The 115,343-nt window shown below is 51.9% G+C and carries 97 protein-coding genes and 1 tRNA gene (2 of these 98 only partly in view); 61 read left to right on the top strand and 37 right to left on the bottom strand.

Annotated features, from left to right (window positions below):
* Nucleotides 1–769, bottom strand: partial view of a PQQ-dependent sugar dehydrogenase gene (locus GJJ30_RS09055; RefSeq protein ID WP_154174808.1) — the 5' portion only. 509 nt of this gene lie to the left of the window's left edge; 769 of the gene's 1,278 nt are visible here — the first part of the coding sequence; the start codon lies at nt 767–769; its stop codon lies beyond the left edge, outside the window.
* A 102-nt stretch (nt 770–871) separates the two neighbouring features.
* On the opposite strand from GJJ30_RS09055, the gene GJJ30_RS09060 reads away from it, so the two are divergent.
* Nucleotides 872–2,476: a serine hydrolase domain-containing protein gene (locus GJJ30_RS09060; protein ID WP_154174809.1), complete on the top strand. Its 1,605-nt coding sequence runs from the start codon at nt 872–874 to the stop codon at nt 2,474–2,476.
* Nucleotides 2,477–2,537: 61 nt separating this feature from the next.
* Here GJJ30_RS09060 and GJJ30_RS09065 read toward each other — a convergent pair whose 3' ends face one another.
* From GJJ30_RS09065 to GJJ30_RS09085, 5 genes are all read right to left on the bottom strand, one after another.
* Entirely contained in the window at nt 2,538–3,419 is an 882-nt protein-coding gene (locus GJJ30_RS09065; protein WP_154174810.1) for an SDR family oxidoreductase, read from the bottom strand.
* Between the two features lie 122 nt (nt 3,420–3,541).
* Nucleotides 3,542–4,138 (bottom strand): Crp/Fnr family transcriptional regulator, encoded by a 597-nt coding sequence (locus GJJ30_RS09070; RefSeq protein WP_229313042.1) that lies wholly within the window; start codon nt 4,136–4,138, stop codon nt 3,542–3,544.
* 65 nt (nt 4,139–4,203) lie between these two features.
* The gene (locus tag GJJ30_RS09075) at nt 4,204–5,694 is read right to left on the bottom strand and encodes a hypothetical protein (protein WP_154174811.1); all 1,491 of its coding nucleotides are present in this window, start codon (nt 5,692–5,694) and stop codon (nt 4,204–4,206) included.
* 60 nt (nt 5,695–5,754) lie between these two features.
* Nucleotides 5,755–7,107, bottom strand: coding sequence for an NAD(P)/FAD-dependent oxidoreductase (locus tag GJJ30_RS09080; RefSeq protein ID WP_154174812.1), 1,353 nt, complete (start codon nt 7,105–7,107; stop codon nt 5,755–5,757).
* Nucleotides 7,108–7,696: 589 nt separating this feature from the next.
* Nucleotides 7,697–7,769: transfer RNA gene (locus tag GJJ30_RS09085), tRNA-Phe, on the bottom strand.
* A gap of 64 nt (nt 7,770–7,833) precedes the next feature.
* Between GJJ30_RS09085 and GJJ30_RS09090 the strand changes: the two genes are divergently transcribed.
* The 5 genes from GJJ30_RS09090 (at nt 7,834) to GJJ30_RS09110 (ending at nt 12,465) form a co-directional block, all read left to right on the top strand.
* The gene (locus GJJ30_RS09090) at nt 7,834–9,174 is read left to right on the top strand and encodes a 4Fe-4S dicluster domain-containing protein (RefSeq protein WP_154174813.1); all 1,341 of its coding nucleotides are present in this window, start codon (nt 7,834–7,836) and stop codon (nt 9,172–9,174) included.
* Nucleotides 9,175–9,307: 133 nt separating this feature from the next.
* Nucleotides 9,308–10,609 carry a hypothetical protein gene (locus GJJ30_RS09095; protein ID WP_205880547.1) on the top strand — a complete coding sequence of 434 codons (1,302 nt, stop codon included), beginning with the start codon at nt 9,308–9,310 and terminating at the stop codon, nt 10,607–10,609.
* Entirely contained in the window at nt 10,593–11,393 is an 801-nt protein-coding gene (locus GJJ30_RS09100) for a (Fe-S)-binding protein (RefSeq protein WP_154174814.1), read from the top strand. The genes GJJ30_RS09095 and GJJ30_RS09100 overlap by 17 nt, the downstream gene beginning before the upstream one ends.
* A gap of 82 nt (nt 11,394–11,475) precedes the next feature.
* Nucleotides 11,476–11,973 (top strand): hypothetical protein, encoded by a 498-nt coding sequence (locus tag GJJ30_RS09105; RefSeq protein WP_154174815.1) that lies wholly within the window; start codon nt 11,476–11,478, stop codon nt 11,971–11,973.
* Nucleotides 11,974–11,979: 6 nt separating this feature from the next.
* Nucleotides 11,980–12,465, top strand: a complete 486-nt coding sequence (locus tag GJJ30_RS09110; protein WP_154174816.1) for a free L-methionine (R)-S-oxide reductase MsrC — start codon at nt 11,980–11,982, stop codon at nt 12,463–12,465.
* A gap of 29 nt (nt 12,466–12,494) precedes the next feature.
* On the opposite strand, the gene mnmC2 is transcribed toward GJJ30_RS09110, so the two are convergent.
* A complete protein-coding gene (gene mnmC2, locus GJJ30_RS09115; RefSeq protein ID WP_154174817.1) occupies nt 12,495–13,172 on the bottom strand; it encodes a tRNA (5-methylaminomethyl-2-thiouridine)(34)-methyltransferase MnmC2 in 678 nt (225 codons plus the stop codon).
* Between the two features lie 30 nt (nt 13,173–13,202).
* On the opposite strand from mnmC2, the gene GJJ30_RS09120 reads away from it, so the two are divergent.
* Nucleotides 13,203–13,676: a DUF4293 domain-containing protein gene (locus GJJ30_RS09120; protein ID WP_154174818.1), complete on the top strand. Its 474-nt coding sequence runs from the start codon at nt 13,203–13,205 to the stop codon at nt 13,674–13,676.
* Between the two features lie 104 nt (nt 13,677–13,780).
* Here the strand turns inward: GJJ30_RS09120 and GJJ30_RS09125 are convergent, their stop codons facing one another.
* On the bottom strand, nt 13,781–14,758 hold the full coding sequence (locus GJJ30_RS09125; RefSeq protein ID WP_154174819.1) for a KpsF/GutQ family sugar-phosphate isomerase: 978 nt from the start codon (nt 14,756–14,758) through the stop codon (nt 13,781–13,783).
* An 87-nt stretch (nt 14,759–14,845) separates the two neighbouring features.
* Here GJJ30_RS09125 and recQ point away from each other — a divergent pair, with 87 nt between their 5' ends.
* The 3 genes from recQ (at nt 14,846) to GJJ30_RS09140 (ending at nt 19,746) form a co-directional block, all read left to right on the top strand.
* Entirely contained in the window at nt 14,846–17,056 is a 2,211-nt protein-coding gene (gene recQ, locus GJJ30_RS09130) for a DNA helicase RecQ (protein ID WP_154174820.1), read from the top strand.
* Between the two features lie 83 nt (nt 17,057–17,139).
* Nucleotides 17,140–18,429, top strand: coding sequence for a phosphoribosylamine--glycine ligase (gene purD / locus GJJ30_RS09135; RefSeq protein WP_154174821.1), 1,290 nt, complete (start codon nt 17,140–17,142; stop codon nt 18,427–18,429).
* A 93-nt stretch (nt 18,430–18,522) separates the two neighbouring features.
* The gene (locus GJJ30_RS09140) at nt 18,523–19,746 is read left to right on the top strand and encodes a PSP1 domain-containing protein (RefSeq protein WP_154174822.1); all 1,224 of its coding nucleotides are present in this window, start codon (nt 18,523–18,525) and stop codon (nt 19,744–19,746) included.
* A gap of 52 nt (nt 19,747–19,798) precedes the next feature.
* Here GJJ30_RS09140 and GJJ30_RS09145 read toward each other — a convergent pair whose 3' ends face one another.
* Together GJJ30_RS09145 and GJJ30_RS09150 are read right to left on the bottom strand one after the other, a co-directional pair.
* The gene (locus GJJ30_RS09145; protein ID WP_154174823.1) at nt 19,799–20,098 is read right to left on the bottom strand and encodes a Dabb family protein; all 300 of its coding nucleotides are present in this window, start codon (nt 20,096–20,098) and stop codon (nt 19,799–19,801) included.
* Nucleotides 20,099–20,158: 60 nt separating this feature from the next.
* The gene (locus GJJ30_RS09150) at nt 20,159–20,878 is read right to left on the bottom strand and encodes an RluA family pseudouridine synthase (protein ID WP_154174824.1); all 720 of its coding nucleotides are present in this window, start codon (nt 20,876–20,878) and stop codon (nt 20,159–20,161) included.
* Between the two features lie 182 nt (nt 20,879–21,060).
* On the opposite strand from GJJ30_RS09150, the gene GJJ30_RS09155 reads away from it, so the two are divergent.
* Complete coding sequence (locus tag GJJ30_RS09155; protein WP_154174825.1) at nt 21,061–21,618, top strand: DNA-3-methyladenine glycosylase I; 558 nt, start codon at nt 21,061–21,063, stop codon at nt 21,616–21,618.
* A gap of 62 nt (nt 21,619–21,680) precedes the next feature.
* On the opposite strand, the gene GJJ30_RS09160 is transcribed toward GJJ30_RS09155, so the two are convergent.
* The 3 genes from GJJ30_RS09160 to GJJ30_RS09170 form a co-directional block, all read right to left on the bottom strand.
* Nucleotides 21,681–22,715, bottom strand: coding sequence for a sensor histidine kinase (locus GJJ30_RS09160; protein ID WP_154174826.1), 1,035 nt, complete (start codon nt 22,713–22,715; stop codon nt 21,681–21,683).
* Between the two features lie 17 nt (nt 22,716–22,732).
* On the bottom strand, nt 22,733–23,437 hold the full coding sequence (locus tag GJJ30_RS09165) for a response regulator transcription factor (RefSeq protein ID WP_154174827.1): 705 nt from the start codon (nt 23,435–23,437) through the stop codon (nt 22,733–22,735).
* Nucleotides 23,438–23,611: 174 nt separating this feature from the next.
* Nucleotides 23,612–24,457 (bottom strand): SdiA-regulated domain-containing protein, encoded by an 846-nt coding sequence (locus GJJ30_RS09170; RefSeq protein ID WP_154174828.1) that lies wholly within the window; start codon nt 24,455–24,457, stop codon nt 23,612–23,614.
* Between the two features lie 153 nt (nt 24,458–24,610).
* Here GJJ30_RS09170 and GJJ30_RS09175 point away from each other — a divergent pair, with 153 nt between their 5' ends.
* A complete protein-coding gene (locus GJJ30_RS09175; protein ID WP_154174829.1) occupies nt 24,611–25,747 on the top strand; it encodes an AI-2E family transporter in 1,137 nt (378 codons plus the stop codon).
* A 9-nt stretch (nt 25,748–25,756) separates the two neighbouring features.
* Here GJJ30_RS09175 and GJJ30_RS09180 read toward each other — a convergent pair whose 3' ends face one another.
* Entirely contained in the window at nt 25,757–26,386 is a 630-nt protein-coding gene (locus GJJ30_RS09180) for an LON peptidase substrate-binding domain-containing protein (protein WP_154174830.1), read from the bottom strand.
* Nucleotide 26,387: 1 nt separating this feature from the next.
* Nucleotides 26,388–26,861 carry a gliding motility lipoprotein GldH gene (locus GJJ30_RS09185; RefSeq protein WP_154174831.1) on the bottom strand — a complete coding sequence of 158 codons (474 nt, stop codon included), beginning with the start codon at nt 26,859–26,861 and terminating at the stop codon, nt 26,388–26,390.
* A 199-nt stretch (nt 26,862–27,060) separates the two neighbouring features.
* On the opposite strand from GJJ30_RS09185, the gene GJJ30_RS09190 reads away from it, so the two are divergent.
* From GJJ30_RS09190 to GJJ30_RS09205, 4 genes are all read left to right on the top strand, one after another.
* Nucleotides 27,061–27,423, top strand: a complete 363-nt coding sequence (locus GJJ30_RS09190) for a BlaI/MecI/CopY family transcriptional regulator (RefSeq protein ID WP_154174832.1) — start codon at nt 27,061–27,063, stop codon at nt 27,421–27,423.
* A 2-nt stretch (nt 27,424–27,425) separates the two neighbouring features.
* Nucleotides 27,426–29,135 carry a M56 family metallopeptidase gene (locus GJJ30_RS09195; RefSeq protein WP_154174833.1) on the top strand — a complete coding sequence of 570 codons (1,710 nt, stop codon included), beginning with the start codon at nt 27,426–27,428 and terminating at the stop codon, nt 29,133–29,135.
* A gap of 111 nt (nt 29,136–29,246) precedes the next feature.
* Nucleotides 29,247–30,107 (top strand): hypothetical protein, encoded by an 861-nt coding sequence (locus GJJ30_RS09200; protein WP_154174834.1) that lies wholly within the window; start codon nt 29,247–29,249, stop codon nt 30,105–30,107.
* A 176-nt stretch (nt 30,108–30,283) separates the two neighbouring features.
* Nucleotides 30,284–30,895: an SGNH/GDSL hydrolase family protein gene (locus GJJ30_RS09205; RefSeq protein WP_154174835.1), complete on the top strand. Its 612-nt coding sequence runs from the start codon at nt 30,284–30,286 to the stop codon at nt 30,893–30,895.
* Here the strand turns inward: GJJ30_RS09205 and GJJ30_RS09210 are convergent, their stop codons facing one another.
* Nucleotides 30,896–31,837 (bottom strand): toxin-antitoxin system YwqK family antitoxin, encoded by a 942-nt coding sequence (locus GJJ30_RS09210; RefSeq protein WP_229313044.1) that lies wholly within the window; start codon nt 31,835–31,837, stop codon nt 30,896–30,898. It abuts the gene before it with no gap.
* Between the two features lie 114 nt (nt 31,838–31,951).
* Here GJJ30_RS09210 and fcl point away from each other — a divergent pair, with 114 nt between their 5' ends.
* The gene (fcl, locus tag GJJ30_RS09215) at nt 31,952–32,893 is read left to right on the top strand and encodes a GDP-L-fucose synthase (protein WP_310588218.1); all 942 of its coding nucleotides are present in this window, start codon (nt 31,952–31,954) and stop codon (nt 32,891–32,893) included.
* Between the two features lie 82 nt (nt 32,894–32,975).
* Here the strand turns inward: fcl and GJJ30_RS09220 are convergent, their stop codons facing one another.
* The gene (locus GJJ30_RS09220; RefSeq protein WP_154174836.1) at nt 32,976–33,611 is read right to left on the bottom strand and encodes an acetyltransferase; all 636 of its coding nucleotides are present in this window, start codon (nt 33,609–33,611) and stop codon (nt 32,976–32,978) included.
* A 114-nt stretch (nt 33,612–33,725) separates the two neighbouring features.
* Here GJJ30_RS09220 and GJJ30_RS09225 point away from each other — a divergent pair, with 114 nt between their 5' ends.
* The 3 genes from GJJ30_RS09225 to GJJ30_RS09235 all read left to right on the top strand — a co-directional run bounded on the left by GJJ30_RS09225 (nt 33,726) and on the right by GJJ30_RS09235 (nt 38,902).
* On the top strand, nt 33,726–34,511 hold the full coding sequence (locus GJJ30_RS09225) for a UDP-2,3-diacylglucosamine diphosphatase (RefSeq protein ID WP_154174837.1): 786 nt from the start codon (nt 33,726–33,728) through the stop codon (nt 34,509–34,511).
* Between the two features lie 76 nt (nt 34,512–34,587).
* Entirely contained in the window at nt 34,588–35,850 is a 1,263-nt protein-coding gene (gene sbcD / locus GJJ30_RS09230) for an exonuclease subunit SbcD (RefSeq protein ID WP_154174838.1), read from the top strand.
* The gene (locus tag GJJ30_RS09235) at nt 35,822–38,902 is read left to right on the top strand and encodes an AAA family ATPase (protein ID WP_154174839.1); all 3,081 of its coding nucleotides are present in this window, start codon (nt 35,822–35,824) and stop codon (nt 38,900–38,902) included. The genes sbcD and GJJ30_RS09235 overlap by 29 nt, the downstream gene beginning before the upstream one ends.
* Before the next feature lie 119 nt (nt 38,903–39,021).
* Here GJJ30_RS09235 and lon read toward each other — a convergent pair whose 3' ends face one another.
* The 7 genes from lon to GJJ30_RS09270 form a co-directional block, all read right to left on the bottom strand.
* On the bottom strand, nt 39,022–41,541 hold the full coding sequence (gene lon / locus GJJ30_RS09240; RefSeq protein ID WP_154174840.1) for an endopeptidase La: 2,520 nt from the start codon (nt 41,539–41,541) through the stop codon (nt 39,022–39,024).
* A 205-nt stretch (nt 41,542–41,746) separates the two neighbouring features.
* Complete coding sequence (locus GJJ30_RS09245; RefSeq protein ID WP_310588219.1) at nt 41,747–42,364, bottom strand: DUF6702 family protein; 618 nt, start codon at nt 42,362–42,364, stop codon at nt 41,747–41,749.
* Nucleotides 42,339–43,694, bottom strand: coding sequence for an RIP metalloprotease RseP (gene rseP, locus GJJ30_RS09250; RefSeq protein WP_229313046.1), 1,356 nt, complete (start codon nt 43,692–43,694; stop codon nt 42,339–42,341). The genes GJJ30_RS09245 and rseP overlap by 26 nt, the downstream gene beginning before the upstream one ends.
* Before the next feature lie 247 nt (nt 43,695–43,941).
* On the bottom strand, nt 43,942–45,114 hold the full coding sequence (locus tag GJJ30_RS09255) for a 1-deoxy-D-xylulose-5-phosphate reductoisomerase (protein WP_154174842.1): 1,173 nt from the start codon (nt 45,112–45,114) through the stop codon (nt 43,942–43,944).
* Nucleotides 45,107–45,505: a HepT-like ribonuclease domain-containing protein gene (locus tag GJJ30_RS09260; RefSeq protein ID WP_170299151.1), complete on the bottom strand. Its 399-nt coding sequence runs from the start codon at nt 45,503–45,505 to the stop codon at nt 45,107–45,109. Before GJJ30_RS09260 ends, GJJ30_RS09255 begins: the two co-directional genes overlap by 8 nt.
* 28 nt (nt 45,506–45,533) lie before the next feature.
* Nucleotides 45,534–45,845, bottom strand: coding sequence for a nucleotidyltransferase family protein (locus tag GJJ30_RS09265; RefSeq protein WP_154174844.1), 312 nt, complete (start codon nt 45,843–45,845; stop codon nt 45,534–45,536).
* A 3-nt stretch (nt 45,846–45,848) separates the two neighbouring features.
* Nucleotides 45,849–47,351: a GH3 auxin-responsive promoter family protein gene (locus GJJ30_RS09270; protein WP_154174845.1), complete on the bottom strand. Its 1,503-nt coding sequence runs from the start codon at nt 47,349–47,351 to the stop codon at nt 45,849–45,851.
* 215 nt (nt 47,352–47,566) lie between these two features.
* On the opposite strand from GJJ30_RS09270, the gene GJJ30_RS09275 reads away from it, so the two are divergent.
* From GJJ30_RS09275 to GJJ30_RS09350, 17 genes are all read left to right on the top strand, one after another.
* Nucleotides 47,567–48,592: a rod shape-determining protein gene (locus tag GJJ30_RS09275; RefSeq protein WP_038120003.1), complete on the top strand. Its 1,026-nt coding sequence runs from the start codon at nt 47,567–47,569 to the stop codon at nt 48,590–48,592.
* Nucleotides 48,593–48,675: 83 nt separating this feature from the next.
* Nucleotides 48,676–49,515, top strand: coding sequence for a rod shape-determining protein MreC (gene mreC, locus GJJ30_RS09280; RefSeq protein WP_154174846.1), 840 nt, complete (start codon nt 48,676–48,678; stop codon nt 49,513–49,515).
* Nucleotides 49,516–49,527: 12 nt separating this feature from the next.
* The gene (locus tag GJJ30_RS09285; protein ID WP_154174847.1) at nt 49,528–50,034 is read left to right on the top strand and encodes a hypothetical protein; all 507 of its coding nucleotides are present in this window, start codon (nt 49,528–49,530) and stop codon (nt 50,032–50,034) included.
* Nucleotides 50,035–50,131: 97 nt separating this feature from the next.
* On the top strand, nt 50,132–50,365 hold the full coding sequence (locus tag GJJ30_RS09290; protein ID WP_154174848.1) for a DUF433 domain-containing protein: 234 nt from the start codon (nt 50,132–50,134) through the stop codon (nt 50,363–50,365).
* A gap of 82 nt (nt 50,366–50,447) precedes the next feature.
* On the top strand, nt 50,448–50,747 hold the full coding sequence (locus GJJ30_RS32660; RefSeq protein ID WP_369008982.1) for a DUF5615 family PIN-like protein: 300 nt from the start codon (nt 50,448–50,450) through the stop codon (nt 50,745–50,747).
* A 24-nt stretch (nt 50,748–50,771) separates the two neighbouring features.
* On the top strand, nt 50,772–52,271 hold the full coding sequence (gene glpK / locus GJJ30_RS09295) for a glycerol kinase GlpK (RefSeq protein ID WP_154174849.1): 1,500 nt from the start codon (nt 50,772–50,774) through the stop codon (nt 52,269–52,271).
* Nucleotides 52,272–52,371: 100 nt separating this feature from the next.
* A complete protein-coding gene (locus GJJ30_RS09300; RefSeq protein WP_154174850.1) occupies nt 52,372–53,181 on the top strand; it encodes a 3'-5' exonuclease in 810 nt (269 codons plus the stop codon).
* 157 nt (nt 53,182–53,338) lie between these two features.
* The gene (gene nuoK / locus GJJ30_RS09305) at nt 53,339–53,686 is read left to right on the top strand and encodes an NADH-quinone oxidoreductase subunit NuoK (protein ID WP_124878531.1); all 348 of its coding nucleotides are present in this window, start codon (nt 53,339–53,341) and stop codon (nt 53,684–53,686) included.
* Between the two features lie 121 nt (nt 53,687–53,807).
* Entirely contained in the window at nt 53,808–55,745 is a 1,938-nt protein-coding gene (nuoL, locus tag GJJ30_RS09310) for an NADH-quinone oxidoreductase subunit L (RefSeq protein WP_154174851.1), read from the top strand.
* Between the two features lie 58 nt (nt 55,746–55,803).
* Nucleotides 55,804–57,258 (top strand): complex I subunit 4 family protein, encoded by a 1,455-nt coding sequence (locus GJJ30_RS09315; protein WP_154174852.1) that lies wholly within the window; start codon nt 55,804–55,806, stop codon nt 57,256–57,258.
* 82 nt (nt 57,259–57,340) lie between these two features.
* Nucleotides 57,341–58,732 (top strand): NADH-quinone oxidoreductase subunit N, encoded by a 1,392-nt coding sequence (locus GJJ30_RS09320; RefSeq protein ID WP_154174853.1) that lies wholly within the window; start codon nt 57,341–57,343, stop codon nt 58,730–58,732.
* A gap of 109 nt (nt 58,733–58,841) precedes the next feature.
* Nucleotides 58,842–59,324: a GtrA family protein gene (locus tag GJJ30_RS09325; protein WP_310588225.1), complete on the top strand. Its 483-nt coding sequence runs from the start codon at nt 58,842–58,844 to the stop codon at nt 59,322–59,324.
* Nucleotides 59,325–59,449: 125 nt separating this feature from the next.
* Nucleotides 59,450–59,641, top strand: coding sequence for a hypothetical protein (locus tag GJJ30_RS09330; protein ID WP_154174855.1), 192 nt, complete (start codon nt 59,450–59,452; stop codon nt 59,639–59,641).
* A 66-nt stretch (nt 59,642–59,707) separates the two neighbouring features.
* The gene (locus GJJ30_RS09335; protein WP_154174856.1) at nt 59,708–60,319 is read left to right on the top strand and encodes a SprT-like domain-containing protein; all 612 of its coding nucleotides are present in this window, start codon (nt 59,708–59,710) and stop codon (nt 60,317–60,319) included.
* A complete protein-coding gene (porU, locus tag GJJ30_RS09340; RefSeq protein WP_229313047.1) occupies nt 60,294–63,722 on the top strand; it encodes a type IX secretion system sortase PorU in 3,429 nt (1,142 codons plus the stop codon). The genes GJJ30_RS09335 and porU overlap by 26 nt, the downstream gene beginning before the upstream one ends.
* A gap of 117 nt (nt 63,723–63,839) precedes the next feature.
* Nucleotides 63,840–65,099 carry a type IX secretion system outer membrane channel protein PorV gene (gene porV / locus GJJ30_RS09345; RefSeq protein WP_154174857.1) on the top strand — a complete coding sequence of 420 codons (1,260 nt, stop codon included), beginning with the start codon at nt 63,840–63,842 and terminating at the stop codon, nt 65,097–65,099.
* A gap of 76 nt (nt 65,100–65,175) precedes the next feature.
* The gene (locus GJJ30_RS09350) at nt 65,176–66,459 is read left to right on the top strand and encodes a M16 family metallopeptidase (protein ID WP_154174858.1); all 1,284 of its coding nucleotides are present in this window, start codon (nt 65,176–65,178) and stop codon (nt 66,457–66,459) included.
* A 5-nt stretch (nt 66,460–66,464) separates the two neighbouring features.
* Here GJJ30_RS09350 and GJJ30_RS09355 read toward each other — a convergent pair whose 3' ends face one another.
* From GJJ30_RS09355 to GJJ30_RS09365, 3 genes are all read right to left on the bottom strand, one after another.
* Entirely contained in the window at nt 66,465–67,307 is an 843-nt protein-coding gene (locus GJJ30_RS09355; protein WP_154174859.1) for a helix-turn-helix domain-containing protein, read from the bottom strand.
* 102 nt (nt 67,308–67,409) lie between these two features.
* On the bottom strand, nt 67,410–68,441 hold the full coding sequence (locus GJJ30_RS09360) for an SDR family NAD(P)-dependent oxidoreductase (protein ID WP_154174860.1): 1,032 nt from the start codon (nt 68,439–68,441) through the stop codon (nt 67,410–67,412).
* A 98-nt stretch (nt 68,442–68,539) separates the two neighbouring features.
* Nucleotides 68,540–69,592 (bottom strand): hypothetical protein, encoded by a 1,053-nt coding sequence (locus GJJ30_RS09365; RefSeq protein WP_154174861.1) that lies wholly within the window; start codon nt 69,590–69,592, stop codon nt 68,540–68,542.
* An 84-nt stretch (nt 69,593–69,676) separates the two neighbouring features.
* Here GJJ30_RS09365 and GJJ30_RS09370 point away from each other — a divergent pair, with 84 nt between their 5' ends.
* Nucleotides 69,677–71,446 carry an L-lactate permease gene (locus GJJ30_RS09370; protein ID WP_154174862.1) on the top strand — a complete coding sequence of 590 codons (1,770 nt, stop codon included), beginning with the start codon at nt 69,677–69,679 and terminating at the stop codon, nt 71,444–71,446.
* A 5-nt stretch (nt 71,447–71,451) separates the two neighbouring features.
* Here GJJ30_RS09370 and GJJ30_RS09375 read toward each other — a convergent pair whose 3' ends face one another.
* Nucleotides 71,452–72,474: an alkaline phosphatase D family protein gene (locus GJJ30_RS09375; RefSeq protein WP_154174863.1), complete on the bottom strand. Its 1,023-nt coding sequence runs from the start codon at nt 72,472–72,474 to the stop codon at nt 71,452–71,454.
* A gap of 345 nt (nt 72,475–72,819) precedes the next feature.
* Here GJJ30_RS09375 and GJJ30_RS09380 point away from each other — a divergent pair, with 345 nt between their 5' ends.
* Nucleotides 72,820–74,061: an MFS transporter gene (locus GJJ30_RS09380; RefSeq protein WP_154174864.1), complete on the top strand. Its 1,242-nt coding sequence runs from the start codon at nt 72,820–72,822 to the stop codon at nt 74,059–74,061.
* A 105-nt stretch (nt 74,062–74,166) separates the two neighbouring features.
* Here the strand turns inward: GJJ30_RS09380 and GJJ30_RS09385 are convergent, their stop codons facing one another.
* A complete protein-coding gene (locus GJJ30_RS09385; protein WP_310588220.1) occupies nt 74,167–75,303 on the bottom strand; it encodes a redoxin family protein in 1,137 nt (378 codons plus the stop codon).
* A 216-nt stretch (nt 75,304–75,519) separates the two neighbouring features.
* Here GJJ30_RS09385 and GJJ30_RS09390 point away from each other — a divergent pair, with 216 nt between their 5' ends.
* The 9 genes from GJJ30_RS09390 (at nt 75,520) to GJJ30_RS09430 (ending at nt 86,568) form a co-directional block, all read left to right on the top strand.
* Nucleotides 75,520–76,587, top strand: coding sequence for a sensor histidine kinase (locus GJJ30_RS09390; RefSeq protein WP_170299152.1), 1,068 nt, complete (start codon nt 75,520–75,522; stop codon nt 76,585–76,587).
* Between the two features lie 97 nt (nt 76,588–76,684).
* Entirely contained in the window at nt 76,685–77,356 is a 672-nt protein-coding gene (locus GJJ30_RS09395) for a hypothetical protein (RefSeq protein ID WP_154174866.1), read from the top strand.
* A gap of 80 nt (nt 77,357–77,436) precedes the next feature.
* On the top strand, nt 77,437–77,961 hold the full coding sequence (locus GJJ30_RS09400) for a hypothetical protein (protein ID WP_154174867.1): 525 nt from the start codon (nt 77,437–77,439) through the stop codon (nt 77,959–77,961).
* Nucleotides 77,962–78,031: 70 nt separating this feature from the next.
* Entirely contained in the window at nt 78,032–78,607 is a 576-nt protein-coding gene (locus GJJ30_RS09405; protein ID WP_154174868.1) for an RNA polymerase sigma factor, read from the top strand.
* The gene (locus tag GJJ30_RS09410; protein ID WP_154174869.1) at nt 78,588–79,898 is read left to right on the top strand and encodes an outer membrane beta-barrel protein; all 1,311 of its coding nucleotides are present in this window, start codon (nt 78,588–78,590) and stop codon (nt 79,896–79,898) included. The genes GJJ30_RS09405 and GJJ30_RS09410 overlap by 20 nt, the downstream gene beginning before the upstream one ends.
* Nucleotides 79,899–80,081: 183 nt before the next feature.
* On the top strand, nt 80,082–81,266 hold the full coding sequence (locus tag GJJ30_RS09415; protein WP_154174870.1) for a DUF4856 domain-containing protein: 1,185 nt from the start codon (nt 80,082–80,084) through the stop codon (nt 81,264–81,266).
* A 154-nt stretch (nt 81,267–81,420) separates the two neighbouring features.
* Nucleotides 81,421–82,581, top strand: a complete 1,161-nt coding sequence (locus GJJ30_RS09420) for an imelysin family protein (protein ID WP_154174871.1) — start codon at nt 81,421–81,423, stop codon at nt 82,579–82,581.
* On the top strand, nt 82,581–84,038 hold the full coding sequence (locus tag GJJ30_RS09425) for an HTTM domain-containing protein (RefSeq protein ID WP_154174872.1): 1,458 nt from the start codon (nt 82,581–82,583) through the stop codon (nt 84,036–84,038). The genes GJJ30_RS09420 and GJJ30_RS09425 overlap by 1 nt, the downstream gene beginning before the upstream one ends.
* Nucleotides 84,039–84,210: 172 nt before the next feature.
* Nucleotides 84,211–86,568, top strand: coding sequence for a TonB-dependent receptor domain-containing protein (locus GJJ30_RS09430; RefSeq protein ID WP_310588221.1), 2,358 nt, complete (start codon nt 84,211–84,213; stop codon nt 86,566–86,568).
* Between the two features lie 84 nt (nt 86,569–86,652).
* On the opposite strand, the gene GJJ30_RS09435 is transcribed toward GJJ30_RS09430, so the two are convergent.
* On the bottom strand, nt 86,653–88,083 hold the full coding sequence (locus GJJ30_RS09435) for a glycoside hydrolase family 125 protein (protein WP_154174874.1): 1,431 nt from the start codon (nt 88,081–88,083) through the stop codon (nt 86,653–86,655).
* A gap of 233 nt (nt 88,084–88,316) precedes the next feature.
* On the opposite strand from GJJ30_RS09435, the gene GJJ30_RS09440 reads away from it, so the two are divergent.
* From GJJ30_RS09440 to GJJ30_RS09455, 4 genes are all read left to right on the top strand, one after another.
* Nucleotides 88,317–88,652: a PadR family transcriptional regulator gene (locus GJJ30_RS09440; protein ID WP_154174875.1), complete on the top strand. Its 336-nt coding sequence runs from the start codon at nt 88,317–88,319 to the stop codon at nt 88,650–88,652.
* Nucleotides 88,653–88,759: 107 nt separating this feature from the next.
* Nucleotides 88,760–91,438, top strand: a complete 2,679-nt coding sequence (locus GJJ30_RS09445; RefSeq protein ID WP_229313048.1) for an ABC transporter permease — start codon at nt 88,760–88,762, stop codon at nt 91,436–91,438.
* A gap of 127 nt (nt 91,439–91,565) precedes the next feature.
* Nucleotides 91,566–94,247 carry an ABC transporter permease gene (locus tag GJJ30_RS09450; RefSeq protein ID WP_229313049.1) on the top strand — a complete coding sequence of 894 codons (2,682 nt, stop codon included), beginning with the start codon at nt 91,566–91,568 and terminating at the stop codon, nt 94,245–94,247.
* Nucleotides 94,248–94,359: 112 nt separating this feature from the next.
* A complete protein-coding gene (locus GJJ30_RS09455) occupies nt 94,360–96,963 on the top strand; it encodes an ABC transporter permease (RefSeq protein WP_229313050.1) in 2,604 nt (867 codons plus the stop codon).
* A 100-nt stretch (nt 96,964–97,063) separates the two neighbouring features.
* Here the strand turns inward: GJJ30_RS09455 and GJJ30_RS09460 are convergent, their stop codons facing one another.
* From GJJ30_RS09460 to GJJ30_RS09470, 3 genes are all read right to left on the bottom strand, one after another.
* Nucleotides 97,064–99,577, bottom strand: a complete 2,514-nt coding sequence (locus tag GJJ30_RS09460) for a mechanosensitive ion channel family protein (protein WP_154174876.1) — start codon at nt 99,575–99,577, stop codon at nt 97,064–97,066.
* A 104-nt stretch (nt 99,578–99,681) separates the two neighbouring features.
* Nucleotides 99,682–100,785, bottom strand: a complete 1,104-nt coding sequence (locus GJJ30_RS09465; protein ID WP_170299153.1) for a 3-oxoacyl-[acyl-carrier-protein] synthase III C-terminal domain-containing protein — start codon at nt 100,783–100,785, stop codon at nt 99,682–99,684.
* Between the two features lie 175 nt (nt 100,786–100,960).
* Complete coding sequence (locus GJJ30_RS09470) at nt 100,961–101,917, bottom strand: phytanoyl-CoA dioxygenase family protein (RefSeq protein ID WP_154174878.1); 957 nt, start codon at nt 101,915–101,917, stop codon at nt 100,961–100,963.
* A gap of 189 nt (nt 101,918–102,106) precedes the next feature.
* Here GJJ30_RS09470 and GJJ30_RS09475 point away from each other — a divergent pair, with 189 nt between their 5' ends.
* The 3 genes from GJJ30_RS09475 to GJJ30_RS09485 all read left to right on the top strand — a co-directional run bounded on the left by GJJ30_RS09475 (nt 102,107) and on the right by GJJ30_RS09485 (nt 103,680).
* Complete coding sequence (locus GJJ30_RS09475) at nt 102,107–102,949, top strand: AraC family transcriptional regulator (protein WP_154174879.1); 843 nt, start codon at nt 102,107–102,109, stop codon at nt 102,947–102,949.
* A 141-nt stretch (nt 102,950–103,090) separates the two neighbouring features.
* Nucleotides 103,091–103,327: a type II toxin-antitoxin system HigB family toxin gene (locus tag GJJ30_RS09480; protein ID WP_229313064.1), complete on the top strand. Its 237-nt coding sequence runs from the start codon at nt 103,091–103,093 to the stop codon at nt 103,325–103,327.
* The gene (locus tag GJJ30_RS09485; RefSeq protein WP_154174881.1) at nt 103,324–103,680 is read left to right on the top strand and encodes a helix-turn-helix domain-containing protein; all 357 of its coding nucleotides are present in this window, start codon (nt 103,324–103,326) and stop codon (nt 103,678–103,680) included. Before GJJ30_RS09480 ends, GJJ30_RS09485 begins: the two co-directional genes overlap by 4 nt.
* A gap of 17 nt (nt 103,681–103,697) precedes the next feature.
* Here the strand turns inward: GJJ30_RS09485 and GJJ30_RS09490 are convergent, their stop codons facing one another.
* The 3 genes from GJJ30_RS09490 to GJJ30_RS09500 are packed head-to-tail and all read right to left on the bottom strand — an operon-like array spanning nt 103,698 to nt 107,196.
* Entirely contained in the window at nt 103,698–105,059 is a 1,362-nt protein-coding gene (locus tag GJJ30_RS09490) for an APC family permease (protein ID WP_154174882.1), read from the bottom strand.
* 3 nt (nt 105,060–105,062) lie between these two features.
* Nucleotides 105,063–106,136, bottom strand: coding sequence for a mandelate racemase/muconate lactonizing enzyme family protein (locus tag GJJ30_RS09495; RefSeq protein ID WP_154174883.1), 1,074 nt, complete (start codon nt 106,134–106,136; stop codon nt 105,063–105,065).
* Nucleotides 106,126–107,196: an N-acetyltransferase DgcN family protein gene (locus GJJ30_RS09500; protein WP_154174884.1), complete on the bottom strand. Its 1,071-nt coding sequence runs from the start codon at nt 107,194–107,196 to the stop codon at nt 106,126–106,128. The genes GJJ30_RS09495 and GJJ30_RS09500 overlap by 11 nt, the downstream gene beginning before the upstream one ends.
* Nucleotides 107,197–107,485: 289 nt before the next feature.
* Here GJJ30_RS09500 and GJJ30_RS09505 point away from each other — a divergent pair, with 289 nt between their 5' ends.
* Nucleotides 107,486–109,252: an ABC transporter ATP-binding protein gene (locus tag GJJ30_RS09505; RefSeq protein ID WP_154174885.1), complete on the top strand. Its 1,767-nt coding sequence runs from the start codon at nt 107,486–107,488 to the stop codon at nt 109,250–109,252.
* Nucleotides 109,253–109,428: 176 nt separating this feature from the next.
* Nucleotides 109,429–110,310: a DUF808 domain-containing protein gene (locus GJJ30_RS09510; protein ID WP_154174886.1), complete on the top strand. Its 882-nt coding sequence runs from the start codon at nt 109,429–109,431 to the stop codon at nt 110,308–110,310.
* 166 nt (nt 110,311–110,476) lie between these two features.
* On the opposite strand, the gene GJJ30_RS09515 is transcribed toward GJJ30_RS09510, so the two are convergent.
* Complete coding sequence (locus GJJ30_RS09515) at nt 110,477–112,882, bottom strand: M1 family metallopeptidase (protein WP_229313051.1); 2,406 nt, start codon at nt 112,880–112,882, stop codon at nt 110,477–110,479.
* A gap of 181 nt (nt 112,883–113,063) precedes the next feature.
* Between GJJ30_RS09515 and GJJ30_RS09520 the strand changes: the two genes are divergently transcribed.
* The 4 genes in view from GJJ30_RS09520 to GJJ30_RS09535 are tightly spaced (at most 60 nt apart) and all read left to right on the top strand, a layout consistent with a single transcriptional unit that may run on beyond the window.
* On the top strand, nt 113,064–113,633 hold the full coding sequence (locus GJJ30_RS09520) for an RNA polymerase sigma factor (RefSeq protein WP_229313052.1): 570 nt from the start codon (nt 113,064–113,066) through the stop codon (nt 113,631–113,633).
* 60 nt (nt 113,634–113,693) lie between these two features.
* Entirely contained in the window at nt 113,694–114,266 is a 573-nt protein-coding gene (locus GJJ30_RS09525; RefSeq protein ID WP_154174887.1) for a hypothetical protein, read from the top strand.
* Nucleotides 114,263–115,165: a DUF4097 family beta strand repeat-containing protein gene (locus GJJ30_RS09530; RefSeq protein WP_154174888.1), complete on the top strand. Its 903-nt coding sequence runs from the start codon at nt 114,263–114,265 to the stop codon at nt 115,163–115,165. The genes GJJ30_RS09525 and GJJ30_RS09530 overlap by 4 nt, the downstream gene beginning before the upstream one ends.
* A gap of 38 nt (nt 115,166–115,203) precedes the next feature.
* A protein-coding gene (locus GJJ30_RS09535) for a hypothetical protein (RefSeq protein WP_154174889.1) crosses the window boundary here: on the top strand, nt 115,204–115,343 show its beginning. It continues 613 nt past the right edge of the window; the window shows 140 of its 753 coding nt (coding positions 1–140); its start codon is at nt 115,204–115,206; its stop codon lies off the right edge, out of view.

The following is a 115,343-nucleotide window of genomic DNA, read 5'->3' on the forward strand; positions in this document are numbered from 1 at the left end:
TATAATATTCCGGATAAAAATCGTGGAACTTACCGCGACCGTGCTGCACGACGAACAACGAGTTGGTTTTGGTATTCCAGTCCAGCCCGACCACGTTTTTCAAACCGGTGGCAAACCGCACCCCGTCGTTGTAGGATTGGTTGAGCCGGTTGGTATGAAACTGCCAGATTCCAGCGGCTGAATCCAGCAAGGGGCAGGGCATCAGTCCTTTACCAGTTCCGGCCTGGCGGCAGGCGTCGTTGTCTGACGCGATATTGACGTAAATCATCGACTGATTATCGACCGCAATGGACTTGGATTGGTCGCGCTCTTTCAGCCGCAGTCCTTCCACGATTTTTTCGGGCTGGTCGGGCTGAATCACTTCGCCTTTGTCATTCAGCTGATAGCGGTAAACGCCACTGTTGGACGACGCGTAGAGGTAATCGTTTTTGATAAATATGCCCGTTCCGGGGTAATCACCAAAACCGGTCTGCTCGTCGATCACCCCGTCTTTGTTGGTGTCGCGCAGTCGGTAAATGCCTTTTCCGTCTTTCAGTTTGGCCAGTTTGACGTAGATATCGCCATTCTTGCTAACGGCCATGTGTCGGGCCGCGCCGATATCGGTGGCCAGAATGGAAGCCGAAAAACCGGCCGGAAGTTTAATGGCCGACGGCTCGACGGTTTTGTTTTTTTTCTCCGCAGCCGTGGGCGTTTCGCCGGTAGCCCAAACGGTATGGAAGCCCGCCAGTGTACCTACCAGGCAGATTGTTCGGATAAATGTTTTTTTCATTGCAGGGTTTAGTGATTAAATCGGGAACCGAGGGCCTAAAGATTGCTATTTTCTGCGTATTTTGGCAGAATAACCCGGTAAAATCATATTATTCCTAAAAACATGACCCTAAATCGTCGGATTTTCCTCCATCAACTGGGGCTGGGTGTGGCTGGCCTTGGCCTGATTGGCTCCCTGCCCGCGTCGCTCCAGGCGGCTCCGCTTCGTGCCGTTCGTTTGCCCCGCAGTCTGCCCGAAGCGCAGGGAGTTTCGTCGGAGGGTTTGCTGGATTTTGTCAACGCCATTGAAGCCGGTAAGCTGAATGTACATAGCATGATGGTGGTTCGCCACGGTCAGGTGGTGGCGGAGGGTTGGTGGGCACCGTACGCGCCCGAGCTGAAGCACACGCTGTATTCGCTCAGTAAAAGCTTTACGTCGTCGGCCATTGGGCTGGCGGTGGCCGAAAAGAAACTGACGGTTGATGATAAAATCGTTTCGTTTTTTCCGCAGGACGTACCGGCTACGGTGAGCCCCAATCTGGCGGCCATGCGGGTGAAGGATCTGCTGATGATGGCAACCGGCCACGATAAGGACTCGACGGGCGCCCTGCGCGCCGACTCCGATAAAAACTGGGTGAAGGCGTTTCTGGCGCAGCCGGTCGAACACGAACCCGGAACGTTCTTCGTCTACAACAGTGGCGCCACGTACATGCTGTCGGCGATTATTCAGAAAATTACCGGCCAAACCGTGCTGGAGTATCTGAAACCCCGGCTTTTCGATCCGCTGGGCATTGAGGGCGCCGACTGGGAAACCGATCCGAAAGGAATCAATACCGGGGGCTGGGGATTGCGCGTGCGGACGGAAGACATTGCCAAATTTGGTCAGTTATACCTGCAAAAAGGAATGTGGAATGGCAAGCGGTTATTGCCCGAAGCCTGGATCGAGGACGCTACCAAATTCGAGATTCAGTCGAAAGGCGGTTCGCGGCCGAAGGAGGAAAACGACTGGCTGCAGGGCTACGGCTACCAGTTCTGGCGGTGCCGGAATAACGCCTTTCGGGGCGACGGCGCTTACGGCCAGTATTGCATCGTGATCCCGGAAAAAGATACGGTTATTGCCATTACCAGCGAAACCAGCGATATGCAGGGCATTCTGGATCAGGTCTGGAAACATATTTTGCCCGGTATTCAGCAAGGTGCCATTGCGACCAAATCTACGGTTCCGCTAAAACCGAAACTGGCTTCGCTGGCGTTGCCGTTGCCGGCCGGACAAGCCAGTTCGCCAACTGCTGCAAAAGTGAGCGGAAAACCGTATCAGATCTCGGATAATTCGCTGAATATCAAACGGGTGTCGCTGGCTTTCCAGAACGGTTCCTGCGTTTGCACGCTTCAGGACGATCAGGGCGAACACCGCGTGGTTTGCGGCCTGGGGCGTTGGGCCGAGGGGAGCACCGATTTATCGACCGTTCCGCTGAAGCTCGTGCCGACTTCGGTGCCGAAAGAAACCAAAACCAAGATTGCCGGAAGTGGTGCCTGGAGCGACGAGAATACGTTTACGATGACCTGGCGTTTTATCGAAACCGCCCATTACGAAAATGTAACCTGCCGGTTCGACGGCGACAATCTACAGCTCGAATTCCGCAAGAGTCTGGCGGTTTTGTCAAATTCCAAAGACCCCCGCCCGGCGCTGGAAGGCAAGTTGATGGCTGCGGTTTCGCAGGGAAAATAAGCTTCAAAATACGGAATTTTGCCCGATCGGCCAATACTGACCGGCCGGGCAAAACCATTTATCAGTTGAAATAAGCTTCCCCGCTGAGGTCTTCAATCAGGCCGGGGTGCGTGGGTTGCCAGCCCAACTGCTCCCTGGTTTTTACGCTGGAAGCCGGACTATCGAACGTAATAAACCGACTCATCCAGTCGAAATGGCTGGCGGCTTCTTCAGGCGTTATCGAGACAACGGGAAGGTTCAACTGCCTGCCGATGATCTCCGCAATTTCCCGAACGGGGATCCCTTCGTCACCGATGCCGTTGTAACGGCTTCCAGCCGTTCCTTTTTCCAGCGCGAGTCGGAACAGCCGGGCCGCATCCAGCCGGTGTACGGCGGGCCACCGGTTGCTTCCATCACCTACGTAAGCGGATACACCGGTTTTCCGGGCTATGCTGATCAGGAAAGGGACAAAACCGTAATCGCCGGCGTCGTGAACCGAGGGCGGCAACCGGATAACCGACGCGGGAACGCCGGACTCCACCAACGAAAGGGCCGTTGTTTCGGACGCCCGCGGAAAACCGGGTGCCGGATCGTCTTCGGTGATCAGGCTTCCATCGTTCCGGACGCCCAATATGCCGCCGGTGACCACCAGCGGTCGGCCGGAACCGTTCAGTGCGGAGCCCAGGGTTTCGATGGCCCGTTTATCCGTTTCGGCAGCTGCGGCATACTTCGAAAAATCGTGAATGAAGGCGGTATGAATGACGCCGTCGGTCTCCAAAGCGCCCTGTTTTAAACTGTTCAGGTCTTCCAGACTTCCCTTGATGGCTTCAGCGCCAGCCTCCGCCAGCGTTTTAAGCGCGGCTTCTGAGCGGGCAAGTCCCAGCACCTGATGCCCTGCTTTTACTAATTCCTGTACAATCGCCGAACCGATAAAACCGGTAGCTCCCGTTACAAACACACGCATACGAATCAATATTTGGTTGTGATTAACTACTGAACCAGCCTGGATTGACTGGCAGGCCAATATCCAGGCATTCTCCCGGCAAAAGTGCGGAATGTTCGGGCGGAAAAAGAGGACATTTGTCGCTATTTTACGGGAAGCTGGGCTTGCCTGATCCGGTTCAGGGTTTTAACCGAAACGCCCAGGTACGAAGCCACCATGCGTAAAGGCACCCGGGCGAGGAGGCCGGGGTAGGTTTTCGCAAAATCCTCATACATCTCCGCAGGGGTGGAGCTAATGGTTTTGTAAAGGCGGTTTCGGCTGAAGTGAAGATTCCGGGAGATGAGTTGTTCGGAGAAAGTCCTGAGGGCGGGAATCTGGTCGAACAGGGCATCAAAACCATCTTTGCTCCACATTAGAAGCTGGCTATCCTCCAGGGCATCGATGTTGTAAGCCGACGGGCAGCGATTCGCGTAACTTTCGCCGTCGGTTGTCCAGGAAAGTTCCGTTGAAAACTGAAGGACGTGTTCACTGCCATCTGCTCCGGTGCGATAAGTACGCAAAAAGCCTTTGGCAATAAAGATTTTATACCGACAGACCTCGCCTTCCTGCAACAGGATTTCTTTTCGTTGAACGGTTTTTGCAATAGCGGCAGCACCAATCAGCCGGATCTGTTCATCAGACAACGGCGTATTCTGTTGCTTGAGGTACGTTTTGAAAGCGACCAGCATCTTTTCCTGCATAAAAACGGGCGGTTGCCGGATGATTCAACCGCACTCCGAAAACGGCCTTACGGATAAATTAGTTGCTACCGAGGGCGCATAAAATATTTTTCAAACGACGAATTGGGCCGCAACAGATACTGCTGGGCAGTTGCGGGATTATAATGGCGAACCGCCAGATCCGGGGTGTTCTCGTCACCCAGCTCAGAAGGCTGGGTGATGAACGTCGTTGTCGGGCGCGGTGGAATATAAGATGCCACGAATTTCAAGACTGAAAGGCTATTGACAGCCCAAAACACGATAAAACCCCATCGGACCCAATTTTTCGAACCTCTGTAATTAACCAGCCACTGCGACGCAAACAGGATGATGATGGCGTAGGCCGGTATGTTGGTACGCATTTGCCAGTCGTTCATGATGCCCAAACGATAAAGCGGCAACAAACAAAGCGTGACGATTGCAACGATTAACCAGTTCTGCAATTGGCTGTCGTTGGGCATAAACAGCCTTAGGGGAATGTACCAGATTACAAAATTGGTCAGGATATACAGCAGATAATAAAGGGGCCAGGCAGCAACACCGGTTTGCGTAATAAACATATTCACCGAGGGGTCGGAAGTAATCTGGGTACTGGTTAGATAGGTAATTAAAGGCAGCAGCCCCAGACCGGCCAGGAAGGAATAGAGCAGATAAAGCGGTTTTTTTAAAAACCGCCACAGGTCTAACCAAAGCAGATACAGCACAAACGGGATCGACCCAATTCCGGCAAATGGCCCCCAAAACAGGGCTCCGCCCAGCAGCAAAGCCATCGTCGGCAGCCATTCGTCCTGCCGTTGCTGGTAAAAGGAGGTTAAACTAAAAGCCGCCAGTAGCGCCGGAATGGTGTGCTGAGGAGCCCAGACCAGGTGATCCGAAAACGGAGACATAATGATGACCGGGAACTTCCCAAAATCGATGTAATTGGGACGCAGGTACGGCAATGCCGGAATGAAGTCCCGTAATAACCGAATGAAAATCCAGGAATCGCTAAATAAAAACAAGACCAGAAAGACCCACCCGGGGCGTTTGGGACTCAGACAAAGGACCCAGCAACTAATGAGAAAAACCCCAACCCACGTCCAGATCAACGCCAGATAACGGGCATATTCGATTCCGATCCATTTACTGATAAAAGCTACCGGTAAATAATACGCGTTGTAGTAACACATAAAAGCGTTGTACTTCGTGTAATAAACCGGCCAGGGATTGACAATTAAATCGTGGTATTTGGCATTGTGAAACTGGTAATCAAACAACTGCCAGTTGAATTCACCAAAACCAAAAAGCAACAGATAAACCAACGATAAACTGGCCGCAATAAATACATTTCGTGGGGTCCAGGAAGGAGGATAACTGGTTAGTAGCGGTTGGGGCCGGGTAAAAATATAAACCGCTAGGCTGCACAACAGAATTACACAGGGTATGCCAATTGCCGAACGGACCCAGGTAAGTAAAAACAAAAGAGCAGGTGACAGCATATAAAATACCGTTGTTACCAGCAAATACGTAATCGGATTTCGTCGGTCGGCGAGCATCATAAATAGGGAACAAGTAACAAAAAGCGGCAGGTTTTATGGCAGGCTGTTGGTAATGCGTATCTATTGATACCTGCCAATTTTACCGGAGAGCGAATTTCCTTCCGGAATAAATGAGGTGTCCATGCCCATTACCCGACAGGCTTCAGCCGATACGCGAATGGCATTATTAACACTTCGTTCGTCGGGGTAAATATGGACCATATTGGCGAGCCACAGGTGTTGAATGGAAGTCTTATACGAACTGACACGTTGGGAAAAATTCAGATCACAAACCGTGGCGGCTGTTTTGGTCCTGAAAACATGAATATTGGTAATGCTATCCGGATTAAATGTTTTATAAATTTTCTTTAAATAAGGCAACATAGTCGCAATTATCTCTTCATTACTTTGATCCGCAATTTGCTCTTCGCGCGAATAATAGCGGGATAGATAGGCAATATGTTTATTATTATAAAGCTCGCTCGAAATAAAATTTGTGTGTTCAATGATGCCTCCGAACGGATAACCGCTATCCGCAATATTAAGCCAGTAATTCTGGCTAAGCGGTTTTTTTAAATCCAGAATTACGCACACCGCCCCGAAGTATTCGATCTTATCAAGTCGCTGGAAAAGCGTATCATCGACGCCCTGAACCAACTTTTTGATGTAATTTGTGGGGATCGTAAATAGATATTCTCCACCGGAATATGTTTCCTTTGGTGTAGAAAGGCCGATCAGTTTTCCCTCCTCCACATGAAGCCTGGTTACCATCGAATGATTAATCAGTTCAACGGAAAGTGCTTTCAATTTTTCCAGCAAAGCAGTCAATAATGTTTCCAGACTTCCCTGGAGGTAGCCCAGCTTTTCTTCTCCGCGATTCCGGGAATTCATCCGTTGCCGTAAACGGCCGATGAGCCAGGCCAGCGGAACGTCATTAGCGTATGGCCCGAACTTAATATCCAGCAGCGGTTTCCATAAAGAGTTCGTAGTATTTTGCCCCGCATACCGATAGAGCCAGTCCATGCAGGAAATATTTTCGTAATCTTCCCAGCGGGCTAGTTTTCCCAAAAACAGGCTCGTGGCAGCAAAGCGGGCTTTATCGAATAAAGATAAAGGAGAAAACTTAAGAAGATCGACAGGAGAATTGAATGAAAAGATCTTTCCATCTCGATAAACGCCCATTGTCGTTTTTTTATAAACGAGTTTATTGCCAATTCCCAGCTCTTTTATCAGCCAGTTTAATTCCGCATCGTGCGTGAAAAAATGGTGGTAATAGTGTTCCAGCCGGTTGCCACCTATCGGAAACGTGTTTAGTAATCCTCCGAATGACCCACTGGCTTCTAATACGCGAACTTTGTAGCCATTTCGTGCGGCTATATAAGCACTAGCCAGGCCAGTTATGCCTCCTCCAACAATGGTTAATTGTTTTGTCATCCGTACAAATCGCAGTTGATTCCCTACCAGAAGCTAGAAAGTAGAACTTCATCCGGCAGGTTAAGCGCCGGTTTCAGCAAGTTATATACTTTAGCTTGTATTCGTGAATAGAGATGGAGGTAAGTCGACAAAAGTGCCGAAATCGGGCCTGAAATGTGTATTTTACCGATTGAAACGCCGGAAATATAACACGTTAATTGTTCAGGAAAGGAGAATATTATTATTGCATGTGCAATGAAATAATTGATATCAAGGCAATTGAATTATGCGAAAGCCGCATAGCCCTAATCCAGTAATTTCTGGCAGGTAATTTTTGAATTGAAAGCCAAACTACGGCAAAAAAAACTAATCGTTGGATTATCGTTAATCAGAGCGTTGTTATTGATCAGGGCGAAATCCAGATAGGTAATACGGGGAGCGCGTCAAAGAAAAGGGGAGATGAGTCAGTTGTTTTACGACTTTTTTTTCAAATTGCCGGCATTAAACGCAAAATGTGAAATTGCTTAATTTAATCCACAAAATGGTTATAAATTACTTGCAAAAGAAAAAGGCAGCTACAAACTTTCGTTGTAACTGCCTGATTTGGAAGTGGTGATGGACGGAATCGAACCGCCGACACAAGGATTTTCAGTCCTTTGCTCTACCGACTGAGCTACATCACCAGGTACTGCCGGTAGCAATTTTGTGGGTGCAAAGGTAGTGGTTTTTTCGTTTACACCAAATAGTATGCTAATTCTTCAACAGATTTTATTTGTAGCCGCACTGGCGGCCACCGCTTGGGTGCTGACCCGGCGCATCGGCCTCATCCGGCGGGCCATCCAGCTTGGTCGGCCGGAAAACCGCACGGACAGGCCCAATGAGCGCCTAAACATCATGCTGCGCGTGGCGTTTGGGCAGAAAAAAATGATGACGAATGTGACCGTTGGGCTGATGCACTTCGTCATCTATGTCGGTTTTATCATCGTCAATATTGAAGTGCTGGAAATTGCGCTCGACGGTATTTTTGGAACCCACCGGCTTTTTGCCCCGTTCACGGGAGCGGTTTATCCGTTTCTCATCAATACCTTCGAAATCCTGGCACTCGGTGTATGGATCGTCTGTGCGGTTTTTCTGATCCGGCGGTTTGTTACGAAAGTTCCGCGTTTTCAGCCGGAACGACACCGGGAAATGACCCGCTGGCCCCGCACCGATGCGGCCCTGATTCTGACCTTCGAAATTTTGTTGATGACGGCTTTCCTGACCTGGAACGCGTCCGACAGCGTTCTGCGCGAGCGGGGAGTGGGACATTACAACGAGCTGAAAGGTGTCGGCAATTTTGTCATCAGCCAGTTTCTGATGCCGCTGTTCGCCAACTGGAGCGACACGGCATTGGTCGTTTGCGAGCGGTTTATGTGGTGGTTTCACATTCTGGGCATTCTGTTCTTTGCAGTTTACCTGACGTATTCCAAACACCTGCACATTGTGCTGGCTTTTCCGAATACGTATTTCTCCGACCTGAAACCCAAAGGCGAGATCAAAAACATGCCGGAAATCACGAAGGAAGTGCAACTGGCGCTGGGGATTATGCAGGCTGACCCGAACGAAACCCCGGTCGAACCGGGCCGGTTTGGCGCCAGAGACGTGCGGGATCTGACGTGGAAAAACCTGATGGATGCCTATAGCTGCACCGAGTGCGGCCGCTGTACGGCGGCATGCCCGGCCAATATCACCGGCAAAAAACTGTCTCCCCGCAAGATTATGATGGACACCCGCGACCGGCTGGAAGATATTCAGCAGGGCTGGCAGCAGAACGGGCCGGATTATGATGACGGTAAAACCCTGTTGGGCGATTACATCACGGCCGAAGAAATCAACGCCTGTACGACCTGCCAGGCCTGCGTTCAGGAATGCCCGGTGAATATCAATCCACTGGAAATTATTCTGCAACTCCGGCGCTACAAAATTATGGAAGAAGCCCAGGCACCCGCATCGTGGAACGCCATGTTCAGCAATGTCGAAAATAACATGGCTCCCTGGAAGTTTTCGCCCGGCGACCGGTTTAACTGGGCGGATCAGGTGAATAAATGAGTCGGCCAACGGCGAATCCCATCGGCTGGAATTTTATTCACTTACTGAAAAAACTGTCTACTTTTACCAGTGGATAGCCAATTAAAAACCGGTCGGGAAAATTTGAGAGTCCCGCAGGCGTTTCCCTATTTGTATGTCAGTACTTTTATTTAAGATCGCGATTGCGTTTGCAGGATCGGTTATCACCGGCGGAATGCTGCGTTTTCGAAATCTGATCGACCGCATAAATTCCCGGCAACAAACGTCGGTGCTGGTGCTGTTTTTTGTTTTATTTCGGGTCGTTCCGTTCCTGATCGTTTATGTCGTATTACAACTGAAAGCCCGGTCCGATGTCCCCATTTTTTATGACGCGGCTGTCAATGCCATGCGGGGGAAGATCGTTTACCGCGATTTCTGGACGCCGTACAGTCCTTTATTTCCGTATGCGACAACGCTCCTGCTTTGGTTCTGGAACAGCGCCGAGGCCCTGATTTTTCAGATGATCCTGATGGAAGGGCTCGCGCTCTGGCTCACCTGGAAAGTCTACCGCCCCGAAATTCGGGATAGTTTCGTGCGGTTGCTGAGCTACCTGGTGTTGCCCGGGCCTCTGGTTCTCTGCGTTTTGGGCGGTCAGGAAGACATCTGGATGTGGCTGTTTGGCGTTATTTCCGTTATGGCCTGGCAGCGAACGCGCGACAGCCTGTGGATCGGCGTGGTGATGGCGTTGGCGCTCATTACAACCAAAGCGTTAGCGGTTTTGATTGTCGTACCGATGTTGTTTCTGGTCGAAAAACCGCTCCGGTATATCGCCGGTCTGGCTGTGACGGGCTTGCCCGCTCTGGGTATTCTGGTGATGCTCGTGGGCGATAAATTTCTGACGCCACTGGCTTTTGCCGATATGCCTTTCGCTCCCAACCTCTGGACCGTGCTCAGTCCGTTGATCGGTGATTTTCAGCCTTATTCCAAAATCCTGAGTTGGGTGGGCGTTGGCCTGACGGTCGGGATTTCTTCCCTGGGCGCGGCTGTTTTAAAGCAGCGCATGAGTTATTCAAAAGCCCTGCCCATTTTGTGGAGCTTGTGCTTTTGCTTTATGATGTTTATTCATAAAAGCTCATTTGGCAATTACGCATTCATTTTTCTGATGCCGATGCTGGTGAATGTCATCGATGTAAACAACATACGGCACGTAGCCGCCCTGATTCTGTTCAACGCCGTAGTGGTTGTGCATCCTACGTACTGGTGGGGCCTCAAAACGCCGATTTTTACGAATTGGAGCCAACTGGTTTCGACTGAAAATTTGATTGACTACCTGATGGAAGTGCTGCTGGTTGGCTGCCTGGCGTATTTCCTGACGCTCCTGTACCGCATCATTAGTCACGGTCAGCATTTGCAAACCGATCGACTTATTAAATTGGGTTCCACTGATTTACGCATGAATCATGACCGGGGAAACTAACTATCAGGTACCAACGATGGCCGACCTGGCCGCCAAAGGCGAAACACCGGAAGTCTTATTCTGGGTCGGTTGCGCCGGATCGTTCGACGACCGGTACAAGAAAGTGACCGTCGCGTTTGTTAAAATTCTGAACCACGTCGGCATCCGGTTTGCGGTTTTGGGAACGGAAGAGACCTGCACGGGCGATCCGGCCCGGCGCGCGGGCAACGAATTTCTGTTTCAGATGCAGGCCGTGGCTAACATTCAGGTGCTGGACGGCTACGGCGTCAAGAAAATTGTAACGGCCTGTCCGCATTGCTTCAATACGCTCAAAAACGAGTACCCCGAACTGGGTGGAAATTACGAAGTGATTCACCATTCGCAGTTTTTGCAGCAATTGATCAACGAAGGCAAAGTGACATTGAAAGGGGGAGGGGAGTTTAAAGGTCGCCGGATTACCTACCACGATTCGTGTTACCTGGGCCGTGCCAACAAGGTTTACGAAGCACCCCGCGAGGTGTTGCAGGCACTGGATGCCGATCTGGTGGAAATGAAACGCTCCCGAACCAAAGGCCTGTGCTGCGGAGCCGGGGGCGCTCAGTATTTTAAAGAACCGGAACCCGGTCGGAAAGACATCAACGTCGAGCGAACGGAAGAAGCCCTCGCAACCGGCGCCAGCACCATTGCCGTGGCCTGCCCGTTTTGCATGACAATGATGACCGACGGGATTAAAAACAAAGACCGCGAAGATTCCGTCAAAGTCTATGACCTCGCGGAACTCGTTGCCCAGGCGCAGAGTTTGTAGGAAAGAGCATGGGGCAGAGGGGTAAGGGCATAGGGCTGTTTTACCCCATGCCCTTACCCCTCTGCCCAACCCCAAAAAACACATGTGGATTCCATTCAACCAACTTCCGGATACGGCCCGCGTCTGGGTTTACCAGTCGGCCCGCCCGCTGACCGACGCTGAAGTGTCGGCCATTGAAAACGATTTACAGCCCGCCGTCGATGGCTGGGCCGCCCACGGAACGCCCTTACTCGGGTCAGCTAAGTTGCTGAATAACCGGTTTTTAATCGTGGCTGTCGACGAAGGTCACCACCAGCCGAGCGGTTGTTCGATCGATTCGTCTGTGGGCTGGGTGCGGGAATTCGCCCGGGCGCTGAATACGGATTTTTTTGATCGTTCGGCGGCTTTTGTAGCGGCCGATGGCACCATCGAAACCGTCGCGTTGCCGCAAATCAAAACCGCCGTCGCCGAAGGACGCCTGACGCCCGAAACAACGGTTTTCAATAACCTGGTCGCTACGAAAGCCGATTTGCTCACCAACTGGCAGATCAAAGCCAGCGATTCGTGGTTGAAACGGTATTTTAAAAACGTAACCGTCTGATCGCCAATGGCTGAGATGCTTGTTCTTCCCCAAACCGCCCGGCGGCAGGAAATCTACGAAAGCCTGCTGCCGCAGCTTCAGGCGCTGACCGAGGGCGAACCGGATCTGGTGGCGAATCTGGCGAATATTTCGGCGGCTTTAAAAGAAGCGTTTGGCTTTTTCTGGATCGGTTTTTACCTCAAAAAAGACAACCAACTGGTGTTAGGCCCTTTTCAGGGTCCCATTGCCTGCACCCGGATCGATTTCGGCAAAGGCGTTTGTGGCGCGAGCTATTCGCGAAAAGAAACCATTCTGGTGCCCGACGTCGAGCAGTTTCCGGGCCATATTGCCTGCAGTTCGCTGTCAAAGTCGGAGGTTGTTGTACCGGTTTTTGACAAAACCGGTGAGGTCGCGATGGTGCTGGATGTCGACAGCGACCAATTGAATGATTTCAGCGAAGTGGATGCCCGCGAACTGGAGAAAATTGCCGCACTGATTACCTCCTTCTTATAAAACCGGTCGCAAGCGTTTAAAACGGTCCGTTACAGCCGGATAGCCCGTAGTACATCCCGTTTGTGAGCTGGTCCCCGGTGTTTTTCAACCAGAAAACCGGCGGCTTGCAGATTACGCTTCACCGTACCTTTCGAACAATAGGTCGTCAGCAAACCACCCGGGTGCATCATCACGGCCAGCTGTTCAAAAATTTCCTGCGTCCAGAGTTCCGGCTGCGCTTCCGGCGCAAACGCGTCAAAATACACCAGATTGAACCGGTTTTCGGTCCGGAAATCCTGTAAACGACCTTCGTATTTTACCAATTCGAAAACCGGTGTGATCGACGCCGGGCGGTTCCAGGGCGCTTCGTGCAACGGCTTCAGATAGTGGCAATCCAGTAATTCGTCAAAATTAAGTTCGCGGGCCTGTTCCAGTGAAAGCGGGCGCGTTTCCACCGCCGTGTAGCTGACGGTACGCTGATTTTTTTCGGCTTCCAGCAACGTCAGCAAGGCGTTCAAACCGGTGCCGAAGCCCATTTCAAACACGCGGATCTCTCCGAAACGCTCGAAAGCCGCGTAGAGCCCCAGTTCGATAAAAACCCGTTGCGATTCCTGTAAAGCTCCGTGAATGGAGTGATAATGCTGGTTAACGTCTGGATTAAAGACCGAACTAGAACCGTCGGAGGTCAGAACGATTCGAATTTCTGTTTTCTTTTCAGGATTCCTCATGTATCTTCGCAAACTCAAAAAAATTATACTATGCTTCAACGCATCCAGACTATATTTCTTTTACTGATCGTCGTTTCCATGGGCATCGTACTCGGTTTTCCAATTTGGGAAAAAACCGGTGTTGGTCCCACCGAAACCGCCCGACTGACCGCTTTTCAACTGGTGTATACGCAGGGAACCAGCTCGCAGATTACGCCGGTTTATTACCTCGCGCTCATGGCGCTGGTGGTTGCGGGCGTTTCGCTGTTTACCGTTTTCAAATACCGGAACCGGCTGCTGCAAATGGGTCTCTGCGCCGTCAACGCCATTGTGCTGACCGCCATTATGGGTTTCATACTCTATCTGACGCTCTACAAAGGCAAGGAATTTTTCAATCCGGACGATCAGGGAAATTTCCTTTTCGGTTTTTTTGCCATTGTCGCAGCGCTGATTTTCAATATGTTAGCCAATCGTTTCATCCGCCGGGACGAAAAACTGGTTCAGGAGTCAAACCGCTTACGCTAGTTTGACTCTTAATTAACAATGAACCGCGCGGGCGGCCCCGAATGAACAAGTATCGGGCTGGCGCAAGCATTTCATTATTCATTGTTAATTGATGCTTAAGCAGCTTAAACCAGTCCTTCCTTCAGCAGGTCGTGCAGGTGGACGAAGCCTTTGATCTGGTTATCAAGGGTGACGATGAGCTGCGTAATGCTGCGTTCCTGCATGATTTTAAGGGCTTCAATGGCATAGTCATCGGGGTTGATGCACAGGGGCGAGGGAGTCATGATGTCGCGGGCCCGCAACTGATCGAGTTGCAGGGAGTTGAAGCGGTTGAGCATCCGTCGCAGGTCGCCGTCGGTGATAATTCCTGCCAACTGGCCGTTTTCGTCGGCAACCGCCGTGGCACCCAGTCGTTTGGACGTCATTTCCAGAATAACTTCGTGGACGGTGGCGAGGAGAGAAACGGTCGGGATTTCGTGATTTGGATAAATATCACTAACTTTTAGGTACAACTTTTTGCCCAACGAACCGCCGGGGTGAAAGCGGGCAAAATCCTGACTGGTAAAACCCCGGGCGTTGAGCAGGCTAACCGCCAGCGCATCGCCGAGCGCCAGGGCAACGGTGGTGCTGGTTGTCGGAACCAGGTTGAGCGGGTCGGCTTCGTGTTCGGCGTAGGCTTTCAACACAAAATCGGCCTGGACGCTGAGGTACGAATTGGTCTGGGAAACGAGCGCGATCAGTTGCACACCGGTACGTTTCAGGAGCGGCACGAGTACTTTAATTTCGGGCGTGTTGCCGCTTTTGGAAATACAGATAACCACATCGTTGGCCTGAATCATGCCTAAATCGCCGTGAATGGCGTCGGCTGCGTGCATAAAAAGCGCGGGAGTGCCCGTAGAGTTGAGGGTTGCAACAATTTTTTGTCCAATTATTGCACTCTTTCCGATGCCGGTAATGACAACCCGGCCAGAACTTTGTAGAATTGTATGGACGATTTGTTCAAATTGGTCATCAATACCGTCGATGGCCAGCCGAATTGCCTCCGATTCTGCCAGCAGAACGTTTCGGGCCGTCGATTGAATATTTTTTTTTACTAATTTCAATGTTGCTTTTGTCAATCGGTTTTTAACTAATTTTATAAAGGCAAAGATACAACCAAAATAAAGTGTAGTAACCTTCCGCAATTTGAGATGACGACGACGCAGTTAGACCCATCGGTACAGATATCTCTAAAAGAGAAGCTGAAAGAAATATTCGGATTCAGCCAATTCCGGGGCGACCAGGAAGCTATTATCCACAATATTCTGGCAGGTGTTAATTCCTTTGTAATTATGCCTACGGGTGCCGGAAAATCCTTGTGCTACCAGCTTCCGGCCATTTCGTCGGAAGGAACGGCCATTGTCATTTCGCCCCTGATTGCCCTGATGAAAAACCAGGTCGATCAAATGAATGCCTTTGGCGTGAATGCCCAGTTCCTGAATTCGACGCTGAGCAAGGCCGAAATGAGCAAGGTCAAAAAAGATACCCTGAACGGTTCGCTGAAACTGCTCTACATCGCGCCCGAATCGCTGACGAAGGAAGAGAATCTGGATTTTCTGAAAAAAGCCAATATCTCGTTCGTCGCCATCGACGAAGCCCACTGTATTTCGGAATGGGGACACGATTTCCGCCCGGAATACCGCAAAATCCGGGGCATTATCGACAACATTGGTAATCTGCCGGTGATTGCCCTGACGGCTACGGCCACGCCCAAAGTACAAATGGACATCCAGAAAAACCTGCAAATGGAGGATGCCCACATTTATAAAACCTCCTTCAATCGAAAGAACCTCTACTACGAAATCCGTCCGAAAGCAGATGCCAAAAAGCAACTGATCCGGTACATCAAAAATAACAAGGGTAAATCCGGGATTGTCTATTGCCTGAGCCGGAAAATGGTGGAAGAAATTGCAGAGCTGCTGAATGTCAACGACATCAAGGCGCTGCCGTACCACGCCGGGCTGGATGCACAGACGCGGATGCACAACCAGGACGCCTTCCTGAACGAAGACGTCGACGTGGTGGTGGCAACGATTGCCTTCGGTATGGGCATCGACAAACCGGATGTGCGGTTTGTGATTCACTACGACGCGCCGAAGTCGCTGGAAGGCTATTACCAGGAAACCGGTCGGGCAGGCCGCGACGGTCTGGAGGGTAACTGCCTGATGTTCTACAGCATTGACGACATTGTCAAGCTGGAAAAATTCAACAAAGACAAGTCGGTTACCGAGCGCGACAATGCCAAACATCTGTTGATGGAGATGGTGTCGTATGCGAATCTGGGCGTTTGCCGTCGTCGGCAGTTGCTGAGCTACTTCGGGGAATATCAGGAGAAGGATTGCGGTTTTTGCGATAACTGCATGAAACCGACTGAAAAGTTTAAGGTACAGGACGAAATCGTGCTGGCCCTTCAGGCGGTGGAGCAAACCGAGCAGCGTTTCGACGCTGCGCACCTCGCTGATGTGCTGACGGGTACTGAAAACCAGTACATTACCAGTTATGAACACCACAACTTACCGGTTTACGGCAAAGGCGTGGAGTATAACGAAACCGTGGAGTATTGGTGTTCGCTCATCCGGCAAATAACAATTTATGGTTATCTGGATAAAGATGTCGATAATTACGGCGTTCTGAAACTGTCGAAGAAAGGCCAGAATTATATCAACGACCCGTATTCGGTTACGCTGTCGAAAGACCATAATTACGAAGTCGACGAGGAAAAGGCCGAAGACGAAGACAAGGAGAGCAACATCTCGTCGGGCAGCGCCTACGACGAAGCCCTGTTAGGTTTGCTCAAGGCGCTGCGTAAAAAGATCGCCAAGGAGAAAAACCTGCCTCCGTACGTCATTTTCCAGGATCCTTCGATGGAGGAAATGGCCACGACGTATCCGACGACCCGCGAAGAAATGGCCCAGATCAACGGGGTCGGGATGGGCAAGGTGGTGAAGTTTGGAAAACCGTTCATCGACCTGATTGCCAAGTACGTCGAAGAAAACGACATCGAAACGGCGAAAGATGTGGTGGTGAAATCGATGGTCAATAAGTCGAAGGTCAAGATTTTCATCATCCAGCAGATTGACCGGAAGGTGGATCTGGAGGAAATTTCGGAGTCGAAAGGCCTGTCGATGGAAGATCTGATCGAAGAAATCGAACACATCTGTTATTCCGGCACGCGTCTGAACCTGGATTATTACATCAACCAGATCATGGACAACGACCGGCAGGACGATATTTACGACTATTTCATGCGGGCGGAAACCGACAACATCGGCGTAGCGATGCGGGAATTCGCCAACGATGATTATTCCGAAGAAGAGTTGCGGTTAATGCGAATTAAATTCTTATCAGAAGTTGCTAATTAAAATGAATAATGAACAATGAATAATGAAAGGCTGATGAAGACCCCATTTATTATTGATTGTTCATTGTTCATTGTTCATTCAGAATGAATATACTAATCCTTGGTTCGGGCGGAAGAGAACATGCATTTGCCTGGAAACTAGCGCAAAGTCCATTGTGTAGCCAGTTGTTTGTTGCACCTGGTAATGCCGGTACCGCCTTAGTCGCCACGAACCTGCCTTTTGCGTTCAACGATACCGAAGCGGTTGCGCAGGCCGTTCAACAACACGAAATCGATTTGCTGGTCATTGGGCCCGAAGAACCGCTGGTGAAGGGACTCGTCGACAGCCTGCGGGCCAAGAAAAAATTAGCTAAACTGCGGATTGTCGGCCCGGATCAGCAGGGCGCTCAACTCGAAGGCAGCAAGGATTTTTCCAAGCAATTCATGCAGCGGTACGGTATTCCAACGGCGGCTTCGCAAACGTTCACCGCCGAAACGCTGGAAGACGGCCTGGCCTATGTGGATAGTCACCAACTGCCGATTGTTTTAAAAGCCGACGGTCTAGCAGCCGGCAAAGGCGTCATCATTGCCGAAACCGTTGCCGAAGCCCGTTCGACCCTAACCGATATGCTGACCGGCGGGCGGTTTGGCGAAGCGGGCAGTAAAGTGGTGATCGAGCAGTTTTTGAAAGGAATCGAGCTATCGGTTTTTGTATTGACCGACGGCGTCAACTACAAGATTCTGCCCGAAGCCAAAGATTACAAGCGCATCGGCGAGGGTGATACCGGTCCGAATACGGGTGGCATGGGGGCGGTTTCGCCCGTCAAGTTTGCCACGGCGAAGTTTTTAAATAAAGTTGAGGAGAAAATAGTAAAACCGACGTTAGCGGGACTCCAGAAGGAAGGCATTCGGTATCAGGGATTTATATTTATCGGCCTGATCAATGTCAAGGACGAACCGTACGTTATTGAGTATAATGCCCGCATGGGCGACCCGGAAACGGAAGTCGTTCTGCCGCGGATTCAAAATGATTTTGTTGAATTAATGATGGCGACGGCCGACGGTGAACTGGATAAAATACAACTGCAGATTTCACCCCAAACCGCTGTCACCACCGTCGTCGTGTCGGGTGGCTATCCGGACACGTACGAGAAAGGCAAGTCGATTACCGATCTTTCCGTTCTGGAAGATGTGACGGCCTTTCATGCCGGAACCAAACCGGGCTTTAACGGTCATGTGCTGACCGATGGCGGCCGGGTGTTGGCGTTGACGGCCATAGCCAATTCGCTCGAAAATGCGGTCATGAAGTCGCAAAAAGCGGCCCGTGCGGTGCAGTTCGAGGGTAAATATTACCGGAAAGACATCGGCCTCGATCTCTTACGGTACCAGGACTGAGTTAAGAATGATGAATTAGGAATGATGAATGAGCTGGCGCGGTAATCCATCATTCCTAATTCATCATTCTTAACTCCTAACTATAAATGAGTTATGGGATGCAAATCATGTACGACCGGTGGGTGCGGGACGAAAACCGCAGCCGGAACCGTGGGCGGATGTAAGAATAATGGGGCCTGTGGCACCGGCGGTTGCAATAAAATGAATGTGTTCGACTGGCTGAGCAACATGGAGACGCCCTCCATGCGCCGGTACGATGCCGCCGTCGAAGTTAAATTTAAGGGTGGACGGAAGGAATATTACCGCAACCCACACCAGATCGATCTGACAACGGGCGATTTTGTCGTTTGCGAAATGCAAACCGGCTACCACATCGGCTGTGTATCGCTGCAGGGCGAACTGGTTCGCTTGCAGATGATGAAGAAAAACATTCAGTTTTCCGACGATCTGAAGGTGATTCACCGGGTTGCTTCGCAGAAAGACCTCGAGAAACACGAACAGGCCATTGCCCGTGACCTGACGACCATGTACCGCACCCGCGAAGTGGTGAAGGAACTGAAGCTGAACATGAAGCTTTCGGACGTTGAATATCAGTCCGATAACACCAAAGCGACGTTTTATTATTCCTCCGACGAGCGGGTCGATTTTCGGGAGCTGATCAAGATTCTGGCGGCAGAATTCAAAATCCGGGTCGAAATGCGGCAGATCAGCCTGCGGCAGGAAGCCGGGCGGCTGGGCGGCATCGGCTCGTGTGGCCGCGAATTGTGCTGTTCGACCTGGCTGACGGATTTCAAAAACATCACGACTTCGGCTGCTCGCTACCAGAACCTGTCGCTGAACCCCAGCAAGTTATCGGGGCAATGCGGGCGTCTGAAATGCTGTTTGAACTACGAACTGGAAACCTACGTGGACGCGCTGCGCGACATTCCGCAGGTTGAAAAACCGCTCGAAACCCAGAAAGGCCGGGCGTCGCTCCAGAAAACCGATATTTTCCGGCGAATCATGTGGTTTGGCTACAGTACCGAAAGCACCTGGTATCCGCTGCCCATCGCGCGTGTCATGGAGATTCAGGAGCTGAACAAAAAGGGCATTATTCCCGAATCGTTCGATCTGCTGGAACCGGTGGCCGAACGGAAAGATAAAGAAGCTGCCAAAGGACTTACGTCACTCAACAGCGATCTGGAAAAACTGGACAAAAAATTCAGCGACCGCAGCGATCGGAAGAAGAAGCGCAAAAAGAAAAAACCGTCGGCGGGCGGTGATCCGGCGGCTTCGAACGGCCGTCCGAATCAAAATCAAAATAAGGAGAAATCCTAAACAAGAAAACCCGGCACTTGGCCGGGTTTTCTTGTTTTTATACGGTCGGATTTTATTCCACGGCGTCATATACCTGAACTCGGTTCCAGTACCGCGCGCAGTCTTCCACAAACTTCAGGTGTATCGGATCTTCCTGATAGGCATCGTGAGCTGCCAGATCCTTGAAAATGTACGTCAGTGACCAGTCATACGAATGATCGATCACCGGACGGCGCGTTTCGGCGGGTTTTCCAATGTACAGGGCTTCAAAATGCGAAATGCCTTTGAGGGTTTCGAGTCCGGCGCGCAGCGCCTGGCGATCGTCGTCGCTGTCGGGGTTATTGAGCCAGAAATAAACGGTATGAACCAACATGTTTCTATTTCGACCGGTTCGCCGGTACGGTTTTGTGGTAACTCCAATTGAGTCTGAAAACTAACTATTTTTCTCCAACTGCTTCACCAGTACGTCGAAATCTTTCGGATAGGGCGCTTCAAAAACCGTCCGTTCGCCGTCCAGCAGCGTAAACGTCAGCGAGCGGGCGTGGAGCGCCACGCGCTGAATCAGCGACTGTTCTTCGGTGTCTTTCTTCAGGTTGAATTTGCGTTTCAGCTCCGACAGAAAAACTGGTTTTCCGCCGTAGGTCGGGTCGTTGGCAATCGGCGCTTTCAGACACATCAGGTGTACCCGAATCTGGTGCATCCGGCCCGTAATCGGAATGCATTCCACCAGTGTGTGCATCCGGTAAACTTGCAGCGTGTTGAAAATCGTTTCGGCGTCCTTGCCTTTTTGTCGGTCGATTTTCACCGCCGTTCCGTCTTTGATGGGCGAAATGGGGAGGTAAACCGAAATACTTTCAAAATCGTGAATACCGTCCACGACGGCGTGGTAGCGTTTGGTCACTTCCCGGTGCTCGAACTGCATGGCCAGGTGGCGGTAAGCTTCCGGGTTTTTTGCAATCGCCAGAATACCGGACGTGCCTTTGTCGAGCCGGTGGCCGAGCTGCGCGTCGGCGTGGTACGCTTTGGCTAACCGCAAAATACTCTGCGACTTATCGGCATTCCGTTCGTCGAGAGAGGCAATGTTGGCCGGTTTGTTAATGATAATATAATCGTCGTTCTCGAAAACAATCAGATCTTCAAAATTCAATTTCATGCTGCAAAGGTCCTGAACTACAGAATGCTATCCAAGCCGAAAGAGTTCAAAGTATAAAAACCGGTTGGTTCGTTACGTTAATCAGCGGGAAGTAATCAGAATAATGTCGGTTTGCGATCAAACTCTTTTACCTTTGGAACGATTCAGGAAAAGCGCCATTTACGTTCCCATCGCTAACAAATATGTCCTACTGCCGCGCCATTGAAACCATGACCGCCGATCGAAAAGCGCTTCACAAGGCGTATCACGATCACCTGTACGGTTTTCCGATTCACGACGATAACGAGCTGTTTTGCCGACTGGTGCTGGAAATCAACCAGGCCGGGTTGAGCTGGGAAACCATTCTGAAAAAGGAAACCGGTTTTCGAAACGCGTACGACAATTTCGACATTCAAAAAGTAGCGGACTACACCGACGCCGACCGCGAACGGCTGCTGGCCGATCCCGGAATCATCCGCAACCGGCTTAAAATTAATGCCGCCATCGAAAACGCCCGAACCATTCTGCAACTCCGGAAAGAACACGGATCGTTTGAGAAATGGCTGGAACTACACCACCCCAAAACGAAGGAAGAATGGGTGAAGTTGTTCAAAAAGACGTTCCGGTTTACGGGTGGCGAAATCGTGAATGAGTTTCTGATGAGCATCGGTTATTTGCCCGGTGCCCACTCTGCTGACTGTGCGGTTTATCGGAATGTGCTGGAAGCGAAACCGTTATGGAGTTTGCCCCCAACTCCCTAAAGGGGGCTAAAAAATCAGGTGTTTTTAGCCCCCTTTAGGGGGTTGGGCAAAATTGTTGGTTCTTAGTCGGCCCGGTCGAGTTTGAAACTGAAGGTCGTTCCCTTGTCCGGTTTGCTCATTACCGTAATTTTCGATTTGTGGGCATTCAGGATGTGCTTGACGATGGCCAGCCCCAGACCGGTGCCGCCCCGTTCTTTCGAACGGCTTTTGTCGACGCGGTAAAACCGCTCGAAAATGCGGTTGAGGTGTTCGGGCGGAATGCCGGGGCCGTTGTCGCGCACCAGAACGTTGTAGTGCTTTTTTTCGGCTTCAAAACTCACCAGCACTTTACCGCCGTCGTTTCCGTATTTGATCGCGTTTTCGATCAAATTGGTCAGCACCTGCGTGATGCGCTGCGGATCGGCTTTCACCAAAACCGCCCCGGGCTGATCGGTTTTGATTTTCAGGGACGTCTGGCGGGCGAGGGCGTTATTTTCCAGTTGCTCAAACACTTCCAGCGTGATCTGGTACAGATCGACCGGCTCGAAGTGCATTTTGATTTCACCGGTTTCCAGTTGCGAGAGCGCCACCAGATCTTTCACCAACGCGTCGAGACCGTCGAGACTTTTGGCGGCTTTGGACAGAAATTTATCCCGGACTTTCTCGTCGTCGATGGCCCCGTCGATGAGCGTATGAATGAAGCCCTGCGCGGCAAAAACCGGGGTTTTTAGCTCGTGGGAGACGTCGGCCAGAAATTCGCGCCGGAATTGCTCGAGCCGCCGAAGCTCCTCGATTTCCTTCTGTTTACGGGCCACATAGACAAAAATCTCGTCGTTGAGTTTCTTGAACGGATTGTTGTTTTTGATGAGGGTACTTCGCGAAATCGTAAAATCCTTGATGCGCAGTTTGTGGATGGTTTTATACATCTTGTTCACTTCGCGATACACCAGGATTTCAATCGTGTAGAGAATCAGAAAAAACGAGATGACGAGGGAAGAAATGGCCACCACAAACAGCATACTGCGCGTGACGCCCTCCACAAAAGTCAGAAATACGGCAGTCAGGGCCGAAATCAGACCGGCCAGCAAAAACGCAATAACACGGGGGCTAAGCGACATGAAGTAAAGGTATACAACTAAACCTCATCGTTGAACATATACCCGACGCCTTTCAGCGTTTTGATGTAGGTTTCACCAATTTTCTCCCGCAACTTCCGGATGTGCACATCAACCGTGCGTTCGAGCACGTAGATATCAACGCCCCAGATTTTTTGCAGCAATTCTTCCCGGCCAAACACTTTGTTGGGCGACAGCGCCAGGAAAAACAGCAGTTCAAACTCTTTTTTGGGCAACACGACGGTTTTGTCGCCGGTCGTCACGGTGTAGTTTAGTCGGTTGATCGTCAGCCCGCCGATTTCGATTTTGTCGCCCGGATCGGCTTTCTGGGCTTCGCGCCGGAACAGGGCGTTGATGCGGCTCATCAGCGCGCGCGGTTTGATGGGCTTCGTAATGTAGTCGTCGGCCCCGATTTCAAAAGCGGCTACTTCCGAATATTCTTCGGAGCGGGCCGTCAGATAAAGAATAAATGTTTGGCGGAGATCGGGCAAATTGCGAAGCTGACGACCGGTTTCGATACCGTCGAGTTGCGGCATCATGATATCGAGCAGCACCAGTTCAGGAACAAATGTGCGGGCCGTATCGAGGGCTTTCCGGCCATCGGAGGCCGTGCGGACGTCGTAGCCTTCCTTTTCAAGATTGTATTGCAACAGCTCAACAATATCCGGATCGTCGTCGACAACCAGCACTCGGTGAAGTTGTTGAGAATTCTTTGCGGCACTCATTCGGCAGGTGTAATTGGTGTAATTCTGACCCGAAGTTACGCGCTGTGTCAGCAATTTTACGAAGTTAACAGGATTATTAACAAAAAGATAACACGAAATGACGGTAAATTGCGTTTCAGTAATCAGATAATAAACCGACAGAAAATTACGCCTGAGAAATTAGAATTGTCGCTCTCACTTCTTCCGAATCAAATACATCCTTCCCCGTTCGTTCGTCATGACCAGATCCGTGTTGTTCACAAACGTCAGCCCTTCGGTTTGGCCCCGCGGAATCCGCAGGCAGCGCGTCGGATGTTGAAAACTGATCCGGTCGGCTTTTTGCTCAAACAGAAAAATCTTGCCGTAGGTCAGCACCGCCAGCGTTTGGCCGTCGGGGCTGAGGGCCGCGTCAGTCACCATCGTTTTCAGAAAAACACTGTCGACCGGCAGCAGGGCGTAGTCACCGGCCCGGGCGGGAAGGCCGTACAGGTTCACAAATCGCCGGGGTTCCGAGCGGTTTTTCGACACGAGGAACAAACTGTCTTTTGCGGCAAAAAGGGCTTCACTGTCGAAATTACGCGTATCTTTCGATGCCGGATACGTTTTCTGAAGGGCGTAATGAAACGTAATCTCCTGAAAATCGTTAGGTTGATTAGGGTTGATCCGGTAAATCTCCAGCTGCCGTCGCGCGTTGGAATTGTTGCCGATGTCGCCGATGAACAAAACCGTCGAGTCCTGCTTCGTCAGGGCTTCCCAGTCCCGGTTTTTAAGCCTGGGCAAGGGCAGCGAATCGACCAGCGAACCGTTGCGGGCGACTTCGTAAAGCGTGGGGCGACCTCCGCTGTCGTTGTGCGTCCAGAACGTGTTGCGACCGGCGCGGTAGGTTAATCCCGAACTTTCGTTGACCACCGCTGTCAGCCGCCCGGTCCGCGAGACCTTGTACTGGGATCGCCCGCTGCGAAAACCGCTGCGTTTGTTCTCGCTGTGGCAGGTGCAAAGTGCGACTTTGAGCGAAAACAAGAAGAGAAGAAAGGAGTTCATTCAGTGTACATTCTAGAATAGTTTTCGGTATACGGTTTTTGCCGGGCCGACGTTTCGGTAGCTGACGCATTCTTAAATACCTAATTGAATGAGCCGCGAATACAGAATGCGTCAGCCACTGAAAACCGTATACCGAAAACCGTAACCAAAAATATGGAAAACAAAGTACCCGAAGTCAATTTGCCATCGTACGTTCGGTTTGCCTGCATCATGATTGTGCTGACGATCCTGGTTTACTGGTTGTCGGCTATGCAGGAACTAATCGTGCCGCTGGTTTTCTCAATTCTGTTTGCGATGATTCTTTACCCAATCAACCACCGGCTCGAACGCTGGCGGGTGCCGCGCGTACCTGCTATTCTGATCTGTCTGGTGATTCTGATCGGCTTTTTTTACCTGCTTTTTTACCTGATTTCCCTGCAAATTTCCAACTTTACCAGTGAAGCACCCCGTCTGCTGGAACGCGGCAATCAGATTCTGGATAAACTACAGACGTTCGGGGAGGACCGGTTTCACATCGAGCGGTCGAAAATGGTTTCCGAAGCCCGGAGTTACGTCAATAATCTGATTCGCGAAAGCGGTTCTTTTCTGACTTCCACGCTGCTGGCGACCACTAATACCCTCTCGACGATCTCGATTGTGCCGCTGTATATCTTCTTCCTGATGCTGTACCGCGATTTCTTCCGGTCGTTTTTTTATAAGGTTTTTACCAGCACGAAACGGGCCAAAATCGACGTTGTTTTTGCCCGGATTTACACCGTGGTCAAGGATTACCTGGTTGGGCTGGTGCTGGTGATTAGTATCGTGGGCGTACTGAACACCGTCGGGCTGCTGATTCTAGGGATCGATTATGCGGTTTTCTTTGGCTTTCTGGGCGCATTCATGATTCTGATTCCGTACATCGGTATCCTGATTGGCTCGCTGCTTCCGGCTTTGTTCACGCTGCTGACCCACGAAAATCCGCTGGTGGCCCTGGGGGTAATCGGCGTCTTTTCGTTCGTGCAGATTCTGGAAGGTAACTTCATTACGCCCTACATCGTTGGCTCGAAAGTCAGTATCAATCCGCTGGCGGCCATTATTGTGTTGTTACTCTGGGGGCAGCTCTGGGGTGTTACCGGCCTGATTCTGGCCCTGCCCATGACGGCGATCCTCAAAGTGATCTTCGACGCCGTCGAACCGCTGAAACCGTATGGCTACCTGCTGGGTGAAGCCGAGCGTCAGAAAACAAAACCGCTGAATGTGAAAGAGTTTACGGACAAGCTACCGAAGAAAGTAAAGGATTTGGTAGATTGAGGGGTAAATCTAAAATTTCAGCGGATCAAGATTTTTAAAATGGCCGTTCATTTTGATGCGGTCTTTGGTCCGTTCCATTTCCGAAACCACCGGCAAGACGCGGTTGAGGTGGCGGATCAGAAACTGCTGGCGTTTGTTTTCGGTCTCCATCGTGAGCAGTTCGTATTCTTCCTCAACGGATAAGCCAATTTTGTGCGCTACCCGAAACGACAGCAGGGGCGACTCGTCGTCGATTTCCGATTTGAGCTGGAGCAAATGATAAAGCCGAACCAGTTTGACGGTTAATTCATCGAGGTGATCGCCCATTTCGGGTTCGGTTTCCACTACCTCAACCTGACCTCCCGCATACAGCTTGCCCGGCGATGGATTTTCGAACCTGGCAATCCGGAATACCCGCAGGCCCTTCGACTTGATATCCATCCGGCCGTCTTCGTAGCGTTTGTGCAGGGTCGTCACGCTCATTTCGGTACCGTAGCCGGGCAATTTGTTGTTGATAAACGCCGGAATACCAAACATACGGCCTTCTTCCAAGCATTCGGTAATCAGCTGCCGGTAGCGCTCTTCGAAAATGTGCAGATTCAGGTCTTCGTTGGGATAAACTACCAGGTTAAGCGGGAACAGGGGCAGATAAATTTCCATACTACAAATCTTTTTCCACCGTCACGCCCACGCTGTAAATCTCCGGCAGGGGGTTCTGGCGCATGTATTGCCGCAATCGGACGGTGTATTTGCCGCTGTGCGAAAACCGGTATTTTTTCATCATGCTGATCCGATGGTCGAAAAGATCGCCCAGGCCATCGCCGTACGGTTTTCCGGTTTTCGGGTCGAGCAGGGTCAGTTCGTCCTGTTTCGATTCCAGCATTTTTCCGTCGCTGTCGAGCAGATAACGACGAATGTATAGGTTGTAGTACGGATACGAAACGCTGTTGCGGATGTTGTAATAAATGGAATACGTGGCCGTGGTGTCCGTAATTTCAAAGGTAAACTCCGGCGTATTGTTGATGTACCACGTGCCGCCTTTGATATCGTCGATGCCCTTGTAAACCGCATTTTCGTCGCAGCCAGCGAGCAGCAGCCACAAACCGGCCAGTAATCCCACCTGTAATTTTTTCATGTAGCGCATAACCCGTCTTTGTACAAAACTACGACCGACGCGCGTAGATTCAAATGAAACCGGACGCGGATTCGCTACAATAAAAAACTATGGAAATAGTTTGCAAACTACGCAAATCGTTTTATCTTGGTCATTAATGCGCCGGGCACATCAGCCCCCCGGTTTTTTCCGGGTCGAGTAGTAACCTAAAACAAGCACGATGGAAAAGTTAACTGCCAAGGAAGAAGAGATCATGCAGGTATTATGGAAAGTGGAACAGGCTTTTGTGAAAGACATGCTGGCCTATTTTACGGACCCGCCACTTCATTACAATACCGTTTCAACCATCATCCGAAACCTGGAAGAAAAGGGGTATGTGGGCCACCAGGCCTACGGCAACACGCACGAATATTATCCGATTATTACGAAAGAAGACTACCAGAACCGCTTTGTTCTGAAGAAGGTTGTGTCTGATTATTTCGATGATTCCTACAAGAATCTGGTGAGCTACTTTGCCAAAAAGGACAAAATTTCGGTCGACGAGCTGAAAGAAATTATCACAATGATCGAGAAAGGGCAGTAGCCATGAGCCTCCTGATTTACCTCCTGCAAGCGGGCCTGATTCTGGCGGTGCTGACGCTCTGCTACCAGCTTTTGCTCCGCCGGGCCACCTGGTTCGGGCTGAACCGGTATTTGCTCGGGCTGAACATTCTGCTGGCGCTGGTGCTTCCGTTGGTCGAATTGCCCGACTTCCGGCCCGCGCCCGTTCGCAACCTGGTTCAGCAAACCGTTCCGAATTTACGGGTGCTGGACTGGTCGAAGCTGAAGGCGATACCGGCCAGCCCTTCGGTTCAAAAACCGCAGAAACAGGCACCCGATGCATCCCTGAGTCCAGCGTCGGAAGCAGTTTCGCTCAACTGGCGGGAGGTGTTGTTGTGGGCGTATTTGGCAGGGGTAATCTTTCTGGGCGGGCGGCTGTTCATTCAGCTTGTGTCACTTGTTCGTCTGATAATTCGGTCGGAACGATCGTGGCAGGAAAACGTCTGGCTGGTGGTGAATGCGGAAGTCAGCGCCCCCTTTTCGTTTTTTAAATGGGTGATTCTGAACCCGGACTTGTACGAACCCGACGAGTTCGATCAGATTCTGGCGCACGAACGCGTTCACTGCCGGCAATGGCACAGCCTGGATATGCTGCTGGCGGAATTGCTGCGGATCGTCTTCTGGTTTAACCCGTTCGCGTGGTGGCACCAGCATCTGGTTCAGGAAAATCTGGAGTATCTCGTGGACCGGGAAGTGCTGAAGGAAGGCGTCGAAAAAAAATCGTACCAATATTACCTCCTGAAAGCCAGCCTTTCCGGCGAAAATTCAATTCCGGTTCGTCCCGTGACCAATTCGTTTAACCAGCCGCAATTGAAAAGCCGGATTTCGATGATGAATCGGCCCCGCTCGAACGGCGGCTGGCAACTGTACCTGTTTTTTTGCCTCATCGTCACCCTTTCCTGCTCGGCTTTTACGGTTCCCAAAACCGTTTCGCGTTACGTCGTTGACAATCGGTATGGCGTTTTCGGGCTGATTACGGCGGTGACGACGACGCAGGATCTGGAAGTAATGCAGGCGGTTTTTGCCGATAAAGGTCTTGGTATGCGCTACCAGGCCGACATCAATCCGTCGGGCCGGATCGACCATATTTCGGTCGAAGTGAAAAACGGCAGTCAGGTGGTGGCGCGGGCGTTGAATCAGATTCCGCCGTTTGTGATTACGGCGGTCCGGCCCGATGCCTCGAAGCCGTTCGTGGTGCAGACCGCCCGCCGGGTGATGCAGTTGCCCGACACCCTGTTCTCGATCTGGGAACACGAAAAACCGGTGGTGGTGCTCAACGGCCGGGTCCTGAATCTGCGGCCGGGCCAGCCGTTCGGGTTCGGGTCCGTTTCGGATTACAAGCGAAACGTGCTGACATCGCAGGAAGCCGTGAAACGCTTCGGTAAAACCGGACAATACGGTGCTACGACGATTGACGGAAAAATTCTGGATGCGGTTTTTGCCGCCAATCCGGACGTAATGGCGCTGGGCCGCCAGCTTCTATACAAAGGAACGCTCGCGCCGGATCAGCTCACGCAGTTTACATTCCTGATCGACGGAAAACCGGGTTCATACCAGGAGTTTCGGGCATTGCGGGCCGACGACAGGATTTCGGTAGCGGTTTTTGATAAAAATTCGGCGGGGAGTGTCAAACCCGCTTTTACGACCAAAGGGCTGGTGGCGGTGACGACCAAACGGCAGTTACTGGCTGAGTAAACCTTTTCCTGAACACACCCTATGAAATCGAAAATGCGAGCTCCGCGACGCCCGGAGCAGTTCCGTTTCGTCAATCGGTTCGGTTCCCATTTTCTGAAAAACCGCATTCAGATGATGAATCAGGCGGCCAAATCCCGCCGTTCGTGGGCGGTCTATGCCCTCCTGTTTGCAGTTACCGGTTTGGTCACGACGGTGGCTGCGGTAGAGAAACCAGTTGAAGGGTTGGCAGGAAAGTCGGTTATTTCTGAGAATGAATCGGAGGTCTCCAAATTGCCAGTTGCTGAAATTGAGAAAAAAAGCCGATATGTAGTGCAGAAAGGCGATTCGCTCTATTGGGCAATTACGCCCAAAATGTCGTTTAACGAACTGACGAAACTGAAGCAGACTATTGAAAAATTGACCCAATACACGGTTGGTTTTACACAGATCAAATTTGATCCTTTTCAGTTATACATCGACATCATTGACGTAAGCGTTTATGCAAAAAGTGGCGGTAGTGGCTCAACCTCCGATGGTGATGAAAATGATGGGCCGATCAAGTCAATTGGCGGTTACTTAACTCATAAAGGGGATCTGAGTATTGGCGAATTGGATGACCAGGATAATATGCCTGCTGTACTGAAACAGCTTGTGGAAAATGATGAAAAAGCCGTTGCCAAGTTGATTGCCGAAAAACGGATTGATTATTTTATTGAGAAAAATAAGAAAAACGGAGCAGGCGGCAACGCAACGTTAAAAGGCCAATGGTTGCGGGATAATCCCGGCAGAAAAAATGAAAATTTCGGAGTGTTTATCAATACCGAAAACCGCCTTCAATTCTATGATCCGGAAAAGGTTACAGTGATGATCGACGGAAAAGAGGTAAAAGCTGAACAAGTAACATCCCTTAATCCGAAGCAGCTTCACACGGTTATTGTAATGGATTCGTATCCGGACCGCAAACGCTATGTCCAGCTCTTCCTGAATCAGTGATGAAAACCGGGCGATAACCTAAACGCCTTTTTCGCTGTTTACGGAAATGAAGCCTTCGTTCAGACGGTTTTTCTGTATTCGGTTGGTAGTTAACCTCGGCTTTGCGACATTCCGTGCATCTATTCTTTCTTTTCCTTTTCTTGGCCTGCGCCCAATCGGGGCCCGAAGACGGTTTTATGGTAACCAATCCTGACGCAAATTACCTCGCCCTCGGCGATTCCTACACCATCGGCGAGAGCGTTCCGGCCACCGACCGCTGGTGTGTGCAACTGGCCGGTTTGCTCCGGAAAGACGGTTTGAACATCACCGATCCCGACATCATTGCCCGGACGGGCTGGACCACGGGCGAGTTGAGCGAAGCCATTAAAAAGAGCGGAAATCAAAAGACGTACAACCTGGTTTCGCTGCTGATTGGCGTCAATAACCAGTACCGGGGGCAGAGTACGGAAATGTACCGCGCCGAATTCCGGGAATTGCTGCAAACGGCGGTGCGGTTTGCGGGCGAAAAACCGAAGCGGGTTTTTGTCCTGTCGATTCCCGATTGGGGCGTTACGCCGTACGCGGCCGGGCGCAACCGCCAGCAGATTGCGCAGGAAATCGACGCGTTCAACGCCATTGCGCAGGAGGAATGCAAAAAAGCCGGTATTACCTACGTTGACATTACGCCCTTATCCCGAACGGCGGCTCAGGACCCATCGCAAATTGCGGAAGATCAACTGCATTTTTCGGGGAAACAATACCGCCAGTGGGCCGAAAAGGCGCTGCCGGACGTGAAGAAACTGCTGTAACTACTGATCGTCTTCGGCGACTTCCTTTTCCTTCGGACGCTCGTAAGTCACTTTGCCCTTGTCGTCCCACTCACTGATGACGTACGGTTCGAAGTCCTCGTTCCAGCGGTCGCGGGCGTATTGGGTGATCTTTTTGCGCTGCCGACGAAACTGGTAGTATTCGGTCCAGCGACCGACTTTCACGCCGTTGTCGTACTTGCCTTCCGCCATCAACTGCCCACCTTCGTAGAAAGCCATGTACTGTCCGTTGACTTTGCCAAATTCTTTCGGCAGGACTTCTTTTATTTTGGTATGCGACGAATCGTAGTAAGCAATCTGGGATTCGGCCGGAAAACCGCGGTTCCATTTCTGCTTGTCGAGCAGCATGTAATTGGCGTCGTATTTTTCCCAACGGCCGTCTTTCGCGCCGAGATAATAATAGCCTTCCTCGAGCAGAATACCGTTCTGGTAGCGTTTATAAGGCCCGTGCATGATCATGACCTTGTCTTTGTCTTTGATCAGCGACGACGACACACGCTGGGCCTTGGGATCGAACCAGTAGGTTTCGCGGACGTAGGCATTCGGCTGGCGGTATTGCTTCAGGACCGTAAATTTCTCGATGATTGTCCGGTCGCCACTCCCGAACTTGGTGTATTGTTCGACGATCGGAATGCCTTCGTATTCCGTCCGCGAAAGCTTTTGTTTTTTCCGCCGGTCGGCCTTATCCTGCTGTTCTTTCTTGAATTGTTTTACTTTCAGCCCCAGATCCGGCAGGGTTTCCGTCACCAGATTTTCGACACCCGACGGCACCAGCGACGGCCCGTTTTTGTCGCCTTTGGCCTTTTTATTGATAACGGGTGCCTGCGAAGTAGTAAACGAATTCTGGACCGGCGAGGTTGTCGTCTGCGCCGATACCGTTTGCCAGCATCCCAATACTAACCCGAGTAATGTAATTCGTTTCATGCAACAGTAAATCAGCCGGTTTGGCCAGAGGAGATTAATCCTTTAAAGAAACGGTTTTGATCCGGTTTTATTTTGTCGAAAACCGTGCCTAACTTCGTTCAAAATTAACGAATTGTGGAAAAAGACGCTAAAATATACGTAGCCGGTCACCGGGGCATGGTGGGTTCGGCCATTGTTCGGAAATTACAATCCGAAGGTTTTGACAACCTGCTGGTTCGCACGTCGTCCGAGCTGGATTTGCGCAACCAGGCCGCTGTGGAAGACTTTTTTGCCGCCGAAAAACCGGATTACGTCATTCTGGCAGCCGCCAAAGTGGGCGGTATCGTGGCCAACAACACGTATCGCGCGGATTTTCTGTACGACAATCTGCTGATCGAAGCCAACATTATTCACCAGGCTTACAAGACAGAAGTTAAAAAGTTGCTGTTTCTGGGTTCTTCCTGCATTTACCCGAAACTGGCCCCGCAGCCGCTGAAAGAGGAATATTTGCTGAGCGGTTTTCTGGAACAAACCAACGAACCGTACGCCATCGCCAAAATTACCGGGATTAAGCTGTGCGAATCGTATCGTCGTCAATACGGCTGCAATTTCATTTCGGCCATGCCGACCAACCTATACGGCCCGAATGACAATTACGATCTGCAAAATTCGCACGTTTTGCCCGCACTGATCCGCAAGTTTCACGAAGCGAAAGTCAACGACCAGCCGTTTGTGGAAGTCTGGGGAACGGGCTCACCGCGCCGGGAGTTTCTGCACGCCGACGATCTGGCCGATGCGTGTTTTTTCCTGATGCAAAATTATGACGAAGAACTGTTCGTCAACATCGGCACCGGCGAGGACGAAACCATCCGGGAACTGGTCGGGCAGGTGCAGCAGGTGGTGGGCTACGAAGGCGAAGTCCGCTGGAATACCGACAAACCCGACGGAACGCCCCGCAAACTCATGGACGTTTCGCGGCTGCATGCGATGGGCTGGAAACACACCACCTCGCTGAAAGATGGCCTGGAACTGACTTATCAGGACTTTCTGGCGAATGAGGAGTTATATGTGGAGTGATTTTTAACCCCTAAATCCCCTGAAGGGGACTTGTGATCTGGAGAAAACCGTGTCCAAGTCCCCTTCAGGGGATTTAGGGGCATTACCCAACTTTCTGCGCCGGATTTCCGAAAACCGTCGTTCCGGCGGCTACGTTTTCGATGACGACGGAACCGGCACCGATCCGGGCGTTCTTGCCGATCGTCACCCCGGCCACAATCGTGACGCCCGTGCCAATAAACGCCCCTTCTTCGACGGTGACCGCCGGGTTAATGAAACTTCCCGTTCCGATGTGAACAAAGTCGCCCAGTTTGGCCTGCGAGTCGATCACCGAACCCGACTGAATGATGCAGTGCTGCCCGATTTCGGCAAACGGATTGACCACCACGCGGGCCGCAATCAGGTTGCCGTGGCCGATGGTCGCCGTCGTTGAAACAATGGCCGTATCGTGAATGGCGTTGACGGGTTGCACGTGCCGCCGGTCGTTCAGCATTTTAACCAGTTTTTTGCGAACGCGCGTGTCGCCCAACGCCACGAAGGCTTCACATTTATGGCCAATCAGTTTCAGAAAACCGTCGTCGTCGGTTTCGCCCAGAACCGTCACGTCGCCGAATTCTTTGCCGTGTAATTTTTTATCATCATCCAGCAAACCGTAGACGACCACGCCGTTTCGCTGGAAAATATCCAACGCCGTGACGCCCAGACTGCCTGCTCCGAAGATGAGTACCGGATTCTCCATATTTAATGAATTACATTAAGGTAATATTACTAAACCGCATAATTGTCCGAAAAAGTTTGCAATCCGGTAAAATAGCGGAAATACCCACCTCACAATGGAATCGTATTTTCGGACATGAAACACAATACTCATTTCCGAACAATCGTCATTTCGGATGTGCATTTGGGAACGAGCGGTTCGAAGGCAAAGGAAGTGACTGATTTTTTGAAGTACTACAGTTGCCAGAAATTAATTCTAAATGGCGATATCATCGACGGCTGGCAACTGCGCCGGGGGGGCGAATGGAAGAAAAAACACACGGCGTTCTGGCGGGCGGTTTTGAAAGCCATGGACCGGCACGACACCCGCGTGATCTACCTGCGCGGCAATCACGATGATTTTCTGGATCAGATCATGCCGCTGAAGCTGGGCAAGTATTTTTCCATCCGGAAAGATTATCTGCTGAATTCCAACGATAAAAAGTTCTACATCACCCACGGCGACGTGTTCGATACGATCACGACGCAGATGAAATGGCTGGCGTACTTGGGTGATATCGGCTATACGTTTCTGCTCTGGATCAACAAGTTTTATAACAATTACCGCGCCTGGCGGGGCTTGTCGTATTACTCCCTGTCGCAGCAAATCAAACTGCGGGTAAAACAGGCGGTGAGCTATATTTCGGATTTTGAAGAAAAACTGACCGAACTCGCCAAAGCCCGAAATTGCGACGGCGTGATTTGCGGCCACATTCACCAACCGGCCATTCGTCAGTTTGGCGATCTGATTTACATGAATTCCGGCGATTGGGTCGAGTCGCTCAGCGCGCTGGTCGAAGATCACGACGGCAACTGGAACTTGCTGTATTATAGCACAGAACTCGAAAAAGCCGAGTCGTTACCCGTTTTATATCATTCCTGATTCGTTCATTTTTGCTTTTTATTGTCGTCCGCTTCCGGTATTTTTAAGCTAACTTCCGGTTTGGAAGCACTGGCGTATGAAAATTCTGCACACTGCGGACTGGCATTTAGGGAAACGACTTTACAAACACGAACTCCGTGACGACCACGTCCGGTTTCTCGACTGGCTGGCCGAAACCGTCGAAAGCCGCGAGATCGACGTGCTGATTATTTCGGGCGATGTGTTCGATACCACCAACCCCAACGACGGGTCAATGCAACTGTATTACCAGTTTCTGACCCGGATGCTGCCGCTTCAACGCAAAATTATCATCACCGGCGGCAATCACGATTCGCCCAGTAAACTCAACGCGCCCCGCGAACTCCTCCGCCACCTGAACATCCACGTCATCGGCTGTACGACCGGCGACTGCCTCGACGAAGTCATCCGGCTGAAAACCGGGTCGACGGATTTGCTCGTGGCTGCGGTTCCGTACCTGCGTGACAGCGATTTGCGCCAGTCGATTTCGGGCCAGACTTACGAAGACCGCATCGAAGCCGTCCGAATGGGCATTCGGAATCATTACGAACGCATTGTCGATCATTGTCAGACGGAATTTCGCGATGTGCCGGTTCTGGCGATGGGGCATTTGTACGTGAACGGCGCGACGGTTTCGCCGGAAAGCGAGCGGGAAATCCACGCCGTGGGCGGTCAGGCGGCTTTTTCGTCCGAGCATTTTCCGCCCGGTTTTGATTACGTTGCGCTGGGCCACATTCATGTTCCGCAGCAGATCGGGGGCGTCGAAACCGTTCGCTACAGCGGGGCGCCGTTGCCGCTGAGTTTTGCCGAACGCGACAACCGACATCAGGTGCTGGAATTAACGCTGGAAAACGGGCAGATTAAAACCATCGAATCCGTTCCGGTGCCGCATTTCCGGTCGTTGCTGCAAGTGGCCGGAACCCTGGATGCCGTTCGGGAAAGGCTGGAAAAGCTGGAAGAAACCGACGCCCTGACAACCCTGGTGGAAATTCTGGTGGAAGAAGAACATGAAAGCCTGACGGTTCGCCAGCATTTCGAGCAGTTGCAGCGCGATTACGCCGAAGCGCCGTTTTTGATGGCCAAATCCCGGCTGATTTTTCGGAATAAATTAAAAGGTCTGGATTCGCTGTACGTCGCCGACACGCAGTTGCAGGATCTGACGTACCTCGATGTGTTTGGTCGTCGGCTGGATGTGTCGCAGGTGGAGGGCGACGAGCGGACGGCGCTTCTGGAGGCTTATAAAGAATTGTATCGTTTGGTGACGGAACAAGCAGCCCATCCCGTACTACTGCATGAAAATCAGACAAATACGCTTTCGTAACATCAATTCCTTTTACGGCGAACACCCGCCGATTCAGTTCAACGACGGGCTGCTGGGCAGCACCGGTTTGTTTGTTATTTCCGGGCCAACCGGCGCCGGAAAATCGACTTTGCTGGACGTGATTACGCTGGCGCTGTTCAACCGCGTGCCCCGGATTTCGGGTACGATTTCGAATACCAGCATCATCGACGAAGGCATTCTGGTCAATCAGCAGGCAGCCCGCGAACCCGGCACGGCCGCTTACGCCGAGATTGAATACGAAGTCGGCGGGAAAGCCTACCGTTCGCGCTGGTCGATCAAGAAAAACCGCAACGACAACTGGAACAATTACGAAATGGAAATTGCCTTTCTTCCCGAAGGGCAAACCGAGGGTCAGTTGCTGCCCATCAAGGGGTTAAGTGAATTTCCGAAGAAAAACGAAGAGCTGATCGGCCTGACGTACGACCAGTTTATCCGGTCGATCGTGCTGGCGCAGGGCGCGTTCGACCAGTTCCTGAAATCGCGGGCGGCCGAGCGGAGCAAAATGCTGGAACGGATTACTGGAACCGAGATTTACCGGCAACTGGGGCAGCGGGCGCACGTCGTGAATAAAACGTTCGAAGAGCAAATCAGGGAAAAACGGCAGGAAGTTGAGCTGATCAAAGTACTGACGGAGGAGCAGGTTGAGGAACTGAAAGACCGCCAGAAAACCATCAGCAAGCGGTTGATCGAAATCGCCAAAGACGTTGTCTTTTATACGAATGAAGAAAAATTCCTTCGTCAAATGGCTGATGCCGACCAGCAGCTTGCAGTTTTGACGAAACGGCGGAACGTGTCGGAAGAAAAAAAACAGGCGTTTGTGCCGGATGGTCTGCGGTTGCAACGCCACGAGCAGGTCGCCGATTTGGCCGCCAGTTTCTCCGATATTGCGAACGCCGAGCGCAACCGAAAAACCGCCGGACAGGATCAGCAAACCGCCCGAAACCGCCTGAATGAATTGGGTGACCAGCAGGCAATTCTGATTCGTAAAGCGCAAACCCTTACCCAACAGCCGCACCTGACCGAGAAAACGTTTGAGAAAGAGCTGAACGATTTTCGGGAGAAAGTGCTGGAATTGACCAATCAATACCAGGCTGAACGCGACAGGGCCAAACCGGCGTTTGGGTCGATCAAAAAAGAATTGGAAACGACCAAACTGGAGTGGTTCAAAACGCTCGATGTGCGGGATGTTGACCAGATGACAGAGTTGGTCAAGGAGCGATTGCACGAACTGAATGTCCAACTGGTGCAAATTGAGAAGGATTACCCATCGCTGACATCGGGCTCGATTCAATCCGAATTAAACCGCTTGCTGAAGCAGGATGAGAATTTAGCTGAACTAAAGACGTTGCTTGTTCAACAGCAGGACCGTTTGCTCGACGGAACGACACTGAACGGAAAAATCAATGACCATACGGCTTTTCTGAATGAACATCAAAAACCGCTGGAGCAGTTAAAGGCTGAGGTTGAGACGCTTCAACTTAACATTGACCAGATTCACCTGGCCAAACGGCGGTTTGCCGAAGAAGCCGATCTGGACGAATTGCGCAAGGCCTTGCAGGAGGGCGATCCTTGCCCCTTGTGCGGTTCGCTGGACCATCCGTACGCGCAGCATTACATCAATCAAACGGGTAAGCTGGAGCTGGAGTTGCGGCTGGCTACGCAGGATCTGGAGCAAAAGAAAAAAGCCCATGACACGTTGCAGGGTAAGCTGCTGAAAATACAGTCGGAGCTGGAAACGTACTCGGAACAGCGCAATACGCTCCGGAAAGCGTATTCGGAAAAACGGACCTTTATTTCAAACCGGCTTTCCACCCTCGCGCTCGACCCGACGCTGTCGCCGGAACAGATCAAAGATGCGCAGCAGGAAATTCAGATTCAGCGGAAAGAACTGAATGAGATTCAGACACTTTGGGAGCAGGAAACGCTGTTGCGACGGCTTTCGGATGATCTGGAAACCGTGCAGCAAAGCAAGAAACAGGCGGAACTGTTAAAAGCGCAAAAAGAACAATTGTATGCAGGGGATGACGTGCGGTTTCAGAGTGAACAGCTTGTCAATCAGTTTAATGCGGTTCAGTTGAAAATCGGTACGGAAAAGGGGTTGCTCGAAAAAGCGACTTCCAGCTTTGTTGATTCGGACCAGAATTACCAGACGCTGACCGCTGACTTACAGCCGGTTTTGATCGAACGTAGTTTTCATGATCTGACCGAGGCCCGCGCCTGCCTGCTCGAAAGCTCGAAAGTCCGGTCCCTGCAGGAATTAAAAACCGCTCTGGAAAAAGAGGCCGAAGAGATTGTTCGCAAAGAAAAAGAGGAGACGGCGAAACGGCAGGAAGCCGCGGTCGCGTGCCAGACGGACATGACGCTGGAAGCAACAACGGCCCAACTGCGGGAAACGAAAAAGGAAGAAGCCAAAGAGCGGGAAAATATTGGGTATTACAAACGGCAGCTGGAAGAGGATAAGGAGAAACGCCGGAAGCACAAACAACTGATCAAAGACCTCGAAAAACTCGAAACCGAGGCCCGGCCCTGGCGCGAACTCGACCGGCTGATCGGCAGCGCGAAAGGCGACGATTACAGCAAATTTGCGCAGGGACTGACGCTAGCGCAGTTGATCGGTCTGGCCAACCGACGGTTGAAAGACTTAACGGACCGGTATCTGCTGCTGAAACCGCGCGACGGGCAGGACGAACTCTACGTGGTGGACTTGTATCAGGGCAGCACGGAGCGGTCGGTTTCCAGTTTGTCGGGGGGTGAAACGTTTACGCTCAGTCTGGCATTGGCGCTGGCGCTGTCCGATCTGGCTTCCCAGAACGTCCAGATCGAAAGTTTATTTATCGACGAAGGGTTCGGAACGCTCGATCCCGACACGCTCGATACGGCCGTTGCCATGCTGGAAAAACTGCAGCACGACAGCCAGAAAACCATCGGAATTATTTCCCACCGCCACGAGATCAAGGAGCGGATCAGCGTGCAGATTCAGGTGGAAAAAGGAATGGACGGGAATAGCAGGATTAAAGTAGGTTTTACCTGAAAATGCTCCCGCCGTTTTGCAAAAGAAAGCCCTTACGCCTGATCAGAAAAACCGTGCACTGGACAGGGTTAAACTTTCTAGCGTAAGGGCTTGATTTTTAGACGCCTTTAGATCAAAGCTTACAAAACCGTCACGGAGGCCGGAACGGGTTCGGGGTCTTTCTCTTTTTCTTTCGGCAGAATAAACTTCATCGGTTTGGAGACCTGCTGCGGTAACAGCGCCGTTTCCAGCACCTGATCGACAGTATCGACGTAATGAATGGTCAGATCCTGAATGTAATTCGGGTTGATTTCTTCCACGTCTTTGCGGTTTTTCGAGCAGAGCATAATCTCCCGAACACCCGCCCGATTGGCCGCCAGAATTTTCTCTTTGATCCCGCCGACCGGCAACACTTTACCGCGCAGCGTAATCTCGCCGGTCATGGCCAGAAAAGGTCGTACTTTCCGCTGGGTGAAAATCGATGCCATCGACGTCAGCATCGTAATCCCCGCCGACGGGCCGTCTTTCGGAACCGCTCCGGCCGGTACGTGAACGTGCAGATCGTAGTGGTTGAAGACGTTGTAATCAAGTCCGATCTGGTCGGAATGGGCTTTCAGGTACGATAGCGCCGTCACCGCCGATTCCTTCATGACATCGCCCAATTGCCCCGAAAGCGTCAGGTTGCCTTTACCACGGCTCAGGCTCGATTCGATGAACAGGATTTCGCCACCGACCTGCGTCCAGGCTAAACCGGTCACAATTCCGGCGATGTCGTCGTCCGAATACAGATCGCGGTCGAAGACTTCGGCGCCCAGCATTTTCTGAACATCCGCCGGTTTGATGGTTTTCGGATAGTCTTCTTCCAGCGCAATCGACTTGGCAATTTTGCGAACGAGCGCCCCAATTTTCTGCTCCAGATTCCGAACGCCGGATTCGCGGGTGTAGCTTTCGATGATTCGTTGAATGGCTTTGTCGTCCACCACCAGATCTTTCGGTTTCAAACCGTGCTCTTTCCGCTGTTTCGGAATCAGGTATTTCTTGGCAATCTGGATTTTCTCTTCAACCGTATAGCCGGTCAATTCGATGATTTCCATCCGGTCGCGCAGGGCCGGGTGAATCGTGTCGAGCGAGTTGGCGGTGGCAATAAACAGCACCTTCGACAGGTCGTATTCAACTTCGAGGTAGTTGTCGATAAAGGTCGAGTTTTGCTCCGGATCGAGCACTTCGAGCAAAGCCGACGACGGATCTCCGCGAAAATCGGAGCTTACCTTGTCGATTTCGTCCAGGATAAAAACCGGGTTCGACGAATCCGCTTTTTTGATATTCTGAATGATTTTGCCCGGCATGGCGCCAATGTAGGTTTTCCGGTGGCCCCGGATTTCGGCTTCATCGTGAACACCACCTAACGCCATCCGAATGTATTTCCGGCCCAGGGCTTTCGCCACCGAGCGTCCCAACGAGGTTTTCCCGACCCCCGGAGGGCCGTACAAACACAGAATGGGTGCTTTCATACCTTCGGAAGCCCGATCGTTTTTCAGTTTCAGAACGGCGAGGTATTCAATCATCCGTTCCTTCACTTTTTCGAGCCCGAAGTGGTCGCTATCCAGTATTTTCTGCGCCCGGCGCAGGTCAAAATTGTCTTTCGAATACTCATTCCAGGGCAGATCGACCATCAACTCGATGTAATTCATCGTCACCGGATATTCGGGTGCCATCGGGTTGATCCGCTGCAGTTTGTTCAGCTCCTTGTCAAAATGCGCGTGGATGGAAGGTGACCATTTTTTGCGGGCCGCCCGCATCCGGATTTCCTCCAGATCGCGGTCGGGGCTGTCCATACCCAATTCGTCCTGCAACACTTTAATCTGCTGACGCAGGAAATAATCGCGTTGCTGCTGATCGATATCCGAGCTGGCCTTGGTCTGAATTTCGCGTTTCAGCTCCAGCAACTGGATTTCGCGCAGCATGTATTCCAGCAGCAGGGTTGCCTGTTGAGCGCCTTCGGTGGTTTCCAGCAATTTCTGTTTATCCGCCACTTCGGCGTTGATGTTCGACGACAGAAAGTGCATCAAAAACATGGGACTTTCGATGTTGTCGAGCGCGATCCGGGCTTCCTGCGGGATTTCCGGATTCAAACGCAGAATCTTATACGCCGATTCTTTCAGCGACTGAATGAGCGCTTTTGATTCCTTGCGGTTGGGATTCGGAAAATGATCGTCGATCTGGCGGACGTTGGCCGTCAGATACGGTTCTTCCTGGAGGAAATTGACAATTTCAAACCGTTTTTTTCCCTGTATAATGATCGTAATGTTTCCGTCGGGGAGCGTAATCATCTTGATGATGTACGCGACCGTTCCCAGGCGGTAGAGATCGTCGGCGGTGGGTTCGTCTTTCTGTTGGTTCGACTGGGCCACTACACCGATGATACGGTTTCCTTTGTAAGCCTTCTTTACTAATTTAATCGACTTCTGGCGACCGACCGTTACCGGAATCACCATACCCGGAAAAAGCACGGTATTTCGAACGGGCAGAATCGACAGGTCGTTGGGTACAATATAATCGTCATCGGCATCATCTGCTGATCCCAGCGGAACAATTTCAAGATTGTCCAGATCCGAATCCGCCAACCATAATTGGGTATCGTATTTACTAGTTACACTCATAGTTAGATGTCTGCCAAACTGACAGACTTAGTGTATCACACAGGCTTAATATGTACTGAAAACAAAGATTGGTATATAGCACAAGAGATATGCCAAACGTTTGTGGTAAACAAAACAGGCGGAATTGTCTGTATCGATACAAGTAACGAAAAAGGAGATGAAACTCAAAGCGAACGGAAAATCTATGCTTGAATGGCTCCGTGCCTTACCAGTTCAGTACCTGTTGCGGGCTGTTTTTCCGGAACAGTACGGTTTTTTTTTCGGACAAATAAGACACATTGACTAGATTAATCTGATCGTCAAACACTTCCATCATCAGCGATTGCTGCAGCGTACTGCCCTTGACTGGCTCCGTATAGGGGACTTCGATATACATCCAGGTTGCATCCACTTCCTGCTCCTTGCCAATATACCGAAACGGTTTGCGCTGTTTTCCGGGATTCGACAGGCTAAAGTGCTTGCGAAGATACCGTTCGATGAGGGGACCGTTGGCGTCTTTATCGTTGAGCCGCACGAGCTGGTTGTTGTTTTCTTTGGTCAGCGCTTCTTCAAAATCATCCGTAAAGACCCGGAGACTCACTTCGAATGTCTTTTCAGCCGCGTTGTACTGCATCTGCGTAATGCTCGTATGCACCGGATGCGCACCTGTGAAGAACAGGAGTGAGAATAAGCAAAAAATTATTTCGCGGAGGTGAGCGGAGTTTAACAGAGTTAAGCAAAGTTTATTTTTATTAACTATAACTCTGCTTAACTCTGTTAAACTCCGCTCACCTCCGCGAAATAATCCCTTATTAAACTCAAAAAACCGCTTTGAATACATCATTGAAGATTGCAAACGCCATCAATCCCAGCAGAATCACCATGCCAACCCGCTGAGCTCCTTCCAGAAACCGGTCCGACGGTTTGCGTCCTGACACGATTTCGTAGAGCAACAGCGTCGAGTGACCACCGTCGAGCGCCGGAATCGGCAGGGCGTTCATGAAGGCCAGCGCCATTGACAGCAAGCCGGTGACGAACCAGAACCGCTCCCACATCCAGACACCACCAAACAGGTTCTGAGCAATACCGATGGGGCCGCTCAGGGCTTTGGACGCCGAAACATCACCCCGGAAAATTTTGCCAAAACCCTTGATGTTGTCGTAAACTACGCTAAAAGCCTGCTCCGTGCCCTTCGCCAGCGCCTGACCAAATGTATAATCAATGTGCGTTTTTTTCAGCAGCGACTCCGCGCCAAAACCGATCTGCCCTTTGTCGGTAACCGTGGTGTTGAGCGTAATCGGTTGGGGCGAATTCGGACGTTGTACCGTCAACGTAATCGGCTTATTCGCATTGGCTTTTACAACCTCCTGAAATTCGTGGTAGAAGTGAGTCGGTTTGCCGTTGACGGCCGTAATGACATCGCCTTTTTGCAATCCCGATTTTTCGGCGGGCATGCCCGGCACAATTTCGCCAACCCGAAACGGCTGAATGGCTTCAACAAACATTCCGGCGTTTTTCTTATCGGATAATTTATCGATAAAGTCGTTGGGAATGTCGATGGTAACTTCCTCTACTTTGCCGTCGGCACCTTTCCGTTCGACGGTATAAAAGCTATCGGAACCCAGAAAAACCTCTGAACTGCGGATGTCGCTGAAATCCTCGAATTCCTTTCCGTTGATTTTGACGATCTTATCACCGGTTTTCAGGCCAATTCCTTTCGCTAAATCGTAGGCTACGATACCGTATTTCGCGTCGCGGACCGAAGTATAGGTTTCGCCGTTCTGATAGGTAAGTGCCACAAAAATGACAATACCGGTGATGACGTTGATGATAATACCGCCCAACATGACGATTAAACGCTGCCAGGCCGGTTTTGAGCGGAATTCCCAGGGCTGCGGTTCGTGTTGCATCGACTTCGTATCGAGCGATTCGTCGATCATTCCGGAAATTTTGACAAAACCGCCCAGCGGGATCGCCCCCAGACCGTACTCCGTGCCACCCCGTTTGATACTCCATACTTTCGGTGGGAAACCGATAAAATATTGTTCGACCCGCATGCCAAAGGCTTTTGCGGCTAATAAGTGCCCCAGCTCGTGCAACCCCACCAAAATAGACAGACCCAAAATGAGCTGCCCGGCCATGATTGCTATTTCCGCTACTCTTGCTAGTTCCATTCGTCTAAACTGATTGCATCGGCGACCCGACGACTTTTTTTAATTGGTTATGATTTGTTGTGTTGCTGTTTCAACCGCTTGAATATGAATTCGAAAGCCGTCAGACTGACCCAACTGGCCTTCCAAAAACCGTTCCAAAAAACCTGGTTAAACAAAAGGTTCTTGGACGAATTTTTACCTTTTAACGACAGAAGATGGAAAAACTTCCCAATCGTCCTGAAATTATTTATGATTTACCGGGAAACAATTAAACGAAACTTTTAATTCGGGCCGTGGCAATGCGCCGGGTTTCTTCGTCGGTTCGAACATAATCGTCGTAGGTTGGCCGGGCCACGTAGGCCACTTTCTGCATCCCTTCTTCGATGATATCCGAAATCTCCAAAAAGCCAATTTCGTCGTGCAAAAAAGCCTCTACCGCCACTTCATTGGCCGCATTGACGATGCAGGGAACGTTGCCACCCCGGCCGAGCGCGTCGAAAGCGAGTTGCAAGTTACGAAATGTTTCAAGATCAGCCTGTTCGAAAGTGAGGGAAGGAAATTTTGTGAAGTCAAAACGCGGAAAATCGGACGGCAGGCGGTTTGGATACGCCAGCGCACACTGGATCGGCAACCGCATGTCGGGCAAACCCATCTGCGCTTTGATGCTGCCATCCTGAAACTGCACCATCGAATGAATGATACTCTGCGGATGCACGACCACGTCGATCTGCTGGGGTTCCAGCCCGAACAGCCACTTGGCTTCGATCACCTCGAGTCCTTTGTTCATCAGCGTGGCCGAGTCGATGGTGATTTTGGCGCCCATCGTCCAGTTGGGGTGTTTCAGCGCCTGCGCTTTGGTAACGGTTTTCAGAAAATCCCGCGATTTTCCGCGGAACGGCCCGCCCGATGCCGTCAGAATGATTTTTTCGATTGGATTATGAAATTCGCCCGCCAGACACTGAAAAATGGCCGAATGCTCTGAATCGACCGGTAAAATATCCACGCCTTTTTCGCGGGCCAGCTGGGTGATCAGTTCACCCGCCACCACCAGTGTTTCCTTGTTTGCCAGGGCAATGTGTTTTCCGGCTTCGATGGCTTTGATGGTGGGCAGCAAACCGGCATAACCGACCATAGCCGTCAGCACCATGTCAATGCGCTCCATCTGCACCACCGACGACACGGCTTTGGCTCCGGCGTACACCTTGATGCCCAGCGGATCGAGGGCTGAAAACACCTGATCGTAGCGGTTTTCGTTGCAGATCACCACCACATTCGGGCGAACCAGCGCGGCCTGTTCGATCAGTAGTTCGGCGTTGGAGTTCGCCACCAGCACCTCTACTTCAAAGGCATCGGGATGTGCCCGAACCACGTCGATGGCCTGTGTGCCGATGGAGCCCGTCGAGCCCAGAATGGCGATATGGCGTTTTTTGGGGTTAGTCATTTAATTTACTGCGTAAATATTGGATGTGGCGATAATAGACAGAATCGAGTGCGGTTTTTAAAAGCTCTTTATCGAATTCTATTTGGTCAATCATATTAATAAGCACATCTTTTAAATTGGGCAAATAGGTGCTGATTACTTCATAAACCAGATCATAATCAATGCCACGGTAATTATGAGCCAGGAAATTTCTCATTCCGGCAATATTACGCCAGGGAATGTTCGAATAAGCGTTTTTTAAGGCAGGATCAAGATGCTTTGATTCTTCACCAATCACTAAAAGAAGCCCCCAGGAAGCATTATAATTCTGTTGATCATTAGCCCACACAAAATCTTCAACACTTAAAAAAGGATTGCTGTAAAGAAAAATCTTTTCAATGCACTCAAGCATTGTACACACATAGGCAAGATTTCTACTGTTATACATAGATAACATCCTTTTGCATGGTGTACATTGTAAACGGATTTATGTATCGTTGATCGATTAAATCCAATTTGCGACGGAGCTTTCTTCTTAATATGCGTTGCAGACGTTCTTTATCGTTCAAAACAAGCGAGTGCCCATCCATTAATTTATATACAAGATCGATGTCACTTTTCTCGGTTTGTTCGCTTCGGGCAAAACTGCCATAGAGCCCAATTTGCTCAATGCCAAATTCTGAGCGTAATCGATCGCGATTTCCTTCCAGCGTTTGTAAAATAAACTGTTTATCAATAACCGGTCTTTCCATTTTTCAAACCGTTTGCACAATTTGTACCAAGCCTTCCCCAATCACCCGATCATTCGATAAGCGGGGCACTTTGTTCTGGCCGCCCAGTTTGCCCTGCGCTTTCATGTAGTTGCGGAAGGTGTCGCGGGGCAAAACCGTCAGCTTCAGGGGGCGCAGGATGCTGCCCGAAATCAGGTCGTCGTAATAGACATTCAGTTTGGTCAGGCGCTGGTCGATGTCGCGGGCGAAGGCATCCGGGTCGTTCGGGGGTGTCGCAAATTCGATGAACCACTCGTGATACGGCAATCCTTCGGCGGGCGAGACCATTGGTGCAACGGTAAACTCGACAACCTCCGTTTCCGGGTGTTGCTCCATTGCATATTGCAAGGCTTTTTCCACTTCCTCGCCAATGACGTGCTCGCCGAACGCCGAGATAAAATGCTTGATGCGGCCCGTTACCAGCAACCGATACGGATCGTTCGAGACAAATTTGACGGTATCGCCCAGCGAATAGCCCCACAAACCGGCATTGTTGTGGATCACTACCGCGTAATTCTTGCCCAACTCAACCTGCTCGATGGTCAGTCGGCGCGGATTCTTGGAAAAATAATCTTCCGCCGGAATGAATTCGAAGAAAATACCGCTGTTCAGCATCATCAACAGCCCTTCCTCGGTTTGCGTATCCTGGTACGCGATGAAGCCCTCCGAAGCCGGGTAGGTTTCGATGCTGTCGATTTTCCTGCCGATGGATTCGTACAATTTCGCCCGGTACGGTTCAAAGTTGACACCGCCGTAGACAAACAGCGAAAAGTCGGGAAATACATCCTTGATTTTCTTTCCCGTCCGCGCCTGAATCCGGTCGAAATACATCTGCACCCAGGGCGGAATACCCGAGATCAGCGACATGGGCTGCGTCAGCGTTTCGTCGATGATTTTTTCCAGTTTGGTTTCCCAGTCCTCGATCGTGTTGGTTTCGTACGACGGCAACTGGTTGGTGCGCAGGTAGGCCGGAACGTGGTGATTCGAAATGCCCGAAAGCCGCCCGATGTTAATGCCATTCTTGACGACCAGCTCCGGACTGCCCGACAGAAAAATCAGTTTCTTGTCCAGAAAATCCGCCTTACCGGTTTCGTAAATGTAGTTCAGCAGCGCGTCGCGGGCCGAGTTGATGTGGTTGGGAATTGACTCTTTCGTAATCGGAATGTATTTCGTGCCGGACGTCGTGCCGGAGGTTTTGGCAAAATAAACCGGTTTTCCTTTCCACAACACATCCGACTCTCCGCTCAGAATCCGCTCGATATAAGGCTTGAGATCTTCGTAATCGCGAACGGGGACGGCCTGCCGAAATTCGGGGTATGAATTGATGTCCTTAAACCGGTGATCGCGGCCAAAGGCGGTATTTTTTGCCCCATCGAGGAGGTTCCGGAACCACCGTTGCTGCGTCTCGCCCGGCCGGTGCATCCACTCCTGTTGCCGCTGTACGACAAATTTCGCCAGTGGCTTGCTCAAAACTGATCGGATTCCCATACAATGCAAAGGTAACAGTTTTACGTGAATGAATCTCGGTGGAATCAGAATCCGACCGGTTCGGCATCCGCTCGACGGTTTTCGGTTTTTATTAACGATCCATCATGTATAAAAAATAATAAAAATGCAATTATATAGCGATAGTTGTCTCGAATTATCTATATTTTTGCACCTCCAAAAACAGGGGCTACACCGTGCTTGCACGATTATAACGAATGGCACTATTTAACTTTCTCTCCAGCGATATTGCGATTGACCTTGGCACCGCCAATACGCTGATTATTCACAAAGACCGGATTGTGGTGGACGAACCTTCGATCATCGCGATGGACAAAATCAATGGAAAAGTCCTGGCGATTGGTCACAAGGCGATGCAGATGCATGAAAAAACGAACGAAAATATCAAGACAATCCGCCCGCTGAAAGACGGTGTGATCGCCGATTTTACGGCCGCCGAGCTGATGATTCGCGGGTTGATCAAGATGATTGATACGGGTAACCGGCTATTTTCCCCTTCACACCGCATGGTGATCTGTATTCCGTCGGGGATCACGGAAGTGGAAAAACGGGCCGTTAAGGACTCCGCCGAACACGCCGGAGCCAAAGAAGTCTACATGGTGCACGAACCGATTGCGGCCGCCATCGGGATAGGCATCGATATTACCCAGCCGAACGGCACGATGATTGTAGATATCGGAGGAGGGACCACCGAAATTGCGGTTATTGCCCTTTCGGGAATTGTCTGCGAACAGTCGATCCGGATTGCCGGGGACGTTTTCACGCGCGACATCGTCGATTACATGCGCCGGGAACACAACCTGCTGATCGGCGAACGTTCGGCGGAGCAGATTAAAATGGAAGTGGGTTCGGCCCTGCCCGAACTCGACAGCCCGCCCGCCGATTACGAAATCCGGGGCCGGGATTTGATGACCGGTATTCCGAAAGAAATCAAGGTAACCTATAGCGAAATCGCTTACGCGCTCGATAAATCGATTTCGAAGATTGAAGAAGCCGTGATGAAGGCGCTGGAAATTTCACCCCCGGAACTCTCGGCCGATATTTATACGAACGGGATTCACCTGACGGGCGGTGGCGCATTGCTGCACGGTCTCGACAAACGGATTGGCGCGAAAACCAAACTGCCGATCCATGTCGCCGACGATCCGCTGAAAGCCGTTGTGAAAGGCACCGGCGAGGTGATCAAAAACCTCGACATGTATAAATCCGTCTTAATCAGTTAAAAATTAAGAATTAAGAGTTAAGAGTTAAGAGTCAGATGCGTCAGCTTACTCTTAACTCTTAACTCTTAACTTTTAACTCCTGTATGTTTGAGTTATTCCAGTTCATCATCAAAAGCCGGAACTTCATCTTGTTTGTTCTGCTCGAGGTGCTGAGCTTTTATTTTATTATCAATACCAATAACTACTGGAGCATTCGGTATTTCAATACTTCGAATTTTTATGCGGCCAAGATTCTGGACTGGTCGAACAAAGCCCGCGAATACGCCCGGCTGCGGCAGGTCAACACCGATCTGGCCGAAGAAAACCGGCGGCTCAATGCGCTCGTTACCCAGCTTCAACAGCAAAAACCGCAGGTGCCAACCAGCTACCAGACCGACTCGATTTTTGCGACCCGGTTTCAGTATAAAGTGGCGCGGGTGATCAACAACACGACGACACACCCTAACAATTATATTACGCTCGACAAAGGCACCGTCGATGGCATTCGGCCCGGCATGGGCGTCATTTCGCCAACCGGCGTGGTGGGCAAGGTCAAGATTTGTTCCGAACACATTTCGATCGTTACGTCCATTCTGCATTCCGATTACATGGTTTCGTCGCGACTGGTGAAAGCCGGGGTAATCGGCACGGCGAAATGGGACGGCATCGACCCCACCCGCATGAAGATGCTCGACGTTTCGCGCAATACGAAAATGTACCGGGGCGATTCGGTCGTGACCTCGGAATACAATTCGATCTTTCCGTCCGGTATCCTGGTCGGCCGGGTCATTCGCGTCGGCGAGATGGCGAACCAGACGTTTCATGACGTAACGCTGGCCGTCGGAACCGATTTCAACAACCTTTCTTTCGTTTACGTGGTTGAGAATAAATTGCAGGGCGAGCAGGAAAAACTGGAACAAACTACCGCACCGGAACGAAAATAAAGCCACCCGCCCATGACGTTACGCGAAATACTGAACATCGTTTTCCTGTTTGTGCTGTATCTGTCGTTGCAGATCCTGATTGTCCGGAATCTGGTGCTGTTCGACGTCGCGTTTTGTTTCATGTACGTGGCCTGTATTTTGTTACTGCCTGCCGAAATGAGCCTGTCGGCTACCTTGCTGACGGCTTTTGTGGTCGGGATCATCGTCGATACGTTTTACAACACGCTCGGCATGCACGCAGCTGCTACGGTTTTGATGGCGTATGTGCGGCCGATGGTGGTGCGGTTTCAGGCGGCCCGTGGCGGTTTCGATGGCCGGATTATCTTCTCAATTCACGAAATGGGTTCGCTCAATTTCTTCAATTACGTCGTGATTCTGACGTTCGTTCACCACTTCACACTCTTTCTGATCGAAGCCAATAACATTTTCCTTTTTTTACCGGCTTTGGTCAAAATAGTCGCCAGCACGCTCTTCACCTCCGTCACGATCATGCTGGTCCAGTATTTTTCGCGGAATTGATCAGAACCGGTTTTAGCTCCTAATCTTTTTGTTATTTTTGAAAATGCCAGAATTACAAGCATAAATATGTTGGTAATTCTGGCATACTAGATATCACATGAATTATCGCGAAAGAATAGTTGCTGATCATCAGATTATGCTGGGAAAACCGGTAATCAAGGGAACGCGAATTACCGTGGAAATCATCTTGCGGAAAATGTCAGAAGGGGCAACCATTTCTGATTTGGTCAGAATGTACCCACATTTGCAGGAAGCTGATGTATTAGCCGCATTAATGTATGCCTCTGATTTAATGGCAAATGAAGAAATGATTGATTTGTCGGCTGCATGATTATTGCTGATGAAAATATCGACCATTCTATTATTGCGTCCTTACGTTCAGCAGGAATTGAAATTATGAATCCAATCGCGGCATTCGGGACGCAGACGTAATTGAATCATCCCGTAATCCGCCCCGAATTATTTTAACGGAAGACAAAGACTTTGGCGAGTGGGTTTTTTCACATCAGGTAAATGATATAAGCGTCATTTTTTTGCGGTATCATTTTAAAGATACGCAGGAGATAACCAATACTTTAGTCGCATCCACTTTTACCATTTGGCGTTTAACATTAATAACCGCTTTGTCCACCTTCATCAAATCGGATTCACTACAGTCCTATTCAATAGCGATAAATTCCTATATTACGGCCTTTTTATACGATATTCCATAAAAATCAGCCGAAGTATAACCCCTTATGCCCACCTACATAGCCGCCATCGACCAGGGCACCACCAGCACGCGCTGCATCGTTTTCGACCGTCAGGGAACGATTGTTTCCATCGGACAAAAAGAACATTCGCAGATTTACCCCCAACCCGGCTGGGTTGAACACGATCCGGAGGAAATCTGGCGCAATACGCAGGAAGTGATCGCCCGGGCGCGCATCAACGCCAAACTGCAGGCCAGCGACATTGCCGCCGTCGGCATCACCAACCAGCGCGAAACTACCGTGGTCTGGAACCGGAAAACCGGCAAACCGTATTACAACGCCCTCGTCTGGCAGGACACCCGCACCGGCGATCTTGTCGCGAAATACGCCGAAGAAGGCGGACAGGACCGGTTTCGGGCGGCCACCGGTTTACCGCTGGCAACGTATTTCAGCAGCCTGAAAATCAAATGGGTACTCGACAATGTGCCGGGCGTACGCGAAGATGCTGAACGCGGTTTGGCACTGTTTGGCAACATGGATACCTTCCTGATCTGGCACCTGACGGGCGGAACCTACAACGGCCTGCACATTACCGACGTGACCAACGCCAGCCGGACTCAGTTGATGAACCTGGAATCGCTGGAGTGGGACGACGCGCTGCTGGAAGCCTTTGATATTCCACGGGCGATGTTACCACAAATCCGGTCCAGCAGTGAGGTGTACGGTACCGTGAGCTCGGAGGTACTGCCGGGTGTTCCCATCGCCGGGATTCTTGGCGACCAGCAGGCGGCTTTGGTCGGGCAAACGTGCTTTGAACCGGGGCAAGCGAAAAATACCTACGGAACCGGTTGTTTTCTGCTCATGAATACCGGCACCGAACTCCGTCATTCGACCTGCGGTTTGTTGACAACGGTGGCCTACCGGTTTGATAATCAGCCCGTTCATTATGCGCTGGAAGGCAGCGTGGCCATTGCCGGAGCCCTGGTGCAGTGGCTGCGGGATAACCTCGGCCTGATTTCGACCAGCGCGGAAGTCGATACGCTGGCGCGAACCGTGGCCGACAATGGCGGGGCGTATTTTGTTCCGGCGTTTTCCGGTTTGTATGCGCCCTACTGGAAAGCCGATGCGCGCGGAGTCATTGCCGGTTTGACGCGATTTGTTACCAAAGGTCATCTGGCGCGGGCGGTTTTGGAAGCCACGGCCTACCAGACGCTGGACGTTGTTCAGGCAATGGAAAAAGATGCGGACATTGAACTCAGTTCGCTGCGCGTCGATGGCGGCATGACGATCAATGAGTTGCTGATGCAGTTTCAGGCTGACATGCTGGGTGTGCCGGTTATTCGTCCGAAAATGACCGAAACCACGGCCCTGGGGGCGGCCTATGCCGCCGGTCTGGCGGTAGGCTACTGGAGCAGTTTTGACGACCTGCGGCAGAACTGGGGCGTTGACCGGACGTTTGAGCCCAACCTGCCGGAAGCCGACCAGCAGCGGCTTTATCACGGCTGGCAAAAAGCCGTTGAACGGTCGTTTGGCTGGGAAAATTAGGGTGTCTTCCTGTAGTCACTGAATTAATTCGGTGACTACAGGAGGGCGAAAACCATACTCCTGCGTATTTTTGCAGTCGTACACACGTACGTACCCGCTTATGACGCATACGCTTATTCTTAAAAAACCACTGGCGTTCTTCGATCTGGAAACCACGGGCATCGAACCGATGAAGGACCGAATCGTTGAAATCAGCATTGCCAAGGCGCTTCCCAACGGCGAAGTGGTGATTAAAACCCAACGGATAAATCCCACAGTTCCGATTCCGATTGAAACCAGTCTGATTCACGGAATCTATGACGAAGACGTAAAAGACGAACCTACGTTTAAGTCGGTTGCGCGGACGCTGGCCCAGTTTCTGGACGGCTGCGATTTGTCAGGTTACAACTGCAACCGCTTCGATATTCCCCTGCTGGTCGAAGAATTTTTGCGGGCCAACGTCGATTTTGACCTCAAAAACCGCCGACTCATCGACGTGCAGCGCATTTTTCACCTGATGGAGCCGCGGACGTTGAAAGCCGCCTATAAATTCTACTGCGGCAAAGACCTGATCAACGCCCACAGCGCCGAAGCCGATACACTCGCCACTTTTGAAGTGCTGGAATCAATGCTCGTACGCTACGACGGCGCCATTGCCAGCGACGACAAAGGCAACGAAATCATCATTGGCAACGACGTGGATATTCTCAACAAGCTGATGATGAACAACAACGTCGATTTGCGGGGCCATATGGTGTACAATAAAGATGGAAAAGAAGTGGTGAATTTCGGCAAACACAAAGGCGCGCTGGTGGTCGATGTGCTTCAGAAAGAGCCGTCTTTTTACGACTGGATTCTGAAAAGCGAATTTCCGCTCGATACGAAACGGAAACTGACGGAGATCAAACTGCGGATGTTCAACAAACGGTGATATGCCGGAAAACCGCATCTTCCGGATAAGCCGTGATTCCAAATGCCCAAACCGTTTGAGTAAGCGGGAATATTACTTAACTTTGCCCGGTCTTTTCCGACGTTCCGAAAAGTGCCGGACCAGATCTTAACCACCAGTATATAGACCTCAGAGCCGTATGCAGCCAAGCCAAGTGCCGATTCAAGTTCCCGAAGTCATCCAACTGATCGACTTGAAATATTACCTCATCATCAGCACGGCGCTGTTTGTTATCGGAATCATCGGTGTACTGACCCGGCGGAACGCCATCATCATTTTCATGTCGATTGAGCTGATGCTCAATTCCGTCAATCTGATGCTGATTGCTTTCTCATCCTACCGGGCCGATCCTACCGGCCAGGTTTTTGTCTTTTTCATCATGGCCGTTGCCGCAGCCGAAGTCGCCGTTGGCCTGGCGATTATTGTGATGATTTACCGAAATACCCGTTCCATTGACGTCGGGTTGCTTAATAAACTCAAATGGTAAGTTTAAAGATGAACAATTAACAATGAACAATGAAGGTTAGCGAAGACTGGATTATTCATTACCGCGCGGGCGGCCCCGTAATTGTTCATTATTCATTTTTTACAACGCTATAGCTCTAAAAATGCAGACGGATTTACTGATATTATTGATTCCGCTGTTGCCTTTAATCGGATTCATTATTAACGGGATTGGTTTTCGGAAAGTACCCACCGGACTGGTCGGAATCATTGCTACGCTGGGGCCGCTGGCCGCTTTTGGCTGTGTGCTGCTCCTGTTCAGCGGTTTTAGTACCATTTCGGAATTAGGCAATTCTTCCCCGGTTCGAATGGTTTTGTTCGACTGGATTACGGTCGGCCACTTCAACATTCCCTTTTCGTTCCAGATCGACCAGCTGTCGCTGATTATGCTGCTGATTGTAACCGGTGTCGGATCGCTGATTCACATCTATTCCATCGGCTACATGAAGCACGACGACGGCTACGGCAAATTCATGGCGTTCCTGAACCTGTTTTTGTTTTTCATGCTCCTGCTGGTCATGGGCTCGAACTACGTCATCATGTTCATTGGCTGGGAAGGCGTGGGGCTTTGTTCGTACCTGCTGATCGGTTTCTGGAATAAGAATACGAACTACAACAACGCAGCCCGGAAGGCTTTCGTCATGAACCGCATCGGGGACCTCGGTTTTCTGCTCGGTATTTTCATGATCATGGGCGCGTTTGGCTCCGTCGAATACCACGAAGTGTTCGAACAGGCCTCCGGTTTTCCGATCGGCGACCCCACGGTTGTCGCCATTACGATGCTGCTGTTCGTGGGTGCGATGGGAAAATCGGCGCAGATTCCGCTATATACCTGGCTTCCCGACGCAATGGCCGGCCCGACCCCGGTTTCGGCCCTGATCCACGCAGCGACGATGGTGACCGCCGGAATTTACATGGTCGTTCGCTCGAACGTTCTCTACACCCTGTCGCCGATTACGCTCGAAATCATCGGCGGAATTGCCATCGCCACGGCCTTGCTGGCCGCTTCGATTGGCCTGGTTCAAAACGATATCAAGAAAGTGCTGGCGTATTCGACGGTCAGTCAGCTCGGTTATATGTTCCTGGGATTGAGCGTAATGGGCTACACCTCCGGCATGTTCCACGTCATGACCCACGCGTTCTTCAAAGCGCTGCTGTTCCTCGGCGCCGGTAGCGTGATCCACGCGATGGCCGATGAGCAGGACATCCGGAAAATGGGCGGTTTACGCAAATACCTGCCCATTACGTACTGGACGTTCCTGATTGCCACCATTGCCATTTCTGGTATTCCGCCCTTTGCCGGTTTCTTCTCGAAAGACGAAATTCTGATGCACGTCTACGAGCACAACAAACTCCTCTGGGTGCTGGGCGTAATTGGCTCGGCGATGACCTCTTTCTACATGTTCCGGCTGCTGTTCCTGACCTTCTTCGGGCGGTTCCGGGGTACGGAGCACACGCGGGAACACCTGCACGAATCACCGGCCACCATGACGGTTCCGTTGCTGGTCCTGGCGGTTTTGTCGGTCATTGGCGGTTTCTTCAACGTGCCCGAAGCTCTGGGCGGCAGCGCGAATCTGGCCGAATTTCTGGACCCCATTTTTGAACTTTCCCGCAAAGTAAGCCCGCATTCGTTTGACGAAACCCTGCTGACGCACAGCGAGGAATTTATGCTGATGGGCATTTCATCGGGCGTTGCCATTGTGGCGATGATCGTTGCGTATGTCATGTACATCCAGCGCGTTAACTTGCCGGAAGCGGATACGGTGGAACGACCGGTGGTGGAGAAAGTCCTGTACAACAAATATTACATCGACGAACTGTACGAAAACATCATTGTCAAACCAACCCGCGGGTTGTCCGATGCATTCTACAGTTTCGGCGAATTCATCATCGATGGCGTCGTGAACGGAACGGGCTGGGCGGTCAAACAAACGTCGGGGCAGTTGCGCCGGCTGCAGACCGGTTCGATCGGCTTTTACGTTTTCGCGATGGTCGCCAGCATTGCCGTCATCCTGTGGTTACGGTTTTTTATCCGGTTTTAGTTTCTGGTCAATTGGCGACAGTTCAACAGTCACCCATCACTTTATCATAAAGTTGTAGATGCTTACACTTTCTATTCTGCTCTTCCCGATTCTGGCGGCTCTGCTGGTGCTGGCTGTTGGGGGGAAACAGGCCAAACAACTCGCTTTCGTCGGCGCACTGGTCGAACTGGCGTTATCAGGCTATGCTTTTCTGAACTTCGTTCCCGACGCAACCTCCCAATTCAGCTTCGATTATCCGTGGATTTTTGCGGGCAGTATTCGCTTCAGTGCCGGGATCGACGGCGTCAGTCTGCTGCTGGTTGTGCTGACCGGCCTGTTGACTCCGCTCATTATTCTCTCGGCTTTCCGCCATAATTACGAACGCCCGGCGGTTTTTTATTCGCTGATTCTGTTCATGCAAGCTGCCCTGATGGGCGTTTTCACCGCGCGGGATGCCTTTCTTTTCTACCTGTATTTCGAAGCCGCGCTGATTCCGATCTATTTTCTGGCCGCTTCCTGGGGGGGCGAAAACCGCATTGCCGTTACATTCAAGTTCTTCGCTTACACGATTTTCGGGAGTTTGTTCATGCTGGTGGCATTGGTCTATCTCTATTTCCAGACCTCGCCCGCAACCGGTATTCATTCGTCGGCCATCACCGATCTGTATAACCTGAAACTCAGCGCAACGGAACAGACCTGGATTTTCTGGGCCTTTTTCATTGCCTTTGCCATCAAAATGCCGGTTTTCCCCTTCCATACCTGGCAACCCGACACCTACGTGGAATCGCCGACTCCGGCGACCATGTTGCTGGCCGGAATTATGCTGAAAATGGGGGTTTACGGCGTTATTCGCCTACTGCTGCCCATCGTTCCCGAAGGCGTTGGGATGTGGGGCACCACTGCCATTGTGCTTTCGGTCATCGGTATTGTGTACGGCGCGCTCATCGCCATTCGCCAGCGCGACATCAAGCGACTGATTGCGTATTCGTCATTCTCGCACGTTGGCCTGATGGCGGCCGGGGTTTTTTCGCAAACGTCGTACGGTATTCAGGGCGCGCTGGTGCAGATGCTGGCCCACGGCATCAACGTCGTCGGAATGTTTTTCGTGGCCGACATTATTGCGTCCCGCACCAACACCCGGCTGCTCGACCAGATGGGCGGTATTACCCGCTACACGCCGAAGCTGACGGTTTTTTTCATGATTCTGCTGCTCGGAAGCGTGGCACTGCCGCTGACCAACGGTTTTGTCGGCGAGTTTTTACTGCTGGCGGGCGTGTTCGAATACAACAACGTACTGGGTGGCGTGGCCGGTCTGACGATTATTTTCGGAGCGGTTTACATGCTGCGGTTATTCCAGAAAGCGATGTTTGGCAAAACCACCGATTTGACGACCGGTTTTAACGACGTTTCCGGAACCGAAAGCTGGGTGTTTATTCCGCTTTGTTTCATGGTTTTCTGGATTGGACTTGTACCCAACTCATTTTTGAAACTGACCGAACCGGCAGTTACGAACCTATTACAGTTTATAAAATAGTTTGAAGTTTAGGGTTTAGCGTTTATCAATTCCATATAAGTAGACGTCAGCCTTAAATCGGATACCTCAAACGACACAAAATATGCTTTCGATTGTACTCCTGTCTGTCTTTGGAATCGTGCTCCTGTATTTGGGCTTTCTGAAGTCCCGGGCGGTTCTGTTACCGGCTACGTTATTGTTCATCCTGCTTGCGCTGGGAGCCGGTTTTCTGGAGTGGAATAAATCATATCTTTATTTCGGTGACATGCTGCTGATCAGCAACGTCGCCATTTTATTCACGAGCATCGTACTGGTTTCGGCCTTTATGGTGGTGTCGCTTTCCGGCGATTTTCTGGACGACGAAGCCGCGCAACCGGCTGAATATTATGCCATTCTGTTGTTTTCGATCGTGGGAGCCATCATGATGATTTCCTACGAAAACCTGATTATGCTTTTTGTCGGCGTCGAAATTCTGTCGGTTTCTATGTACATCCTGACCGGTAGCGACAAGCGGAATCTGCGTTCCAACGAAGCCGCTCTGAAATACTTCCTGATGGGCGCTTTTGCCACGGGCATCATGTTGTTTGGCATGGCGTTGCTGTACGGTGCCGCCGGTTCGTTCACACTGACCGACATTAAAGGATACATTGCCCTGTCGCACGGTCGTCCGTCGCTGTTGCTTTATCTGGGCGTTTTGATGGTGTTGATCGGAATGCTGTTCAAAGTATCGGCGGCTCCGTTCCACTTCTGGACGCCCGACGTTTACGAAGGCGCACCGACCTTGTTTACGGCTTTTATGTCGACGGTGGTCAAAACCGCCGGTTTTGCGGCCCTGCTGCAATTGCTGTCGGTTGCGTTCAGCGCCATTTACGGTTTCTGGTGGATTACGCTGGCGGTGATTACGGGCCTGACGTTGCTGGTTGGCAACCTGACGGCGGCCTATCAGGACAGTTTTAAACGAATGATGGCCTATTCGAGCATTTCCCACGCCGGATATTTGCTGGTCGGTCTGGCCGCACTGGGGCAACAGTCGAAACAGGCACTGGTTTTTTATTCGCTGGCTTACTCCGTGGCTACGATTGCTGCGTTCGGGATTCTGCTGGTGGTGTCCAAACAACGCACCGCCGACGGCCGGCCCGACGACACCTACACGGCTTTTAACGGATTATCCCGGCAGAATCCGTTACTTGCGTTCATTCTTGCCGTCTCAATGTTGTCACTGGCCGGTATTCCGCTGACGGCCGGATTCTGGGGCAAATTCATGATCTTCTCGGCGGCTGTCGACAAGGGCATGGTCTGGATTCTGGTGCTGGCGGTTTTGATGTCGGCCGTTGGTATCTATTATTACTTCCGGGTGGTCATTGCCATGTATTTCCGGGAAGGTTCATCCACCCAAATTCAGGTAGCGCCGTTTTACCGGTTTGTATTGATCGCGGCAACTGTGCTCACCATTGTTCTTGGACTGATTCCGGGTTTATTTCAGAATTTGATTTAGTAATTAGGGAACCGTTGCCTCATAAACATCTCACTGATAAGGGTGTAACAGGAGCAGTTCTTTACCTTTGAATTCTCAGGCAACCCAAATCCCGCACCAGGTGATCAGTGTGAATAGCAGCGAACCTAAAACTATAGAAGTAAAAAAGAAAAGCTTTTTTACCTTCTTTTTAACTGCGCTTTTAGGAGCAACGGTCAATTTCATTTCGCAGATTTTTTATCGAAAGGCGTTCAATTTTGACACCAGTGTGCTGCTGGGTTACCTGACGGCTACCGTTGTCAGCTTCATTCCGACCAAGAACTACGCCTTCTCGGCCAAAGAAACGGGAAATACCGGCCGCGAAGCGGTTAAGTTTCTGGTGATTGCCCTGATTGCGTGGGGTGTGCAGGTCGGGACGGCGGTCGCGACGCTGGAATGGGTGGCCAACCCCTATTTCCCGTCCGTATCCTTATTCTGGCGCGAAAAAACGTCGCACGTCGTCGGGATGGGCTTTAGTTTTCTGGCGAATTATTTTGGCCATAAACTGCTGACCTTTCGCAGCACCGGCATGTACGACAAATTCACGGGCCGATCCGGCCGTGGTACTGAATAAATACCATACGCAATGTGATATTTAAAAGCCTTTACTATATTTTATTCGTTGAAAGGCAGGATGTTATTGTATTTTTTGATTTTATGTTAAATTTGCGGCTCAAACCTTAAACGCCCCGAGACGAAATGAAAAAAGTATTAGCACTTCTGTTCGTTGGTAGCATGTTAACTTTTGCTGCCTGCCAAAGCAAACCTAAAACAGAAGAAACGACTTCAACAGACAGCACGGCTACGATGACGTCTGACAGCAGCACTATGTCAACCGACAGCGCAACGGCTGCTCCGGCTGATAGCGCAGCTGCCGACACGACGAAGTAATCAGAACATCTGAAACGAACTGACGGAAAAAGCCTTATCTTTATGATAGGGCTTTTTTGTTTGTGTATGGTGAGAATCGACATTCTGCGAATTTTTGAAAAACACCTCCCTGGCGATGCCGTTTCGTATTGTTACGATTTGTGGAAAACCTATCAGTTTGTGTTTATTGCGGCAACCCCCCGGCGCACCAAGCTAGGCGATTTTCGGGTCGAACGGGGAACCGATTTTACCATCACGGTTAATAATGACCTGAATCCGCACGCTTTCCTGATTACCTATCTGCACGAAGTAGCGCATTTGCTGGTCTTTCAGCGGTATCGAAGGATCGGGCGGCCGCACGGCCCGGCCTGGAAAAAGATGTTTCGGGACGTAATGCAGCCCGTGTTGCACGAAGCGGTTTTTCCGATTTCCGTATTAACTCCCCTGAAAAATTACCTCAGTAACCCTGCCGCATCGACCGGGGCGCATCCCGCGCTCACCCGCGCCCTGCGCCAACTGGATATAAAACCCGACGGACAGCAATTGCTGGTTGAAATGCCGGAGGGCGAAACATTCCGTTTTTTGCAGAAAGAATACATTCGGGGTATGAAACGACGGACCCGCGTCGTTTGTACGGAGAAGACTACAGGTTTGAAAGTGTCGATTTGGGCGCATGTTTGGGTGGAAAAAACGGAATAGCTACGGTTTTGTGATTTGGCTGACCATGATTGCATGGGGGCTGGTCGCCCGGGCGCAACCCTTACCATCGGTATTGGCGGAAGGGCCGTGGCTTAAAATCGGAATTACCAAAACGGGCGTTTATAAACTCGATGCGGCTTTTTTAACCAAAGCGGGTGTTGGCGTTTCGGCCCTCGATCCGCGCACCATCCGGCTTTTTGGTAACGGCGGGGCCGCACTGCCGCAAGCCAATAGCAAAGCCCGCGCCCGTGATCTGACCGAGAATGCGATCTGGGTGAACGGCGAAACCGATGGCCGTTTCAACGCGGGTGATGCCGTATATTTTTTTGCCGAAAGCCCGCACCCCATTGCCTACGATTCGACCGCGAAACGGTTCTCGCACCAGATCAATCCCTATACCGATACGACGTATTATTTTCTGACCTACGGCCAGAAAACCGGGAAACGCATTGCCGCTCAGCCCACCCTTCCGCAGTCGGGAACCGTCATTACCGAGTACACCGATTATGCATTTTATAAACCGACGGGCGAAATAATCAACCAGGTTCGGTCGGGACGCGAGTGGCTGGAATACCTCGGAATCGGAACGACGAAAACCGTTTCTTTCAATCTGCCGGGAATGATTTCGGATTCAACGGCTCTCGTTACGTCGGAAGTCGTCGGATACGCGCTGGTTAATACCCAGTTTCAGCTAAAATGGGGGGCACAGGCTGTTGGTACACAGGATATTGAGGCAGTGACTAATTATATATACGCCCAGAAAGGTCGCCAAAACCGCCAAACGTTCAGACTAAAACCCGCTTCGCTGGAAAGCCCCGTTCGGCTGGCGCTGTCGTACGACAAAACCGGACAAGGTTATTTGCAATCACTGGCAATCCAGGCCCGGCGCGCCCTCCGTCGGTACGACGAACCGTTCCTGTTCCGATCTCCGGAATCGGTTCGGTATCCTACGGTCCGCTACGTCATTCAGCAAGCCACCGCTACCATGCAGGTTTGGGACGTTACGAACCGCCAGACACCGGTTTTGATGCCCGTAACGGTGAATGAAAAGCAGGAGGGAAGTCTGACCGCTGCAGGAAACCGGTTGCGCGAATACCTGGTTTTTTCGCCGGAACAGGCCCTTACGCCCGAAACCGCTACAACCGTTAGCAACCAGAACCTACAAAGCAAGGCGACGCCGGACTTGCTGATCGTTACGTCGGCAAGCTGGCGAACGCAGGCCGAACGACTGGCCGATTTTCGTCGGAAAAATGACAAACTGGAGGTGCTGGTCGTGAATTCGGCGGAGGTTTTCAACGAGTTTGCCTCGGGTCAGCCCGACCCGACGGCGATCCGGGATCTGGCTCGATCATTGAATAATCAGACGCCCGGTAAACTAAAATACCTCCTGCTTTTCGGGGATGCCACGTACGACTACAAGAATTATACGAAATTACTGACCCCGGCTCAACTGGCGGCAACCCTGCCGACGTACGAAAGCCGGGAGTCGCTGCACCCGGTTTTGAGCTACGGTTCAGACGATTACTTTGGTTTTCTGGAAACCGCCGAGGGCGAATGGATCGAAGACTATTCGGGCGATCATACGCTCGACATTGGCGTGGGCCGCTTGCCCGTCAAATCAGCCGAAGAGGCCCGGCTGGTGGTCGATAAGCTGATCCGGTATGCAGCAATCGGGAAATTGCCGGGCGACTGGCAGACGAAAATCTCATTCGTTGCCGACGACGGCGATGAGGATTTTCCCAATATTCACCAAACCGATGCCGACCGGCTGGCTCAGAAAATATCGACTTTACAACCCCAGTTTCGGATCGAAAAGTTGTATCTGGATAGTTTCGCGCAGGAATCAAGCCCCGGCGGGCAGAAAGCTCCGGCGGTGAATCGGGCCATTACGAAGGCGCTGAACGACGGCCGGTTGATCGTCAACTACACCGGCCACGGCGGGGAGTCGGGCTGGGCGGAAGAGCAGGTCGTTACCTTGCAGGATATTCTGGGCTGGACCAATCAGCGGTTGCCGATCTTTGTGACGGCTACCTGCCAGTTTGGCCGGTACGACGATCCGGCGCAGACTTCGGGGGCTGAACTGGCGTTGTTGAATCCGCAGGGGGGGAGCGTTGCCCTGCTGACGACGGCCCGGCCGGTTTATTCCAGCACGAATTACCTCCTGAACAACGCTTTTTACGATGCGCTGGCTCAAAACACTGCTCAGAGTGTTCCCCGATTGGGCGAGTTGATCCGGCTTACTAAAAATGGTAGCCTCAGCGGGAACCTGAACCGCAACTTTACGCTGCTGGGCGATCCGTCCATGCAATTAGCCTATCCGTCCGCCAAAGCCGCCCTGACCCGCATCAATGGAAAAAACATCGGCCCGAAAGCGGATACGTTACAGGCGCTCGAAACCGTCCGGTTGGAAGGCGAAATTCAGCAGGGAGAACGACTGATGAGTCAATTTAACGGAACGGTAAAAGTAACGCTGTTTGATAAAGCTGATACGTTAGTCACCAATGGAACGGAATTTAGTCCGCCGATGCGCTACGCCGAATACCGTAGTCCGTTGTATACGGGCCAGGTCCGGGTGCAGAACGGCAAGTTCGTTTGCCAGTTTGTGATGCCCAAAGATCTGGATTACCGCATGGGGTTGGGGAAAGTATTTTTGTACGCCATTCAGTCGGATAGTTTGACAGAAGCCGCCGGAAGTTACGATAATTTATTAATCGGTAACAGTGTGCCCAATTCGGGCACTGACACGAAACCGCCCACAATCCGGCTGTACATCAATGACACCACTTTCGTGGATGGCGGCACCATTGTCGGGCCAGGTGCAAGCCTGATTGCGAAGCTAAGTGACGAAAATGGCATTAATATTGCCCGTAACGGTATTGGTCACGAACTGACGCTCCAGTTAAACAACGAGCCGCCGGTGGTGGTGAATGATTATTTTATGGCTGAACTCGACGACTTCCGGAGGGGGACGGTTCGGTACGACTGGAAAAATTTAGCACCGGGTGCGTATATAGTGAAGGTAAAAGCCTGGGATGTTTACAATAATCCATCCGAAACAACGTTGAAATTTGTAGTTTCCGAACAACCGGCTCTGGCAATTGGGTCGGTTAGTGTGATACCCAACCCATTTCAGGAACAGACAACCTTCGGGATTCAGCATAACCGCCCGGGCGACGAGTTAGAAACAACGCTTCTGATCGCGGATGTGAGTGGCCGGACTGTCAACGAACGAGTCTATCAGTGTTCTAACTGCAATACCTCAATTACCGGGCTAAGCTGGAACGGAACCATGTCTGGCGGAGCAGCGGTGATTCGCGGTTTGTATGTCTACCGAATCCTTTTGCGTTCAAAGTCGGATGGCTCGGTGGCAATGCATTCAGGCAAGTTGCTCTACGTTAGGTAGTTATAAAAATATATTCCTGGTCATCTTTTATATTCAATCGTAATAATCGTACATTTGGCGTTCTTACCAGTGGTTACCCAACGAACGCGCTAATTCGTGAGTTAATTAACCTCTTCTATGACACGTACCTTATCGTCAATTTGTTTACTTGGTTGCCTGACACTTCCTTTCTTTTCAAACGCCCAGGGTGCTGGTGCGGCTTTGACGGGACAAGATACGGTTGCGTACCGGATTCCCCAGATGGCTTTGCCGTTCCTCAATTTTACGCCCGACGCCCGCAGCGCTGGGTTGGGTGATGCGGGTGCTGCACTGAGTGCTGACGCAAATGCCGTTTTCTGGAATCCGGCCAAACTGGTTTTTGCCCCAAAAGATCAGGGAGTCGCTTTGTCCTATACCCCCTGGCTGCGGAGTATTGGCGTAGATGATATGTATTTTACCTTCCTGTCGGGATACAAAAAAGTAAGCCGGAACGATGTAATCGGTCTGTCGCTGATGTATTTCGATCTGGGGACCATCGACTTCACGACGATTCTGGGTCAGCCCGCCGGTTCGTTCAATTCCAAAGAATATGCCGTTACGGCTTCCTATTCCCGCCGGTTATTTCAGAATTTCTCGATGGGGGTTAACCTGCGGTATATCAACTCAAACCTGTCAGGAAACTACTCCGTCAACGGTGTCTCGCTGAAACCCGCTTCAACGGCGGCTTTCGACATCAGTGCGTTTTACCAGAATGAGGTTCGCGACGACATTACCGGCAAAGGGTTCAAATGGTCGTTTGGCGGGATTATCTCAAATATTGGTGGTAAAGTTACGTACGGAACAACGTCGCCCGCGCCCATTCCGACCAACCTGAAATTAGGTACGGCCCTGACGCTGTATCCCGATAAGTTTAACAAGTTCAATTTTGTTCTCGACCTGAATAAATTGATGGTTCCGACTCCGCCGGTTTATAAAACCGTCAACGGTGTGGTTCAATATCAAAACGGTGCTCCGGTTATTTCTCAGGGAAAAGACCCGAACCGGCCGACACTGAGCTCGATTTTTGGTTCGTTCTCCGACGCGCCCGGCGGTTTTTCGGAAGAGGTGAAGGAAATCAACATTGCAACGGGTATCGAATACTGGTATAACGAGCAATTTGCGGCCCGCGTCGGTTATTACCACGAACCCCGCGTGAAGGGTGGCCGGCAATACTTTACCACCGGTATCGGTATTCGTCTCCAGCAGAAATACGGAATTGACTTTGCGTACCTGATTCCGGTTACGCAGGGAAGTCCGCTGGCGCAAACCTTCCGGATTTCGCTGATTATCGACATCGACAAAAAAGCCAAGTCGGCCGAATCGGATGACTCCGACGACCGGGGAAATCTGGAAGAATAAAAAGACATCGATTTTAACGTGACAATGGCACCCTTCGGGCGTGCCATTATTTTTTTAGCGCTTCAGTATCTGCACAATGGAATTAGTAAACCGAACGGAGGCACCCGAATATAAACGAATTGAAGAAGTAAAAGTACCAGCCATAGCGACGCTGACGATGGACAACCGCCAGCCGCTCTACTGGATCAATGCGGGGCAGCAGCCCGTCATTCGGCTGGAAATTATTTTTGAAGCCGGGGCCTGGTATGAACCCCTGCCGGGCTTATCGACGCTGGCGATGAAAATGCTGACGGAAGGAACCCGGCAGAAGACCTCAGCCCAGATCAGCGAATATTTTGATCGCTACGGGGCCTTTCTGGAACAGCAAAGCGGTACCAACCGGGCCAGCCTGACGGTTTACGGTTTAACCAAACACCTGCCGTCGATCCTGCCGATGATTCAGGAAATGCTGCTGGATTCGGTCATTCCGGAACGGGAACTCAATCACCAGAAAAATATTACCCTGCAAACTCTGCGGGTCAATCTCGAGAAAAATAACTTCGTGGCCAGCCGGTTGATCCGGGAGAAAATTTTCGGTAAAAACCACCCCTACGGCCATAATCAGAGCCCCGAAACCCTGGAAGCCATTCAGCGCGATGGCGTTGAAACATACTATCGGCAACGTATCCGGCAGAAACCGTTCCGCGTGGTGGTGGCGGGGCAAATTACGGAAACCGAAATTGCGTTGATCAATCAGTATCTGGGCCACCAGGTGGTTGAAGTGCCCGTTTCGGACAACGGCGCCGACAAAACCGTCAACAGCGATTCGTCAGCGGTCTTGCTGGAAAAAGAAGACAGTCTGCAGTCGTCGATCCGGCTGGGGCGGTTATTATTTACCCGAAATCATCCGGATTATTTTCCGACGCTGGTCCTGAATGAAGTGCTGGGCGGTTATTTCGGGTCCCGGCTGATGAAGAATATTCGGGAGGAAAAAGGATTTACGTACGGCATCTGGTCGAACCTGGCGATGCACCCGAATGAAGGAACATTGTTGATGGGCACCGACGTGAAAAGGGAAAATACGCAGGAAACCCTCGACGAAATCTGGAAGGAAATCCGGCGGCTGCGCGACGAACCGGTGCCGGAATCAGAACTGGAAACCGTCCGAAACTACATGGCGGGTTCGTACGTCGGCAATCTGAACACGCCGTTTGAAATAGCCGACCGTTACAAGACGGTTTTGTTCGAAGGTTTGCCCGCCGATTACATCAACACTTACATTGAGCGGATGCGCGCCGTGACGGCGGAACAGGTGCAGGCAATGGCCAACCGGTATTTGTCCGACGGATCGCTGATTGAAGTGGTTGTGGGTGGTAAGTAACACCTTTACGGTTCCTGCTGGCTGGCAGATCCCGGCGCATAGCCAAAACGCTTTTTAAAGGCGTGTCCAAAATGGGAGAGGTTTTCAAAGCCAACTTCCAGATAAACATCCGAAGGCCGTCGCTTTTTTTCCTTTATTTGGTAATGGGCCAGTTCCAGTCGTTTGTTGGTCAGCCATTTCTGCGGGGTTGTCTGGAAGGTCTTTTTAAAATCACGCTTAAACGTCGTCAGGCTGCGGCCCGTCAGGTACCCGAATTTATCCATTGGCATGTTGAACTGATAATGCTGTTCCATAAAATCGGCCAGATTGATTTTGCCCGGCTCGTTAAAATTGGCCAGCACGGGATCAATACTGGCATCGATGGACCGCAGAATCGTAATCGCTTCTTCAATTTTCAGCGAAACAATGCCTTCTGATAACGCTTCTTTCAGTTCAAAATAGGGAATCAGGGAGGCAAGGCAACTTTTTAGCAGGGGATGCCTGCCAAACGTGCGAAAAACCGGTGCCGGGTCGGGCTGGATGTCGACCCGGTTTTTGGCATAAAAGTCGGTTAGCCGCTGGGGTGTCAGGTGCATAACCGCCGACTGGTGCGGCAGGCCATCTTTGGGATAATTGATCACCGTGACCAGTTGATTCCGGGGAAACAGCAGGGTGTCTCCGGCGCCAAACCAATGCGTTTGGTCGCCCTGCACAATCTTGGTTTCGCCCGAAATGATCCAGACCAGTAAATGCTGTTCAAAAAGAACGTCGGCCTTATAAAATTTATCATCGAAGCGCGACAGCTTCAGGTCAGGATGGATGTATTGCGTATGATGCCCCACGTTTTTACCGGCTAACTGATAAAACAAAATCGGACTAAAATTCCCGGCCAGCCTTCCACCGGAAAAGCGTTAGAAGCCCGGCTTCTAACGCTCGATCAGGCGGTTTTCATGTCCCGGCCGGAATCCGGTTTAACTGGCGGCAAATGAAACAGCGGTCAGCTCCTCGCTGAACGTCCACAAGCGTTTTGCATTGTCCGCAGCGACCGAATACGGTTGGACACCGCGAAGGCTGGACGGATCATCGTACTGGTGGTTGATCATCCCCCGATCCAGTTCAGCCACGTCCGCATTTTCGCAGTAAACGCCCCCCAGATTCGCGAGTTGCGGGCTCGTGGCGCACCAAACCGTCGTGGCAGCCCCCTGGGGAATGGTCTTTAATTTTTGGGCCACTTCCGGGAAAAGATTCCCGTCGGCATCGTGGGTGCCCATTTGTTTAAATAACTCGATGGGAGCCACGCGCCCCAGGTCCGTGCCGATGACCGAACCGGGGTGGAGCGAAAAGGCGCGCACACCCACCTCTTTGCCGCGATGATCGAGCTCTACCGCGAACAGGTTGTTGGCAGTTTTGGATTGGCCGTAGCCGAGCAGGGTTTCGTACGGGCGGTTTTCAAAATTAGGGTCCTCAAAATCAAACGGGGCCATCTGGTGACCGTACGAAGACACATTGACCACGCGGGCGCCCTCCGCTTTTTTCAGGGCGGGCCAAAGCCGTGCCGTGAGCTGGAAGTGCCCCAGATGATTGGTCGCTAACTGCGATTCATACCCCCGTGCGTCCCGCTGGAGCGGCACCCACATAATGCCCGCATTGTTGATTAACAAATGAAGCGGTTTTTCCGTCAGCAGGAATTTCCGGGCAAAGGCATCGATCGAAGCCGGATTCATCAAATCCATTTCTTCGATGGTTACATTCGGAATACCTGCCAGATTTCGGGCCGCCTTGCTCCGGTCGCGGGCGGGCACAAGGACGCTGGCTCCGGCCCGGCTGAATGTTTTGACGGTTTCTAATCCGATACCGGCATAACCACCGGTCACGATGGCGGTTTTTCCGCTCAGGTCGATTCCCCGGATAACGTCATCGGTGGTTGAAGTGGCGGTAAAGCCGGAATTCAGGGGCCGTTGGAGAACCCCGTTGTAATTGTCTACTGTGGTTACCTGTTCCATGATCTGATTGCTGAATGGGTTGGAACAAAGGTAGGGCGGGGACTAACGGAGGGTTTTGTTTTAAAGGCCGATTTTAGTGGTTTTAAAGACCATTTCCATTACCGGCAGGTATACTCGAAATCCACAACTTCATACTTTCCGGGACTACCGCTCACGGTATTGTACCGGCGGCTTGGGCGTCCTGAACTGTCAAACGTATAGGTATACTGGTAAACTATTGTTGTTGGCGTCGGGCCTCCGTTGGCGACGGCGTAATTCAGGTACGTTTCCTTGACGGGCAGATTCCGGCTTTTTTTGCCTTTGTGCGGTGCCACGTTGGGCAGATTCGCTCGGTTGAGGTCATATTCATAGACGACAACGCCGTAGAGCGCGTTATTCAATAAATCCCGGGTTTCCTTGCGGACGACATTGCCGTTTTCAATCGTGTAGGTAATCCGGTACGAATCCGACACTTCTTCGGTTGCCAGGCCGTCTGCGTTGTATTTGGCGCTCACTAATAATCCCCTGTCATTGAGCGGGAAGGTGACTTCGCTGACCACACCGGTAGCGTTTTTGGTTTTCACCGTCAACAGGTTGGGGCTATATTCATACGTTTCGGAGCCATTGTAATCACTGAATCCGTACGCGCTGTAAACATCTTCGACAGGCCGGTTTTGCTGGTCGAAGGTGTAAGCGATTCGGCTTGACTCCCCGATCTTTAGCGACTGGCCGTCAATCACAACGGTTTCTTCCCGGACTTTGGCCAAAAGAGGATCGGTTGTTTTATTGATGATCCGGAAGTTTGCCAGCGAGCATGCGGTATTTTCCTGCGCGGGGAAGTGGGGCGTGCACGCGTCCAGGCAGAGCGAAAGGAGGACCAGCCGAAAGGCCACAGGTGTAGAGAAGTTCATGGTGAACCGGATTAAGGTATGTATTTGATAGGTAAGGTTTAAGGCAAGACTCGAATCGGGCCGGAACGGTTGGAAAGCTTCGTCCCGGTGCTCGTCATTCCCCGACCGGTTTTCGGCAGGAAACTTAAAACCGCCCTGAACGGATAAATCGCATTCAGGCAGCGAAAACCGCCGTGGGGAAGAGTGGACGCAACTGCCGAAAAGGTAGATAAACCGGTTATCCCGACTAAACCGGTAGCGCAGAATAGTAAATAGTTTCAAATTTCGCTTTATGGATAGGTCAGGCTGTTAGCTGTTAACGAATTGCGCTAAATTTATACTGAACCCCTTAACGCCTTCCTATTTATGAAATGGACACAGGTTATTGACCCGTTTAATAATATTGCGTTGTCCGTGTTGGTCGCGGCAGTGCCCATCATTTTCATTTTCTGGGCGCTGATCATTCGAAAAATGAAAGGCTATCAGGCCAGTTTAATTGCCACCGTTATTGCAGCGCTGATTGCCATTTTGATTTACGGAATGCCGGTGAAACTGGCGGTTTTGTCGTTCGCCCACGGCGCTCTATACGGCTTGTTTCCGATTTGCTGGCTGGTCATCATGGCCGTATTTCTCTTCAACTTAACCGTCAAAAGCGGGCAGTTCGAGATCATCAAGCACTTTATGGCTTCCATCACGTCCGACCGGCGGTTGCAGGCTCTGCTGATCGCGTTCTCGTTCGGTTCTTTTCTGGAAGGCACGGCCGGTTTTGGCGCTCCGGTTGCCATCACGGCCGCGATGCTGGTTGGGCTGGGGTTTAATCCGCTGTATGCCTCGGGCATCTGCCTGATTGCCAACACGGCTCCGGTGGCGTTTGGCTCTATCGGTATTCCCATCACGGTGGCTTCGCAGGTGTCCGGCATTCCCGAATTACCGATCTCGCAAATGGTGGGCCGGACGCTTCCGCTGCTGTCGATTATCCTGCCTTTTTACCTAGTCACGATCATTGCCGGTTTCAGGAAAGCTCGGGAAATTATGCCGGCGGTGCTGGTTTCGGGCGTTTCGTTTGCCTTTTTGCAGTGGTTTTCGTCCAATTACTTAGGCCCTTCCCTGCCCGACGTAATCGCCGGGCTGGGCTCTATCATCTGCCTGATGGTTTTTCTGCGGTTCTGGAAACCGAAAACCGTCTGGCGGTTTGTGAACGAACCCGCCCCGACGTTCAATACCGACGTGAGCTATACCGGCGGGCAAATGCTGCGGGCCTGGTCGCCATTTCTGGTACTAACCATCATGGTCATCGCCTGGGGGATACAACCAATCAAGGACGTGCTCAACACCGTGGGAATGATTCAGTTCGAAGTGCCCGGCCTGCACAACGCCATTCAGGGCGAAGGCGGAAATCCGCTGCCCAAGGTGTTCAAATTCAATTATTTATCAGCCGCCGGAACGGCCATTCTCATTGCCAATATGGTCGTAATTCCCCTGATCGGCCTGACCTACGCCGAGGGCGTAAAGGTTTTTACAAGTACGCTGAACCAGTTAAAATTTCCGGTGCTGACCATTGCCGCCGTATTGGGATTTGCGTACATCGTTAACGATTCCGGCATTACGCTCACCCTGGCGGATGCGCTGGCCAACACGGGCGCTTTGTTTCCTTTTTTTGCCCCCGTGCTGGGCTGGCTGGGCGTTTTCATCACGGGTTCCGATACATCAGCGAATGCCTTGTTTAGTAAACTGCAATACGCTACAGCTCAGTCGATTGGCGTCGATCCGGTGGTGACGGTAGCCGCCAACGTGTCGGGGGGCGTGGTCGGTAAAATGATCTCTCCGCAATCCATTGCGGTAGCGGCCGCGGCTGGCGATCTGGTCGGAAAAGAATCCCAGTTATTTCGCTTCACGGTCAAGCACAGTTTCATCATGCTGGCGGTAATCTGTTGCATTACGCTGGCGCAGGCCTACATTTTTAAAGGCGTGATTCCGGTTTATGAAATGCTCAGCAACCAGAAAACCGTTGTTCTGCCCGACTTGTCAACGGGCTATACGTATCTTCTGATTCTGGCCATTGTCTTGATCGCGCTGGCGTCGCTGATTCGGATTATTTCGAATAAAAAAGCGCAGAAACCGACGCTGGTAAACTGAAAATCTTAAAACGCAACTTCCTGCGTCAGGTACGTGGCCCAATTGTCGCCGTTGATCCGGACCGTGGCCGTCAGCGGTTTTTTGTCCCAGTTGATGGTGATCAGGCTGTAATTCAGGTCGAAAACCATCTTGCCAACCCGGTAGGAATTCGGTTGTTCATACGGTTTGGAGGTGTGTGTCAGGCCGCTGCTGGTGATGTCGTACAAATCGTAACCCAAGCCCGCAAGGCTGATTTTGGAGACTTCGGCAATGTGCCGGTCGCCACTGATCAGCATCGCGCCCTTCGGTTTGGTTTTGCTCAGCAAATCGAAAAACCGCTGGCGCGCAGTCGGGAAATTGCCCCATTTCTCAGAAGTGTGTTCGTTGGCGAGAAACTGAATGCCGCAACCGATGATGTGCACATCGGCATCAGAGTTGGTTAGTTGATTTTCAAGCCATTGCCATTGCGTTTCACCCAGAATGTCGCCGGAAGGGTCGGGCGTATTGGTTTTGTTGACTTTCTTCAGCGGGTCCCGAAAATACCGCCCATCGAGCAGAATGACCTTCACACGCTGCCCTTTCGGTCCGTAGACGTGCGACGAGTAAGCGCCTTCCTGTTGCCGCAGCGGGCTGTTGTTGGGCACGTCCAGAAAATCGAGCATCAACTGCTGACTTTCCTTCCGGCGCGGGTATTCTTTTCCGCCGTCGTTGACGCCATAATCGTGGTCATCCCAAACGCCGATGATCTGGGTCGATTGCCGCAATTGGGCGTAAACCGGGTTGGCTTTCTGCCGGTCGTACTTGGCTTTGAGCGTGTCCATCACTTCCGAATCGCCGTAAATATTGTCGCCGAGCCAGATCCAGACCTGCGGTTTTTGGGCCACGATATCGTCCCAGAGCGGTTGGGGCCGTTTCTGGTCGCTGCACGAACCGAAGGCAATAGTGGTGACCGGTTTTTGGCTGGACGAAGCGGTTTTTTCGGTTTTCGGCGTACGGCATCCTGCCAGAATCGCGCAGCTGATCAGACTGAAGATAAAAAGGTTTTTCATGAAGCGTCAGGGTTATTGATGCAGCAAATGTAAAAAAGCAAACCCATTTCTGAGCCAGCTTTATGATTTGTTAATGTCCAAAGATCGTCGCTTTATTCAATTTAGGAATAATCTAATTCGTGGAAAAAAACGCGAAACTTCCATTCATCCCTGAAAAATAAACCGAAATTCGGCTTTTCTTGATTTCTGTCAATGACTTCGTTGCCGGCACTTAAACCAAACGCCCTCGTTTTTTATACGACGGGTTGTCGCCTGGTTTGCCGGTTTTTACGCAAGCGGCTGAGTCGCTAAAATGATGTCTATTAATTCGCTATTTTGAGCAGATTTTCACTACCAGCCCTTCACATGAATTACCGTTCCCGGGTTCTCTCGTTTTTATTTGCGCTTTCCGCCATTACCTACATCGACCGCACCTGCATTTCGCTGGTTGCATCGGACATCAAAAAAGACCTTCAGATTGGCAACGATCAATGGGGCTGGATTCTGAGCGCTTTCGCCCTTTCCTACGCCCTGTTCGAATTGCCGACGGGCGCGCTGGGCGACCGGCTGGGCCCCCGGCGCGTGCTGACGCGGGTCGTTGGCTGGTGGTCGGTGTTTACGGCACTGACCGGCACGGCGGCAAGCTGGCTTTATCTGGTGGTGGTGCGGTTTTTGTTCGGCGCGGGCGAGGCCGGGGCGTATCCCAACGCGTCCATTGTCGTTTCGCGCTGGTTTCCCAAGCAGGAAACGGGCCGCGCGCAGGCTTACATCTGGGCGGCCGGGCGCGTGGGCGGAATGCTGGCGCCCTGGCTGGTGGTGCCGGTGGCCACGCAGTTTGGCTGGCGAGTGTCGTTCTACGCCATGGGCCTGCTTGGCGTAGTCTGGGCCGTGTGCTGGTACGTCTGGTTCCGTGATTTTCCGAATGAAAAACCGGGAATTTCTGAGCAGGAACGCGAATACATTGAAGAAAACCGCCGGTTTCGGATTGCGAGCCACCACATTCCGTGGGGGGCGGTTTTGCGGAGTCCGAATATGTGGGCGATTATGCTGATGTTCCATTTTTACATGTATGGCGCGTATTTCTTTACGGGCTGGCTACCAACCTACCTCCGTGAAGGTCGTCATTTCGGGAAAGAGGAAATGCAGCTGTTTGCCACGCTTCCGTTTTTTCTGGGCGCTATCGGCTGCTTTACGGGCGGTTACCTGAGCGACGGGTTGTCAAAAAAATACGGCCTGAAAACCGGTCGGCGCGTCGTCGGGATCGTGGGTCTGGGCCTGTCGTCGGCTATGATTCTGCTCTCGGCCCTGACGAAAGACAACCAGACGGCGGCTATCTTTTTGTCGATGGGCATGGGGTTTAAAGACCTGACGCTGCCGGTTTCGTTTGCGGTTTGCAACGATGTAGGACGCAGTCAGTCGGGCGTGGTGTCGGGTGCAATGAACACCGTGGGACAGTTGGGAGCGGTTTTTCTGGGCGTTTTGTTCGGCTATATCGTTAATGTTACCGGCGATTTCAACCTGCCGCTGTTCCTGATCGCGTTTCTGCTCTTGTGCAGTTGCCTGCTCTGGCTCCGCATCGACCCCACGGAAGAAGTGATACTGGTCTAAACCCTGTCAGCGGCCCTAAGGCTCTGACAGCGGTTGAGATCAGTAAAAAAACCGGGAAACGTTAAAGTCCGGAAAGCCAGGAACATACTATTACAATCCCTTTTCTCAATAATACCGCCCGATCATCCGGTTTTCGACGATTTTCTTTTTCATTTCCTGCGGATCAATCGGCCCCTGCTTGCTGTAGACGATCTTGCCACCCGGTTCCACCAGAATCGTGTAGGGGAGCGCGCCCTGCCAGTTGGGGTCGATGGCTTCGATCAGCGCATAGTTGTCTTCCGAACTGAACAGGTAATTTTTGTTGGAAGCTTCCTTCTTTTTCAGAAATTCGAGGGCTTTGGCTTTCTTGTCGGGTTTGTCGGCCGAAACCGTTATGAACTCAAAATCGCGCTCGCGGTACATCCGGTCGATGGTGATGAATTCGGGAAATTCCTGCACGCAGGGTCCGCACCAGGTGGCCCAGACGTTGATCAGCCGCAGTTTATCGGAATCGTTCCTGATCAGACTTTTCAACCCGGCGACGTCCACATCCTCAATGGAAACCGGTCTTTTGGCCCATTCGGCCTGCTGTTTTTTAATATAATCGCTCTTTTCAATCCATTTAACCGAACAGCCGAACGTCTTGGTGGTCGGCATCGGCACTTTTTCGCCCGCCAAAACCGCATCCAGGGCTGTCCGCGCATCTTCGGCGTTGCCCGTGCCCGGTTTTTCTTTGGCGTCGAACCGCCCGGCGTATTGCAGCTTGCGGTCTTTGTCGAAGATAAACACGTGGGGCGTCGCCACCGGGCCGTATTTCAGGGCCGTCGTCTGGGTGTCGCCGTCGTAGAGGTACGGAAAATTATAGCTCTTCGATTTGGCGCGTAGTTTCATTTCGGCAAAGGTGTCGCTCATGTCGGTGTAACCCAATTCGGCCAGACTTACCGTGGCCGGGCTGTTGGGCGAAATGACGACAAAATTCACCTTCTTCGGTTTGTAATCCTTCACCAGTTGAATCAGGCGGTCTTCGTAGGCTTGGGCGGTTGGGCAATGGTTGCAGCTGAACACAATGACCAGCGCGGGCGAACCGGCGAAATTCTTCAGGCTGTACTGTTTGCCATCGACGCCGGGCAGCGAAAAATCCGGCGCGGCAGCCCCGATTTCCAGCGTTTTGTGATCGGCTTTGGGCATGAAAGCCAGCGTGCCGACCAACAGGAGCAGTCCGGTAATTCGCTGCATCTTGCTGGTTAAGGTCTTGGTTATCATAGGAGTAGATTGGTAAGTGTAGGAATACTTTAATTCTACATGAAAATAATTAAATATCGCGGGATTGGGAAAATCCAGCCCGTTTTCTTACGGTTTGGCCGCCAAAAATGCGGATTCAACCGACTCTTTTTTGAAACCGGCAGCGGGTACGCTACTTTTAATGAGCGGTTTACACGTCATCAACTGACCCCTTCGGAATCGAACCGATACGAATCCATGATCAAATTGAGTACAAACCAGGCGGTAAACGGAAACGAGTCCATCAACGACAAGTGGCTGCAGATCATCGGGCTGCCACTGGCGGTTTTGCCGTTCGTTTTCTTTTACCTGCACGAGTACGGGTACCACTGGAGCCTGTTTGCCCAAACCTTTATCTGGGGGCTGGCCTCGACGGGCATTACCTGGCAACTGCTCCGCTGGTGGGTCATCCGGGTGCGACGGCAATTTGGCGAACGGGCGGAGTTCCGGCAGCGGGTTGTGAAGACGTTTTTGGGCTATTTTGTATTCACGATCCTGATGCAGCCCGGCGAAACCTGGTTTGTGAGCCACATGGATTTTACCGGTTTGATCGCTCCGGCGGAATTTCCACGGGTGTACCTCATTCATATCGGCATGGCGTTGCTGTTTGCGTTTCTGGTTGGCGGTATTTACGAAAGTATGTATTACCTCCAGAAAAATCGGGAAGCGATCCGGGAAGCCGAAGCGCTCAAAAAAGCGACGTTGCAAAGTCAGTACGACAGCCTGAAAAATCAGGTAAATCCGCATTTTCTGTTCAATTCGCTGAATTCGCTGTCGTCGCTGATTACCGAGGACAAGAAGCAGGCCGGGGCGTTTCTGGACGAACTGGCGAGTGTCTACCGGTATTTGCTGCAGGAAGGTGAGCGGGAACTGACGTCGCTGCGGAGCGAAGTGACCTTTATCCGGTCGTATATTTTTCTGATTGAGACGCGGTTCAGTTCGGCGATTTCATTTGACATTCAGGTCGATGACCGGTTTCTGGATGATCTGATGCCCCCGCTAACGCTGCAGACGCTGGTTGAAAACGCCATCCGGTACAACGTCATTTTGCCCGAAAAACCGCTACGGCTGACCATTCAGACGCTCGAAAATGGCCGGTTGCTGGTTTCCAATCCGATTCAACTGAAACCGTTGCGCGTCACGGCCATCCCGATCGGTTTGGGAACCCTGACCGACCGCTTCCGCCGACTCGGATTGCCCGCGCTGGAAATCAACGACAATGGCGAAGAATTTCGGGTGACGGTCCCGCTGTTGCGGAAAGGTTAGTCAGTTTACGGTTTTTTGTTTACGCCGGACCACCATAGCGACGGCCCGGCGTAAACAGAAAACCGTAAACCAAATACTTTATTTAAAACAAACACAAATGAACACCTTGAAAATCAGTTTATTCGCGGCTCTCTTGAGCCCTGCTATTTCATTTGCCCAATATGCGCCACTGGGCGCAATTACAACCTGGACGGACGGGTATGTCGTGACGACCGAAAACGATACCATCCGCGGGAAAGTCCGGGTGAGTTCGATGGTCAATGATGCGCCAGCCAGCGTGGTGGTGCGGACCGAGGGCGACAAAAAAATAACCTTGAAAGGAGAGAAGCTCCGAACGGTTTCCCAGAACATTCCTAACTTTGCGTATGCCACCGGCGCTATTCCCCGCGAACGCGAAACCGTGGTTTTTGAACGCGTTCCCAATCCCCGCAAAGACGGAAAAACCGCCCTGCTCGAACGGCTGAGCCAGCCCGGAAAAATTACGCTGTATTTCGACGCCAACGGCTGGAAAAAGCATTCGGAATACACGTTCGGGCAATTCACGATTGGCACCAATCCCCGCGACCTCAGCTTTGTGGTGGTGAAAGACCTGACCAGCGCCCGCATCGTGAAAAAGAGCACCATCGACGACGAACACGAAGCTCTTTTTGGCGATTGCCCGGCTTTTGTCCGGCAGTTTCCGGCCGCCACCCGCCGGGACTGGAACCGCTTTGGCGAGATCGTGGAAGCCTACAACCAGACCTGCGTCGTGGGCGGTACGGTGAACTGAAAAAGTTTTTCGAAAAAACCGGGACGAGTTGTAGCGTTCGGTGAACGGGTTACGTCATGGGTATAAAAACAAATACATCCATGAAAATGCAATTCATCGTATCCAGCCTCCTGAATTATCGAAAAATTACCGCCGTCCTGAGTTTCGTTGCCTTGCTGGCGCTCGGTGCCTGTAACCAGAACTCGGGCAATGAGCCGGCGCCGTCGGACAAAGGATTGACCCGCATTGTGCAAAGCCAGGAAGAATTCGACCGGGCTATGAACGCGCGGACCAAAGCGACCGGGCCACAATTCACGATCGAGAACGTTACCCGTGATGGCAACATCCTGACGGTCAAAGTCAAAGGCGGTTGCTCGGCCGAATCGTTCAAAGCGGTTTGGAACGGCGTCGAGATCATGATTTATCCGCCGACCATCCACATTGCGCTGACGCACGAAGCGGGCGAGGTGACCGGTTGCCCGACCGATCTGGAGCACACCATCAAAATTGATATTACGAAAGTGGTGGGCGAAGGCGATCATTCCAATACAACCTTTGTGGTCTACAACGGGTCGAAGGTGCAGGACACCACGCTGAACCCGGACGGCAGCGTTTCCAACCGATAAGCTAACATTCATGCGTGGAACGGTGAGCCGCATGCGGTTCGCCGTTCTTTTTTATTGCCCCCGCTGGTGAATGGCCCCAGATTGTACTCCGTTTGAACGACAGCTCATTGAAGGATGCCGCCAGGGCAGCCCGCAATACCAGGAGATGTTTTACAAGCATTTCTACGGGTTTACCATGGCCATTGCGTTGCGGTATCATCCGGCCCGGCAGGAAGCGGGCAGCGTGGTCAACGACAGTTTCATGAAGGTTTTTGCGCGCATCGATCGGTATGCATTCGAGGAAACCTTCAAAGGCTGGCTGCGCCGGATTGTGGTCAATACCGCCCTCGATCACTACCGGAAACACGTCAAACACACCCAGACCGTCGAGTACGATCAGGCTGATAGCCAGTCTGTTGAGGTCGAAAATGCCGTCATCAGCCAGTTGACGGCGGAGGATATTCTGACGTTGCTGCAACACCTCCCTGATCAGTACCGCATGGTTTTTAACCTCTACGAAATCGAAGGCTATTCGCACGAAGAAATTGCCGGACAGCTCAACTTGTCCGTCAGTTCGTCGCGGGTTTACCTGGTTCGGGCGAAAGAAAAGCTGGCCCGTTTGGTAAAAAGTTATTTCCCGAATCACAATGAAAGATTCTATTCATAAACGGCTGACCGACCACATTCGAAAAACCGTGGGGCGCTATGAAGTGCCCTACGAACCCGGCTCGTGGGAAGAATTTCAGCGATTGCAGCGCCGACGCCGACAGCCGCCGGTGGTCTGGTTCCGGTATGCGCTGGCGGCCTGTTTACTGCTGGGCGTATTGGGCGTACCGCTCTGGCTCTACACGAAAAAGTCGGAGGAAACCCGGCTGGCGGTTCATGGATCGAAAACCGGGGTTTCGGACCCAAAAACGATGCTTCCGTCCGTTGAAAACCGGCAACGGACCGGAGCGGTTTTGCCTGAACCTTCCACCCCTAAATCCCCTGAAGGGGACTTTCTGGATCTGGATGACTCAGCGTCCAAGTCCCCTTCAGGGGATTTAGGGGTTATTGGGCAAAACCGCCCCAAAACCGCTAACTCATCAATCAAAAACCGCTTTGATCCGCCAAAACCGTCATTTGACGATTTTCGCCGGAACGACATTTCTACCCACCCGCACGCTGAATCCATCATTCAAACCGCTTCTTTTGCGCTGATCAGTCCACGCGCGATTCGGTTTTCATTACGGCCTGCGCGCGCCCTGAGCCTTCCGTTGTCCATCTGGCAAACCGGACCGGCAGTTGCGAAAACGGAACCGGCCAAAACCGGTTCGAAGCCCGTTTGGGGGGTTAGTCTGGCTCCGCAGTCGGTGTATGCCGCCGGGAGCTCGCCAACGATGACGGTGGGAGGGGGAGTATTTTCCGAAATCCCGATCATCAAACGGTTTAGTCTGTCGACCGGTCTGGCAATGGCGCAGCAAAAGTTCGGAACAAAGGAATCCGGGCAGATTGTAATGACGACCAACATCCCCCATCTGGTTTCGACCGGTATTCGACTTACCTCCATCGATCTGCCGCTCAATATCCGGTTTCGGCCTAAAAAGATGTCTGGTATGGGTTTTTATGCCGAAGCGGGCCTGTCATCCATCGCATTTCTGAACGAGCAATATGCCTACACGTATGAACAGACGAAAGCGGAGACGATTTTCGTGATGGGAAGCAATGGGCAGGAACAACCCGTCACGCAATATCGTACGTTGCAGCAAACGACAAACCAATCAGAACCGGCTTTTCAGAAAATTTACTGGGGCCGGATCATTAACCTGTCGATTGGCGTCGAGCGTCGGCTGGGAACGCAGTTTCGGCTTTCGGCCGAACCGTACGTCAAATACCCCATCGGGCCCTTCACCCGCGAGAGCCTGATGCTGGGTTCCGGTGGCGTCAGCCTGCGGCTCGGATTTCAGGCCGGTCGCTGATGCAGGACGCAATTGATGCATTTTGGGCAGTGTAATTGGATTAATCCTAAATTTGGATTCAATTCTAACAATTTGACAGATAGGATGTTATGACTTTATTTAAAAACATTCTTACTAATAATTTTATAATCAGTCTAAATAGTATTTACATTTACGGCTGGAAAACCTTTTTGTCAACCTGTTATGTTCAAATCTCATTTAGTTTCCAGAATTCTTCCTGTTGTTGTATTGGCCGCCAGCCTGATCGCCTGTAACAAGGACGATGATGACAACACCATTACCCCGCCCGACAATCTGCGCACGGCGATCGACTATTCCAAACTGACGGATACAACGACTTACGCCAGCTATTTTGCGGACATCAATAAAGTGAAAACCGTTGATATGACGCCTGCCAGCACCCAGTTGCTGATGTTCAGAGCGATCAATACCTACAACGGAACCGCCGTTGGAACGGGCGCGACACTGGATTCGACGGTTTTGAAAAATATGTTTGCCAATACCGGCAACGCCTTTACCGATGCGGCTTTAAACTCATCAGGCGTCAACCTGCGGTCAATCTTTGCATCGTCGCTGCCGACTGCGGAGGCCGAAAAAGAGCGCAAAACCCTGGAATCGGCTTTTGCAGCCATGGCCCTCACCAGCAAAGCGGTTTCTCAGACGGCGGCAGAAGGCAAAGCGGGCAAACTCACGACCGGAACCAGCAACTACCTGGTCGATGCGAAAGGAATTGAATGGGCGCAGATCATCCAGAAATCGATGATTGGCGGTTTGCAGGTCGATTACATCAGCAACGTGCTGCTGAGCGACAAAAACCTGGCGCTGGACAATTCGAAAGTGGTTTCGGGTAAAAGTTATACGGCGCTCGAGCACAACTGGGATCAGATTTACGGCCTGTTGACAGCCAACCCGGTGTACGGCGCGAAAGCAACCGCGACTTCCTCCGGCGAAAGCTTTCTGGGTTCATACCTCTGGGAGTACAATAAAGAAGATTTTCCGAAAATCCACATGGCGTTGCTGAAAGGACGTGCAGCCATCGTGAACAACGACCCGACGACGCTGAAGGCGCAGGTGGCCATTATCCGTCCCGCGCTGGAAAAGGCGATTGCCGGTGCGGCATTGGGTTACCTGGGCAAATGGAAAACGAACGCAACGAACGACGCGGCCCGCGCCCACGCCATGGGGGAAGGCTTGGGTTTCATTTATTCGCTGCGCTACGGCAAAGTAAACGGCGGGGATGCGACCTTCTCCGACACCATTCTGGCCGGTCTGGTCGGTACAGCTCCGAACGGTTTCTGGGGCCTGACCAACGCCAAAATTGACGCGGCCGATGCGGCAATTCGTGCCAAATTCAAGATTGCTAACTAGTATTCAACTTCGCTATTCGTTATTCAATATTCGCTATTCAGTATTTAATTAATAGCGAATATTGAATAACGAAGTTAAAAACCGTACTACTATACTCATTTTTAGAGTCTTACCGAGCGACTTGCCCACATCGCTCGGTTGCTTTTTTTAACTTATGGTACATTTTAGCTGGAAAACCGTCGCGTTTCTTGCCGCATTCATGGCGCTTATCTGGGCCTGTTCAACCAGTAAGGATACGCCCGACCCAACGCCCGGTCCGGATCCCAATCCGTCCAATACCGGTACTGACCGCAAGGTGTTGCTGACGAATATCGCCGATAATATTATACTGCCGAGCTACGCCAACTTCAAAACCAAGTTTGACCTGATGCTGGCTAAATCGGACGCGTTTGCGGCCAAACCCGATCAGGCTTCCCTGACAGCTTTCCGGCAGGCCTGGGTCGATGCGTACACCGAATGGCAGAAAGTGGAACTGTTCGACGTGGGTCCGGCGGAATCGAAAACGCTGCGGTATTTTTTCAACATTTATCCAGCTAATGTCACCGGAATTGAGGAAAACATCGTTGCTGGCAACGCGTCGCTGGAACTGCCCGCTTCGTATCCGAAACAGGGTTTTCCGGCGCTGGATTACCTGATCAACGGCCTGGCAGCTACCGACGACGCCATTCTGCTAAAATACACCACGGCGGCCGATGCGGCCAAACGACTGGCGTATGTAAAGCAGATCATGACCCAGATGAACACGATGTTCACCGCCGTTCAGACCGAGTGGACTGCTACCTACCGCGACAAGTTTATCAACGCCACCGGCATCGACGTCAGCGGTTCATTGTCGAAATTAGTCAATGGGTATGTGCTTAATTATGAGCGGTATATTCGTTCGGGTAAGTTCGGAATTCCGTCGGGCGCGATGGTGAACGGCGTGCCCTCGCCCGAAAAAGTGGAGGCCTTCTACAAAAAAGATATTTCCCTGATTCTTGCCAAAACCGCCCACCAGGCTTCCATCGATTTCTTCAACGGCAAAGACGTGAAGACGGGCAAAGAAGGACCCGGTTTCAAAACGTACCTCACCGCCCTGGGCGCCAAAGACAGCCAGAGCGGCAAGTTGCTGGTGGAGGTGATCAACGCGCAGTTTGATGCATCAAATGCAAAACTGGGCACGCTGAAACCCAACCTCTACGACGAAGTCAAGACCAATAACGCTGCGATGGTAGCGGTTTACACCGAAATGCAAAAAGCCGTTCGGATGCTGAAAGTGGACATGACATCGGCGATGAGCATCACGATTACCTACGCGGATAATGACGGTGACTGATGGGTCGGTATTGGCGGACATACACTTCGGCGGCTCCGCTGGCGGTGTTCAGGATTGCCTTTGGCGTGATGATCTTGGGCAGTATCGTCCGTTTCTGGGCGAAAGGCTGGATTGACGAATTATACATCAAACCCACGTTTTTTTTTCCGTATTACGGGTTTGAGTTCGTAAAACCAGTTGGCGACTACACGTACCTGCTGTTTGCCGTTTGCGGTTTGAGCGCCTTGCTGGTCGCGCTGGGCTGGTTCTACCGCCTTGCGTCCGTTCTGCTCTTTCTGAGTTTTACGTACATCGAACTGATGGACAAAAGCACCTACCTGAACCACTATTATTTTGTGAGTCTGGTGGCGTTTCTTCTCATTTTTCTGCCCGCAAACGGCTATTTTTCAGTGGATGCGTACCGAAACCGGAGCGGTTTTTACGAACAGATTCCCCGCTGGACGATCGACAGCCTGCGCCTGCTGATGGGTATTGTTTACCTCTACGCCGGGCTGGCCAAACTGAATTCCGACTGGCTGCTCGAAGCGCTCCCGCTCCGGATCTGGCTGCCGGGCCGCAACGATTTGCCCGGAATCGGGTTTCTGTTCAATTACCGGGAAACCGCCTTTGCTTTCAGTTGGCTGGGCGCACTCTACGACCTGAGCATTCCGTTTCTGCTCCTCAACCGGTTTACGCGACCGTTTGCCTACGCTGCGGTGGTGGTTTTCCACGTACTGACGGCGGTTTTGTTTCCGATCGGCATGTTTCCGTACATCATGATCGTCGCGGCTCTGGTCTTTTTCCCCGCCGGGTTTCACCAGCGACTGCTGGCCCTGCTCGGTGGTTTGCTCAGGCTTCCGGCCACTGCACTTAGGTTAGCCCCCCACCCCCTGAAGGGGGCTGAACGGATCGGAGTCAGTAAGCCCCCTTCAGGGGGTGGGGGGCTTTATTCGACAGAACAAGCCACAAACTCTGGGATTCCCCTGGTGAAAACGCTGATTTACAGCCCTGCGCAATCTCGCTTTTTGTTATCACTTTTCATCATCTTTTTCATCATACAAATCATAGTCCCCTTTCGGTACACGCTGTACCCCAACGAGTTATTCTGGTCGGAAGAGGGCTACCGGTTTTCGTGGCGGGTGATGCTGATGGAAAAAATGGGGAACGTGCAGTTCAAGGTGGTGGACGAAACCGGGCAGCAGATGATGGTGAACAATGAAGATCACCTCACCAAATTGCAGGAAAAAATGATGGCGACGCAACCGGATATGCTGGTGCAGTTTGCGCATCATTTGCGGGATTATTACACGCAACACGGTTTCCGAAACCCGAAAGTTTTTGCCGATACCTACGTCAGCCTGAACGGCCGTCTGGGAAAACCGTACATCGACCCGACGGTGAATCTGGCGCAGGAAACCGACTCGTTTAGGCCTAAAAAGTGGATTTTACCCTTTGGAGATGAAATTAAAGGTTTATAATTCAATTACCCTTAAAATCGTTTGCGACCGCGCTTTTTCCCCTAAATTCCCTACAGGGGACTTTCTAAAGCCGGATGTGGTCGCGCTCAAGTCCCCTGTAGGGAATTTAGAGGCTTTTTACATTTGCTGTTTTCTGTTCTTTTTCAACTTAATTCCCAGCCTGGCCCAGAACGTGCTGATCGGAACAGTTCGTGAAAAAACGAGCAACGCGCCGGTGGAAGGGTGCAGTGTGTATCTGAAAGGTTCGCGGAACATTTTCACCACCGATAGCGCGGGGCGGTTTTCCATCCCGAATCTGAAAACCGGTACGCACCAGCTCCAGTTTTTCTCACTAAATCACCGCTCGTTCAAAACCGAAGTAACCGTCGAGGCCGGAACAACGAACCTGGAGTTTACGCTGGAAAGCATTGAGAAAACACTCAACGAAGTAACCGTTACGGCCCAGCAGGGGAGTTTCGGCCTGACCCGCCTGCGCGAAGTGGAAGGCACGGCCATTTTTGCGGCCAAAAAATCGGAGGTGATTTTGCCCGAAAATCTGGTGGCGAATCTGGCGACCAACAACGCCCGGCAGGTGTATTCCCGCGTCGCCGGGCTAAACATCTGGGAAAACGACGGGGGCGGTTTGCAGCTCAGCATCGGCGGGCGCGGCCTCGACCCAAACCGGACGTCGAATTTCAACGTCCGGCAAAACGGCTACGATATCAGCGCCGACGCCCTGGGCTATCCCGAAAGCTATTACACCCCGCCGACCGAAGCGCTGAAACGCATCAAGATTGTACGCGGAGCGGCTTCGCTGCAATACGGAACGCAGTTTGGCGGATTGCTCAATTTCGAGATGCGTCAGCCCGTCACCGACCGCACGTTTGAAGTAACTTCGCGGCAAACCGTGGGTTCGTTCGGTTTTTTCAACTCATTCAACAGCGTCAGCGGAACGGCTAAAAAGCTGAGTTACTACGCTTTTTTCCAGTATAAAAAAGCCGACGGCTGGCGGCCCAATTCGCATTTCGACAGCAAAACTGCCTATGCCGATATTCATTACCAACTGACCGACGACGCCAAAATTGGGCTGGAAGTGACGCACATGGATTACCTGGCCCAGCAGCCGGGCGGTTTGAGCGACGAAATGTTTGTCGCCAACCCGCGGCAGTCGAACCGCGAGCGGAACTGGTTCAAGGTGGACTGGAATCTGTTCAATGCCCATTACGACTGGAAAGTGAACCACCGGTCGGACTTTAATTTCATTGCGTTCGGCGTGGTGGCTTCGCGGTATTCGCTGGGTTTTCGGCCCAACCGGGTGGCCACAGTCGACAACGAAACTTTCGAGCGGGATCTGATTGCCGGTGATTTCCGGAACTACGGTTTTGAAGCGCGGTTTCTGAACCGCTACAAACTGGGAAAAAAAGACGGCGTTTTTCTGGTCGGAACGCGGTATTACCACGGGTTTAATCACAGCCAGCAGGGCGTGGGGGCAACCGGCAAAGACCCGGATTTTACGTTCGTGGAACCCGATAAGCTGACGTCCTCCGACTACCGGTTTCCGAACCGGAATGTGTCTTTATTTACCGAAAACGTCTTTTTTCTGAGTTCGAAACTATCGGTAACGCCCGGTATTCGCTACGAACACATCCGCACCACCGCCGACGGTTTTTACGGAAACATCGTCCGCGACCTGGCCGGAAACATCATCACCATTACCCAGACGCCGGAGAAACGGGTGAACCCGCGCGGTTTTCTGATTGCCGGTATTGGCGTGAGTTACAAACCCTCATCGCAGTTTGAAGCCTACGGAAACATTTCCCAGAATTACCGTTCGATTACGTTCAGCGACATGCGGATTTCAAATCCGTCGGCGGTGATTGATCCGAATTTGCAGGACGAACGCGGTTTTTCGGCAGATGCGGGCGTGCGAGGTGAGAAGAATGGGGTGCTGAGCTACGACCTGAACCTGTTTGCGCTCAACTACGGAAACCGCATTGGCGAGGTGCAGTTTTACGACGCCAGCGACCGCGTTCTGCGCAAACGCACCAACATCGGCCGGGCGCTGATTGTCGGACTGGAATCCTACGGCGAAGTGGAATTGCTGCGGTTGCTGCCCGGCCAATCGGATCGCTGGGGCTGGTCGGTTTTCGGGAACCTTGCGTTGACTCGTTCCAGCTACGTGAAAAGCCAGATTCCGGGCGTGCAGGGAAATGAGGTCGAGTTTGTTCCGGCGGTCAACCTGAAGTCGGGGATGCGGTGGGGATACCGCAACCTGAAAGCGTCGTTCCAGTTTACGTATCTATCCGATCAGTATTCCGATGCGACGAATGCCGTCGACGGCGGTTTTTCGGCGGTTATCGGACGGATCCCGTCGTATCACATCATGGATTTTTCGCTTTCCTGGACCTACCGCTGGCTGAAGCTGGAAGGCAGCGTCAACAATCTGACGAACGAATTTTACTACACGCGCCGGGCCACCGGCTACCCCGGTCCCGGCATCCTGCCCTCCGACGGGCGAGCGTTCTTCCTGACGGTAGGCGTGAAATGGTAAAACCCTGACAGCGGTTAAATGGGGAGAATACGTTCGCGAGAAAAACGAGATGGCCGCTGACAGGGTCTTCGACCGCTGACAGGGCTACAACGGTTTGCTCAGCAACTGTGGCCGTTCGTTTACCACTTTCAGAATCAATTCCCCAAACAGCGTATTGGCCCAGGCGAACCATTTGCGGGTAAATTGCTTCGGATCGTCTTTATCGAACGATTCGTGCATGAAACCGGTCCCGGCGTGCGTCTTTTTCAACTGGCGGAGCTGCGTCAGAATCTCCTGTTCATTGGTCGATGTGAGCGCGCGCATGGTCAGGCTCATCGTCCAGATATTGTCCACCAGCGTATGCGGACTGCCGATGCCTTCGGCGGCTTTCCCTTTGAAATAGTACGGATTGTCGGCGCTGAGCGAAAACCGCCGGGTGTTCTGGTAAATCGGATCAGCGGCCGAAACCGCTCCCAGATACGGCAATGAAAGCAGGTTGGGCACGTTGGCGTCATCCTGCAACAGGTGGTTGCCAAAACCGTCGACTTCCAGCGCGTACAGCTTCCCGTATTTCGGATGCGTATAAATGGCGTACTGCTTCAGGGCGGTTTCCACTTCGTCGGCGAGCGCCCGGCATTCTTTCGCGAAAACCGCATCGGACCGGATTTTGTCCGTCATCGCGGCCAGTTGCCGGAGCGAGGCAACCGCAAACCAGTTGGAAGGCACCAGAAACGGGAAAACCGTGGCGTCGTCCGAGGGGCGGAAAATGCTGTGAATCAATCCGATGGGTTTCGTTGGGTTGCCGTAGCCGTTACCCGGAACCGTGTCGGTCGACCAGGACGTTTCGCGGCCAAATTTGTATGGCCCACGACCGGTTTTGCGCTGTTGCTCGCGGCAGGTTTTCACGATCAGCCGCATCGCGTCGGCCCAATCGGCATCGAACGGGCTGGTGTCTTTGGTGGTTTGCCAGTAGTGATACGCCAGCCGAATCGGGTAACACAGCGAGTCGAGTTCCCATTTGCGTTCGTGCAAACCCGGTTTCATGGCCGTGATGTCTTTCTTCCATTCGCCCTCTTTTTTAGGGTCGGAATAAAACGCGTTGGCGTACGGATCGAGCCGGATGCACTGCGTTTGGCGTCGAATTACGCCCGCGATCAGCTTCCGTAGCGGTTCATCTTCTTTTGTTAAGGGCAGATAGGGCCAGACCTGAGCGGTGCTGTCGCGGAGCCACATGGCGTCGATGTCACCCGTGATGACAAAGGTGTCGGGTTTGCCGTCGGCTTCGCTGAACTGAACGGTTGTGTCGAGCGTATTGGGAAAGCAGTTTTCAAAAAGCCAGGCCAGTTCGGGATCGCGCACGGTTTTCTTCACCCGTTCAATGGCTTTTTCGACGGCAATGCTGGTGAAATTTCGTTTCCCGGCAGCCTCGCGCACCACCGGAAAATCAGCCGGTTGAGTGGCAAAAACCGCTTGCGTGCCGAACGCTACTCCGGCGCTGGCGGCAGCGGTTTGCTGTATAAAATGACGACGATTCATATGAGATTGGGATTTGGCTGGCCCAAAAGTAGAAATAAATACGCCGTTTCGGAAGCTGGCGGGACTGTCCAGATGCGTACAAAAAATGTCCGTTTTTGGACAGATGCTCACCCCGGTTTTTCAAAAACCACCTTTAACGGCACAGGATGGCAGGTTTTTTCATTTGGCAACAGATTTGATATACGGAAATAGAAGAAATGATTCAGACCCCTTAACCAAACGGATCTTCATTCATGCGACGCAGTGATTTAGGTGAATTTGAAGAAGTTGTTCTCCTGACGGTGGCCGTGATGGTGCCGAAGGCCTATTCGGTCATCATCGCGGAAGAGCTCGAGCGGGAAACCGGCCAGCCAGTGAGTACGGGAGCGGTTCACGCGGCTCTGCAACGGCTGGAGCAGAAAGGCTACGTCTCGTCCGTGCTGGGCGAAGCCACCGCCGAGCGGGGTGGTCGCCGGAAACGGCTGTTCACCGTCACCGCCCTGGGTGGCCGGGTCCTGACCGAAGTCCGTTCCGTCCGCGAACGGCTCTGGGAGCGGATTGTCCCGCCAACGATGCTGGAGTGGAGCTAGGTTTCTAATGAATAATTAACAATTAATAATGAAATGACTTCGTGGCTTACGGCTCTTACTTTTCGTATTGGGACTAATTATTCATTGTACATTATTCATTGTTCATTATGAAAAAACCGCCCCGCTTTCCCGACCGCATCCTTACCTGGCTGGTGGCTCCGCACCTGCGCGAGGAGGTGCTGGGCGATTTGCACGAACGCTATCAGCTGCAAGTGCAGCGACTGGGCGAGGCAAAGGCCCGGCAGCGCTATTGGCGCGACGCGGGAACGTACGTGCGGCTGTCGGTGATGAAACGAAAACCAACGGACTATTCGACTACTTTTTTCCTGAACCCTGAAATGCTACGCAATTATGTAAAAATCGCCTTCCGGAACCTGGTCAAGAATACCGGTTTTTCCGCCATCAATATCGTTGGGCTGGCTCTGGGCATGATCTGCTGCCTGTTCATTTTTCTGTGGGTGCAGGACGAAAAAAGCGTCGATAATTTTCACGCCAGGGGCGACAACCTCTATACCGTTTACCAAACCATTTCGGCCAACGGAAAGGTGAACGGGACCTACAGTACCCCGGTGCGGGTGACGTCCGGCCAGCGCACCGGCTTTATGCTGGAAGATCTAAAAAACGCCGTTCCGGAAGTGAAACACCAGGCGTTTTATGCCACCGGCTACGAACTGCCCTGGGGGCATCCCGAGACATTTCAACTGGGCGATAAGAAATTCAAGCTGGAAGGCTCGCGGGCGGGCCGCGATTTCTTCAAAATATTCAGCTATCCGCTGCTGGCGGGTAATGCCGAAACCGCGCTGAGCGACATCAACGGGGTGGCCATTTCCCGGAAAATGGCGGAGCGGTTTTTCGGGACGCCCCGGAAGGCGATGGGAAAAAGCCTGCGGTACGAAAACCGGCTGGATTTTCGGGTGTCGGCGGTTTTTGAAAACCTGCCGGTGGAAAGCTCGCTGAAATTTGATTTTCTGCTCAATTGGGAAGCACAGAATACCAAACTGGAATGGTCGTCCAACGAATTTCGCCTGTTTATTGAACTGGCCGAAAACGCGAACGTGCCGACGGTAGCGAACAAGATCAACCGGTTTCTCGAGCCGCGACTCACGAAGAATAAGGGAGTTACGACCCAAATCGGGCTGCAACGGTTTCGGGATCAATACCTGCACAGCACGTTTGTGAACGGAAAACCGGAAGGTGGCCGCATCGAATACGTGCAGATTTTCAGCGGGGTGGCTCTTTTTATCCTGATCATTGCCTGCATCAATTTCATGAATCTGGCCACGGCCCGCTCCGTCAAACGCGCGAAGGAAGTGGGCGTTCGGAAGGTGTTGGGTTCGACGCGGAGCCATCTCATCGGCCAGTTTTTTGGGGAAGCGGTTTTGCTCGCTTTTCTGGCCATGCTGCTCACCTTGATTCTGGTCGTGCTGCTAGTGCCGGTTTTCAATGAATTTACGGGAAAACAGATTCCGTTGCCCCTGGCGCAGGGTTCGTTCTGGCTGTCGTTGCTGGGACTGACGATTTTAACGGGCTTGCTGGCGGGCAGTTATCCGGCGCTATTTCTGTCGTCGCTGCAACCGGTCCGGATTCTGAAAGGGATTCTCCGTTTCACGCGGGGTTCCGTCTGGTTTCGGCAGGGCTTAACGGTTTTTCAGTTTGGACTGGCCATTGTGCTGCTGGTGGCAACGCTCGTTGTTTCCCGGCAGACCAGCTACGTCCAGCACGCGCACCTGGGTTATGACCGCGAAAACCTGCTGTACGTTCGCATCGAAGGCAATCTGGCGAATCAGCGCGGCTACACCCTTTTCAAAGAACAGGCTTCCCGAATGCCCGGTATTGTGATGATTGACCGCAGCAGCGAAGCTCCGCACACGATGGGGTTTGTGGTGGACGAACACGACGGATCGGCAGAAACCAAAACCGGGGAAGATGCCATCAACTGGGAGGGGAAAGAAAAGAATGCTTCCGTCGGTTTTAAACCCACGTCCGTTGGCTTTGATTTTGTTAAACTCATGAATCTGAAACTGGCCGACGGGCGTAATTTCTCCAAAACCATCTCCACCGATTCGTCGGACGCTTTTCTGGTGAACGAAGAAGCCGTTCGGCAAATGGGGCTGAAAGAACCAATCGGCAAATGGGTGTCGGCCTGGCAAAAGAAAGGGCATATCATTGGCATTCTGAAAGATTACCACACGCATTCGCTGCATGAGCCCATTAAACCGCTGATTGTGGATGTGAAGGAATACGAATATTTCGGCGTGGTGCTGGTCCGGACCGAAGCCGGAAAAACCAAAGAAGCGCTGGCGAGTCTGCAAAAGGTTTACGGTGAAATCAATCCCAATTATCCGTTTGATTATCAATTTATTGACCAGGAATACGAACGGCTTTACCGCAGTGAGCAGGTCATGGCGAAGCTCTCCAATGTGTTTGCGGTGCTGGCCATTCTGATTTCCTGTCTCGGGTTGCTGGGCCTGGTCATGTTTTCGACCGAACAGCGCACCAAGGAAATTGGCATCCGGAAGGTGCTGGGAGCGTCGGTCGGTCAGATTGTGACGCTGTTTTCCCGCGATTTTCTCCGCCTGGTTCTAATTGCGATTCTGATTGCGTCGCCCATTGCCTGGTACGCGATGAACCAGTGGTTGCAGGGATTTGCCTATAAGGTGACCGTTGCCTGGTGGATTTTCGCGCTTTCGGGCGCGGGCGCTCTGGCGATTACTTTGCTGACCATCAGCTTTCAAAGCATCAAAGCCGCGCTGGTAAATCCGGTGAAGTCACTTCGTTCCGAATGAACAATGAATAATGAACAATTAACCGCTGGGCGGCCTCGAATGAATAATGAAAAGGCTTGCGGTATCTGTTGTTCATATTCGCCAATTGGGTTACCTATTGTTCATTGTTAATTATTCATTGTTCATTATGAGCCCCAAACCGCCCCGCATCCCCGACCGCATCCTTAGCTGGCTCATTGCTCCGCACCTGCGCGAGGAGGTGCTGGGCGATATGCACGAGCGGTTTTTCCGGCGGGCCGAATCCCTGGGGGAAGCGACGGCCCGACGGCGGTACTGGCGGGATACTTTGACGTATGTACGACCCGGTTTTATCAAACGTATACGACCGGTCGGCGTGCCGCACCACCGGCGATTCGAAGAACTTTCCTCACCTTCTTTCTTCAAAAGGGCTATGATTCAGAATTATTTAAAAATCGCCTGGCGGAACGTCCGCAACCAGCCCGCACTTTCGTTCCTGAATGTCTTCGGACTGGCGCTGGGACTGGCGAGTTGTCTGCTGATCACCCTGTATGTGGTCGATGAACTGAGTTATGATCGTTTCCACAAAAAAGCTGACCGGATTTACCGCGTCGATATCGATGCAGTTTTTGGCGGAACCGAACAACGCCTGACGCAGGTCGGTGATCCGATCGGGCCGACCTTACAGAAAGACTATCCGCAAGTCGAGGCATACGTCCGGTTTTACAATGTAAACGCGTCAAAACTGGTACGAAATGGCCAAGAAATTATTGATGAACGCCGGTCGGTGCATGCCGATCCGACCTTGTTCGACGTATTTACATTCCCGGCCTTGTACGGAAATACCAAAACCGCCCTGGATGCGCCGAATTCCGTCGTCATCACCGAATCAACTGCCCGGCGCTATTTCGGAACGCCCGATGCGGTCGGGAAACCGCTGGAAGTCAACCGGTCGCTTTACACCATAACGGCGGTGATCCGCGATATGCCGCAGAATTCGCATTTTCATTTTGATTTTATCTTCCCGATGAAAGCCGTCACCTACGACTGGGGAAATTTCCTGACCAGCAATTTTCAGACGTACGTGGTTCTGAAAGAGGGTGTTCATTACCAGGAATTTAATCGGAATTTCGCGCAGGTTATCGAGAGATACTTTTTTCCGCAGGCACAACAACACATGAAGATGAGCAGCGCGGAAGACTTTAACCGGGGGGGCAACAAGCTGGTCTTTGCCTTATTTCCACTAACTGATATCCACCTGCGCTCGGATCGGCAGGATGAGTTGGAAGCCAACGGCAACATTCAGTTTGTCTATATTTTTTCCGCCATAGCTCTATTCGTTTTGCTGATTGCCTGCGTCAACTTCATGAATCTATCGACGGCCCGGTCGGCCAAACGCGCCAGGGAGGTTGGTATTCGGAAAACGATGGGGACCAACCGCCCGGCCCTGATCGGCCAGTTCCTGACAGAATCGACGCTGACGGTGTTTTTTTCGCTGCTGCTGGCGCTGGGAATCACAGCTGCGGGAATGCCGTTTTTTAACGAGCTGGCCGCTAAATCGCTGTCGGTCAATCAACTGTTTATGTTTCCGGTTTTACCCGTTCTGCTGTTGATTCCGCTGGTCGTCGGGCTGCTGGCGGGCAGTTATCCGGCGTTTTTTCTGTCCGGTTTCAAACCCGTAGCGGTTTTGAAAGGGTCCATTGGCAGCGGTTTTCGGAAGAGCAATTTCCGGAATGCGCTGGTGGTTTTTCAGTTTGCCACGTCGGTGATGCTGATCATCGGCACGCTCATCATTTACCGCCAGCTCAACTACATCCAGACGAGAGATATTGGCTTCAATAAACAACAGGTTCTGATTGTCAACGGCACTCACGCCCTGGGATCGAATATAGAACCGTTTAAGAATGAATTACTTACCCTTCCAAATGTGGTAGCCGGTACCTTAAGCGGTTTTCTGCCGGTTTCTTCATCGGCGCGCAACGGCCTGACGTTATCAAAGGTGCCTGTCAGCTCGCCCGATAACATGTTTGACACCCAAAACTGGTTTGTTGACTACGATTACCTCAAAACGATGGGTATGACCCTGACGCAGGGCCGCAATTTTTCCAAAGACTTTGGGTCGGACGCCAGTGCCGTCGTCATCAATGAGTCGTTGGCGAAACTCCTCGGTTATCAGAATCCCGTGGGGCAGAAAATCTATCCGGTCAGCAACGGAACGGCCACGCCCTTTACCATCATTGGCGTGGTGAAGGATTTCAACTACGAATCGCTGCGCCAGACCGTTAGTCCGCTGCTTTTTTCGCTGCGTTCCAACACCGAACTGGCGTCGTTCCGGGTCAACACGCAGGATCTTCCGAAGCTGTTGCAACAGGTCGAAGCCGTCTGGAAAAAATTCCCGACCGGCGCGCAGTTCAGCTACCGGTTTATGGACGAAGCCTTCGATACGATGTACCGGGCCGAGCAGCGGGTCGGGCAAATTGCGCTGACGTTTGCCGGGCTCGCCATCCTGATTGCCTGCCTGGGCTTGTTCGGGCTGGCCACCTACATGGCCGAGCAGCGGACCAAAGAGATTGGCATTCGGAAAGTGCTGGGGGCCAGCGCGGGCGGGATCGTGACGCTGCTTTCCCGCGATTTCCTGAAGCTGGTATTGATTGCCATCCTGGTGGCGTCGCCGGTGGCCTGGTACGTCATGAACCGGTGGTTGCAGGAGTTTGCGTACAAAATCAACATGGAGTGGTGGGTGTTTGCCGTTGCCGGTTTACTCGCCATCGGTATTGCGCTGCTGACGGTGAGTTTTCAGAGTATCAAAGCCGCGCTGATGAATCCGGTGAAGTCACTTCGTTCCGAATGAACAATGAATAATTAAAAATGAACAGGCTTTGCGATTTCTGGTGTTCGAGTTCATTCGGGGCCGCTCGGCGGTTCATTGTTAATTATTCATTGTTCATTATAAAGCGTTCATTATGCCCCCGCTACCGCCCCGTTTTCCTGATCGAATCCTCTCTTGGCTCATTGCTCCGCACCTGCGCGAGGAGGTGCTGGGCGATATGCACGAGCGGTTTTTCCGGCGGGCTGAACAATTGGGGGAGGTCAAAGCCCGGCGACGGTACTGGCGCGACATGCTGGCGTATTGCCGCCCGGCTTTTATCAAACGACAACCTGAAGAATTTCCGAATCCAACTTCGATTGCTATGTTACGTAATCATTTCAAAATGGCGTTCCGCAACCTGATCGGCGGGAAGAGCTTCTCCTTTATTAACATTGCCGGGCTGGCGGTGGGCATGGCCGGGGCCGTGCTGATTCTCCTGTGGCTGCACAATGAAATCAGCTTTGATCAGTTTCATGCCAACAAGGACCGTCTTTATCAGGTATACGGCCTGACGGGGAATACGGATGGTGCGCCGTTTGCAATTCCGATTACGTCGCAACCATTGGCACCCGCTTTAAAAAAGGATTATCCGGAAGTGGAAGCAACCGCGCGGGTGGCCGCCAATGACAAATTTCTGCTGACCGTCGACAACAAAAGTTTTACCGGAATTGAAGGAAATATGGTCGATCCGGCTTTTCTGCAGCTATTCAGTTTTCCGCTGGTAGCCGGTTCGCCCAGTGATCAACTGATTGATATTCATTCCATTGTGATTACCGAAAAACTGGCCCGGAAATTATTTGGTACGGACGACGCCCTGCACAAAACCATTCGGCTTGATTCGGAGGATAATTTCACCGTGACCGGCGTTTTAAAAGACCTGCCGCCGAATACCCGGTTTACGTTTGAATACCTCCTGCCGTGGGATTATGTGAAGAAAATCGGCTGGAGCAATGAAAGCTGGCTCAGCAACAATACGCCAACCTATGTTCTGCTCAAACCCAATACGAACGGTGCGGCTTTCAGTGAAAAGATCAAAGACCTGACCCGCCGGTATGCGGGCCGCACGGATGTCTGGACGCACTTTCTTTTTCCGCTCGACCAATGGCATTTGTATGCGCGCTTTGAAAATGGAAAACCGGTCGGTGGGCGCATCGAAACCGTGCGGATTTTCGGTCTGATTGCCGCTTTTATTGTCCTGATTGCCTGCATCAATTTCATGAATCTGAGTACGGCCCGCTCGGAGAAACGGGCGAAGGAAATCGGAGTGCGGAAGGTCGCCGGAGCGGGTCGCGGTTTGTTAATCGGGCAATTTATTGTCGAAGCGTTTTTGACGACTGTGGTGGGCGGTTTTTTCGCCCTGCTGCTCGTTCAACTGGCATTACCGGTTTTCAATACGCTCGTGAACGCCCAGCTTGCCATTCCGTATTCGAGTTATGGTTTCTGGCTTTCGGCGCTCGGTTTCATGCTGTTGACGGGTTTGCTGGCCGGGAGTTATCCCGCCTTTTACCTGTCTTCGTTCCAGCCGATCAGCATGTTTAACCAGCAGTTCAAAAAAGCCCGGCTGGGGCTGTCGCCAAGGAAGTTTCTGGTCGTGCTCCAGTTTACGTTTGCGATCATTCTGGTGATTGCCACGATTGTGGTTCGCGATCAGATTATTTTTGCGCAGGAACGTGATAAAGGCTATGCCAACAACGACCTGATTCGGGTGGATTTTGTGGGCGATATTGAAAAGAATTACCTGGCAATCAAGCAGGAACTGATCCATTCAGGGGTGGCCGAATCCGTTACGAAAACCATGTCGAGCGTCACGAAGGTGGGTTCGCGGACCTGGGGATTGCGGTGGACGGGCGAAGACCCTGCCGATACCAATACATCTATTTCGCTGTTCAGTGCCGATGCCGATCTCGTCAAAACCGCTGGCCTGAAGTTAATTGAGGGGCGGGATATTGACATTGAAAAGTATCCTGCGGACAGCTTTTCCGTCCTGTTGAACGAATCCGCCGTCAAACTGATGGGGTTCAAAAATCCGGTCGGGCAAGTCATTACACAACCCTATTCCGGGCAAACCTGGCGCGTAGTGGGCGTCGTGAAAGATTACATCGTCGATTCGCCCTACGCCAAAATTCCACCGATCGTGATTGAAGGGGCCGGTGCCTGGTTTAGCACGATGCACATCAAATTCAAACCGGGGGCTGACACGTCCGACAAGCTGGAGAAAACCGAAGAGATATTCAGGAAATACAATGCGGCTTATCCGTTCGATTATCAATTCATCGATCAGGAATATGCCCGCAATTTCGACAACGAACAGCGCACCAAAACCCTGGCGGGGCTTTTTGCGGCTCTGGCCATCCTGATTTCGTGTCTGGGACTCTTTGGCCTGACCTCATTTACCGTCGAACAGCGCCGAAAGGAAATCGGCATCCGCAAAGTGCTGGGGTCGACGGTCGGGCAAATCGTCGCGTTTTTATCCAAAGACTTTCTCAAGCTGGTGCTGGTCGCGTTCGGCATTGCCATTCCGATCACCTGGTACGCCATGAACCAGTGGTTGCAGGATTTTACGTACCGCATTGGTATTTCCTGGTGGATTTTTGCCGTCGCCGGAATAATCGCAGTTCTAATTGCCTTATTAACCGTCAGTTTTCACACCATCAAAGCCGCGTTGATGAATCCCGTTCGCTCGCTACGCTCGGAATGAATGGCACTGCCCGTGCCAAATGAACAATTAACAATGAATAATGAACATCAGTACGTTACCCTGTTCATTATTCATTGTTAATTGTTCATTTAAATTTTGTTCACATCAACTTGACCCCCGCTTCTTTAAAACGCCGGTAGATGTTGAGCAGCACTTCGCTGCGGAACTGATCTTCTTTGTTGACCGAATTGATCCAGGTTTGCACCTTGAGCTCGATGGCGTCGCTGGTGATCGTGGACAGGAAAATTTCGGGCTTCTGCCGCTTGATGGAATTCGGATGTTTCGTGATTTCGTCCCGAATCATGGTTTTGAGCGTGTTTAGATCGTGCTCGGTGTCGGCTTTGATGGTCAGTTCGATGCGTTTGGCCTTGTGGTTGATGGTCCAGTTGATGACCTGACCCGACAGCAGATCGCCGTTCGGAATAATAACCTCCGAACCTTCCGTGGTCAGTAACCGGCTGGAGCGGATACCGATGTTTTTGACCCGCCCTTTTTTGTTCGTAATCTCAATAAAATCACCAATCTGGAACGGTTTGTCGAAGATTAGAATAATGCCCGAAACCAGGTTGTTGACGATGTTCTGAAGCCCAAGCCCAATTCCGACGCCCAGCGCCCCGACAATAACCGTTACCTTGTCGAGCCCGATGCCGGATGCGACAATGGCGAACAGAAAACCGCCAATGAGCATGAAAAGGCGGATCATCACCAGCTGCGAATTGGTGGTATTGATGTTACCACCGATCTCATCATCGGTTTCACCAAAGAAATAGCCGATGTATTTCCGTAACGCGCTGGACAGGTACAACACAAAAAAGAACAGGACGATATTGCCCCAGGTGAAGGTGGTGCTACCTACTGTGCGTTCGGTCGCCAAAAAACCGCTAATTGCCTGATAGACGGAGTTGTAAACGTAAATGTTGTTGGTGAAAATGATCAGCCAGGCGATGATGGCCACCACGCTCAACGTCCGGCGCAAACCGATTTCCAGCTTCTGGTAGTTAAACCGGGACGCAATGCCTTCCGAGAGTTTGCCGCTGACAACCTGCAGCGCGAACGCTTCGTGGATGATCTGAACCATCGTGAAAAGGCCGATGGCCTGGGTTAACCCGTAAATTGAAGCCGTTGTGAAGATCTTCGCCAAACTCATGCGGCCCAGTATGTTGCAGAGAATCGCCAGCGAATTCAGCACGATATACAAAATCGAAACCTGTTTGATGAAACCCGTCAGTGACAGGGTCAGCCGAATCCGGTACAGAAACAGAAATCCGAAAACGACCGATATGGCGTTGAGAACCAGCAGCCAGATTCGAAAACCGATGCCGGGATCGATAATGGACGAACGCGTGATGATCACCAGCAGGTACAGGCCGACGATGGCCAGCCAGTTCAGAAACAATGGCCGGGGCCAGCTCCGGAAAAAGAGGCCCGTGAGCGCCAGCAAAAGCACAAACTGCATCAGTTCGACGTAAACCGCCGGGGGCCGCAGGTCGAAAAACGGCGCAAAGTTGAACACTACCACCAACACCGAAAACACCGGAATCGACCGGAGGTAGCGGATCTTTAGCTCGTTCCGAACGGTTTCCCGCTTCCCGTGGCTGTCGATAACGGCAAAGCTACGGTAAACCCAGACGAAAAAGGCCACGCCAATGGCCAGCATGTAAATCCAGTTTTCGGCGCTGCGGTTAAAATAATACGCCAGCATTTCGCGCTGCCCTTCGTACGAACGGGCCACCAGATTGTCCAGGTGATCGTCGGAGCCCGCACTTTTGGGTATCGACCAGATGAAATCCGTTTCCTTGCCGGTGATTTTGCCGTTGAATTCCCGGATGCGCTCGTTCACTACGTTAATCAACTCGGCGGTTTCGAAATACCCGTCGGAAACCGCAGCCTGCAGCTTGTTAATGCGGGTCAGGTTCTGATTGGTCGATTCGCTGGCCTGAATCCATTGCTGCCGTAAATCCTTCATGGAATTGAAATATACGGCGCGGGAGTTGCTATCGGCGGGCAGCACCAGCAGCGAATCGCGGGCCAGCGAAATCAACTGACCGTTCATGCCGGATAACTGTTTTTCGTAACCGGAAAGCGTCTCCCGCCAGGCTTTGAGCTGCGTTTGCATGTCGTCCAGCAAAACCTGAAACATGAGCATGTTTTTCATGTCGTTCACTTTGCTGTAAAGCCGCAGGTTGGTCCGGATCGTGTTGACGTACGACTGCACTTCCGGCAGGTTACTCTCGATTTGCCAGGTGTTGAATCCCCGGCGGGTTCGGTTGCTGATGTCGTTCAGAACCGTGTGTCCTTTTTCCAGCCGGGCAATGATGCTATCGACCGGAATGCCGGGTTGCGGAATAATGGGGAGGCTATCGACGGGCGGATTTTCGGCGGTTTTCTGGGCAAAAAGCGTTGGAGCCACCAGGAAAAAGGCCCAAAAAAAGGCATTCAAAACCAGGCGGGTTTTTAAGCAGTATTTGTATTCTGGATGGATGATTGTCCAACTCATCAGGCTTCCGGTTTTAGTACAATCGAACGTCTCGTTCGGGGTGTCGCTCTTACTTACTACTACCGAAATTCCGGAATTGTTATCATTCTGGCGGTTTTGACCCTCAGAAGTGAGCATTTGCACTTGCAAAATTGGCTGTCTGAACGCGGATAGGCGGGCAAAAAAAAGATCCCCGATTCGGGGATCTTTTTTGATTTCATAGGTTGGAATTTGGAAAAAACTCAGGCAAGGCGGGTGATGAAAGCGCCCCGTTCCGGGCCTGCGCCCACCACCGAGATACAGATTTCGTCGCCGGTTTGGACGAGACCGCTGGCCATGTCGTCGTGCAGCAATTTGACCGTGCTGGTGGAAACCAGGTTGCCATACGTTTCCACGTTGACCCCGAACTTCGATCGTGGAATGGCGCAGGATTCGATCAGATGATTCAGAAAACCGTTGGTCAGCACGGGGCTGGCCTGGTGCGTGTAAATTTTCTGCACGGCGGTCAGGTAATCGGGGCGGTTTTGGAGCAGGGTCTGGTGGTTCAGCATCATGCCTTTCATGTAATATTCCTTCACGCGGTCGCCCGCCATCCCGAAACAGGAAAGCTCCTCGGATTTTGCCTGACCCGGCGGATTGAGCGCACCCCCGCCCATGTAATGAATCAGCGGATCGTCAAAACCGCCTTCGGTTCCAAACGCCAGCGAATCGCGGGAGTAAAAGGCCAACCCACCCCGATACCCGGTTTTACGCAGCAGAACCGCCGACGCACCATCCGAGAAAAGTGCCGACGACATCCACAGCGACCGGCCCAGCGGATGGACCGGATTCTGTTTGTAAAGGGACGTTTGGGTGTAGAGACTGCTCAGGCTGTAGGCCACAATCAGGATGTTTTCGGCCGACAGTTGCGTTGCCAGTTGCATGGCGCGGGCCATTCCGGCGCATCCCGCCCCCAACTGGATTGGAACCACCGAATCCGGAATCTGTAAGCTTTTCAGAAAATAAAAGGCATCCTGATCGAGCAGTACCTGATAGGGCGAACAGGTCACCACCAGGACGGCGTCGACCTGGCGGGCCGAAATCTGCGCATTGGCCAGGGCTTCCCGGGCAACCTGCGTAACCACTTCCTGATTCTGGAATACCTCCGGCGCCCAGCTTTTCGACCGTACGCCCAGCACTTTTTCGACCATCGGGCCATCCAGAAATTTCGACGGGTCCTTGCGGTCGGGAACCTGAAACGACGCGGCCCACTCGGCAATGGGCGTAGGCTCGGCAACGTAGCTACTCAGTCCGGCAATCGCCAGTTGAACCGGTCGCACCGGCGGTTGGGAAGGGAAAGATGACATTAGTTTGTTGTTTTTCGGTGGAGAAGAAAACCGGTGCGCCTGTTCTGGCGGCTTCTTCAACCATGAAGATAACAACATGTCTTACCTGTCAATCGAGTCTTTTCTGTGAATGGTCAGATTGATTATTTGAATCCAACAAAACCCTATTTGATATTTTTTCCTCCTTTTAACCAAATCACCACTTTTCCAGTCCCAGCAGTTTCTTCCCCAATTCATTCAATTCGGCGGTTTGGTATTTCGTTTGTTCCCAGCCGCGCGGATCACCGGGGAATGCGTAGCCTTCTGGGGCTTTGCGGTCGCGCCAGGAGGTAATGCGCCACTGCCGCAGGGCTTCGTTGTCTTCCTGCGCGGGCATCATGGAGATGTACTGCGCAATCCGCACTTTATCGTGGGATAGATTCGGGCGGATGCCGTGCGGCTGCGTGCTGTTGAAAATCAGCAGATCCCCGGCTTCCAGCTTCACTTTTACGAGTTCAAAACCGGTCGTGTCGGGCTTAAAATGGTCGCGGTCGGCGGGTTGCGTCAGTTTCCAGGTGTCGTAGGTGCGGTACAATTCGGGAATGCACTGAAAACCGCCCATGTTCTCGTCGGTCTGGTCGGCCAGCGCCAGTACGCCCTGCACGTTTTGCGGTTTGGTTTCGGGATCGTAATCCCAATGAATGAAACCCTTGAACTCAAAACCGGGTCGGGCAGGCAGGTTCAGGTTGGCGCGGTCGATAGTAACCCAGAGTTTTTCGGTTCCCCAGATGTCGACAAACGCATCGTAAATGCGGGCCGACTGCCGGTTGTCCCACAAATACTGGTGGTTGTAAATTTCCACCATCCCGCTGTTATTCAGCTCTTTCATCTTCATTTCGGCGCGGGGCGGGGCATACCAGGTTTCCGGATCGTTGGGGTCTTTTTCTTCAAATTCCCACAGAAACCGGGCGAGACGCTCGGCCTGCTCTTTCGGCACGGCGTTTTTAATGATGATGTAGCCATTCTCGATCCAGAACTGCCAGTCGGCTTCCGAGAGGACGCGCAGCGGTTTACCATTCGAGCGGTCGTTGAGTTTCAGGTGGCTGCTGGTGGCCGTCGACGGGTTGCCGGGAATGTCCTTGTGGGCATTGTCAGGAATCATAGTCGGGGTCATGGCGGCAGGCGCAGATGTTGGCATCATCGTCTCCATACAAGTAGGATTGGTTTTAGATTGAATAGGACAAAGGTAAAGCTGTCTGCCTGTTCAGGGCTACACGCGGAGTAGCCAGTAGTTGAACAATATTGATCTTTTGAAATTATTTTTTACAGGGTTCTGTATAGTTTTGTGCAAATCCGTTTTTCCATGAAAGCTTATCTGGAGGAAATTCAAACCGATGTTGACAGCTCATTCCGGTTGTTGCTGACGCCCCATTTGAACGATTTTTTCATGTGGCATTTCCACCCGGAATATGAACTGGTTTTTATCGAAGGCGCCAACGGGCCGCGCCACGTTGGCGATCACCTGTCCCGTTACGAAGGCAGTGATCTGGTGTTCATCGGTTCGTATGTTCCGCACCTCAATTTCGATTACGGCGTCCGGACTGATTACCGGAAAGTGGTGATTCAGATGCGGGCGGATTTTTTGCGGGATAATTTCCAGAAAATGCCGGAACTGGCCGCCATCGCCCGGTTATTCGGGCAGGCCCGGCACGGTATTGCGTTTTACGGAAGCACGAAACGCCTGGTTGGCAAGCGGCTGATGCGGTTTCACGAGCTGGATCACTTCCGCCAGCTGATCGAATTGCTGGAGATTTTCCAGATTCTGGCAACTTCGCAGGAGTCGACCTTGCTGAACAACCGCCCGGTCGAGTTTCCGTATAATCGCAAGGAGCAGCAGCGGCTGCAGCGCGTTTACCGGTTTATCGATGAAAATTACCAGCGAAAAATCGAAATGGCAGAACTGGCCGATCTGACGAATCTGACGGTGGCGGCTTTTTGCCGGTATTTCAAGAAAATGACCCGGATGACATTTACGGAATTTGTGAATCAATACCGGGTGCGCGAAGCCAAGCGGCTTTTGCTGGCCGACCAGTCCGTAACGGAAGTGTGTTTTGCGAGCGGTTTCGAGAGTTTATCGTACTTCAACCGGATTTTTAAAAGAGTAACGGGACAGAATCCGGTGGGGTTTAAGAGGCAGAATTTGTAGTTTTCCAGTGATGTAAATTGGGCATTTAATTTTTAATTACATATTTGGGAATTATTTTCCTTTATTTGGAATATGGTAATTATAGCAAAGTCGACGCTAATTCAATTTGCTGAGAAATATTCAGATTCAATTGTAGCGTTGATGGAATGGTATGATATAGTTTCAAAAGCGGACTGGTCAAACCTAAATGATGTCAGAAATACGTACAATTCTGTCGATTACGTTGGTAATGAGCGGTTTGTATTTAACATTAAAGGAAATAGGTATAGATTAATTGCGACGGTTCATTTTAGCATTCGAACAATTTATATCAAGTTTATCGGAACTCACGCTGAATATGACCGCATAGATGCCAAAACCATTGAATTTAAGCCATGACTATTACAAACGAAAGTGATTATAAACAGGCTTTTCGGGAATTTGATGCACTAATTAGCCACATGGGTGACGATCCTGAAAAACAAGTGAAAGCCAGGGCACTTGCCGAAAGCATTCAGGCTTATGAACAGGATTTTATGCCGTTCCCTAAACCGACTACGTTAACGAGCATGATCGAATTGAAGATGTATGAGATGAAATTAAAGCAAAAAGATCTGGCGGCTTTGCTGGATGTCGAAGCGTCCCGGATCTCTGAAATTTTGAACGGAAAGCGGAAATTGACGATCGATTTAGCCAAAAAACTACACGATAAATTGGGAATTGACGGAAATTTTATTCTGGAACACCTATAAAAATCGCCATAAATTAATTACCCCGGTTTCTGCCTGTGCCAGAACCAGTAAAAAGGAACGCCCGTGGCAATCAGCCCCAATCCCATTAAGGCTTCGCGGGGCTGTTCGATGAGCGTGATAGCGACCAATGTCAGACAGAACAGGCAGAAAATGACCGGCAAAACCGGATAGCCGATTACCCGGTACGGACGCGGGAGCTCCGGATGCGATCGCCGGAAGAGCATGACGCCGAAAGCCGTTGCCCCGTAGAAAATGAACGAAGCAAACACCAGCATGTCGGTCAGCTGGTCGAACGTGCCCGACCACACCAGCGCCACCGCCAAAACCGCCTGTAACACAATCGAGACCGAAGGCGACTGATAATCCGGGTGAATCCGGGCCACTGAACGGAAAAACAACCCGTCGCGGGCCATCGCGTAATAGATACGGGCGGAAGTCAGGATGGTGCTGTTGGTTGCGTTGAAGGTGGTGCAGAGAATCAGCACCGACACCAGCGTGGCCCCGGTTGTTCCGCTGATCCGGCGAATGACCTCAACGGCGGCAATCCGGTTGGGCGTCAGGTTAAGGGCCATCAGCTCCTCAATCGGCAGGACGTAAACGTACATCAGGTTGAGGAGCAGGTAAATGCCCATCACAAACAGCGTTCCCAAGCCGAGAGCGAGGGGCAGATTCCGCTGCGGATTCTTGATTTCTTCGCCAATGAAAGCGATGTTATTCCAGCCATCGTAGCCCCAGAAAGCTCCCAGCGAAGCAATAAACAGCGCTTTTACCAAAACCAGTCCTTGAATGGTGCCCGCGTCGGATGCCGGACTATTGTGACTGAGATTGGCGAATGTGCCTATCTCCGAGCTAAAACCGGTGATTACTAAACCGCTGATGGTCAGTAAAATAGCGCAGGTCAGTACCCAGCTGATGCCGCCCGCAAACCGGATACCCCGGTAATTGACCAGACTGAGCCCGATGATCAGCACCGACGCAATGCCTTTCGTGGCAAAACCGGTTTCGTCGACCAGCGAAAGCAAACCGACCAGCGACTGGGCAAAAATGTAGGCCAATGCCGAGATTGATGCCGTCCGGACTACTGTAAAATTGCTCCAGCCGTAGAGAAACGCAAAAAACCGGTTGTAGACTTTCTGGTAATAAACGTATTCGCCCCCCGATTGCGGAAACATCCCGGCCATTTCGGCATTGGTCAGCGCCCCGGCCAAACTCACCAGCCCGGCCAGCAGCCAGCACAGCAAAACCAGTCCGGGCGATTGCAGTTCGGCGGACATCGGGGCAATTTTCTTGAACACGCCCGAGCCTACCATGATGCTGATGACCAGTACTATGGCTGAAGGCAACGTAAGCACCCGGGCAAGTTTGGCGACTGGTTTCATCGGTTAAAAGGAGAAATCCGTTAAGCCCAGGCCGGGCGTTCCGGTCGGGTAGAGTAGTCCGTCTTTTACCGTAAAACCGCCTTTGACCACGTCTTCGGCGAGGTCGAAACTGCCGTCCAGGTCGATGTAGCGCGTGTTGGGGCAGGCAAAAGCCGCGTGTAAAGCCGCCGAAATGCTGACGATGCTCTCGTCGTTACAGCCCCAGAAGAGCTCAATCTGGCTCAGCCGGGCGACCGTCGCTATGTCGAAAGCGCCCCGGATGCCGCCACATTTCATGAGCTTGATGTTGAAAATCCCGAACGGTTTGGGCTCCTGCGCCAGTTTCAAGGCCGCTTCACCGCCCTTCAGCGATTCGTCGGCTGCCAGCGTCCGGCGGATCGCCAACGGCAGCGCCCGCAGTTCGTCGTCCGCACCCGCTGGCAGCGGTTGTTCGATTAACTCCACCCTGGAATCGTCGGTTTGCCCGATAAACTGAATCAACTGATCCACCGAATAGCCCTGGTTGGCATCGACGCGCAGCACCAGATCGGGGCCAAACTGCTCGCGGAGCTTCCGAATACGGCCGATGTCTTCGCTTACATCCAGGCCGGTTTTTACTTTCAGCACCCGAAATCCCTGCTCCATGTAGTCACGGGCCGCTTCCAGCGTTTCGGCAATCGGCATAATTCCAATCGTGACGGAGGTTGGTAAAGCCGTTATTTTTTGCCCGTATAATTCAACAACCGGAATCCCGAGAAACTGCCCGAAGGCATCGTGCAGCGCAATATCGAAAGCCGCCAGCGTGCCGGGGCCGTTCGGGAAATGCTGACTGGCTTCGTCGATCAGTTGAAAGGTGTGTCGAATATCGCGACCCACAAACCGCTGAATGGCGTCACTTTGCAGATTCTCAAATGCCTGATCGGGGGATTCGTCAACCACTTCGGGCGACGGATTGGCGGCTCCCAGTCCGATGATGCCGTTGGCTAGTTCGACCACTAAAAAGATATTCTCGACGGCGGAAATGGTCTGATACGCAATCGTATACGGTTTGGTCAGGGCCAGATCCCGGCGGAAAACCCGGATGGATTTAATCTGCATATCGAACGGTTTTTTCGACTAACTGACGAATGACCGGCACCACCGGCCCGACTCCCTCTTCCAGCGGCAGCAAAACCGGAATGCCGAGCCGGTCGGCGTATTCCCGCTGAAACTGCCGGGCTTCTTCGGGCGTACATTCTTCCGTATTGAGGGCCAGCGCGATAACTTCGGCACCGAATTTCTGAATGATTTCGATTTCGGATTCAACCGAAGGGATTTCGCCCCAATGTGGGTCATAATCGAAATAAGTGCGTTTGGGCGCATGCATCAGCACCACATGTTTCGCATTACCCGAAACGATAAACTCCAGTCCGCACGGCCCGCTCGGGTTCCGCAGCGACGACTGCCCTTCGAGCAGCAACACGTCGGCACCGGTTTCTTGCCAGCACGAAACGAGGGCGTGTTCGATTTCGCCGGAAATAAAATCGTTCAGCGTCGAGTCGAAAATAAAACCGTACTGTCCGCCCTGCAGCCAGCCGGTTTGCCCGGTGTAAATCATCTGCGCGTTCAGTCCGGCCGCCCGGCAGGCCTGGGTCAGCAGTCGCGTGGTCGTTCGTTTGCCCATCGCGCAGTCCATGCCCAAAACCGCCAGAATCGGAGCTTTTATCTTGAAAACGTCTCCCGACCAGAAATGCAGTTCGGTGCGGGGTTTGGGTTTCCGAATATCGATCAGCTGCACATTGTTTTCGGCCGCCAGCTGAACGAGCGTCGGGCGATCGTTTAGCAGATCATGCAGGCCATTGACAACCGATAAGCCGTTTTGCAGGCAGGTTTCGATCAGAAATAAGACTTCCAGGGGCAGCACGCCCCCGGTGGTGGCTACGCCCACAATGCCGTATTGCACCGGTCCGGCTGCGGCCAGTGCATCTTCCAGTGAAGCAAAAACCGGTATCCCCCGGTTTTTCCCGTCCAGCACGTCGCCCGCGTCGCGCCCGGCCGTGGGCGGGTCGATCACGCCCACAATGGTATAGCGTTCGCTATCCCGGATAAGCCCGTGAGCGGTTTTTGCATTGGGAGTTGCCAGCAAGCCGTTGGTTAAAAGAAGTGCCCGATCTGCCATAATAGTTACAAAAAGAATCGTTCGGCAAAGAAAGGGCATTCTGCCGAAACCTTAGTAAAGTTTCAACGAAATCGGTTTTCTTTTGAGAAAATATCAGATAATTCCACTTTTATCTACTATTTATTCCGTAACAGAAAGTTTTCGTAACAAAACCGGCTTTCCGGAGTCGTATAGGTGACGGTTTTCAGTTTTCGGTTTACAGTTTTCGGTTGGTCAACGACTTGCTCCATCCAGAATCCCGGCGGAGCTCCGAAAACTGTAAACCGAAAACAGAAAACCGGGAACAGTTATGCAAATTCTGTGGACATACCTGAAACCGTACCGCTGGCTGGTGGTGGTGTCGTTGCTACTGGCTGGTGTCAGTCAGCTATTAACCATGATTGATCCGCTTATTTTCGGGAAGATCATCGACGAATACGCCACCAAACCGATATCCCGGCCCGAAAACGAACTGGTTCGGGGCGTTCTGTTCTGGCTGCTGATTGCTATTGGAATTGCCACGCTGGCGCGGCTGGCGAAGTCGTTTCAGGAATATTGCATGCGGCTGGTGGTGCAACGCTTTGGTACGCAGGTTTTTAACGACGGTTTAAAACAAACCCTCCGGCTGTCGTTTCAGGAATTTGAAGAACAGCGGAGTGGCGAAACCGTGGCGTTGCTGCAGAAAGTGCGGACCGACACCGAAAAATTTATCAATGCGTTCATCAACATTCTGTTTTCGTCCATCGTCGGGATGGGTTTTCTGATCTGGTACGCCATCACCAAACACTGGGCGCTGATTCCCATTTTCGTCATCGGAATTCTGATTCTGGGCGGGCTGACCGGTTTGCTGAGTAAAAAAATAAAAACCGTCCAGAAGGCCGTCAACCGGCAAACCGTGAAGCTGGCCGGGGCCATAACGGAATCGCTGCGGAATATTGAACTCGTTCGCAGTCTGGGACTTACGTTTCCGGAAATCCGGCGCCTGAAGCAATACACCCAGCGGATTTACGAGCTCGAAATGGATAAAACGAAACAGGTCCGGACGCTGTCGTTTTTGCAGGGAACCACCCTGAATGTGCTGAAACAGTCGATTCTGTTTGCCTTGTTATGGCTTATTTTCCGGGATGTTCTGACCACCGGCGAACTGATTTCGATGCAGTTTATTTCGACGGCGATTTTTGCCCCTCTGCAGGATCTGGGCAACATCATCCTGTCGTACCGCGAAGCCGAAGCGTCGCTGGGGCTTTTTGATAACCTGATGAATAAATCCATTGAACGGCGGCCCGACGATTCCATCGACTTTGGCGTGCTGAACCATCTGCGTTTCGAAAACGTGGTGTTTCGACACCAATCCGCCCAGCAGAATGCGATGGATGGGATTTCGTTTGCGGTGGGCATGGGCGAAACCGTCGCGTTTGTGGGACCTTCGGGTTCGGGAAAATCGACGCTGGTGAAGTTGCTGCTGGGGTTGTATAAACCGGTTTCGGGTGAAATTTACTTCAACGACGTTCCGGCGAGCCAGATTCGGTACAACCCGATGCGTCGGCAGATCGGCTTTGTGACGCAGGATACGCAGTTATTTGCCAGTACGATCAAGGAAAACCTGCTTTTTGTCAAACCGGATGCGACCGACGGGGAAATCCGTGAAGCCCTCCACAAAGCGTCCTGCGACCAGCTGATTGCCCGCTCCGACAAAGGGATCGATACGGTTTTGGGCGAGGGCGGCATGAAGTTGTCGGGAGGTGAAAAGCAGCGTATTTCCATCGCCCGCGCCCTGATCCGGCATCCTCGGTTGTTGATTTTCGACGAAGCCACGTCGGCGCTGGATTCGCTGACGGAAGAAGCCATTACCGACACCGTCCGTGGCATTTCGGCCCGGCGCGAGCAGATCACCATCCTGATTGCCCACCGGCTTTCCACCATCATGCACGCCGACACGATCATTGTACTGGAAAGAGGCAAAATCGCCGAAACCGGCACGCACGCCGAACTGCTCGAACAAAAAGGCTTGTACTACGCGATGTGGCGCCAGCAAATCGGCGAACGTCGGCAGGAAAAACAGGTGGCTGGCTGGTAATGCAACCCGTCACGAACATTATCGGGACGCCTTTGTTGTTTGCGAAAAAGCATGCGTCCGTATGGGCAGGCATTCTGCTACCAAACTAAGCCGAAAAGAATATTGAGGTCGTACGGTAGCAATAATCCATCCCTATATTTCGGCAGTTAATCATTTTAATATAATTCAATCTAAAAATGGCATCCGGTTTTTTCGCAATCTTAGACGATATAGTCGCCTTAATGGACGATGTTGCTTTGGCTACAAAAGTAGCTACCCGAAAGACAGCCGGTATATTAGGGGACGATCTGGCTGTAAACGCGGAAAAAGCAACGGGTTTTCTGGCTGAAAGGGAATTGCCTATTTTATGGAGCATTACCAAAGGCTCCCTGATCAACAAACTTATTATCGTTCCAATTGCTCTGTTACTCAATGCATTCTTTCCGGCCGCCATCACAATCATCCTGTTACTAGGTGGTTGTTACCTGGCCTACGAAGGAGCCGAAAAAATAATTGACTATTTCTTTCATACAGAGAAACAAAAGCCGCAGGAAATCCCGGAAAGCAAACAGGCCGGTCCAATTGTCGATCAGGAAAAAGCCAAGGTAAAATCGGCCATCACGACGGACTTTATCCTCTCCGTGGAAATTGTCATCATTGCGCTCGGGACGGTTGCTGAGCAAAGCACTATGATACAGATAGCAACGGTATCCGCTGTTGCCCTGCTGGCGACGGTCGGCGTCTATGGCCTGGTAGCGCTCATTGTACGCATGGATGATGCTGGCTATAAGTTGATCAAACGGTCGAATGGGGAAGGTTTATTCGCAAAGCTCGGCCATGTGCTGGTTGGTGCATTACCCGTTATCGTCAGGATATTAAGCGTCGTGGGAACGTTGGCCCTGGTGTTGGTGGGGGGCGGCATATTTGTGCATAACATCCACTACCTGAACACATTATTTCCGAGCATTCCTGCAACAATAAGAGAGTTTGGGGTTGGTTTAGTTGTTGGATTGGTTATTGCAGGCGTTTTTGCCTTGTTTAAGTCACTGCGACGTTCCTCCAAAGCGTCTGAAAGTTAACAGTTACGTTCGTGGCTGCGGTTTTTACGAATGGTACACGCCAGTAAAACGAGCGGAAACCAGGGCGTAACAACGCTCAATAATGCAAACTGCTACCTGTAAAAGTGGCGTGGCTCGTTCTAAACACTTTTACAGGTAGCAGTTTTTTCACTTAAAATTTCTTTTTTTAATTCTTCGGCGCTCCGCTCTGCCGCGCCGGGGGTTGCGTCGATTGTCGCTGTTGCTGCATCGGGTTCGGCCCCTGCGCACCGCCACGGCCACCGCCCTGCTGCTTGAACAACTGGAAACGCGTCGGTTTTTGCGCCTGACGCGGGAATGAATTATTTTCCGTATCGATGTCGGCAATCTCCTGGAAAGGATCCAGCGTCCACTGCGTCACTTTCTTGCTGGTGGCAATCACCTTGTTGATCTGCAAGTCGTTGAACCGCCAGATTTCCGCCGGAAAACGAGCCACCGAATCCGTGCCGTCTTCAAACTCCATCCGTACGATCACCGGCATCGGCAAACCGCCTTTGTTTTTCAGCGTCAGCGTATAAAAGTTCGTCTTCGAATTCAACGTTTTGCGTTCATCTTCGGTCAACGACGACAGGTAATCCTCGTATTTCTTTTTATCCGCATCGGTCACCGCGTACGGATCGTAGCGGTTGTAGAAGTCCTTCATCGTCGAATCCTGCGCCACCACGGTTTGCGCTTGCGTAGCCGCATCCCGCGTTTTGCTCATGGTTTTAGCTTTTCCGGCGGCTTCGGCGCGCGCCAGCGCTTTTTCAACCTCTGGATTCTGGGTGTTCAAGGTGTACCAGTCCACTTCCGCCAGATCCTGATCGACGGGCTCGACGCCGTAGAACCAGCCTTTCCAGAACCAGTCCAGATCGACGCCCGAGGCATCTTCCATTGTCCGGAAGAAATCCGCCGGAGTCGGATTTTTGAAGGCCCATCGGCGCGCGTATTCCTTGAACGCATAGTCGAACAGCTCGCGGCCCATGACGGTTTCGCGCAGGATGTTCAAGGCCGCAGCGGGTTTGTCATAAGCGTTGGGGCCGAACTGGAGAATATTGTCCGACGAGGTCATGATGGGCGTCAACAGGGCCGGATCGGACTTCATGTACGGGACAATGCGCTGCGGTTCACCGTAACCGCTCGGAAAGTTATAATCCCACTCTTTTTCGGCCAGATACTGGCAAAAGCTGTTCAAGCCTTCGTCCATCCAGGTCCACTGCCGCTCGTCGGAATTGACGATCATCGGGAAAAAGTTGTGGCCCACTTCGTGAATAATCACGCCGATCATCCCGGCTTTGTTGCTTTCGGAGTAGGTGCCGTCGGGTTCGGGCCGACCGCCGTTGAAGCTGATCATCGGGTATTCCATGCCGCCGTAGCGCGTCGCGTGGCAGGAAATAGCGACCGGATACGGATACTTGAAGGTGCGGTTTCCGTACGAGCGCAGCGTGTGTTCCACCGCCCGGGTCGAATATTGCTCCCAGAGCGGATTGCCTTCTTTCGAGTAAAACGACATGCTCCAGATTTTGTGTCCATCGCCGTAGACGTCGGTTTGCATGGCGTCCCAGATGAACTTGCGCGACGACGCAAAGGCGAAATCACGGACGTTATCGGCTTTGTAAATCCAGGTTTTCTTGCCCGACGGTTTTCCTTTTTCGGCGGCCACCGCTTCGTCCTGCGTGACAATTTTGACCGGCGTTTTCGACATCGACGCTTTCTGCATCCGCTGCGTCTGGGCCGCAGTTAATACCTGCCTGTAATTCTGGCACTCGCCCGTCGCGCCCACAATGTGGTCGTTCGGAACCGTAATGGCGACTTTGTAATTCCCGAAAATCAGCGTGAATTCGCCTTGCCCCAGAAACTGTTTGTTCTGCCAGCCGTTGACGTCGTCGTAGGCGCATAAGCGCGGAAACCAGTGCGCAATGAAGTAGTTCCGGTTGCCATCGGCCGGGAAATATTCAAAACCGCTACGGCCATAATAGGCGGTAATGTTGTAATTCCAGTCGACGCCGAAAGCGAAATTCTGACCCGGTTTTAGGGGCACGGGCAGATCCACCCGCATCATGGTTCCGTTGATGGTATACTTCAGCGGTTTTCCGGCCGCATCCCGAACGGCGGTTATTTTATGACCATACTCTTTTTTGGGGTCGACTTCGGCACCGGGTTCGGAATTGTTGAGGTTGTGCAGGCGGGTCAGGCTGGTTCCGGTGGCCGAAACCGCCGATTGGGTGCTTAAATTCGCCGTTGAATTCTTCTCAAACAGGTTCTGGTCCAGTTGCAGCCAGATGTATTTCAGCGCATCGGGCGAGTTGTTGAAATACGTAACGGTTTCCGACCCGATAATTTTCTGGTTGGCGTCGTCGAGTTCGACTTTGATATCGTAATCGGCCCGGTTCTGGAAGAAATCCCGGCCCGGCGATCCCGAAGCTGTGCGGAACGTGTTCGGCGTGGGCAGTTGGGGGCCTAATTGTTCAAACCGGTCGTTGGCCTTGTAGCGAACCGTTGAAGGAGACTGGGCCTGGATTTGCACGGATAAGTACACAAATACCACCGCCAGAGCAGGCATTTTGAGAGCCATAGATTGATGAAGCTTTTTGGAAAGTGAACGCTAAAGATAACGTGAAAGCCGAATTACCCCAAATTTTCAGACACGATTGCGCGCAGGGAGACGGTTTTTGGAAAGTATTAATTTCCCTTTCCAACCTTTTTTCTGCTTTTCGGCACTTTAGCCTAAACGTTCACCCAACCAAGCCAACTGTTTGACCTTTACACCCGATACTACGGAAACGGAACTCGTTGACTTCTGTCTGCGACGGGATCGGCCTGTGGAGCAGCGAATGGCGCAACGGTGGTTGTATGAGCGGTATAAACGAGCGATGTTTTCGGTGGCGCTGCGCACTCTGAACGACTATGACCACGCCAATGATGCGCTGCAGGATGCGTTCGTGGAAGTGTTCCGCCATCTGGATTCGTTCCGGTTTCAGTCGACGCTGGGGGCCTGGATCAAGACTATTGTGGTTCGGCAGGCGCTGCGGAAACGACAACTGGAATGGCGGTTTGAAACCATCGACGAACACCTGCACGACCGACCCCTTGAAGTACCGGACTTTATCACCGGTGCGGTTTTGGATGCCGCGATCCGGTCGTTGCCCGACGGAGCGCGGGCGGTTTTTGTCCTGGCCGAAGTGGAAGGATACAAGCACCACGAAATTGCCGCCATGCTGAATATTTCGGAAGGAACGTCCAAATCGCAGGTCAGTTACGCCCGGAAATTATTGCGGAAAAAGTTGTCTGAACCGCCGGGCGGCCCCGGGGATTACACGGATTAGGAGATTAAGAGGAACAACAGGAAATATACGTAGATGGATTGGTCCAGAGCCATACAAAACTTGCCTGAGCACGAACCCCGACCCGATCTCTGGGATCGGATCGACGCTGATCTGCGGGCGGATGCGGTGATCGACCGGACGTTGGACGACTTGCCGGTTTTTGAGCCTCAGGATGATGCCTGGGAGCAGATTGCCGGGCGTTTGGAAAAACCGGTAGTTCGACCTTTGTGGCCGCGTTCGTTCCGGTGGATTGCCGCAGCCGCCGTCGTTGCGTTGGTCGCGGGCATCTGGGCGGTTTGGCAACCGGTTTCGGATGAAAAAGTGACCATTGCCTACGCGACCGAAACCGTCGAAACGGAATGGGCAGCGACGCCGGAACCGCTGCCGTCTTCCACTGATCAGAAAGTGGAAACCTTTATCAATGAGCAGTGTGCGCAGCAAATCGTGGTGTGCCAGAAACCGGAAGTGAAGGAATTGAAGCAGCAGCTCCGCGAATTGAGCAACCGAAAAATGGCCGTCGAACAGGAATTGCTGGTTTTTGGCAACGATCCGGCGCTGGTACAGGCGCAAATCAAAATTGAAAACGAACGAGCTGAGGTCACCAAAGAACTGGTCCGAATTTTACGCATATGAGAACATTGTTTTTTCTACTGGCTTTCGTAACCCTTTCGGCATTTGCCGCTGCGCAAACCCGGCTGCAGGTGGTAACGAAAACCGTGGAAAAAGAACTGACCTACAGCACCGGCCAGCGCGTGAACCTGACGGCCCAGAAAGCCGACATCACGATCAAGGGCTGGAATAAATCAACGGTTCTGGTGCGGCTGAAACTGATTGCCAAACACCCCGAGCGCGAGGTGGCCGAACGCGAACTGGGGTATCTTAACTACGACATTCAAACCCGCAACAACGTTATCGACCTGTCCAACCGCTTCACGATTCCGCAGCGGGCGGGCGCGATCAAAGGAAATCTGAAGGCGGTTTATGAAGTCTGGGTGCCAACGCGTTGCCCGGTTTCGGTCCGCAATACGTTCGGCGATGTCAGCCTCAGCGATCTAGCCAGCGAAGCCAGCATTCAGCTGGAATTCGGAAAGTTGTCGGTTGCCAATCTGAGCGGAAAAACGACGGTTATCTCGGATTACGGCGACATCGACGCCAGCGAATTAAGCGGTTTTTTCACAATCAAAGCCGAAAAAGCCGACATCACGCTCCGCGAGCTAAGTGGCAGCGGCACCATCCAGAGTCGCTACGGCAAACTGTCGATTCAGCCCGACGCCAGCCTGACCAGCCTGAGCGTTCAGGCCGCCCGCACCGAAGTTTTCCTGTATCCCAAACGCCTGGACGATTTTCAGTATGAGGTGGAGACGACCAACGCGATCATCCGCGTCCCGGATGCTTACGGCGATTCGTTAGATGCGAATAAACGGCGGTTTACCTATTCGGCTTCGTCGCATAAACCGACTCTTTTAATTAAGAATTCGTACAGTCCGGTGGTGATTCAACTGGCCGCCGGTGGAATCACCCTGGCAAAATAAACAGAAATCTATTCCTAAAAATTTGAAAAGAGACGGCTATGAAATACATCATTTTTACGCTTTTATCTTTCTTAAGTGCCTATAACCTGTGTGCACAATCGGCTGATGATCCAAAGGTTACCTACTCGCAGGAAGAATGTCAGTTGACGACCAGTGAATTTCAACGGTTCATTTGCTA

It is taken from the genome of Larkinella terrae, assembly GCF_009668025.1.
GTDB classification, from domain to species: Bacteria; Bacteroidota; Bacteroidia; order Cytophagales; family Spirosomataceae; genus Larkinella; species Larkinella terrae.

Excerpts from the sequence above, each read along its gene's own strand:
- GJJ30_RS09060 (WP_154174809.1), top strand. The coding sequence starts at position 872 with ATGACCCTAAATCGTCGGATTTTCCTCCATCAACTGGGGCTGGGTGTG.
- GJJ30_RS09065 (WP_154174810.1), bottom strand. The coding sequence starts at position 3,419 with ATGCGTGTGTTTGTAACGGGAGCTACCGGTTTTATCGGTTCGGCGATT.
- GJJ30_RS09070 (WP_229313042.1), bottom strand. The coding sequence starts at position 4,138 with ATGCAGGAAAAGATGCTGGTCGCTTTCAAAACGTACCTCAAGCAACAG.
- GJJ30_RS09075 (WP_154174811.1), bottom strand. The coding sequence starts at position 5,694 with ATGATGCTCGCCGACCGACGAAATCCGATTACGTATTTGCTGGTAACA.
- GJJ30_RS09080 (WP_154174812.1), bottom strand. The coding sequence starts at position 7,107 with ATGACAAAACAATTAACCATTGTTGGAGGAGGCATAACTGGCCTGGCT.
- GJJ30_RS09090 (WP_154174813.1), top strand. The coding sequence starts at position 7,834 with ATGCTAATTCTTCAACAGATTTTATTTGTAGCCGCACTGGCGGCCACC.
- GJJ30_RS09095 (WP_205880547.1), top strand. The coding sequence starts at position 9,308 with ATGTCAGTACTTTTATTTAAGATCGCGATTGCGTTTGCAGGATCGGTT.
- GJJ30_RS09100 (WP_154174814.1), top strand. The coding sequence starts at position 10,593 with ATGACCGGGGAAACTAACTATCAGGTACCAACGATGGCCGACCTGGCC.
- GJJ30_RS09105 (WP_154174815.1), top strand. The coding sequence starts at position 11,476 with ATGTGGATTCCATTCAACCAACTTCCGGATACGGCCCGCGTCTGGGTT.
- GJJ30_RS09110 (WP_154174816.1), top strand. The coding sequence starts at position 11,980 with ATGGCTGAGATGCTTGTTCTTCCCCAAACCGCCCGGCGGCAGGAAATC.
- mnmC2 (WP_154174817.1), bottom strand. The coding sequence starts at position 13,172 with ATGAGGAATCCTGAAAAGAAAACAGAAATTCGAATCGTTCTGACCTCC.
- GJJ30_RS09120 (WP_154174818.1), top strand. The coding sequence starts at position 13,203 with ATGCTTCAACGCATCCAGACTATATTTCTTTTACTGATCGTCGTTTCC.
- recQ (WP_154174820.1), top strand. The coding sequence starts at position 14,846 with ATGACGACGACGCAGTTAGACCCATCGGTACAGATATCTCTAAAAGAG.
- purD (WP_154174821.1), top strand. The coding sequence starts at position 17,140 with ATGAATATACTAATCCTTGGTTCGGGCGGAAGAGAACATGCATTTGCC.
- GJJ30_RS09140 (WP_154174822.1), top strand. The coding sequence starts at position 18,523 with ATGGGATGCAAATCATGTACGACCGGTGGGTGCGGGACGAAAACCGCA.
- GJJ30_RS09145 (WP_154174823.1), bottom strand. The coding sequence starts at position 20,098 with ATGTTGGTTCATACCGTTTATTTCTGGCTCAATAACCCCGACAGCGAC.
- GJJ30_RS09150 (WP_154174824.1), bottom strand. The coding sequence starts at position 20,878 with ATGAAATTGAATTTTGAAGATCTGATTGTTTTCGAGAACGACGATTAT.
- GJJ30_RS09155 (WP_154174825.1), top strand. The coding sequence starts at position 21,061 with ATGTCCTACTGCCGCGCCATTGAAACCATGACCGCCGATCGAAAAGCG.
- GJJ30_RS09160 (WP_154174826.1), bottom strand. The coding sequence starts at position 22,715 with ATGTCGCTTAGCCCCCGTGTTATTGCGTTTTTGCTGGCCGGTCTGATT.
- GJJ30_RS09165 (WP_154174827.1), bottom strand. The coding sequence starts at position 23,437 with ATGAGTGCCGCAAAGAATTCTCAACAACTTCACCGAGTGCTGGTTGTC.
- GJJ30_RS09170 (WP_154174828.1), bottom strand. The coding sequence starts at position 24,457 with ATGAACTCCTTTCTTCTCTTCTTGTTTTCGCTCAAAGTCGCACTTTGC.
- GJJ30_RS09175 (WP_154174829.1), top strand. The coding sequence starts at position 24,611 with ATGGAAAACAAAGTACCCGAAGTCAATTTGCCATCGTACGTTCGGTTT.
- GJJ30_RS09180 (WP_154174830.1), bottom strand. The coding sequence starts at position 26,386 with ATGGAAATTTATCTGCCCCTGTTCCCGCTTAACCTGGTAGTTTATCCC.
- GJJ30_RS09185 (WP_154174831.1), bottom strand. The coding sequence starts at position 26,861 with ATGAAAAAATTACAGGTGGGATTACTGGCCGGTTTGTGGCTGCTGCTC.
- GJJ30_RS09190 (WP_154174832.1), top strand. The coding sequence starts at position 27,061 with ATGGAAAAGTTAACTGCCAAGGAAGAAGAGATCATGCAGGTATTATGG.
- GJJ30_RS09195 (WP_154174833.1), top strand. The coding sequence starts at position 27,426 with ATGAGCCTCCTGATTTACCTCCTGCAAGCGGGCCTGATTCTGGCGGTG.
- GJJ30_RS09200 (WP_154174834.1), top strand. The coding sequence starts at position 29,247 with ATGATGAATCAGGCGGCCAAATCCCGCCGTTCGTGGGCGGTCTATGCC.
- GJJ30_RS09205 (WP_154174835.1), top strand. The coding sequence starts at position 30,284 with ATGGTAACCAATCCTGACGCAAATTACCTCGCCCTCGGCGATTCCTAC.
- GJJ30_RS09210 (WP_229313044.1), bottom strand. The coding sequence starts at position 31,837 with ATGAAACGAATTACATTACTCGGGTTAGTATTGGGATGCTGGCAAACG.
- GJJ30_RS09220 (WP_154174836.1), bottom strand. The coding sequence starts at position 33,611 with ATGGAGAATCCGGTACTCATCTTCGGAGCAGGCAGTCTGGGCGTCACG.
- GJJ30_RS09225 (WP_154174837.1), top strand. The coding sequence starts at position 33,726 with ATGAAACACAATACTCATTTCCGAACAATCGTCATTTCGGATGTGCAT.
- sbcD (WP_154174838.1), top strand. The coding sequence starts at position 34,588 with ATGAAAATTCTGCACACTGCGGACTGGCATTTAGGGAAACGACTTTAC.
- GJJ30_RS09235 (WP_154174839.1), top strand. The coding sequence starts at position 35,822 with ATGAAAATCAGACAAATACGCTTTCGTAACATCAATTCCTTTTACGGC.
- lon (WP_154174840.1), bottom strand. The coding sequence starts at position 41,541 with ATGAGTGTAACTAGTAAATACGATACCCAATTATGGTTGGCGGATTCG.
- GJJ30_RS09245 (WP_310588219.1), bottom strand. The coding sequence starts at position 42,364 with ATGATGTATTCAAAGCGGTTTTTTGAGTTTAATAAGGGATTATTTCGC.
- rseP (WP_229313046.1), bottom strand. The coding sequence starts at position 43,694 with ATGGAACTAGCAAGAGTAGCGGAAATAGCAATCATGGCCGGGCAGCTC.
- GJJ30_RS09255 (WP_154174842.1), bottom strand. The coding sequence starts at position 45,114 with ATGACTAACCCCAAAAAACGCCATATCGCCATTCTGGGCTCGACGGGC.
- GJJ30_RS09260 (WP_170299151.1), bottom strand. The coding sequence starts at position 45,505 with ATGCTTGAGTGCATTGAAAAGATTTTTCTTTACAGCAATCCTTTTTTA.
- GJJ30_RS09265 (WP_154174844.1), bottom strand. The coding sequence starts at position 45,845 with ATGGAAAGACCGGTTATTGATAAACAGTTTATTTTACAAACGCTGGAA.
- GJJ30_RS09270 (WP_154174845.1), bottom strand. The coding sequence starts at position 47,351 with ATGGGAATCCGATCAGTTTTGAGCAAGCCACTGGCGAAATTTGTCGTA.
- GJJ30_RS09275 (WP_038120003.1), top strand. The coding sequence starts at position 47,567 with ATGGCACTATTTAACTTTCTCTCCAGCGATATTGCGATTGACCTTGGC.
- mreC (WP_154174846.1), top strand. The coding sequence starts at position 48,676 with ATGTTTGAGTTATTCCAGTTCATCATCAAAAGCCGGAACTTCATCTTG.
- GJJ30_RS09285 (WP_154174847.1), top strand. The coding sequence starts at position 49,528 with ATGACGTTACGCGAAATACTGAACATCGTTTTCCTGTTTGTGCTGTAT.
- GJJ30_RS09290 (WP_154174848.1), top strand. The coding sequence starts at position 50,132 with ATGAATTATCGCGAAAGAATAGTTGCTGATCATCAGATTATGCTGGGA.
- glpK (WP_154174849.1), top strand. The coding sequence starts at position 50,772 with ATGCCCACCTACATAGCCGCCATCGACCAGGGCACCACCAGCACGCGC.
- GJJ30_RS09300 (WP_154174850.1), top strand. The coding sequence starts at position 52,372 with ATGACGCATACGCTTATTCTTAAAAAACCACTGGCGTTCTTCGATCTG.
- nuoK (WP_124878531.1), top strand. The coding sequence starts at position 53,339 with ATGCAGCCAAGCCAAGTGCCGATTCAAGTTCCCGAAGTCATCCAACTG.
- nuoL (WP_154174851.1), top strand. The coding sequence starts at position 53,808 with ATGCAGACGGATTTACTGATATTATTGATTCCGCTGTTGCCTTTAATC.
- GJJ30_RS09315 (WP_154174852.1), top strand. The coding sequence starts at position 55,804 with ATGCTTACACTTTCTATTCTGCTCTTCCCGATTCTGGCGGCTCTGCTG.
- GJJ30_RS09320 (WP_154174853.1), top strand. The coding sequence starts at position 57,341 with ATGCTTTCGATTGTACTCCTGTCTGTCTTTGGAATCGTGCTCCTGTAT.
- GJJ30_RS09330 (WP_154174855.1), top strand. The coding sequence starts at position 59,450 with ATGAAAAAAGTATTAGCACTTCTGTTCGTTGGTAGCATGTTAACTTTT.
- GJJ30_RS09335 (WP_154174856.1), top strand. The coding sequence starts at position 59,708 with ATGGTGAGAATCGACATTCTGCGAATTTTTGAAAAACACCTCCCTGGC.
- porU (WP_229313047.1), top strand. The coding sequence starts at position 60,294 with ATGTTTGGGTGGAAAAAACGGAATAGCTACGGTTTTGTGATTTGGCTG.
- porV (WP_154174857.1), top strand. The coding sequence starts at position 63,840 with ATGACACGTACCTTATCGTCAATTTGTTTACTTGGTTGCCTGACACTT.
- GJJ30_RS09350 (WP_154174858.1), top strand. The coding sequence starts at position 65,176 with ATGGAATTAGTAAACCGAACGGAGGCACCCGAATATAAACGAATTGAA.
- GJJ30_RS09360 (WP_154174860.1), bottom strand. The coding sequence starts at position 68,441 with ATGGAACAGGTAACCACAGTAGACAATTACAACGGGGTTCTCCAACGG.
- GJJ30_RS09370 (WP_154174862.1), top strand. The coding sequence starts at position 69,677 with ATGAAATGGACACAGGTTATTGACCCGTTTAATAATATTGCGTTGTCC.
- GJJ30_RS09375 (WP_154174863.1), bottom strand. The coding sequence starts at position 72,474 with ATGAAAAACCTTTTTATCTTCAGTCTGATCAGCTGCGCGATTCTGGCA.
- GJJ30_RS09380 (WP_154174864.1), top strand. The coding sequence starts at position 72,820 with ATGAATTACCGTTCCCGGGTTCTCTCGTTTTTATTTGCGCTTTCCGCC.
- GJJ30_RS09385 (WP_310588220.1), bottom strand. The coding sequence starts at position 75,303 with ATGATAACCAAGACCTTAACCAGCAAGATGCAGCGAATTACCGGACTG.
- GJJ30_RS09390 (WP_170299152.1), top strand. The coding sequence starts at position 75,520 with ATGATCAAATTGAGTACAAACCAGGCGGTAAACGGAAACGAGTCCATC.
- GJJ30_RS09395 (WP_154174866.1), top strand. The coding sequence starts at position 76,685 with ATGAACACCTTGAAAATCAGTTTATTCGCGGCTCTCTTGAGCCCTGCT.
- GJJ30_RS09400 (WP_154174867.1), top strand. The coding sequence starts at position 77,437 with ATGAAAATGCAATTCATCGTATCCAGCCTCCTGAATTATCGAAAAATT.
- GJJ30_RS09405 (WP_154174868.1), top strand. The coding sequence starts at position 78,032 with ATGGCCCCAGATTGTACTCCGTTTGAACGACAGCTCATTGAAGGATGC.
- GJJ30_RS09410 (WP_154174869.1), top strand. The coding sequence starts at position 78,588 with ATGAAAGATTCTATTCATAAACGGCTGACCGACCACATTCGAAAAACC.
- GJJ30_RS09415 (WP_154174870.1), top strand. The coding sequence starts at position 80,082 with ATGTTCAAATCTCATTTAGTTTCCAGAATTCTTCCTGTTGTTGTATTG.
- GJJ30_RS09420 (WP_154174871.1), top strand. The coding sequence starts at position 81,421 with ATGGTACATTTTAGCTGGAAAACCGTCGCGTTTCTTGCCGCATTCATG.
- GJJ30_RS09425 (WP_154174872.1), top strand. The coding sequence starts at position 82,581 with ATGGGTCGGTATTGGCGGACATACACTTCGGCGGCTCCGCTGGCGGTG.
- GJJ30_RS09435 (WP_154174874.1), bottom strand. The coding sequence starts at position 88,083 with ATGAATCGTCGTCATTTTATACAGCAAACCGCTGCCGCCAGCGCCGGA.
- GJJ30_RS09440 (WP_154174875.1), top strand. The coding sequence starts at position 88,317 with ATGCGACGCAGTGATTTAGGTGAATTTGAAGAAGTTGTTCTCCTGACG.
- GJJ30_RS09445 (WP_229313048.1), top strand. The coding sequence starts at position 88,760 with ATGAAAAAACCGCCCCGCTTTCCCGACCGCATCCTTACCTGGCTGGTG.
- GJJ30_RS09450 (WP_229313049.1), top strand. The coding sequence starts at position 91,566 with ATGAGCCCCAAACCGCCCCGCATCCCCGACCGCATCCTTAGCTGGCTC.
- GJJ30_RS09455 (WP_229313050.1), top strand. The coding sequence starts at position 94,360 with ATGCCCCCGCTACCGCCCCGTTTTCCTGATCGAATCCTCTCTTGGCTC.
- GJJ30_RS09460 (WP_154174876.1), bottom strand. The coding sequence starts at position 99,577 with ATGCTCACTTCTGAGGGTCAAAACCGCCAGAATGATAACAATTCCGGA.
- GJJ30_RS09465 (WP_170299153.1), bottom strand. The coding sequence starts at position 100,785 with ATGTCATCTTTCCCTTCCCAACCGCCGGTGCGACCGGTTCAACTGGCG.
- GJJ30_RS09470 (WP_154174878.1), bottom strand. The coding sequence starts at position 101,917 with ATGACCCCGACTATGATTCCTGACAATGCCCACAAGGACATTCCCGGC.
- GJJ30_RS09475 (WP_154174879.1), top strand. The coding sequence starts at position 102,107 with ATGAAAGCTTATCTGGAGGAAATTCAAACCGATGTTGACAGCTCATTC.
- GJJ30_RS09480 (WP_229313064.1), top strand. The coding sequence starts at position 103,091 with ATGGAATGGTATGATATAGTTTCAAAAGCGGACTGGTCAAACCTAAAT.
- GJJ30_RS09485 (WP_154174881.1), top strand. The coding sequence starts at position 103,324 with ATGACTATTACAAACGAAAGTGATTATAAACAGGCTTTTCGGGAATTT.
- GJJ30_RS09490 (WP_154174882.1), bottom strand. The coding sequence starts at position 105,059 with ATGAAACCAGTCGCCAAACTTGCCCGGGTGCTTACGTTGCCTTCAGCC.
- GJJ30_RS09495 (WP_154174883.1), bottom strand. The coding sequence starts at position 106,136 with ATGCAGATTAAATCCATCCGGGTTTTCCGCCGGGATCTGGCCCTGACC.
- GJJ30_RS09500 (WP_154174884.1), bottom strand. The coding sequence starts at position 107,196 with ATGGCAGATCGGGCACTTCTTTTAACCAACGGCTTGCTGGCAACTCCC.
- GJJ30_RS09505 (WP_154174885.1), top strand. The coding sequence starts at position 107,486 with ATGCAAATTCTGTGGACATACCTGAAACCGTACCGCTGGCTGGTGGTG.
- GJJ30_RS09510 (WP_154174886.1), top strand. The coding sequence starts at position 109,429 with ATGGCATCCGGTTTTTTCGCAATCTTAGACGATATAGTCGCCTTAATG.
- GJJ30_RS09515 (WP_229313051.1), bottom strand. The coding sequence starts at position 112,882 with ATGGCTCTCAAAATGCCTGCTCTGGCGGTGGTATTTGTGTACTTATCC.
- GJJ30_RS09530 (WP_154174888.1), top strand. The coding sequence starts at position 114,263 with ATGAGAACATTGTTTTTTCTACTGGCTTTCGTAACCCTTTCGGCATTT.